This is a genomic window from Ectothiorhodospira shaposhnikovii, assembly GCF_016584105.1.
Taxonomy (GTDB): Bacteria; Pseudomonadota; Gammaproteobacteria; order Ectothiorhodospirales; family Ectothiorhodospiraceae; genus Ectothiorhodospira; species Ectothiorhodospira shaposhnikovii.
This window is the reverse complement of the sequence record NZ_NRSM01000015.1, coordinates 1-91,404: the sequence shown is the minus strand read 5'-3', so window position 1 is coordinate 91,404 and position 91,404 is coordinate 1. Positions and strand designations below refer to the sequence as shown.

Annotated in this window: 83 protein-coding genes, 1 tRNA gene and 1 riboswitch; of the genes, 42 read left to right on the top strand and 42 right to left on the bottom strand. The window is 62.5% G+C overall.

Annotation, left to right across the window (positions count from 1 at the left end; all coding sequences use genetic code 11):
- Positions 1-142: 142 nt before the first annotated feature.
- From CKO35_RS10220 to CKO35_RS10195, 6 genes are all read right to left on the bottom strand, one after another.
- Positions 143-349 carry a YgaP family membrane protein gene (locus tag CKO35_RS10220; protein WP_200175565.1) on the bottom strand — a complete coding sequence of 69 codons (207 nt, stop codon included), beginning with the start codon at positions 347-349 and terminating at the stop codon, positions 143-145.
- A gap of 110 nt (positions 350-459) precedes the next feature.
- Positions 460-1,335 (bottom strand): carbon-nitrogen hydrolase, encoded by an 876-nt coding sequence (locus tag CKO35_RS10215; protein WP_200175563.1) that lies wholly within the window; start codon positions 1,333-1,335, stop codon positions 460-462.
- A 55-nt stretch (positions 1,336-1,390) separates the two neighbouring features.
- Positions 1,391-1,801 carry a hypothetical protein gene (locus CKO35_RS10210; RefSeq protein WP_200175561.1) on the bottom strand — a complete coding sequence of 137 codons (411 nt, stop codon included), beginning with the start codon at positions 1,799-1,801 and terminating at the stop codon, positions 1,391-1,393.
- Between the two features lie 208 nt (positions 1,802-2,009).
- Positions 2,010-2,993, bottom strand: coding sequence for an arsenic resistance protein (locus tag CKO35_RS10205; RefSeq protein ID WP_242467134.1), 984 nt, complete (start codon positions 2,991-2,993; stop codon positions 2,010-2,012).
- 39 nt (positions 2,994-3,032) lie between these two features.
- Positions 3,033-3,818: a DUF364 domain-containing protein gene (locus CKO35_RS10200; RefSeq protein ID WP_200175559.1), complete on the bottom strand. Its 786-nt coding sequence runs from the start codon at positions 3,816-3,818 to the stop codon at positions 3,033-3,035.
- A complete protein-coding gene (locus CKO35_RS10195) occupies positions 3,815-4,654 on the bottom strand; it encodes a sulfite exporter TauE/SafE family protein (protein WP_200175557.1) in 840 nt (279 codons plus the stop codon). The genes CKO35_RS10200 and CKO35_RS10195 overlap by 4 nt, the downstream gene beginning before the upstream one ends.
- A gap of 314 nt (positions 4,655-4,968) precedes the next feature.
- Between CKO35_RS10195 and modA (CKO35_RS10190) the strand changes: the two genes are divergently transcribed.
- The 4 genes from modA (CKO35_RS10190) to CKO35_RS10175 are packed head-to-tail and all read left to right on the top strand — an operon-like array spanning position 4,969 to position 7,797.
- The gene (gene modA / locus CKO35_RS10190; RefSeq protein ID WP_200175555.1) at positions 4,969-5,676 is read left to right on the top strand and encodes a molybdate ABC transporter substrate-binding protein; all 708 of its coding nucleotides are present in this window, start codon (positions 4,969-4,971) and stop codon (positions 5,674-5,676) included.
- On the top strand, positions 5,676-6,344 hold the full coding sequence (locus CKO35_RS10185; protein WP_200175553.1) for a molybdate ABC transporter permease subunit: 669 nt from the start codon (positions 5,676-5,678) through the stop codon (positions 6,342-6,344). Before modA (CKO35_RS10190) ends, CKO35_RS10185 begins: the two co-directional genes overlap by 1 nt.
- The gene (locus tag CKO35_RS10180) at positions 6,341-7,384 is read left to right on the top strand and encodes an ABC transporter ATP-binding protein (RefSeq protein WP_200175551.1); all 1,044 of its coding nucleotides are present in this window, start codon (positions 6,341-6,343) and stop codon (positions 7,382-7,384) included. The genes CKO35_RS10185 and CKO35_RS10180 overlap by 4 nt, the downstream gene beginning before the upstream one ends.
- 20 nt (positions 7,385-7,404) lie before the next feature.
- The gene (locus CKO35_RS10175) at positions 7,405-7,797 is read left to right on the top strand and encodes a hypothetical protein (RefSeq protein ID WP_200175549.1); all 393 of its coding nucleotides are present in this window, start codon (positions 7,405-7,407) and stop codon (positions 7,795-7,797) included.
- Between the two features lie 59 nt (positions 7,798-7,856).
- Here the strand turns inward: CKO35_RS10175 and CKO35_RS10170 are convergent, their stop codons facing one another.
- The 8 genes from CKO35_RS10170 to CKO35_RS10140 all read right to left on the bottom strand — a co-directional run bounded on the left by CKO35_RS10170 (position 7,857) and on the right by CKO35_RS10140 (position 15,485).
- Complete coding sequence (locus CKO35_RS10170; protein WP_200175548.1) at positions 7,857-8,384, bottom strand: molybdopterin-dependent oxidoreductase; 528 nt, start codon at positions 8,382-8,384, stop codon at positions 7,857-7,859.
- A gap of 54 nt (positions 8,385-8,438) precedes the next feature.
- The gene (locus tag CKO35_RS17970) at positions 8,439-8,915 is read right to left on the bottom strand and encodes a TonB-dependent receptor domain-containing protein (protein ID WP_242467133.1); all 477 of its coding nucleotides are present in this window, start codon (positions 8,913-8,915) and stop codon (positions 8,439-8,441) included.
- Entirely contained in the window at positions 8,912-9,406 is a 495-nt protein-coding gene (locus CKO35_RS17965; protein ID WP_242467132.1) for a TonB-dependent receptor plug domain-containing protein, read from the bottom strand. The genes CKO35_RS17970 and CKO35_RS17965 overlap by 4 nt, the downstream gene beginning before the upstream one ends.
- 212 nt (positions 9,407-9,618) lie before the next feature.
- Positions 9,619-11,709, bottom strand: coding sequence for a TonB-dependent receptor plug domain-containing protein (locus tag CKO35_RS10160; RefSeq protein WP_200175546.1), 2,091 nt, complete (start codon positions 11,707-11,709; stop codon positions 9,619-9,621).
- Between the two features lie 348 nt (positions 11,710-12,057).
- A complete protein-coding gene (modC, locus tag CKO35_RS10155) occupies positions 12,058-13,125 on the bottom strand; it encodes a molybdenum ABC transporter ATP-binding protein (protein ID WP_200175544.1) in 1,068 nt (355 codons plus the stop codon).
- Positions 13,122-13,820 (bottom strand): molybdate ABC transporter permease subunit, encoded by a 699-nt coding sequence (gene modB, locus CKO35_RS10150; protein ID WP_200175542.1) that lies wholly within the window; start codon positions 13,818-13,820, stop codon positions 13,122-13,124. The genes modC and modB overlap by 4 nt, the downstream gene beginning before the upstream one ends.
- 81 nt (positions 13,821-13,901) lie before the next feature.
- Positions 13,902-14,663, bottom strand: coding sequence for a molybdate ABC transporter substrate-binding protein (gene modA, locus CKO35_RS10145; protein ID WP_200175534.1), 762 nt, complete (start codon positions 14,661-14,663; stop codon positions 13,902-13,904).
- 24 nt (positions 14,664-14,687) lie between these two features.
- A complete protein-coding gene (locus CKO35_RS10140) occupies positions 14,688-15,485 on the bottom strand; it encodes a TOBE domain-containing protein (protein ID WP_200175532.1) in 798 nt (265 codons plus the stop codon).
- A 354-nt stretch (positions 15,486-15,839) separates the two neighbouring features.
- Between CKO35_RS10140 and CKO35_RS10135 the strand changes: the two genes are divergently transcribed.
- Positions 15,840-17,015, top strand: coding sequence for an MFS transporter (locus CKO35_RS10135; protein ID WP_200175531.1), 1,176 nt, complete (start codon positions 15,840-15,842; stop codon positions 17,013-17,015).
- Between the two features lie 5 nt (positions 17,016-17,020).
- Here CKO35_RS10135 and CKO35_RS10130 read toward each other — a convergent pair whose 3' ends face one another.
- From CKO35_RS10130 to glgB, 8 genes are all read right to left on the bottom strand, one after another.
- Entirely contained in the window at positions 17,021-17,392 is a 372-nt protein-coding gene (locus tag CKO35_RS10130; RefSeq protein ID WP_200175529.1) for a TraR/DksA family transcriptional regulator, read from the bottom strand.
- A 77-nt stretch (positions 17,393-17,469) separates the two neighbouring features.
- Positions 17,470-18,321: a universal stress protein gene (locus tag CKO35_RS10125; protein WP_200175527.1), complete on the bottom strand. Its 852-nt coding sequence runs from the start codon at positions 18,319-18,321 to the stop codon at positions 17,470-17,472.
- Between the two features lie 22 nt (positions 18,322-18,343).
- On the bottom strand, positions 18,344-19,840 hold the full coding sequence (locus tag CKO35_RS10120) for a SulP family inorganic anion transporter (protein WP_207143633.1): 1,497 nt from the start codon (positions 19,838-19,840) through the stop codon (positions 18,344-18,346).
- 253 nt (positions 19,841-20,093) lie between these two features.
- Positions 20,094-20,561: a GIY-YIG nuclease family protein gene (locus tag CKO35_RS10115; protein ID WP_200175525.1), complete on the bottom strand. Its 468-nt coding sequence runs from the start codon at positions 20,559-20,561 to the stop codon at positions 20,094-20,096.
- A 38-nt stretch (positions 20,562-20,599) separates the two neighbouring features.
- Positions 20,600-21,550: a hypothetical protein gene (locus CKO35_RS17960; RefSeq protein ID WP_242467131.1), complete on the bottom strand. Its 951-nt coding sequence runs from the start codon at positions 21,548-21,550 to the stop codon at positions 20,600-20,602.
- A gap of 120 nt (positions 21,551-21,670) precedes the next feature.
- The gene (locus tag CKO35_RS10105) at positions 21,671-22,117 is read right to left on the bottom strand and encodes a hypothetical protein (protein WP_200175523.1); all 447 of its coding nucleotides are present in this window, start codon (positions 22,115-22,117) and stop codon (positions 21,671-21,673) included.
- 286 nt (positions 22,118-22,403) lie between these two features.
- Positions 22,404-22,479, bottom strand: a tRNA-Ala gene (locus CKO35_RS10100).
- Positions 22,480-22,536: 57 nt separating this feature from the next.
- Positions 22,537-24,714 (bottom strand): 1,4-alpha-glucan branching protein GlgB, encoded by a 2,178-nt coding sequence (gene glgB / locus CKO35_RS10095; RefSeq protein WP_200175521.1) that lies wholly within the window; start codon positions 24,712-24,714, stop codon positions 22,537-22,539.
- Positions 24,715-24,907: 193 nt separating this feature from the next.
- Here glgB and glgC point away from each other — a divergent pair, with 193 nt between their 5' ends.
- The 3 genes from glgC (at position 24,908) to malQ (ending at position 29,546) form a co-directional block, all read left to right on the top strand.
- A complete protein-coding gene (glgC, locus tag CKO35_RS10090; protein WP_200175513.1) occupies positions 24,908-26,173 on the top strand; it encodes a glucose-1-phosphate adenylyltransferase in 1,266 nt (421 codons plus the stop codon).
- Positions 26,163-27,905 carry a glycoside hydrolase family 57 protein gene (locus tag CKO35_RS10085; RefSeq protein WP_200175511.1) on the top strand — a complete coding sequence of 581 codons (1,743 nt, stop codon included), beginning with the start codon at positions 26,163-26,165 and terminating at the stop codon, positions 27,903-27,905. Before glgC ends, CKO35_RS10085 begins: the two co-directional genes overlap by 11 nt.
- A gap of 129 nt (positions 27,906-28,034) precedes the next feature.
- Positions 28,035-29,546 carry a 4-alpha-glucanotransferase gene (gene malQ, locus CKO35_RS10080; RefSeq protein WP_200175508.1) on the top strand — a complete coding sequence of 504 codons (1,512 nt, stop codon included), beginning with the start codon at positions 28,035-28,037 and terminating at the stop codon, positions 29,544-29,546.
- Here malQ and CKO35_RS10075 read toward each other — a convergent pair.
- The 11 genes from CKO35_RS10075 to bchF form a co-directional block, all read right to left on the bottom strand.
- Positions 29,531-33,139: an EAL domain-containing protein gene (locus CKO35_RS10075; protein WP_200175500.1), complete on the bottom strand. Its 3,609-nt coding sequence runs from the start codon at positions 33,137-33,139 to the stop codon at positions 29,531-29,533. The two genes, malQ and CKO35_RS10075, sit on opposite strands and share 16 nt — an antisense overlap.
- Positions 33,140-33,161: 22 nt before the next feature.
- On the bottom strand, positions 33,162-33,767 hold the full coding sequence (gene bchJ / locus CKO35_RS10070; protein ID WP_200175492.1) for a bacteriochlorophyll 4-vinyl reductase: 606 nt from the start codon (positions 33,765-33,767) through the stop codon (positions 33,162-33,164).
- Between the two features lie 15 nt (positions 33,768-33,782).
- Positions 33,783-34,652, bottom strand: coding sequence for a putative photosynthetic complex assembly protein PuhE (gene puhE / locus CKO35_RS10065; RefSeq protein ID WP_200175485.1), 870 nt, complete (start codon positions 34,650-34,652; stop codon positions 33,783-33,785).
- 51 nt (positions 34,653-34,703) lie between these two features.
- Positions 34,704-35,198 (bottom strand): photosynthetic complex assembly protein PuhC, encoded by a 495-nt coding sequence (gene puhC, locus CKO35_RS10060; RefSeq protein ID WP_200175483.1) that lies wholly within the window; start codon positions 35,196-35,198, stop codon positions 34,704-34,706.
- Positions 35,195-35,878, bottom strand: coding sequence for a photosynthetic complex putative assembly protein PuhB (puhB, locus tag CKO35_RS10055; RefSeq protein WP_200175481.1), 684 nt, complete (start codon positions 35,876-35,878; stop codon positions 35,195-35,197). The genes puhC and puhB overlap by 4 nt, the downstream gene beginning before the upstream one ends.
- Positions 35,875-36,705, bottom strand: coding sequence for a photosynthetic reaction center subunit H (gene puhA / locus CKO35_RS10050; RefSeq protein WP_200175479.1), 831 nt, complete (start codon positions 36,703-36,705; stop codon positions 35,875-35,877). Before puhA ends, puhB begins: the two co-directional genes overlap by 4 nt.
- 26 nt (positions 36,706-36,731) lie before the next feature.
- The gene (locus CKO35_RS10045; RefSeq protein WP_200175478.1) at positions 36,732-38,168 is read right to left on the bottom strand and encodes an MFS transporter; all 1,437 of its coding nucleotides are present in this window, start codon (positions 38,166-38,168) and stop codon (positions 36,732-36,734) included.
- Positions 38,165-38,884, bottom strand: coding sequence for a magnesium protoporphyrin IX methyltransferase (gene bchM / locus CKO35_RS10040; RefSeq protein WP_200175476.1), 720 nt, complete (start codon positions 38,882-38,884; stop codon positions 38,165-38,167). The genes CKO35_RS10045 and bchM overlap by 4 nt, the downstream gene beginning before the upstream one ends.
- 132 nt (positions 38,885-39,016) lie before the next feature.
- Positions 39,017-40,624: a ferredoxin:protochlorophyllide reductase (ATP-dependent) subunit B gene (gene bchB, locus CKO35_RS10035; protein WP_200175474.1), complete on the bottom strand. Its 1,608-nt coding sequence runs from the start codon at positions 40,622-40,624 to the stop codon at positions 39,017-39,019.
- Positions 40,625-40,628: 4 nt separating this feature from the next.
- Entirely contained in the window at positions 40,629-41,891 is a 1,263-nt protein-coding gene (locus CKO35_RS10030) for a ferredoxin:protochlorophyllide reductase (ATP-dependent) subunit N (RefSeq protein ID WP_200175472.1), read from the bottom strand.
- Complete coding sequence (bchF, locus tag CKO35_RS10025) at positions 41,888-42,391, bottom strand: 2-vinyl bacteriochlorophyllide hydratase (protein WP_200175470.1); 504 nt, start codon at positions 42,389-42,391, stop codon at positions 41,888-41,890. The genes CKO35_RS10030 and bchF overlap by 4 nt, the downstream gene beginning before the upstream one ends.
- A 385-nt stretch (positions 42,392-42,776) precedes the next feature.
- Here bchF and CKO35_RS10020 point away from each other — a divergent pair, with 385 nt between their 5' ends.
- The 8 genes from CKO35_RS10020 (at position 42,777) to CKO35_RS09985 (ending at position 50,859) form a co-directional block, all read left to right on the top strand.
- Positions 42,777-43,664, top strand: a complete 888-nt coding sequence (locus tag CKO35_RS10020) for a cobalamin B12-binding domain-containing protein (RefSeq protein ID WP_200175458.1) — start codon at positions 42,777-42,779, stop codon at positions 43,662-43,664.
- A gap of 44 nt (positions 43,665-43,708) precedes the next feature.
- On the top strand, positions 43,709-45,133 hold the full coding sequence (ppsR, locus tag CKO35_RS10015; RefSeq protein ID WP_200175456.1) for a transcriptional regulator PpsR: 1,425 nt from the start codon (positions 43,709-43,711) through the stop codon (positions 45,131-45,133).
- A gap of 95 nt (positions 45,134-45,228) precedes the next feature.
- A complete protein-coding gene (chlG, locus tag CKO35_RS10010; protein ID WP_200175452.1) occupies positions 45,229-46,113 on the top strand; it encodes a chlorophyll synthase ChlG in 885 nt (294 codons plus the stop codon).
- Positions 46,114-46,235: 122 nt separating this feature from the next.
- Positions 46,236-47,423 (top strand): geranylgeranyl diphosphate reductase, encoded by a 1,188-nt coding sequence (locus CKO35_RS10005; protein ID WP_200175445.1) that lies wholly within the window; start codon positions 46,236-46,238, stop codon positions 47,421-47,423.
- Between the two features lie 10 nt (positions 47,424-47,433).
- Positions 47,434-48,750, top strand: coding sequence for a type 2 isopentenyl-diphosphate Delta-isomerase (fni, locus tag CKO35_RS10000; protein WP_200175438.1), 1,317 nt, complete (start codon positions 47,434-47,436; stop codon positions 48,748-48,750).
- A 168-nt stretch (positions 48,751-48,918) separates the two neighbouring features.
- The gene (locus CKO35_RS09995) at positions 48,919-49,698 is read left to right on the top strand and encodes a DUF2189 domain-containing protein (RefSeq protein WP_200175436.1); all 780 of its coding nucleotides are present in this window, start codon (positions 48,919-48,921) and stop codon (positions 49,696-49,698) included.
- A 171-nt stretch (positions 49,699-49,869) separates the two neighbouring features.
- The gene (locus CKO35_RS09990) at positions 49,870-50,055 is read left to right on the top strand and encodes a hypothetical protein (RefSeq protein WP_200175434.1); all 186 of its coding nucleotides are present in this window, start codon (positions 49,870-49,872) and stop codon (positions 50,053-50,055) included.
- A gap of 6 nt (positions 50,056-50,061) precedes the next feature.
- Positions 50,062-50,859, top strand: a complete 798-nt coding sequence (locus tag CKO35_RS09985; protein WP_200175432.1) for a hypothetical protein — start codon at positions 50,062-50,064, stop codon at positions 50,857-50,859.
- Between the two features lie 25 nt (positions 50,860-50,884).
- On the opposite strand, the gene CKO35_RS09980 is transcribed toward CKO35_RS09985, so the two are convergent.
- From CKO35_RS09980 to CKO35_RS09965, 4 genes are all read right to left on the bottom strand, one after another.
- On the bottom strand, positions 50,885-52,369 hold the full coding sequence (locus tag CKO35_RS09980) for an alpha/beta hydrolase (RefSeq protein ID WP_200175430.1): 1,485 nt from the start codon (positions 52,367-52,369) through the stop codon (positions 50,885-50,887).
- On the bottom strand, positions 52,366-53,061 hold the full coding sequence (locus tag CKO35_RS09975; RefSeq protein WP_200175428.1) for an HAD-IA family hydrolase: 696 nt from the start codon (positions 53,059-53,061) through the stop codon (positions 52,366-52,368). Before CKO35_RS09975 ends, CKO35_RS09980 begins: the two co-directional genes overlap by 4 nt.
- 40 nt (positions 53,062-53,101) lie before the next feature.
- Positions 53,102-53,815 carry a bifunctional 2-polyprenyl-6-hydroxyphenol methylase/3-demethylubiquinol 3-O-methyltransferase UbiG gene (gene ubiG, locus CKO35_RS09970; protein ID WP_200175426.1) on the bottom strand — a complete coding sequence of 238 codons (714 nt, stop codon included), beginning with the start codon at positions 53,813-53,815 and terminating at the stop codon, positions 53,102-53,104.
- Between the two features lie 119 nt (positions 53,816-53,934).
- A complete protein-coding gene (locus CKO35_RS09965; protein ID WP_200175424.1) occupies positions 53,935-55,272 on the bottom strand; it encodes a TRZ/ATZ family hydrolase in 1,338 nt (445 codons plus the stop codon).
- Positions 55,273-55,374: 102 nt separating this feature from the next.
- Between CKO35_RS09965 and mtnA the strand changes: the two genes are divergently transcribed.
- The 17 genes from mtnA to CKO35_RS09880 all read left to right on the top strand — a co-directional run bounded on the left by mtnA (position 55,375) and on the right by CKO35_RS09880 (position 74,820).
- Positions 55,375-56,430, top strand: a complete 1,056-nt coding sequence (gene mtnA, locus CKO35_RS09960) for an S-methyl-5-thioribose-1-phosphate isomerase (RefSeq protein WP_200175422.1) — start codon at positions 55,375-55,377, stop codon at positions 56,428-56,430.
- Positions 56,431-56,619: 189 nt separating this feature from the next.
- Positions 56,620-59,190 (top strand): DNA gyrase subunit A, encoded by a 2,571-nt coding sequence (gene gyrA, locus CKO35_RS09955; protein WP_200175420.1) that lies wholly within the window; start codon positions 56,620-56,622, stop codon positions 59,188-59,190.
- A 148-nt stretch (positions 59,191-59,338) separates the two neighbouring features.
- Positions 59,339-60,421, top strand: coding sequence for a 3-phosphoserine/phosphohydroxythreonine transaminase (serC, locus tag CKO35_RS09950; protein ID WP_200175418.1), 1,083 nt, complete (start codon positions 59,339-59,341; stop codon positions 60,419-60,421).
- A gap of 1 nt (position 60,422) precedes the next feature.
- Complete coding sequence (locus CKO35_RS09945; RefSeq protein WP_200175417.1) at positions 60,423-61,586, top strand: phosphoglycerate dehydrogenase; 1,164 nt, start codon at positions 60,423-60,425, stop codon at positions 61,584-61,586.
- Between the two features lie 30 nt (positions 61,587-61,616).
- The gene (gene pheA / locus CKO35_RS09940) at positions 61,617-62,708 is read left to right on the top strand and encodes a prephenate dehydratase (protein ID WP_200175415.1); all 1,092 of its coding nucleotides are present in this window, start codon (positions 61,617-61,619) and stop codon (positions 62,706-62,708) included.
- Between the two features lie 79 nt (positions 62,709-62,787).
- Positions 62,788-63,909, top strand: a complete 1,122-nt coding sequence (gene hisC, locus CKO35_RS09935; protein ID WP_200175413.1) for a histidinol-phosphate transaminase — start codon at positions 62,788-62,790, stop codon at positions 63,907-63,909.
- Complete coding sequence (locus CKO35_RS09930; RefSeq protein ID WP_200175407.1) at positions 63,906-64,763, top strand: prephenate dehydrogenase/arogenate dehydrogenase family protein; 858 nt, start codon at positions 63,906-63,908, stop codon at positions 64,761-64,763. Before hisC ends, CKO35_RS09930 begins: the two co-directional genes overlap by 4 nt.
- Positions 64,764-64,792: 29 nt before the next feature.
- The gene (gene aroA / locus CKO35_RS09925; protein WP_207143626.1) at positions 64,793-66,121 is read left to right on the top strand and encodes a 3-phosphoshikimate 1-carboxyvinyltransferase; all 1,329 of its coding nucleotides are present in this window, start codon (positions 64,793-64,795) and stop codon (positions 66,119-66,121) included.
- Positions 66,121-66,801 (top strand): (d)CMP kinase, encoded by a 681-nt coding sequence (gene cmk / locus CKO35_RS09920; RefSeq protein WP_200175405.1) that lies wholly within the window; start codon positions 66,121-66,123, stop codon positions 66,799-66,801. Before aroA ends, cmk begins: the two co-directional genes overlap by 1 nt.
- 98 nt (positions 66,802-66,899) lie before the next feature.
- A complete protein-coding gene (gene rpsA, locus CKO35_RS09915; protein WP_200175403.1) occupies positions 66,900-68,585 on the top strand; it encodes a 30S ribosomal protein S1 in 1,686 nt (561 codons plus the stop codon).
- An 89-nt stretch (positions 68,586-68,674) separates the two neighbouring features.
- Positions 68,675-68,974: an integration host factor subunit beta gene (locus tag CKO35_RS09910; RefSeq protein ID WP_200175396.1), complete on the top strand. Its 300-nt coding sequence runs from the start codon at positions 68,675-68,677 to the stop codon at positions 68,972-68,974.
- A 40-nt stretch (positions 68,975-69,014) separates the two neighbouring features.
- Positions 69,015-69,308: a LapA family protein gene (locus tag CKO35_RS09905; RefSeq protein ID WP_200175394.1), complete on the top strand. Its 294-nt coding sequence runs from the start codon at positions 69,015-69,017 to the stop codon at positions 69,306-69,308.
- Positions 69,309-69,313: 5 nt separating this feature from the next.
- A complete protein-coding gene (gene lapB / locus CKO35_RS09900) occupies positions 69,314-70,510 on the top strand; it encodes a lipopolysaccharide assembly protein LapB (RefSeq protein WP_200175387.1) in 1,197 nt (398 codons plus the stop codon).
- Positions 70,511-70,566: 56 nt separating this feature from the next.
- The gene (gene pyrF / locus CKO35_RS09895) at positions 70,567-71,289 is read left to right on the top strand and encodes an orotidine-5'-phosphate decarboxylase (RefSeq protein WP_200175385.1); all 723 of its coding nucleotides are present in this window, start codon (positions 70,567-70,569) and stop codon (positions 71,287-71,289) included.
- A 111-nt stretch (positions 71,290-71,400) separates the two neighbouring features.
- Positions 71,401-71,685, top strand: a complete 285-nt coding sequence (locus CKO35_RS09890; protein ID WP_200175382.1) for a ComEA family DNA-binding protein — start codon at positions 71,401-71,403, stop codon at positions 71,683-71,685.
- A 135-nt stretch (positions 71,686-71,820) separates the two neighbouring features.
- A complete protein-coding gene (gene galU / locus CKO35_RS09885; protein ID WP_200175380.1) occupies positions 71,821-72,708 on the top strand; it encodes a UTP--glucose-1-phosphate uridylyltransferase GalU in 888 nt (295 codons plus the stop codon).
- A 213-nt stretch (positions 72,709-72,921) separates the two neighbouring features.
- Positions 72,922-74,820: a hypothetical protein gene (locus CKO35_RS09880; protein WP_200175378.1), complete on the top strand. Its 1,899-nt coding sequence runs from the start codon at positions 72,922-72,924 to the stop codon at positions 74,818-74,820.
- A gap of 195 nt (positions 74,821-75,015) precedes the next feature.
- Here CKO35_RS09880 and CKO35_RS09875 read toward each other — a convergent pair whose 3' ends face one another.
- Positions 75,016-75,582, bottom strand: a complete 567-nt coding sequence (locus CKO35_RS09875; protein ID WP_200175376.1) for a protein-methionine-sulfoxide reductase heme-binding subunit MsrQ — start codon at positions 75,580-75,582, stop codon at positions 75,016-75,018.
- A gap of 44 nt (positions 75,583-75,626) precedes the next feature.
- Positions 75,627-76,568 (bottom strand): protein-methionine-sulfoxide reductase catalytic subunit MsrP, encoded by a 942-nt coding sequence (gene msrP / locus CKO35_RS09870; protein ID WP_200175368.1) that lies wholly within the window; start codon positions 76,566-76,568, stop codon positions 75,627-75,629.
- A gap of 165 nt (positions 76,569-76,733) precedes the next feature.
- Here msrP and CKO35_RS09865 point away from each other — a divergent pair, with 165 nt between their 5' ends.
- A complete protein-coding gene (locus CKO35_RS09865) occupies positions 76,734-77,717 on the top strand; it encodes a cytochrome-c peroxidase (protein WP_420870753.1) in 984 nt (327 codons plus the stop codon).
- 359 nt (positions 77,718-78,076) lie between these two features.
- Here CKO35_RS09865 and CKO35_RS09860 read toward each other — a convergent pair whose 3' ends face one another.
- Positions 78,077-78,373 (bottom strand): SGNH/GDSL hydrolase family protein, encoded by a 297-nt coding sequence (locus CKO35_RS09860; RefSeq protein ID WP_200175350.1) that lies wholly within the window; start codon positions 78,371-78,373, stop codon positions 78,077-78,079.
- 241 nt (positions 78,374-78,614) lie between these two features.
- A riboswitch (guanidine-I (ykkC/yxkD leader) is annotated at positions 78,615-78,721 on the top strand.
- 51 nt (positions 78,722-78,772) lie between these two features.
- Here CKO35_RS09860 and CKO35_RS09855 point away from each other — a divergent pair.
- The 6 genes from CKO35_RS09855 to uca all read left to right on the top strand — a co-directional run bounded on the left by CKO35_RS09855 (position 78,773) and on the right by uca (position 86,685).
- Positions 78,773-79,864 carry a putative urea ABC transporter substrate-binding protein gene (locus CKO35_RS09855; protein WP_200175349.1) on the top strand — a complete coding sequence of 364 codons (1,092 nt, stop codon included), beginning with the start codon at positions 78,773-78,775 and terminating at the stop codon, positions 79,862-79,864.
- A gap of 68 nt (positions 79,865-79,932) precedes the next feature.
- Positions 79,933-80,757, top strand: a complete 825-nt coding sequence (locus CKO35_RS09850) for an ABC transporter permease (RefSeq protein ID WP_200175348.1) — start codon at positions 79,933-79,935, stop codon at positions 80,755-80,757.
- The gene (locus CKO35_RS18220; RefSeq protein WP_200175347.1) at positions 80,754-81,569 is read left to right on the top strand and encodes an ABC transporter ATP-binding protein; all 816 of its coding nucleotides are present in this window, start codon (positions 80,754-80,756) and stop codon (positions 81,567-81,569) included. The genes CKO35_RS09850 and CKO35_RS18220 overlap by 4 nt, the downstream gene beginning before the upstream one ends.
- Positions 81,570-81,571: 2 nt before the next feature.
- On the top strand, positions 81,572-82,303 hold the full coding sequence (locus CKO35_RS09840; RefSeq protein ID WP_200175346.1) for an urea amidolyase associated protein UAAP1: 732 nt from the start codon (positions 81,572-81,574) through the stop codon (positions 82,301-82,303).
- Between the two features lie 5 nt (positions 82,304-82,308).
- On the top strand, positions 82,309-82,959 hold the full coding sequence (locus tag CKO35_RS09835; protein ID WP_200175344.1) for an urea amidolyase associated protein UAAP2: 651 nt from the start codon (positions 82,309-82,311) through the stop codon (positions 82,957-82,959).
- A gap of 84 nt (positions 82,960-83,043) precedes the next feature.
- Positions 83,044-86,685 (top strand): urea carboxylase, encoded by a 3,642-nt coding sequence (gene uca / locus CKO35_RS09830; RefSeq protein WP_200175343.1) that lies wholly within the window; start codon positions 83,044-83,046, stop codon positions 86,683-86,685.
- Here uca and CKO35_RS09825 read toward each other — a convergent pair.
- Entirely contained in the window at positions 86,618-87,040 is a 423-nt protein-coding gene (locus CKO35_RS09825) for a hypothetical protein (RefSeq protein ID WP_200175341.1), read from the bottom strand. The genes uca and CKO35_RS09825 overlap by 68 nt on opposite strands.
- 352 nt (positions 87,041-87,392) lie before the next feature.
- On the opposite strand from CKO35_RS09825, the gene CKO35_RS18455 reads away from it, so the two are divergent.
- The gene (locus CKO35_RS18455; protein WP_200175339.1) at positions 87,393-87,947 is read left to right on the top strand and encodes an IS91 family transposase; all 555 of its coding nucleotides are present in this window, start codon (positions 87,393-87,395) and stop codon (positions 87,945-87,947) included.
- Positions 87,948-88,303: 356 nt separating this feature from the next.
- On the top strand, positions 88,304-89,128 hold the full coding sequence (locus tag CKO35_RS18670) for a hypothetical protein (protein ID WP_200175337.1): 825 nt from the start codon (positions 88,304-88,306) through the stop codon (positions 89,126-89,128).
- Between the two features lie 72 nt (positions 89,129-89,200).
- Here the strand turns inward: CKO35_RS18670 and ltrA are convergent, their stop codons facing one another.
- Positions 89,201-90,463, bottom strand: a complete 1,263-nt coding sequence (gene ltrA / locus CKO35_RS09810; protein WP_242467130.1) for a group II intron reverse transcriptase/maturase — start codon at positions 90,461-90,463, stop codon at positions 89,201-89,203.
- Positions 90,464-91,404 lie beyond the last annotated feature (941 nt).

The following is a 91,404-nucleotide window of genomic DNA, read 5'->3' as shown; positions in this document are numbered from 1 at the left end:
GGGAAGGGGGTGAAGGTCTTTGACTGATCCATCCTGACTGCGGCCCGGCGGCTTCATTGATGAGCGCAGATTATACCCGGATGGGCAGGGGGTGTCGGCAGCCGGGGAAGCACTGCCCCGCCGATGGCGGGGCAGTGGTGGCTCAGGAGGATTCCTTGTCGTCGGTTCTGATGTTGAACAGGGTGTAGACGGGGCACCAGCTCATGAGGGCGCTGGCCAGGGGAATCAGGCCCAGCCAGCCCCAGGGGGTTTGAGGACCGACAAACACGATGGCGATCAGGCCAAGACCGACCACGAGGCGGATCAGGCGGTCATTGGGGCCCATGTTCTTCAGTTCTTCCAGGTTCATGCGGTGTGCTCCTCAGGTTGGATAACAGCTTAGGATCATAACGGTTACAGGACTATTCTGATTGATCAGGGGCAAGGGTTTTTGGGATTCATTCTCTTTTGATTAAGGCATTAGTCCCTGTAACGCTTGAGAAGATCCCCATAGGCGTCGATCCGCCGGTCCCGCAGATAGGGCCAGATCCTCCGCACTGCCTCGCTGCGAGCCTTGTCGATATCCACCACCAGTACCTGTTCCTGGCTGTCCGAGGCCTGGGCCAGGAATTCTCCCTGGGGACCGCAAACGAAGCTGGATCCCCAGAATTGACTGCCGGCAGTCACGCCGGACGGGTCCGCCTCGAATCCCACCCGATTGCAGGCTGCCACCGGGATCCCGTTGGCCACAGCGTGGGCACGCTGGACAGTGATCCAGGCCTCCCGCTGACGGGCCTGTTCATCTGCCGTGTCGTTGGGATCCCAGCCGATGGCAGTGGGGTAGATCAGCAGTTCCGCTCCGGCCAGGGCCATCAGACGTGCCGCTTCCGGGAACCACTGATCCCAGCACACCAGCACGCCCAGCCGCCCCACTCGGGTGTCCACCGGCTCGAAACCCAGATCCCCGGGCGTGAAGTAGAACTTCTCGTAATAGCCGGGATCATCCGGGATATGCATCTTGCGATAGACCCCGGCCAGGCGCCCGTCGCTGTCCAGCACCACGGCGGTGTTGTGATACAGGCCCGGGGCACGCCGCTCGAACAGGGAACCGACGATCACCACCCCCAGTTCCGCCGCCACCTCGGACAGGGCCTGAGTGCTGGGGCCGGGAATCGGCTCGGCCAGATTGAACAGCTCGGTATCCTCCGTCTGGCAGAAATACAGGCCGGTGTGCAGCTCCTGCAGGATGACGAGTTCGGTCCCCTGGGCGGCGGCCTCGCGGATGCCCCGCAGGCTCTTGTCCAGATTGGAGCGGGTATCGTCCGTGTTGGAATGCTGAATCAGTGCGATGCGCATGATGAGGTTTTGGGTCGGTTCAGTGGTTGGGAATGAAGGAAAGGCGAAGCCCGTTTCAACTGGAGCGCAGGGAGTGCCGGTCCGGTGCGGGTGGCCCCTTGCGGGTCGCCAGATAAAAGTGGAAGCAGGCCAGGCAGAGCATGAGCAGGCTCATCAGCATGGCGCCCCGGTAGGGGCCGAAGAAGATCCATACCCCCAGCAACAGAAAGGCGATGCCTGTGCTGCCCTGGATGATGAGTTTCTTCACCCGTCCGGCATTCCAGGTGGACATGGTGATGAACCACCACCCCATGGGCAGGCCGGGGGCGGAGAACAGCACCACCAGCTGCCGGAAGATTCCCTCCAGATGGCCCAGGGCCAGGTGAATGCCCAGGCTGCCGGCCATCAGCAGCAGCACACCGACGGCGGCGATCCGGTAGCTGGGCTGACGTGAGCGATACCAGGGACGTTTGACCGGGGTGTTCATCGGAGTTGGATACCTCAAGGATGTTCTGAGCAAGCTATTCCCGCCTCAAAACCGTCATTCCCGCCCAAGCGGGAATCCAGTCACGGGCCGATTGATCCATTGCCGCACACACGTTTGATCAATCGGAGCAAAAAGCGTTCAGAGGTCGGACCTGGATACCTTGATCAAGGATCAAATCGTTGCAAAACAGGGTTGCACCATAACTGAATCATGCCGGATTGCCCATATTGTTTCCCTCATTGCGAAACAGGCGTTTGGGAACCCACCACAGGAAGACGGCCATCCCCAGCAGTTCCACCAGACTCTGGAACACGATCACCACCACGGCCACCTCAAGGGAAGCCGGCAGCGCCAGGGCCAGCGGCAATACCACGAAAGAGTTACGGGTCCCGAAGCTGAAAGCCAGGACCCGGCCCTGTTGCGGGGGTAATCGGAACAGCCTGCTCATTGCCCAGGCCAGCCATCCCGCCGCGAGCAGGAACAGGGTGAAAATCAGCAGCAGATGCAGCAGCAGGGGGAGGGCGCCCACCACCAGATGGACCTGGGAGGTCGCCACGATGAACACCACCACCGCCAGCAGCGGCACCGGCAGGTCCCCCAGCCTGTTCACGAGCCTTCTGGGCCTGTCGGACCTTGCGGCCCAGTGCTCGGTGCCCAGTGCCAGCAGCAACGGCACGATGATCAGACCGAAAAACGCCAGCAGCATCTCGTCCCGGGCCAGGGCAAGAGTCAGGTCACCGGGAAACAGGAACCACAGGTAGATGGGCAGCAGGAGGATCTGAAGCAGCAGGCTGACGGGGGAAAAGGCGATGGCCCGCCGGGTGTCACCCCCGCCCAGCTGAGTGAAGGTGATGAACCAGTCCGTGCAGGGGACCAGCAGCACCAGGAGTATCCCCAGACGCACGGCGGGATCGTCGGGCACCAGCAGCATCAATGCCCAGGCCAGCAGGGGGATGAGCACAAAGTTGCCCAGCGTGGCCGCGGCAAGAAACCGCACGTCCCGGAAGGCATCCCGCAGGTGGTTCAGCGGCACCAGGGTGAAGGTGGCGTATAGCAGCAGGCCCAATACGGGCCACAGCAGAGGTTCCAGCACCGCTCCGGCCGCCGGCAGGGCGGTGCCGAGCATGAGGCCTGTAAGAATGGCGACAAGGTAGACGAAGACCTGGTGGCGTTCCAGGGCCTGGCGGTTCAAGTGACACCTCTCTTTAAGTGCTTTCTGAGGGCAAGAGTTTCATCTTTCAGGGATGTGGTTACCGTTTTGTCCCAGAGAGGCCACAGCATAGTCGACACCGGTTTCGAAGATACGGGTGCCGCCCCCTTCGCCCACCGTTTTGCGCAGACTCGTGCTGTCCACCACGCGAACCCCGGCCAGATAATCCACGCCCCAGTCCGCCAGTTCCCCGAGCCAGGGCAACGTGGGGCCCATGAGTACCAGAGTGGCCTCCCGGGCACAGGCGACCAGGCGGGGGAAAGTCTTGTTGATCAGGCTGGTGGCGGTGAGGAACACCCAGTCTGCTTCCGCCAGTACAAATTCGGCGGCCTGGGCGGGCAGATCCTCGGGGCCGGGCTGGCATTCCAGTACCGTGAGGTGCCAGTCCAGCTGAAGGCTGTCCAGGCCAGGATAGCGGCCCACTACCACTACGCGGCGGCCGGCGAGTCGTGGGGCGAAATGCTCGAATACCGCCAGGTTGGCGGAGCCCTGAACATGGATGGGCATTGCCCTGGCCGCCAGCTGGGAGGTCGGGTTGATCACCGCGTTGATGGCGGCCATCCCCACGCAGGCCTCGTGGGGATTCCAGGAACGTATCCACGGGCTCAGTGCCCCCACGGAGCGTCCGGCCAGTGTGCCCGGCCAGGGCAGGGTGCGGGTGCCCCGGGTTGGACTCATGGCCAGCCCAAACCCCCGATCCGTTTCGCACAGGGTCCAGGTCAGGCCGATGAGCACCTCGTGGATGCGGGCGTTGTCGGCGGCGGCATCTTCCAGCAGTTCGTAGATTGACCAAGGGCTCGCGTTCATCGGCCCGCCTTCCGGGGGGTACGCAATTTCACCATGGCCAGCTTCCAGGCAGAGATGAGCAGGATGATCCCCAGCAGGACATGCAGGGCCGTGCTGGGGGTGTACACCATCAGCAGGGCACCGATCAATGCGCCCAGGATCGAGCCCGCCGCCATCCAGCCGATGAAGCCGCCGAACTGCTGGAGTTCGCCGAAGGTCTGCCTCGCGCGATAGCGGGACAGGCCCATGAGGATGGTGGGAATACTGATGGCCAGACTCAGGCTCCCCGCTACTTTGATGTCCAGCCCATACAGCAGCAGGATGGTGGGAATGATGAGTTCTCCACCAGCCACCCCGAGCATGCTGCTGAACAGTCCGATGACGATCCCGGCGAAAAACCCCAGTACCACCGCCACCGGTAGGGGAATGTCCAGCCCCAGTCCGCTGAATATGAACTCATGACCGATGAGTACCGCGCTGAGGAAGACCAGAAACACTACCACCACCTGGGTCAGCAGGCGCTCATTGACCCGGGTGGCGAAATGTACCCCCATCCAGGAGCCGATCAGGGAGCCGGAAAGGATGTTTGCCACCACCCACAGATAGGGCAGCAGTTCGGCGATGCCCGTCATGCCGATGCGAAACAGAAAGGCAAAGATCACCGTGACCAGGCTGACCATCAGATTGATGATGATGGCGTCCAGCATCTTGAACCGGAAGATGGCCGCCAGTACCGGCAGACGAAATTCCGCCCCGCCCAGCCCGATCAATCCCCCGAGGCTGCCGATAGCGGCACCCCACCCAAAGGCCGGGCCGTGGAATGCTCTTGAACGTGATGTGTTGTCCGGTTGCGCCATCAATACTCTCCCATGAAAACCTGAAACGAATGATCGGGTACTTTTCAGTGAGGTTTAAGCAATATTCGAGCCATGGATTGGCACCCGTCATGGACTGTGTCCCGATCATGTTTTTATGTTGCGTTGTATACAAGACGACATAACGGGGGGTGTCATTTCAGACAAAGGCAACCGCTTGTGCCCTCTCCGGGTGACCGCCAAACACCATGACAGCGGGGTTTCATCGCCACTGTATGGTCACTGACAAGATGGCCCGCATCCTGCAATTCACCATCTTGACCGTGCCCATTACCCATATCGTCTGGAGATACCCGATGAGAATCCTGATCCTGTTTGCCCTGCTGTGTTGCAGCCTGACGCTTCAGGCCGCCGAGGTCATGATCGCCGCCGGTGCGGGATACAAAAGGCCATTGATGGAGGTGTATGCGGCTTTTACCGATCGCTCGGGGCACAAGGTGGAGGCCGTTTTCGGCAATATGCAGCAGATCACGGCCCAGACCCGGAGCAGTGGTCGTGTGGATCTGGTGGTGGGTGAGTTGGGATTTCTGCGGCAGACCGGGCTGTTTGAGAATTTCGTACCGCTGGGCACCGGCAGGCTGGTGCTGGCCTATGCCGTTCGGCCGCGCGATGGATACAGGGAGCTTCTGGCCGAGGATGTGCGCAGGATCGCCCTGCCTGATCCCGCTAAGGCCATCTTCGGAATGGCGGCCATGCAGTTTCTCCAACGCAGCGGTTTGCTGGAGGGGGTGCAAGAGAAGCTGATGCCCATGGCCACCGTGCCCCAGGTCTCGGCACATCTGGTGGCCGGCACCGTGGACGCCGGATTCATCAACTTGACCGACGCCCTCGGGCTGGGCGAGCGGATCGCCGGTTTCGAAGAACTTCCCACGCAATATTATGACCCGCCAACGATCGTGCTGGCCCATCCCAAGGACCGGCCCATGGGGGAGGCGGCACAGGCCTTTGCGGCCTTTCTGACCACGGAGCAGGCCCGGGCCATCCTTGCTCGGCACGGGCTGTGATGGGCGAAACCTTCGCCTGTTCTCCCGGCGCCTGGTGGCTGAGCCTGCAGGTGGCCGGGGTTGTGCTGGTCCTGTTCCTGACCCTGGGGATCGGGCTGGCCTATGTGCTCACCTTGCCCATCCCCTTGCGAGGATTGCTGGACAGCATGGTGTCTCTACTGCTGGTCTTCCCCCCGATTGCCGTCGGCTTCGTCCTGCTGATGATATTCAGCCGGCACGGCCCGGTGGGGGGGTGGATGGATGAGATGCTGGGCTGGAATATGGTGTTTTCATTCCCTGCCCTGGTGCTCGCCGCCTTTATTGCCGGCCTGCCCCTGGTGGTCAAACCGATCCAGGCCGCCATCGAAGGCAGTGCCAGGGATCTGGTGGAAGTGTCACAGACGCTGGGCAAGGGGCGCATGGCCACCTTGATCCTGGTGGTAATTCCGGCGGTTCGGGGCAGCATCGTCGCCGGGTTGGTCCTGGGCGTGGGGCGCTCCTTCGGCGAGGTGGGTATCACGCTGATGCTGGGCGGTAACATCATCGGTGCCACCGAGACCCTGTCCCTGGCCATCTACAACCATGTCCTGGATGGCGATTTCACCTGTGCCGGCCACGTCTCGGCCATGCTGGGCGGGGTGTCCCTGCTCCTGTTCCTGTTGTTGCAGCACTTCGGAGTCCGTCGATGAACGGGCTCATGGTCGATGTGCGCTTTCGGCACCGGGGATTCTCTCTGGATGTGGCGCTGGGTGTGCCTCCGGGCGGGGTCACGGCCCTTCTGGGGCCTTCGGGATGCGGCAAGACCACGTTGCTGCGTCTGCTGGCGGGCCTGGAAAGGCCTGGCGACGGTGTCATCCAGCAGGGGGGGCGGATCTGGTTCGACTCCTCAAGGCGGGTCCACCTGCCCACCCGTCGGCGGCGGGTGGGATTCATGTTTCAGCAGTACGCCCTGTTTCCCCATCTGACGGTGGCCGACAACATCGCCTTCGGCCTGCCGTCGAAGCGGGACCGCCTCGCCAGGGTCAATCTCTGGCTGGAGCGTCTGCACCTGCAAGGGCTGGAAAGGCGCTACCCGGGATCACTCTCCGGTGGACAGAAACAGCGGGTGGCCCTGGCGCGGGCGTTGGCCCCGGAACCGGACGTGCTGTTGCTGGACGAACCCTTCTCCGCCGTGGATCAGGGGTTGCGACGGGATTTGCGTCTGCTGTTTCAGGAGGTCATCGCCGCCCAGGGCATCCCGGTGATCGTCGTCACCCATGACCTGGATGATGCCCGTTACATCGCTGATCGTGCAGGCGTGATGATCCAGGGGCGATTGCGTCGTCTGGGTCCCACCGAGCAGGTCTTTGCCCAGCCTGGGGATGTTCAGGTGGCCCAGGTGCTGGGCTGGAGCAATCTGCTGCCGGTGGCCGGTGTGGACCAGGGACATGCCTGGGGGGGCTGGGGGCGGTTGCCGTTGCCTGCGTCCGCCCGAGGCAGGCATCCCGACCGTCTGGCTGTCCACCCTGAAGGCCCCCGTTTGGTGAGCGACGGCGATGGGTTGGCCGGGCAGGTGACTCGGGTGATGGGTCTGGGACGGCGTACGCTGGTGATCTGTCGCCTTGAGGATCGCACCCCGCTGCAGATCGTGCTGACAGATGGGTGTGCGGTGCCCCGGCTGGGGGAGTGCATGCATGTCCGGATCCCCCTTGATTGTGTCACCCCATTGCACAATGGATCGCTGCCATAGGGCGGCAAGGAGAGGAATACATGGCTGTATTGCGTTGTCGTTTCGGGGAGATCTTCCCTGGTGGACGCTCCCGGGACTGTGTGCCCCGCTGCTGGTTTGAGCTGGAAAAACCCTGGCTTGACCGGGCGGTCAAACCCTACGGTTTCAAGGTATTCCAGGAGCACGAAGTCATGGCGCGGCGTGTGCTGGGACATGACCGGGCGGGCACGGCCTGTTTTCATGCCTATGATTACCAGCTGACCGAACCCCGTTCGGATGATGACATGGAGTTCTACGCAGCGGTCACCTACGCGGAGTCACTGGTTGCCTGGCGTCTCCTGGACGGCCGCTGGCTGGTGCGCCATCAGGTGATGCCGTTCGGGGATGAGGGCGAGGGGAGCATACAGATACGTCTGACCCGGCGGATGCCTTGAATCGTCACGGGGTGCCGGCATTACCGGCCCCCGTGGAGCGACTTTCGGCCTTTATCGAATCAATCGGCGATCTGGACGACCTCGATCTCGTTGAGCCATTTCACATGACGCGGCCCGGTGCGGGTATCCGTGGGTGTGATCAGTGCGATCAGGCCTTCGGCCTCACTCAAGGGTTCTCCCCCCTGGCCGTAGTACACCATGACCTCGTCACCGGCGGCGGCGTTGAAGACTTCCCCCCAGGAAAACACCACTTTGTAATCATCTGTGGCCTTGGCAACGAACACCATTTTGCGGAAATCCCTTGGGGATGCCGCTTTGAGTTGGGCCTTTTCCAGGATGTCTCGCAGCAACACCCCTTGCAGATCCTCCTTGGTGCCCCGGTGGATGCCGCGCATGCAGACCATGTCGACCTTTTCGATGTACTGGGTGTTCAGGGTTTGCAGATCGGCAACCGATAGGGTGAGGGGTTGTTCTACGGCGCCGGTGATAGTGATCGATTCCGATAGCCTGTGTGGGGCGTCGGCCGCGAATCCTGCGCCGGTGACGAGGGTGGCGATGATGAAAATGATGGATCTTGGAAATGGCATCGGAAATACCTCATGTTGTGGTGTGGGTGTAAAACGGGTGGGTAATAAAAGCGGCTAGAATTCATAGCGGGCGTTGAAGAACCACATGCGCCCGGGACTGGGGAAGCCGCTGGATACCTCGTAGTCCTCATCGAACAGGTTGTCGACGCGGGCCTCCAGGCGCAGTTGTGGGAAGGGTTCGAAGGCCAGCCCCAGGTCTGCGGTGGTGTGGCCAGACAGCCGGATCGTGTCGGAATCCCACCGGCTGCTCTCGTTCTTCAGTACCAGCAGGATTTCCCAAGGGGCACTGGGGGTGTACGTCCCGTGGAGCAGGAGTTTTCGCTCCGGTACGCCGGTCAGGCGGGTGTCAGGATCGCTGCGATTGTCACGGTCCAGCAGGGTCAGGTTGCCTCCCAAACGCCACCGGGGACCGACATTTGAACTCAGAGCCAACTCCAGACCCTTGATTCTTCCCTCTCCCACGTTCTGCATCTGGTAACGCCCCGGTTCCACTTCGTCGACCCGTTGGATCAGATCCGTGACCTCGCTCATGAAGACCGCCGCTTCGAGCCGGGCCGATTGATGGCGGTGGAACGCTCGTTGCCTTGCCCGGCGCCCAAGGTGATGTCCCCTTCAAAACGCTGCTGAGGTTTCCTGGAAACCAGATTGATGGCCCCACCCAGGGTATTGGGCCCGTAGACCACGGAACTGAACCCCTTGGCCACCTGGATGGCAGCCAGGTCGGCCGTAGTGAAGCGATTGAAATCGATGTAGCCGTCGTAGGGGACGTAGACGGGGATGCCGTCGATGAACAGTGGGATCTGCCGTGCATCAAAGCCGCGGACATGCACGACCTGCTCGTTTCTGGAATTTGTTGAAACGTGGATGCCGGGCAATAAATCCAGGGCCTGACCCACCGTGTTGCGATTGAAGTGGCGGAACTCGTGCAGGGTGAGGACCGATGAGGCCTGATCCTTGGCCATGCCGCCCAGTTCCTGCCCCTGTGGTGCCACATGGATGGTTCCCAGTTCATAGATCGGCATTGCGTTGTCCGCGAGAGCTGGAAGCGTGGTGCCCAACAGGGTGATACCCATGGCATATGCACATCGCATGAAATGAGGCATGACGTTTTTGCTCCTGATGATGCTGGTGATTCATGGCGGTCAATCGCTATGTTTTTTTCTATATAACGGTTGGCGTGCCAGATATGTGGTAGGCCTTTGACCCCTCGGATTGAAGTGTCCTGGTTCGGAGGCTAGTGGCGGTAACGCAAGCCCAGCCGCACGAAGCGTCCCGGGTCTGCCAGTAGCGAACTGTCGTTACCGCTATCGAACAGATTGTCGATGGCGGCAAAGACTTCCAGATCCCGCTGCGGCTCCGGGAAGAAGGAGAGGGTCAGGTCCACCCGGTCGTAGGCTTCCAAGGCCTCGGTATTGTCGGCGTCGGCGTACTGCCGGCCAGCGTGGTGCCAGTTCAGGCTCCACATCCACGGGTCCGAAGGTGTCCAGGTGGCACCGAGCATGACCAGGAATTCGGGTGAACTGGTGAGGGTGTTGCCCGTGGTACGGTTTTCCGTATCCAGCCAGGTGGCGTTCCCCCGGAAGTGGAGAGAGCGGTTTGGACGCATCTCTGCACTGACCTCCACGCCCTGAATGCGCGCCTCGGCCACGTTCTTGAAGGTCCGGTAGCGCTGCCCCGCAGGGGCATCGACCCAGACCGGCTCGATGCGATCATTGATGTCGCTGTGAAACAGGGTGATCCGGTGTCGGAACGTGCCCGCTTCTCCGCTTAATCCCAACTCCCAGGTCTCGTTGGTCTCTGGGCGCAGAGTGTGGGCTTCCTTGTCCAGCGACGGCTCGACGATCAATGCGCCCATCTGCCGCTCGCCGTTGGGCATCAGGTGGTCCACCAGTAAATCCCGCTCCTGGGGCACCTTGAATCCCTGGGCATAGTTGAGGTTGATCCCCAGCCCCGGTGTCAGTCGATAGACCCCGCCGGCCTTGAAGGAGGTCTCCTGATAATCAATGTTGGTGTCATCCAGTCTGGCCCCGTACACCACGTCCAGATGGGGAGTGACGGCCCACTCATGCTGGGCAAACAGGGCGGATTCCTCTCGTCTGCCGGTAAAGGCGCTGGCCGTCCTTTCCCGGTATTCGCCGCCGACGGTGAACCGATGGATCTGGCTGGGAGCCCAGCGGCCGATGAGTTCGTGTGTATCCATCTCGATCTTCTGCCCGAACCCTCCCGACTCGGTCTGGTCGGCGTTGGTAAAGCCGATATCTTGGTAATGAATGACGTAGATGGAACGGTCTTTGTCGTAGTGACTGCGGGCCCATTGGTAGCGGATGTCCAGGTCATCCGCCGCCTGCCACTGGAGGTGGACAGCGGTATTCAGGCGAGTGTTGTCATCGTCCCAGCGGGTGGGCAGACCGAAGACCGCGGGGCCGCCGAAGGCGGTATCCTGACGGCCGCCGATATAGTTCTGGGATCGCTCTTCCAGGGTGTAGTCCAGGTCCACGCCCAATTGGAGGCGAGTCGTCGCCTGGTGCTGCAGGGACACCCCTGCGGTATAGACATCGGCTTGGTCGACCCGGGTGGCGTCCAGGGTGTATTCGTCGGGGATGGCCCTGATTTGCGGATTGTTGTGCTGGGAAGGCGGTGTGCGGCCGCCACCCACACCGACAGTGGTGTGCGTGCGTTCGGTAATGGGGTCGCGGCTGTCGGCCCCCAGGCGAAGCTGGACCTGGGTGCGGTCGCTGCCGCCGGAGAGTCCCAGGAACAAGGTACGGCGTTCCCCGTCTCCGTCCGTGGTCATGCCCCATTGGATATCGGCCTCGGCATTCAGGCCCGGACGTGGCTTGCGGGTGATGATGTTGATCACTCCGCCAAGGGCGTCGGAGCCATAGAGCACGCTGGCAGGACCCTTGACGATCTCGATGCGTTCCACCTGGGTCATGAGGATGCGGTTGAATTCGTACTGACGACTAAATTCACCGGCCAGTCTTCGGCCGTTGATCAGGATGATCACGTCTTCCCGACTGGTGCCGCGAATCGAGATGCTGCCGCCGTCCGGGCTGACGAAAACCCCTGATGCCTCTCGCAGTGCATCGGCCAGGGTGACGGCACCCCGTGCCTCCAGCATGGCACTGTCGATGACCTCGACGGAGCCGGGCGTGCGTTCCAGGGGGCGTTCACTGCCGGTACTGGCGGTGACGGTGATGGGTGTCAGTACCCAAGGCGTCTCTTCGGCGTGGGTGGGACTCAAAGCCGATAACACGGCCAGGCCAAGTACTGTCCGTGGCCGAGGCAAGGCGGTTTTTCGGCCCTGGGTTTGGTGTTTTCTCATGAATGCCCCCGGTTTGCTTGCTGTTATGTACTCGGTGTGTGGTGATCCTTTTCCTCGTTATATTTGTTTTTATATAGCGATGGTCAAAATGCGACCAGGCGTCCCGCCGGATTGCATTTAGCAGGAGTCATGCCATGGACGGCCTGCTGAAGGAAAGGTCACGCAATTAAGGGTAAATGGCCATGAAAAAGGCCTTATATGCAGCGAAAGGCGCAAACGGGAGGGGGTAGGTCAGGGCTGTGGATGCAGGGGGATTGAGGGAGGATACTGTAGCGTTGTATACAATGAAACATAACGATCCGTGGCATAACCGACAGCAGTACAAGAAAGACACTTGGGGGAATTTGCCTAAGTCACCGCTACACCCTTGACCATGGCCCATAGGATCTGCCCCTTTTCCAGTGCCAGTTGTCGGCAGGAGCGCAGGCTGATACGGGCCAGCAGGGTCTGGCCACCGGCATCCAGATTCAGGATCACGTGTCCGGGCTGGGGGTCATCACTGATGTCACTGATCCGGACCTGAAGGGCGTTGAGTACGCTGCTGGCATCGGGCCGGGTCAGGGCCACGGATACATCTCGGGCGAGAATGCGTGCCCTCAGGGGAGTGCCGACGGCCCGCTGCTGACGGGAGATCAGCAGACTGCCGCCAGCAAAGGCCAACTCCGTCAGGTGATCGGGTGCGTGGTGAACGGCCACGGTGCCTTCGATGACCGCCGATGCCTGTTCGCTGTGGGCCAGGGGCAGGTCGGTGCGGGTCAGCAGGGTCTGCAACGGCCCCTGGGCCAGGGCGCGTCCCGCCTCCAGCAACACCATGTGGTCCGCCAGGCGTGCCACTTCCTCGATGGAGTGGCTGACGTAGACCACCGGGATGGACAGCTCATCTCTTAGCCGTTCCAGATAGGGCAGGATCTCCCCCTTGCTGGTCACGTCCAGGGAGGCCATGGGCTCGTCCATCAGTAACAGTTGCGGGCTGGTGAGCAGGGCGCGGCCGATGGCCACCCGCTGGCGCTGGCCACCGGAAAGGGCGTCCGGATAGCGGTCCAGCAAGGTTTCCAGGCCCAGCAGGGTCACCACGTCATCCAGTTTCACACGCCGTTCCCCGGCGGGAATGCGTTTGAACCCGTACAGCAGGTTGTTCCTTGCGTTGAGGTGAGGGAACAGGCTGGCCTCCTGGAACACATAGCCCAGGGGCCGTTGATGCACCGGGAGAAAGAATGTCGCATCCTGCCAGAGATCGCCGTTGAATTGCAGGCGGGCATCTTCAATGTGCTCCAGGCCAGCCAGGCAACGAAGGATGGTGGTCTTGCCGGAACCGGAGCGCCCGAACAGCGCGGTGACGCCTTTTCCGGGGATCTGAAGATCCACATCCAGGGTGAAGTCACCCCGTTCCAGACGGAATCTGGCCTGAATGCTCATGATCCCACCCCCACCACCTTGAATTTCCTGTTCAATCCATAGACTGCCAGCAGCAGTGAGAAGGACAGTATCACCAGGATCAGCGCCAGGGCATGGGCCGACTGATAATCCATGGCTTCCACATGATCGTAAATGGCAATGGAGGCCACCTGGGTCTGGCCGGGGATATTGCCGCCCACCATGATGATGACCCCGAATTCACCCAGGGTGTGGGCGAAGGAAAGCACCGCGGCGGTGAGAAATCCCCGTCGGGCCAATGGCGCTACGATGGTGAAGAATCGATCCAGCGGCGATGCCCGCAAGGTAGCGGCTACCTCCAGCACCCGCGTCCCGGTTGCCTGAAACGCGTTGGTCAGCGGCTGCATGACAAAGGGCAGGGAGTAGATCATGGAGCCGATCACCAGCCCGGTGAAACTGAAGGCCAGGTGGTTGAACCCCATGGATTCCAGCGTGCCGCCCACCCAGCCCCGGGGTCCCAGCAGGAGCAGAAGATAAAACCCGAGCACGGTGGGAGGCAGGACCAGTGGCAGGGTGACCAGGGCCTCCACAACCACCTTGCCCCGCCACCGGGTATGTGCAAGCCACCATGCCGCCGGTGCGCACAGTACCAGTAATATGGTGGTGCTGATGACCGCCAGCTTGAAAGTGACCCATAGGGCCATGGTGTCTTGGGGGGAGAGTGAAATGGGCATCATGGGCCTGAGAATGTCCAATGGGCAGTCAAAACCCGGCCCGATACCCGGAACAATGCCGCCGGGTATCGGGCCGGCGATGGGTCAGGGTATGCTGTAGCCCGCGGCCTCAATGACCCGCACGGCTTCCGGGCTGCGGATCCAGGCCATAAAATCCCGGGCCACTTCCATGTCGACGGCCCGCTTGAGAATCACCGCCTGCTGTTCGATGGGGTCAAACCACTCCGCCGGTGGAATCCAGTGGGACCCAGGAATGGTGCCATCGTCAGCCTTGACCTGGGCCAGGGCCACAAACCCCAGTTCCGCCGCGCCGGAGGCAATCTGCGAGTAGGCCTGTCCGATGGACTGGGCGCGTACCAGACGGCCCGCCCTGTCCAGGCTTTCCCAGATGCCCATGCCGGTGAGAATCTGCCGAGCGGCCACGCCGTAAGGGGCGTTGCGCGGATCGGCAATGCTGAGGAAACGGTAGCTTCCGGAGCGCAGTAGTGTTTCCGGATCATTGAGGTAACCTTCCCGGCTGGACCACAGCACGGGTACGCCCACGGCGTAGGTGAACCGGGAATCTTCCAGGGCCAGTCCATCCGCGACCAGTGTTTCGGCGCGCAGGGTATCCGCGGAGAAGAACAGATCAAAGGGGGCGCCGTTGACCACCTGGGCGTACAAGGCACCGGATGCTCCGGCGCTGAGATTGATCTTATGGCCGGTTTCGGCCTCGTAGGCGGCGGTGAGGGTCTGCAGGGTGCCCAGGAAGTTGGCGGCTACGGCGGCCCGAAGTTCAGCGGCGGAAGCGGTCGTGATGCTGGTGAACAGCAAGAATAGAAACAGGATGACGTGTCTGGGTTTCATGTTTGAGCCTCCAGCAGGGTGGGTTCAGTCATTGACGGCCAGGATGACGTGGGGCGCCTTGATCAGGGCACAGGCCCGAGACCCCTGGGTGAGCCAGCCTTCGTCCAGGGCCTCCCGGGTGACGACGGCGGTGAGGACCCGGCCATGGCCCAGGTCCAGCTTGACCTCCGCGTTCACGGGGCCGGCCTCGATGTGGCTGACAACGCCCTGGAGGCGGTTACGGGCGGAAAAGCGCAGCGCGTCGGCCACTTCGCTCAGAATCACGAAGGAAGACTTGATCAGTGCATGGACTTCCCGGCCCACCTGCAGCCCCAGTTCCAGGCCGGCCTCATGGGTGACCACGGCGTGGATCTCCAGCCCATGGCCGATATCCACGGTGATCTCGTCGCTGACCGCGCCCTGCGTGACGCGGGAGATCTTGCCTTGGTAGTGGTTTCTTGCCGTTGTGCGCATGGATAGTTTCCTCATCAGTGTCCAGACATCGCCTAATTCGCCCGTGGACCGGGCCATTTGCTGCAAAAATTGCTGGTACGCCTGTTCGGCGGCCCGGTACTGCGCAATCACCTGTTCGCCGTGGGCGGTCAGTCGGGTGCCGCCGCCGTGCTTTCCCCCCGCCTGCCGCAGCAACAGGGGTTTGTCCGCCAGATTGTTCATGGCGTCGATGGCGTCCCAGGCCGCCTTGTAGCTCATGCCAATGGCCCGGGCCGCGGCGGAGATGGAGCCGGTGGCGGCGATCTGCTCCAGCAATTGGATGCGGGCGCCGCCAAGGAAGGTCTGGCCGTGCAGCTTGAACCAGAACTGGCCGTCGATTTCAGGTTGCATGAGAGGTTCCTGATCGGGGTTCGTTATGTATTTCTGTATATAGCGCATGACAAGATAAATCCAGGCTCCAGTATGGCAAAGCACTTTGCGGGCCAATCCGGTATTTTTCTTAACTATTTATTTTTGAATGAATTTATTATTTCAGCCCCTGGGCTGTAAGGAGGGATTTGCGACAGTAACAGGGGGATGATCCAGTCCGTGTCGGAAAACCTACATTTTCCGGGTGATCAATTCGGCGGGAGGTGCGCCTGGAATAATGCGGTCTTTGACGTGTATTGATTTATTCTTATTCCTTGGCACTATATGGCGTTTCGCCAATGTCCTGGAGCATGGTATGGAGCCAATAGCAAATCCATGATCCCCACCTTCCTGCGCCGTCATCCCCTGACCGTCATCGTGCTGGCCCAGCTTTGCGGCACATCCTTATGGTTCAGCATCAATGGTGTGTGGTGGTCGATGGCCCCGGACCTGGGTCTGTCGGATGCGGACCTGGGGTATCTGACCCTGACCGTGCAACTCGGATTCATCGTCGGCACCTTGACCATGGCGGCCACCGGCTTGGCGGATCGCTTTCACGCCAGTGTCATCTTCGCCGTGGCTTGTCTGTGCGGCGCGCTGGTCAATGGTGTCTTTCTGCTGGTGGCCGCCCAGCCGCCCTTTGATCTGCTGCTGCGGTTTCTGACCGGTCTTTGCCTGGCCGGGATTTATCCCCTGGGGATGAAACTGATCATCTCCTGGGTGCCCCGGCATGCGGGGGCGGCGCTGTCCTGGCTGGTGGGCATGCTGACCCTGGGCACGGCGTTGCCGCACCTGATGCAGGGGATGACGCTGGGCATGCCCTGGCAATGGCCTTTGCTGGGGGCCTCGGTGCTGGCGCTGCTGGGGGGCGTGCTGGTCCTGCTGTTGGGCGATGGTCCCCATCTGCCCAAGGCCGGTGGGAAAATCCCGCTACGCCAGGGACTTTCAGGACTGAAGATCCCGCGTTTTCGTGCCGTGGCCGGGGGGTATTTCGGTCATTGCTGGGAGCTCTATGCCTTCTGGATGCTGGTGCCGTTGCTGGTGGGGCGGGAGATTGGCCGTCTGGGTGCCGCGGATGCCTGGATACCCTGGCTGGCGTTCGCCGTCATTGCCCTGGGGTTTGCGGGGTGTGTGGGCGGCGGTGTGATCAGTCGTTACCGGGGGAGTGAGTGGGTGGCCCGCCGTGCTTTGGCGATGTCCGGTGCCCTGTGTCTGGCCTATCCGTTCTTGACTTGGGCACCCGCCGGTTTATTGCTGATCCTGCTGGCCCTGTGGGGGGTGGCCGTGATTGCCGATTCGCCCCAGTTCTCCGCCCTGGCGGCAGCCAATGCCCCGCAGGAGCTGGTGGGTTCATCGCTGGCGGTGATGAATGCCATCGGCTTTGCCCTGACGGTGCCCGCCATCTGGCTGACCAGCCTGTTGTGGGAATTGCAAGGTGCCTGGGTCATTCTGTGGCTGCTGCCGGGACCCTTGCTGGGCCTGTGGGCGATGCGGGGTTTGAAGATGGGTTGAAAAATTTACCCCGAATCCCGGTTTTCCGCGCAGGTGATGCACAGGGTGGCCGCCGGGTCCAGATCCAGGCGACGGGGGTTGATGGGCTCGCCGCAGTCCAGGCAATCCCCGTAGCTGCCGTCATCGCAGCGGCGCAGGGCGGCCTCGATGCGCAGCAGGGATTGCCGGGCCCTTTGTCGGGTGTTTTGCGCCATGGCCTGTTGTTGCAGGGCATCCATGCGGGACAGCCTGCCCACACTGGATTGGTCCAGCACCACGGTGGCGGTGGAGGCCCTGCGGGCATCCTCCAGGCCGAGGATGTCATCCCGCGCGGCCAGCAGGCTGGCGCGATAACGTGCGATATCCGGTGGCTCTGGTGGCTCTGGTGGCTCTGTCATGAGTTTCAGTCCTTTATGGCGGGTTGGCGTGATGCATGGGGCCGGCGGCATCCCTGTTGCCGGCCCCACACCCATCCTCAGCGCAGGATCAGCAGGGCGATGGGTGAGTTAATGATCATCTTGGTGGTGGTGCTGCCGATGAAGAACTGACGCAGGCGGGAGTGTCCGTACGCGCCCATGGCCAGCAGGTGGATGTCATGGGCCTGGCGGTAGGCACAGACCTGTTCGCAGACTTCGCCGGACTGGAGCACGGCCTTGACCGTAAACCCCTGGTTTTCCAGCGTGCGGCGGGCGTTGTCGAGCTTGGCCCGGTTGTCGCCGCTGTCTTCGCCCACCATGAGCAGATGGGCCTCCAGGCCCTTGAGCATGGGGCTCTGGGCCACCCGTTCCACCACCGTGTGCGCGGTGCTGCTGCCGTCGTAGGCGATCATGAACCGCTGTGGCTCCGTGAACTCCAACGGACAGACCAGTACCGCCCGCTTCACGGTGCGGATGATGCTTTCCAGGTGGGAGCCGATATGGCGGGCCACCTTGTCACCGTCCTGGCCCTGCTTGCCCACCACCAGCAGGCGGGCCTCTTCCTGAAGCTCATCGAGCGCCTCGGTGACCCGGTCATTGCGCAGCAGGCTGCCGGGGTCGGCGATGCCGGCCTGTTTCACCCGTTCCAGGGCGTCCGCCAGGATGGCCCGGCCCTGCTCACGGATCAGCTTGCCGCGCTTTTCCTCCGTTTCCACCATCTGCTGCAGCAGGGCTTCCCGCCCACCTAGGACCAGGTTGCCGCTCAGGTCCTTCTGCGACTCCGCATGGGGGTTGTGGACCACATGCAGCAGGGTCAGGGGACTGCCCAGGCGCCGTGCGGCCCAGGCGGCATGGTCGCACACCGACAGGGAGGAGCGGGAACCATCGATACAGGCAATTACCTTGTTCATCAAAACGGCTTCCTTCTTCATCTCAATGCCCCATCAGCCGGTCGGCGGCATCGGGCTTGTCATGGACGGCATGGCGGTCAACGATGGTGGCAGTGGCCTCGTTCATGCCGATGATTTCCACCTCGGTACCTTCACGGCGGAAGTTGATCACCACCCGGTCCAGCGCCGACACGGAGCTGATGTCCCAGAAATGGGCGCGGGACAGATCGATGGTCACCTTATCCAGATCCTCGCGGAAATTGAAGGCGGCCATGAATTTTTCCGTGGAGGCGAAGAACACCTGACCATAAACCCGGTAGGTGCGATGCAGGGTTTTGTCATCCGGATTGGTATCGGAGTCGGCGCCCACGAACATGAACTGGCTCACCTTGTTGGCGAAGAACAGGGAAGCCAGCAGCACCCCGGTGAGCACGCCGATGGCCAGGTTGTGGGTGAACACCGTCACGCCTACGGTGGCGATCATGACGATGTTGGTGCTCAGCGGATGGGCCTTCATGTTCTTGATGGAGTTCCAGCTGAAGGTCCCGATGGCCACCATGATCATCACCGCCACCAGGGCCGCCATGGGGACAATGCTCAGGACGGGGCTCAGGAAGACCACCATGATCAAGAGGAAGATACCGGCCGAGAAGGTGGACAAACGCCCGCGGCCGCCGGATTTGATGTTGATCACCGACTGGCCGATCATAGCGCAGCCCGCCATGCCGCCGAAACTGCCGGCGACGATGTTGGAGATGCCCTGGCCCTTGCATTCCCGATCCCGGTCGGTCTTGGTGTCGGTCAGGTCATCGACGATGTTCTGGGTCATCATGGATTCCAGCAGGCCCACCACGGTGAGCGCCAGGGCGTAGGGCAGGATGATCCACAGGGTTTCCAGGTTCAAAGGAATGTCCGGCAGCAGGAAGACCGGCAGGGTATCGGGCAATTCACCCATATCGCCCACGGTGCGGATGTCCAGTTGCAGCAGCCAGGCCAGCAGGGTCAGCACCACGATGGTGACCAGGGGGGAGGGGATGGATTTGGTCACGTAGGGGAACAGATAGATGATGCCCAGGCCCAGGGCGGTCATGGCATAGACGTGCCAGGTCACGCCGGTCAACTCCGGCAACTGGGCCAGGAAGATCAGGATGGCCAGGGCGTTGACGAAGCCGGTCATGACCGAGTTGGAGATGAACCGCATCACCCGTCCCAGCTTCAGATAGCCGGCCAGGATCTGCAGAAAGCCGGTAAGGATGGTGGCCGCCAGCAGATATTCCAGCCCGTGCTCCTTGACCAGGGTGATCATGAGCAGGGCCATGGCGGCAGTGGCGGCGGAGATCATGCCGGGCCGTCCCCCGGTGAAGGCGATCACCACGGCGATACAGAAAGAGGCATACAGACCCACCTTGGGGTCAACACCGGCGATGATGGAGAAGGCGATGGCCTCGGGGATCAGGGCCAGGGCCACCACCAGGCCGGCCAGCAGGTCTCCCCGGATATTGGAAAACCATTCCCGTTTGATTCTTTGCCACTGTATCAAGGGTGAGTCCTTCTATTTGGTCCGGGCCGCGTGGCCTTGGATATCACGATGCAGCGCGCCCCCCGGCGTTCGGTGGCCTGAGCCTTGACCCGCCGGGGTCGCACTGCATCATCCGATGTTTGCTGCATTCGGGGATTTGGGGCGGAAGCGCCCGGGAAACCTCTGATCAATCAGAGCGATGCCGGTCAAGAAGATGTCCGACACGAACCGGCTATCAAGTGCCGGGTGAAATGCTAAATTCAGGGGCATTATTCTATGGGTAACGGGCGCCTCCGTCAACGCCAGTGTGCTGGGCGATGGCCGTTTGCAGGGCGATCGTCCCGCTGTGCCGTCTGCCGATGGCGCCTTCAGGAATTTGCAGGGGAGGCTGGCTACCCAGATAGCGCAGATGGCTGCCGCAGCGCGCGCGGCAATCGGTGGCGCCAAAACCGGCAATCAGCACCTCGCCGCCCGTGGCTGCGTTGAGGTCGCATTCGGCTTCATGATGCAGGCTGACGTGGATCACCCGCGCCTCCCGTCGACTCAGCAACCAGTCGATATGCCAGCGCAGCGTCTTGTCCCGGCTCAGGTGTCGCTCCACCCGGGCCACCAGATTGCGTCGGGCACTTCCGGTATAGACATACCAGCCAGCGGGCAACCGGTGTGGTGCCAGTCGCCCTGCCTGGATGCGGCAGGGGCGACTGAGACGGATATAGAGCCGGTAGGTCGTCGGCAGGGCCAACAGAGAGCGATCCCGGGCAGGGCGACCTGCCCGATGCTTCAGGGGAACATGGACTTGAAAGTGGCCCTGATCTCTTCCCGGATAATCTCCCGAATCCGCTCTTCGGGGATCGGCGGTTCCTGCTTGGGCAGGGCGTCCAGCTCGGCCTGGATCATGGCATGGATGGCGGCTTCGATGGCACCGGGGGTGGATGCGGATGCCGCATCAGGTGCGGCGGCCGGTGCTTCATCGATCCGTGACATTTCTTCCGGTTCGGACATGGGGGCCTCGATTGCCTGTTCTGGCGTGGTGTTATCAGGAGTGAGTGTATCTTCTTCCGGTTCCGGTTCCGGTTCCGGTTCCGGTTCCGGCTCCTCCGGCTCCGGTTCCTCCGGCTCTGCTTCCATCATGGGAGTTTCCATGGTCGCTTCCGTTTCCGGCATGGCCTCATCCACTTCCAGGGTGGGCTGGGGCTCGGTTTCCACGATCATTTCTTCTTCCGCCAGCGCCTCCTCAATCACCGGCGTGGGTGGTGTCACATCTTCTTCAGGTTCCGGCGACTCTTCACCGGCCTGCTGCAGCAACATGTCCAGGACTGGATCGTGGTCTTGATCGGTATCCGGGGTTGTCGGCTTTTCTTCGGCCTCCCGGGCCCACATGGGATCATCAACCAGTTCCAGTTTTTCTATGGACGGCTCCGGTGCGGCCAGCATATCTTCGATATCCGGTTCCGGTTCCGGTTCCGGTTCCGGTTCCGGTTCCGGCTGGCGTGTGGGGGCTGCCGCTTCATTAACGATGAATCGGTCAAAGTCACCGTTTTCGATCCAGTCTGCCCATTCATCATAGAGGGCATTTTTGTCCGTGACGCCCTGGACATCCCCGGAAATGAAGGCTGAGACATCCGAGACCTTGTACTTCTTCCGGACGTACTCCGCCAGAATGACACCGATATCCTTGTTTTCGCGGGTCAGCGCCACCAGACGCATCAGGCTCTCGGATTTTGCATTCATGTCGGTTCCCTTCACGGCTGTGCCGGCCGGCTGAGTGTATGGGTCGCCATGGCCCACGCCAGGCTCCTGATGAACACCTTATCGGCAAGTAGGCAGGGAAATTGAGGCTCATCTGCCGGTTCAATTCAAACCGAAAATCCAGCCCTCGACCTGGGCAATGAGGGATTCGGCGTGTGTGAGCGGAGGAGAAAGACAGGAGGCAAGACTGCCGTCCAGGTCGAAACGGCGTAGCTGCAGGGCGACCACGTAGGCGTCATGCTGGTCGGGTGTGCGGCCGTCCCGTGGATGTGCCTTGCTCCACAGGGAAGGGTAGACCTCGAAAAGGACGGCGCGACCCGGGGGGATGTTCCAGCCATCGAAGGGCCAGACATGCAGCCGCTGCCCCAGTGCCAGCCGCAGCAGGCGTAGCCAGGGAAGTCCGGCATGGGTTGATTTGGCCACCGAGCCGGGGACGTCGAAATGAAACACGGACTTCGCCCCCGCCCGTTCCTCGGTAAGGCGACGCCAGCGGGTGTTGCCGGAACGGTCCTGAGCATATCCGCACGAACCGTCGCGGACAAAATCCACATAGGTGTGTTGATCGTCGGTGGGCCAGTGTTGGTGAAAATCATCCAGGAAGGCGGCCCAGTCCGATGGTGTAGGGTGGCTGATATTTCATTGGCAAGCACCTCACTCCGGTGCCGCGAAGCCCCGACTCAATGCCTGCTGCCAGATGTGGCCATAAATCATGCGCTGATGCTCCCGTGAGGTGAGCAGGCAGGACAAGCACTTTCAGGATTGTGGGAGGCAGCGTGGGAACGAAAAAAGGCCCGACCGTAACTTTTGCTGAAACGGACGGGCCTTTTCGTTTGACTGGTGGAGCGGATGGGAATCGAACCCACGACCTCAGCAGTGCGATTGCTGCGCTCTCCCAACTGAGCTACCGCCCCATGGGGTGAAAGTATACTCCAGGGTTCCGGCTTGTCACCAGTGCCGGGGGCGGTGCCTCAGCCGGTCGCCGGCTGGAGCAGGATGCCCGCCAGCGGCGGCAGGGTGAGCACCACGGAGTAGGGTTTCCCCATCCAGGGAATGTCTTCGGCTTCCACTTCCAGGTTGCCCAGGTTGCCGCCGCCGTAGTAGTGGGAGTCGGAGTTGAAGATCTCCCGATAGCGGCCGGGGGCCGGTACGCCGATGCGATAGCCTTCCCGGGGTACGGGGGTGAAGTTAAGGGCGCTGATGATGAACTGGTTGCCATCTTCGGTCTTGCGCAGGTAACTGAGGACCGACTGGGCAGCGTCGTGACAGTCGATCCAGTCGAAGCCCTGCCATTCGAAGTCGAGGTGGTGTAGCGCGGGCTGTTCCCGGTAGAGACGGTTGAGGTCGGCGACCAGGCGTTGGACGCCTTCATGGAAGGGGTACTGGAGCAGGTGCCATTCCATTTCCCGGGATGCGTCCCATTCGTTGCCCTGACCGATCTCGCAGCCCATGAACAGCAGTTTCTTGCCCGGGTAGCTCCACATGAGGGTGTAGAGCAGGCGCAGGTTGGCAAACCGCTGCCACTCATCGCCGGGCATGCGGTAGAGCAGGGAGCGCTTGCCGTGGACCACTTCGTCGTGGGAGAAGGGCAGCACGAAATTTTCGGTGAAGGCATAGAGCAGACCGAAGGTGAGCCGGTCGTGATGGTAGTGGCGGTGGATGGGATCCTTACTGAAATAATCCAGGGTGTCGTTCATCCAGCCCATGTTCCACTTCATGGCAAAGCCCAGGCCTCCCAGCCAGGTGGGACGGGTGACCTGGGGCCAGGAGGTGGATTCCTCGGCGATGATCAGGGCCCCGGGATGGCGGCCCTGGACGGTACTGTTCAACTCCCGCAGGAACTCGATGGCATCCAGGTTTTCGTTGCCGCCGAACTTGTTGGGTACCCAGTCACCGGGTTCCCGGGAATAGTCCAGGTAGAGCATGGAGGCCACGGCGTCCACCCGCAGACCGTCGATATGGAATTCCTCCACCCAGTACATGGCGCTGGAGACGAGGAAGTTCCTCACCTCGTTGCGGCCGTAATTGAAGATCAGGGTGCCCCAGTCACGATGTTCGCCCAGGCGAGGGTCTTCATGCTCATACAGGGCGCTGCCGTCAAAGCGGGCCAGCCCGTGGGCGTCCTTGGGAAAATGTCCCGGCGCCCAGTCCAGCAATACGCCGATGCCGTGTTCGTGACAGAGATTGACGAAATAGCGGAAGTCATCCGGTTCGCCGAAGCGGCTGGTGGGGGCGTAATAGCCGGTGGTCTGGTAGCCCCAGGAGCCGTCATAGGGGTGTTCGGTGATCGGCAGCAGTTCCACATGGGTGAAGCCCATGCGGGTGACATAGGCCACCAGTTCCCGGGCCAGTTCCCGGTAATTGAGAAACTGGCCGTCTGCGTCCCGCCGCCAGGAACCCAGGTGTACCTCATAGACGGACATGGGGCGGTGCAGCCAGGCCTCGTTGCAGCGATCCGCCAGCCAGGCCTGGTCGGACCACTGGAAGCGGCTGGGATGGTTGACCACCGCCGCGGTGCGGGGGCGCAGTTCAAAGCGCTGACCGTAAGGGTCGGCCTTGAGCAGGATGGCGTCGGTGTCGCGGTTGCGGATTTCGTACTTGTAGAGGGCGCCGGGCGCCATGCCGGGGATGAACAGCTCCCACACCCCGCTGCCACCGCGTACCCGCATGGGATGGCAGCGGCCGTCCCAGCGGTTGAAATCGCCGACCACGGACACCCGTTCCGCGGCGGGTGCCCAGACCGCGAACCGGACGCCCTGAATGCCGTCTACTTCATGAGGATGGGCGCCCAGGAAGCGGTAGGCGTGCCAGTGGCGCCCCTCGTTGAACAGGTGGATGTCGAAATCCGGCACCTGGGGGGCGAAACAGTAGGGATCGTAGGCAATCTGCTCGTGGCCATGACCATCGCTCCATCGTATGCGATAGTGTAAGGGCAGGGCGTCGCGGGGGCCGCGCCACTCGAACAGCCCCTGTTTGCCGACGGGCTTCATGGGGGCGTTGAGTTCCACGATGTCGGCCTCGCGGGCGAAGGGCAGCAAGGCGCGCACCACGCACTGGCCCGCTTCCATGTGGCGTCCCAGAAAGGCAAAGGGGTCGTGATGCCGTGAGTCAAGGATACGCTTGAGGTGTTCGTTGTACGATGTAGGCATGGGACGTTCCGTGGCTGGCGCGGCAGTGTGGCGGCACTTTCCGTGGCTGCAGAAATGATGTAATAGATTCGAAACAGGGACAGCGCACTATGATAAGCGGGCCATGCGGGGGGCTAAAGTACCCGGTTCAGTTAAACCCTATCATGAGCAGTGTGACCGAGTCCCCCATTCACCCGGGTCCGGGAAAGTCAGCATGAAATCACAATCTCAACGTTTCGTCAGTCGTATTACCCGAGACACCCTGGCATTGATCCTTGCCGGGGGGCGGGGGTCCCGCCTCAAGCAGCTTACCCTGTGGCGCGCCAAGCCGGCGGTGCCCTTCGGCGGCAAGTTCCGGATCATCGACTTCCCGCTGTCCAACTGCATCAATTCGGGTATTCGCCAGGTGGGGGTCCTCACCCAGTACAAGTCCCATTCCCTGATCCAGCACATCCAGCGTGGCTGGGGGTTCCTGCGGGGGGAGTTCGGCGAGTTCGTGGAACTGCTGCCGGCCCAGCAGCGCATCGAGACTTCCTGGTATGAAGGGACGGCGGACGCAGTCTATCAGAACCTGGACATCATCCGTGACCATGACCCGGGATACGTTCTTATCCTGGCCGGCGACCATATCTACAAGATGGACTATGGCGACATGATCGCCTACCACGTGGAGTCCGGCGCCGACATGACCGTCGGATGCCTGGAGGTGGATCTGGAGACCGCCAGGGGGTTTGGTGTCATGGCGGTGGACGGAGACGGCCGGGTGCGTCAGTTCACGGAAAAGCCGGCGCAGCCCCAGAGCATTCCCGACAAGCCGGACAAGGCCCTCGCCTCCATGGGGATCTATGTCTTCAATACCCGCTTCCTGTTCGAACAGCTGATCAAGGATGCGGATACCCCCGGTTCCAGCCACGACTTCGGCAAGGACATCATCCCCAGCGTGATCAAGCCCTATCGGGTCATGGCCTATCCCTTCCGGGATGTGCAGACCGGCTCCCAGGCCTACTGGCGCGATGTGGGGACCATCGACTCCTACTGGCAGGCCAATCTGGAGCTGATCGGCGTGACGCCGGAATTGAATCTTTACGACATGGACTGGCCCATCTGGACCTACCAGGAACAGCTGCCGCCGGCCAAGTTCGTGTTCGATGACGATGACCGTCGCGGCATGGCGGTGGATTCCATGGTATCGGGGGGGTGCATCATTTCGGGTTCCCAGGTACGGCATTCCCTGCTGTTTTCCAACGTGATCGTCAATTCTTACAGCAGTGTGAGTGATTCGGTGGTGCTGCCCGACGTGGAGATTGGACGTCATTGCCGGATTCACAAGGCGGTCATCGACAAGGGTTGCCGGATTCCCGAAGGCATGGTGATAGGCGAAAACCCGAGCGAGGATGCCAGACGCTTCTATGTTTCCGAAGGGGGGGTGACCGTCGTGACGCCCGAAATGCTCGGTAATATCACACGCTATGCCCGTTGATCCCGTGCGGAAGGATTCAGTGGCTGTCAGGCTGGTGTTGTGCTGGCACATGCACCAGCCCGAGTATCGCGAGGCGGGTACGGGACGTTATGCCCTGCCATGGACCTATCTGCATGCCATCAAGGATTACGTGGATATGGCGGCTCACCTGGAGGCGACCCCCGGAGCTCGGGCCGTGGTCAACTTCGCGCCGGTCCTGCTGGAGCAGATCAGGGATTACGCCGGCCGCGTGAGCGCCTTTCTGCATCAGGGTGATCCCATTCCCGACCCGGTGCTTGCCCTGCTGGGTGCGCAATCGGCTCCGGCCGGGTCCACAGAGCGCATGCAACTGGCCGAGGCCTGCACGAGGGCGAACCGAAAACGCCTGATCGACCCCCATCAGGATTACCGGATGCTTGCCGACATGCTCCCCTGGTTGCGACAGCATCCGGAGGCTGCCACCTATCTGTCGGATCAGTTTTTCTTCGATCTTGTGACCTGGTATCACCTGGTGTGGCTGGGTGAGACGGTCCGTCGCTCCGATCCCCGGATTGCACCCTTGATGAAGCAGGGCAGGAACTTCACGCCGGGGCAGCGCAGGATGCTTCTGGAAATCATCGGGGATCTGCTGGAAAACCTGATTGCCCGTTATCGGCGCCTGGCCCAATCCGGACAGGTGGAGTTGTCGTTTTCCCCTTATGCCCACCCCATCATGCCCTTGATGCTGGATCTGACATCCGCCCGGGAAGCGGTGCCGGAGGTGTTGCTCCCCCAAGCTCAGGCCTACCCAGGCGGGGATGAGCGGGTGAGGTGGCATGTGGCACGGGGGATGGAGGTATTCGAGGAGCACTTCGGATTGCGCCCTGTCGGCTGCTGGCCTTCCGAGGGCAGTGTCAGTGAGGCCACCCTGCGTCTGCTGGCCCAGGAAGGCGTTCAGTGGACGGCTACCGGCGAGGGGGTGTTGGTCAATTCCCTGCACAAGTCTTCCGATCAGCCCCTGGCGGCGGATCGGCGTTGGCTTTATCGTCCCTATCGTTATGATGCCGAGCGGTTGACGGTCTTCTTTCGGGATGAGGGGCTATCGGATTCCATCGGTTTTCGTTACGCCGACTGGCATGGGGACGATGCCGTGGCCGATTTCATTCATCAACTGGAGCAGATCGCCGGTCAGTTGGCCGGCTCGCGCAGGCCGCAGGATCCGCCGCCAGTGGTTTCCGTTATCCTGGATGGAGAGAATGCCTGGGAATACTATCCCAATAATGGCTTCTATTTTCTTTCCGCGCTGTATCGCAAGCTGGTGAATCACCCTGCCATCGAACTGACGACTTTCTCCGACTGTCTTGACGAACATCCCGCCCTGCCATTGCCGCGGATCGTGGCCGGCAGCTGGGTCTATGGTAATTTTGAAACCTGGATCGGCTCCGTGGACAAGAACCGGGGCTGGGACATGCTTGTTGAAGCCAAGGTCCGGGTGGATCGGGTGATGTCCGAGAGCAGGCTGACCCATGCGGAAAAGGCTGCTGTCCTGGAGCAGCTGGCCGTTTGCGAGGGTTCCGACTGGTGCTGGTGGTTTGGTGATTACAATCCTTCAGCGTCGGTGAGCCTCTTTGAGCGTCTGTATCGTCAGCATCTGACCCGCCTGTATCAGCTCCTGGGAGAAACACCCCCCGGCTACCTGGCCATGACGGTGAGTCGGGGAAGCGAAGCATCGGTGGCAACCGGGGCCATGCGGCCCGGCCAGAAGCCTGAATGATTGCCCGAGTCCCTGCCTTGTCTGATACCCTCGTCCGGGCCGACTGTCAGGTCAGGCTATCATTCAAGGTTCAAGATTCCCGATTTTCCGGTGTGAGCCCGATCATGTCACCGGTTTGAGTCACGCATAATGGACGGAGGCACTGTGTCCGAACGCGTTCCAAAAGCCCAGTCAGTTCTGGACAGGCGCCGTGCCGGAATTCTACTGCATCCGACCTCGCTGCCGGGGCATGGCTTGCAGGGTGCCCTTGGGATAGAAGCGCATCGGTTCATCGAATTTCTTGAAGCCAGCGGGGTGAGTGTATGGCAGGTTCTGCCCCTGAATCAGCCCCATGATGGCGGGTCACCCTATCAGTGCATGTCCGTGCATGCGGGGCATACCGGCCTGATCTGCCTGGATGAATTGCGTCATCGAGGCTGGCTTGAGTGCGAAACGGTCGACCAGCCGGATCCACCACCGAATAATCCCTTTGACAGCCCGGTGCTGCGGCAGGCGAGGGCAGGATTTGAGGCGCGGGCATCCAGTGAGGAGCGTGCCGAGTTTTCTGCGTTCAAATCCCACCATGCCCATTGGCTGGAGGATTATGTGCTGTATCTGGGGCTCAAGGCCGAGCAGGGAATGTCACCGTGGTGGGACTGGCCGGTTCCTTTGCGGGACCGCCATGCCAGTGCCCTGGAAAAAGCAGGCCAACGACTGGAACACGGCCTGGAACAGTATCGGTTTGAGCAGTTTCTGTTCTACGTGCAACTGCATGCCGTGAAACGGCATGCCAATCATCGGGGCATTCTGCTCTTTGGCGACATGCCTATCTTCGTGGCCAGTGACAGCGCCGATGTGTGGACCCATCGGCAGCTGTTTGACCTGGGCCCCCAGGGGATGCCTAACAGCGTGGCGGGCGTGCCCCCGGATTACTTCTCCGCCACGGGGCAGCGCTGGGGCAACCCCCATTATCATTGGCAAAACATGGAGGCCGATGGTTTCCGCTGGTGGATCGAGCGCATCAATGCAGCTCTTGAGATGGTGGATCTGATACGCATTGATCATTTCCGGGGGTTTGAAGCCTATTGGTCGATTCCGGCCCATGAGGAAACCGCGATCAACGGCCATTGGGTGCCTGCCCCCGGCAAGGCACTGTTCGATACCCTGCGGGACCGCTTTGGCACGCTGCCGCTGGTGGCGGAGGATCTTGGCGTCATTACGCCGGAAGTAGATGCCTTGAGGGATGAAAGTGGTCTGCCGGGGATGAAGATCCTGCAGTTTGCCTTTGAAGGGGGGGCCGACAACCCCTATCTGCCCCATCACCACGGGGAAAACTCCGTGGTGTATACCGGCACCCATGATAACGACACCACGTTGGGCTGGTTCTCGTCCTGTAACGAGGCACTTCAGTCGAGGGTGCTGGAATATCTGGGGTATCCGGATGAGTCCATGCCGTGGCCCCTGGTTCGCAGTGCGCTGGCTTCCGTATCCCGTCTGGCCGTTCTGCCGATGCAGGATGTGCTGGAACTGGATGGACGGCATCGCATGAACGTTCCCGGGACCCAGGAAGGCAACTGGCGCTGGCGTTTCACCTGGGATCAGGTGCCCGACACGCTGGTCGGGCGTCTACACCACATGATGATGCTCTATGGTCGCACCTGATGCGAGGCAACGGGCAGCAGGGTACTGTCCCTGAGCCGGGCGCCGATCACTTCCGCCGGTTGCGGATGACTGAACAGGAAGCCCTGTCCGCAGGTGCAGCGGTGGCCGATCAGGAAATCCTTCTGCACCGTGGTTTCCACGCCTTCGGCCACGACCTGCAGGCCCAGGTTGATCCCCAGCCCGATCATGGCATCGACGATGGCCGTGGCCTGTCTGCGTCGTGAAGGATCACGTTCCAGGCTGGCGATGAAAGATTGATCGATCTTGAGGCCATGGACCGGCAGATTGCCCAGGTAGCTCATGGAGGCATACCCCGTACCGAAATCGTCCAGTGACAGGGTAAATCCTGCCGCATTCAGTTCGGACAGGATGGTAATGGCATCATCGATGGAACGCATCGCGGTGCTTTCGGTGATCTCGAACTCAAGCATTGCCGGTTCAATGCCGTAGCGGGCCACGGTCGCCAGGATGTCGGAAACCAGGCTTCTTTTATAGAGTTCCTGGGTGGTCAGATTGATGGAGACGGGCACGGTGGGTATGCCGGCTTCGCGCCAGCGCTGAATCTGTTCGCAGGTCTTGCTCAATACCTGTGGGCCAAGGCTGAGAATGAGGCCGCTACTTTCCGCGACCGGTATGAAACGGCCGGGGGGCAGAAGCCCCAGTTCCGGGTGATTCCAGCGCACCAATGCCTCAAGACTCAGGATCTGCCCGGTGGTCATGTCGACGCGGGGCTGATAGTGGAGCAGCAGTTCGTCTTGTTCCAGGCCCCGGCGAAGTGCCTGTTCCATCTGGAATTGTTGTTTGAGCTGCTTGTCCATGCTGGGGGTGAAGAAACAGTAGAAACGCCCTCCGCCGTCAGTCTTGCTGCGGTGCAGGGCGGCGTCGCTACGGCGAAGCAGCTCGTCCACATTGTCCGCATCACCCGGGAAGAGGGCGATGCCGGTGCTGGCGGTGATGACCAGCGACTGATCCTGAATGGTCAGGGGTTGTTCCATCACCTGATTGATGCGCTCGGCAAGATGGAGCGCATCCTGGGTTTGCTTCATGGTCGCCTTGAGTAACAGAAAATGGTCTCCTCCCATCCTCGCCAGGCTGTCTTGCGCTTCGAGCAGGCCCTGAAGACGGCTGGAAAGCATTCTCAGAAGTTCATCACCCGCCGCATGTCCCAACGTGTCGTTGACGCGTTTGAGATCATCCACGTCAATGGAAAAGATCGCCAGATGGTGCCCATTCTGGCGTGCCTTGGCCATGGCCTGCTGGATGCGATCACGTATGACAGCCCGCTTGGGCAGTTCGGTCAGGGGGTCGTAATGGGACAGGTAACTGAGTTGTTCCGACAGGGCCTTGCGGGCACTGAGATCCTCGGACATCTTGACGAAATGGGTGATCTCTCCCTGGGCATTTTTCAGCGGCGCGAACGTTGCCTGCTCCCAGAAATGTTCCCCCGATTTCTTGCGTACGGACAGCTCGCCGTTCCAGATTTTCCCCGCCATCATCTCTCGCAGGATGTCATCCAGCGTGGATTTCATGGATGAGTCGTCGCCGTGGATCAGGGAAAGGGATTGTCCCTGGGCTTCCTCGCGGCTGAAGCCGGTGAGTTGGCTGAAGCGGGTGTTGGCGTACTCGATTCGTGCCTGCCGGTCAGAAATGAGTACGATGCTGGGACTTTGCTCCACCACCAGCGCCAGCCGCTGAATCAGGCTCTGCTGGCGATTTTGATCGGTAATGTCCACCAGGCCGCCGAAAAGCCGGGTCTGGTGTGGGGCGTCCTTCAGTTGGATGCATTCCGTGGTTGCCCTGACCCAACGCGGAGGACCCATCTTGCAGCGAAGGCGCAATTCGCAGCAGGAGGCCTGGCCGGGCCCGAGATTGAGGATTTCCTTCCTGAAGATATCCTGATCCTCTTCCTGGACGAGAAACCCCCAACAGCCGCGGCTACGGATGTCGGCGACACTGTAGCCAGTGACCGTCTGGATGGAATCGGTAATCCAGTCAATCTGCAGGTGACCCTGATCGTCCTTCCGGCACGAGTAACCGATGTCATTGGTGACGGCGCAGATGTGACGGTAGCGCGTCTCGCTTTCCTGGAGTTCGTGCTGGGTGCGATAGCGCATGATCATGCTTACCAGACTTTCCGAGACCACCCGCATCTGGTCGGGTTGTTCCTGCCAGTGGTGATCCGGCAGCTGCGCAAAACTCTCCAGCAGCAGCATGCCCAGGATTTCACCATCGCTGATCATGGGTATCAGGCGAACCGAGCGGGCGTTGTCAGGGCTCAGCAGCTGATGCTCCCGGGCAAATTCGGGGGGCTGTCCAGGGCCCTTTTCCAGCAGCAATACCTCACGGTTCCGCATCCGGTGGGTGGTCCAGGGGAGTTGCGTGACGTGCCATTGACGGGGTGGGTCGGTTTCAGCGGATTCCTCTTCCAGGCCGGACCAGTGATGAGTGAGCTCCAGGGCATTTCGATCCGGGGTATATTCCAGGATGCGGCAGCGGTCTGCCTGGAAAAATCGTCCGATCTGTTGTAGTGCCTGCGTCATGGCAGGGCCCATGTGTTCGATCCGGGTATTGACGAACAGGGATGAGATATTGGCCAGCATGGCCTGGAAGCTCAGTTGATGCTCCAGGGACGTCTGCACCTTTTGCCGGTCGGTAATGTCCCGGTTGATCCCCCGATGCCCCATGAACTGGCCATGGGCGTCCATCACCGGATTGCAGATATGCTCGACCCAGCGGACCTCGCCCCCCTTGGTCAGGATCCGGAACAGTACCGGGGTGTTCAGGGTCCTTTCCGTAGCCGACTTGTGTGCCTGGTAGCATGGCAGGTCATCGGGATGAATGATCCGTTCCAGCAGATCGGGATCATCCATGAATTCCTCGGCACTGTAACCGGTGATGCGCGCGCAGGCCGGTGAGATATAGCGAAACTCCCCATCCTGCCCGATCCAGAAATCCCAGTCGGGGGAGAAGGTTGCCAGGATGCGGTAGTTGTCCTCGCTCTCTTGCAGGCGGGCATAGGATTCCAGCAGGGCGTCGCGCTGCTGGATGAGCAGGGTCCGGTCCACGATGCTGCAGATGAAACCCGGTTTGGCGCCATCCGGTTCCGGCAGTCGAATGAGAGCGATATCGGCAATCAGGGGGTGTCCGTCGGCTCGCCGGAGACGCACGGCCTGGCAGTCTGCACGCCCATCGTGGCGCGCCCTCTCCAGGGCGTTTTCCAGAAAGCTTCTATGCTTTGCTTCCGATATCTGGGTAAACAGCTTGCGGTTAAGGGCCAGGCTTCGGTGGGCGGCGCTATTGGCGTCCTGCAGGAATCCGGCCCAGTCGATGCGAAGCACCGGCAGTGGCAGCTCCTGATACAGGCGGCTGAACCGGCTCAGGGCCAGTTCGGTGACTTCCTGGCTCTCAAGCAGCGCCTCCTGCTGTATGCGCAGTTCGGCGTGATAGATATGCAGCTCTTCCAGGAGCGTTTCGACGTCCAGTTCCCCCCGTTGCAGGGAGAACAGGGTGCTGTCAAAACTGTGATCCCGCAGGATCTGCTTGGCTCGCTCGCGCAGGGTGGTGGCGTCGAGCAGTGGCATCTTGGAGGCCATGAATTATCCAGAGACCGCAGTATCAAACGTTCCAGCATACGTCAAACAGACAGCTGGGTGCACCCAAGGCACCGCAGGCCGTTTCCCGAACGACGGTGTTTTTGTGGACCAGTGAGCGGAAAAGATGTTCAAAAGTCGCCGCATAGTAATCACACACCGGCTCATGGGCCTGGATTTCCTTGCAGATGGGGCCTCCGGTAATACTCAGTTCAAGGGTCCGGCCATGGTTCACCTGGAAGCGGCCGCTGCCGGTGAAGGTCCATGCGTTGCGGGATATGGCGGCCAGCAGGATGCGGCTGGCCGGCCCTGCCGGCAGCAGTCTGAGCACTGTCTGGACCGGTTTGGGGATGCGGTTGGCCAGCAGGTACTCGGCGGTCAGGTGGCCTGCCTCGCGGGATACCGACCGCGCCTCTTCGGGGGCAAGGGTTTCCCGTACCACCCGATGCAGGGCGGTGACCCCTTTCTCGTCCACCATCTGGGTGGGCGGCTCGGACAGATAATGGGCCAGCCCGGCGGCTTCGAAAATCCGCGTGGTGACGGCCTCTCCCTGCTGGCGGGTCAATGCCTGCGCCATGCGGGTGATGGAATTGGGACCAATGGTGCCAGGGGTGTGTGCGTGCGCGGTCATGGGCGAGGTACGGAATCAGGAGCGAAAACGACTGGGACCGGCGGCAAGACCAGTGCCTGGAGATTCCTTGTCTGGGTCATTGGCCACCGGAATGTTGGGTCGGATGGGGCGAAAACATGGCTCGGGCTGCCGGGAGCGTAACGCCCAGTTCCAGAGTGCCTGGGAGGGCAGGGGCAGTACCAGAAACCAGTGTTCCAGGATCGCCAGGATCATCAGAATGGCCAGGAACGTTGCCATCACGGCCTGGTGGGCGGAAACCTCCGGATTCATGGCCGTTTGCACCAGAAGGACGGCAACCACCGTGGATGCGGTGACAGATATCGGGAACAGCAGATTCATGGGGCGCTTGCGGAAATAGCTTTCCAGGTAGCGCAGATGATCCGGCAGCCACTCCTCGTTGAGATTACGCACACCGAGGAAGACGTTCAGCTTGGTGCTGGTGCGCATGACCCAGAGGATGAGGAAGGTATACAGGCCCATCTGATTAGCCCCTCCCCAGGTCACCCACAGGATGGCGGCTACGCTGATCAGCAGTGCCAGTTCGTGGTAGATGATGGCCTGGGTGGCATAGAGGAACCGCCGCCAGCCACGGGCATTATCCGGACAACGGGTGCGCCGTGACCCTGTGATCAGCCCCATGAGAAAGCTCATTTCCACCCAGCCCCAGATGAGGATGGCACAGGTAAAGGCGATATAGGCACCGGCAACGGAGACATCCTGGCTGGTGGCGGCCAGGCCGTACAGGGCTGCAGCACCGAGCACACTGGCGCCGAGCATGCTCCAGCGATAGGTGTGCCGGGGGAGTCCGTCCAGATAGATGATGGCCCCGGTGCTGAACCACCAGAGGAAGACCACGTAGAGAATTGGCAGGCCGAACTGTGTCACGGATTCAGTTTACCCGGTTTCGCGGCCTTGCGCGCAATGGATTGCCAGGACTCAGGAGTCCTTCGCGATATCCAGAAGTCTTGCGAACGCACCGGCATTGGTGGGGCCGAACGCATTAAGCTCATAGCGCAAGCCGGTAGCCGGGTCTTCAAGGGTCAGGCTGCCGTTGGACCAGCGCGTCAGACGCAGGAGCGAAGGGGAGCGTTTTTCTTCTTCTGTACGTCGATCCAGCATGATAATGCGCAGGACGGGGCGCATGAAGCCGCCTTCGGCCGGTCCCAGCACCTGGAGGATCCGGTCGTTGGATCCGTCAAGAATCGCCAGATAACCACCAGGGCGGTCTTCGGTACGCAGATCCAGGGTCTGCATGACGGTGGCCTGAGCGTCTCCGGATTCCGCCGGGTCCGCCTGGGCAGGCACGAACCTGGCAGAGGTGGCACTGGCGCCGAGGTAATATACCCCGGCGCTCAGGGCCACGGCCAATGCCGCCAGCCCGGAGAGCATCAGTGTGGTGTTGGCACGATGTCTCGCCGGTTGTTCATTCATGATGCGGTCTGACTTGAGGTCTGGTTGGAATCGGTTCTGCGTACCGAGCCGGACAGCATGCCGGTCAGTTCAGGCCTGGCATTCGGGTCGGCCGGCACATATTCGCCATGGATTGCCTTGCCCAGCAGTTCTGCAACGCGCTTGGCATCAGGAATGCAACGCATCATGGGTTGAGGGGTCAGGAGTCGCCACGGACGTACATGGGGCCACATGATGAGGTATGACACCCTTTCCGGAGGTTCAAGCACCAAGGGTATGTCGCCCGTGCCATCAGAGTAGGCCTTGAGAGACGCGGATCTGATCACCTGGTAGGGCAGGTTCACCGACAACTGGATGGCGACCCCGAAGCGGATGACGATGCGACGATTCGTGATGGTGTAGACCGTGGCGCGTGCCATCAGCCAGGCCAGCAGGTAGAGCAGGGCTACCGCGGTCACGGACAGGGTAAAGACCAGGGCGGTGTCAGCCAGGGCTCCGGGAATGGAGGCGCCTTGCATCAGGCTGTAGCTGCCCCGGGCGGCAAGAAAAATACCCAGATAGACCATGACCTTTCTGACATGAAAGGCCCGCCGGGCGAGGGCGCCCCACAGGGGGGCGCCTTGCCACAGTATGTGCTCCCCCTCGGGGGGGAGCTCGGGCAGACCACGGATCGGTTCAGGAGCGTGGTCGTCGTGACTCACAGGAAGGCTTCCCTGCGTTCCTTGGCGGCGTAGAAGTGACCACCACCGAAGTAGGCCATGATGCGGTCTTCTTCCAGGCGGGTGACGGACTCGGCGTTGCGGGTCAAGGGGGCATCGGCGAAGTGATGGGACATCACGGACACCACGCGTACCTCGAAGGGACGACCGTCGATCATGCGCTCACCCAGGCTGGCACCTGCCTTGGCCTTGGCGGCACGGGCCACCTTGGAGAGGAACATCGGCACCAGTACGGTACGGTTGGCGATCTCGGAATTGACTTCCACTTCCAGGTAACGGGGCATGGCTTCGGAGCGGTCAACCCAGATGTCACGCACGGTACCGGCCACCTTGCCGTCAGCGGCGTAAACGGGCATGCCGCGGGGGTCGGGGTCACGGGAAGGCACGCCGAAGCCGTGGCTGGTGGCGCGCATGGGGACGATGCGGGGTGCGCCGTCCATGGTGACATCGGGCTCATCGGCACGCTGTGCCCAGGAGGCGGGACCCACGCCGTCAATCATGGGATTGCCGGTGGGTTCCAGCGGCGAGCCGGGGAACGGGTTGCAGGGCTTGGCATGTACTTCACGGGTGTCGGGGTTGCCGTTGGCAATGATGATGGCGCCGCCGTCTGCAGTCAGGAACTGCTTGGGACCAGGCGCGGGCGGGAAGCCCTGAACCGTGATGTAGGGGGAACGATCAGACTCCAGTGGATACCCCTCCCGCTTGTTTTCGCGGTGGAGGTAATAAACTAGGCCTGCAAAGAAGAACCAGAAGACGTACAGCGTGACTTGCGCGACATCCATATATTCAGTAATGGCACCGGTTGGCATTGCATTTCCTCCAGGTTTCGAGTGGCCTAGCCGGGGAAGTCGGCCATGCCGAACCTCGATGAAGATTGCTCTCGGGAAACGCCCTTGCTGCGCACGAGCGGTCCGATCGCGATGAGTGTGGCAAACAACAACACTATTTCAATATGGTAGACCACCGCATAGCCAATTTCCGGACCGGTCAGGGACGGACCCAGCAGTTCCCTGCTGGTCATGGCGTTGACGATGTCGCGGATCACACCCCCCAGGATGATTCCCAGGCCCAGGGCGGTTGCCTGAACGGCGCCCCAGGCACCCAGTGCGATACCGCTTTGCCCACCATTCTCCCGGCTCATGGCCGCAATCAATGTGCCCACGGCGAAAAAGCCTGTACCGAAACCGATGCAAGTGGCACCGATACGGAACAGCAACGCCGAATCCATGGGTGCTGCAAGGATCACCGCCGTGAACGCACCAATGCCGATCAGCGCGCCCAGGGCCGAGAGCCGATAAGGGTTCCCGCCGCGGCTGAGCCACCAGGCCGCAAAGGCCAGGGAGGCCAGGGTGCCGCCCGCAAGTAAAGCCGTCAGTGTCGTCGTGGCACTGACGGACAACCCCAGAATTTCTCCGCCGTAAGGCTCCAATAATATGTCCTGCATCTGGAAACCGGCCGTTCCCAGCCCCACCACCACGAGAAAACGCATCGCATGGCTCTGGCTCATGTAATTGCGCCAAGCCTCCTTGAAAGGCTGCCGCGGTGCGTTCTTCGAGGTGCGTGCAGGGTTACGCGCCTCTTGTTTCCATAATGCCAGACAATTTACAAGGAAAGTCACGACAGCCGCGCCTTGTATGACCTGGATCAGTTTCATTTCGCTGAAATCAATCAGCAGGGCACCCAGGGTGAGGGCGCTGATCAGCATGCCCACCAGCAGCATGGTATAGAGCAGCGCGACCACCCGGGGACGCTTGTCTTCCGGGGCCAGGTCGGTGGCCAGGGCCAGTCCCGCGGTCTGGGTGGTATGCAGGCCGGCGCCGGTCAGGAAGAAGGCCAGTGCGGCCGCCGCGGGCCCCGCCCATTCCGGTCCCATCTCGCCGCCGGTGGACATGAGCAGCAGGGCAAAGGGCATGAATGCCAGACCGCCGAACTGCATCAGCGTGCCGATCCAGATGTAGGGCACGCGGCGCCAGCCCAGGGCGGAACGATGGGTGTCGGAACGGTGACCGATGAGGACGCGGAAGGGAGCAAACAGGACCGGCAGGGCGACCATCAGGGCCACCAGGGCCGCCGACAGGCCCAGTTCCACGATCATGACGCGGTTGAGGGTGCCTGTCAGCAGGACGATGGACATGCCCACCGAGAGCTGGAACAGGGACAGGCGCAACAGTCGTCCCAGGGGTAGATCCCGGGTGGCTGCATCGGCAAAGGGCAGAAAGCGCGGCCCTAGCTGGGACAGCGCCCTGGCGATCTGTCGGCTGACGGCCTTCACGTCACATCATTCCTGCCTGTGCTCAATTCCAGTGCCTGGGAGGTGTAAAACCCCTTGGTGATGCGATGGGTCCGCATGGGTTTCCAGCCGTCCAGGGCGGGTTCGGCGGCGACCAGTTTCAGCAGTGTCTTTTCGGCCACCGGTTCGATGGCGGGGGAGCGGTCGCTCTTGGGGAAGACCTTGCCCACCGCATGCATGACGGCCAGGGCCGGGGTGCGGGGGGCGAAGGTGAACAGCAGGCTCGCATGGGTGCGGGCGGCCAGCACCGAAAGGGCCTGGACGATGTCCTGTGACTGGTAGTGGATCAGGGAGTCCATGGCCACCACGTAGTCGAATTCTCCCAGCTTGGGGTCCAGGTAGTCGCCCACATGGAACTTGATCTCGCCGGTGCCCAGGTCTTCGGATTCGGCACGCTCGCGGGCCATGTCCACCAGATTTTGGGACAGGTCGATGGCGATCACGTGGGCCCCGCGACGGGCGGCCTCCACCGAAAGCATGCCCGTGCCGCAGCCGGCATCCAGGACCCACTTGCCCGTGAGATCCTGAGGCAGCCAGTCCAGCAGGGTGTTGCGCATTTGCTCACGACCGGCACGCACCGTGGCACGAATGCGGCCCAGTGGCGTGTCGGAGGTCAGCTTTTTCCAGGCATCGACGGCGGTCCGGTCGAAGTAGGTTTCCAGCTGGCCGCGTCGCTTCTGATAGGAGGAAGAGGGCATCGGGCAAATCCGTGTCAGTCAAAATGGGGCTGCATGGCCCCTGATTATAGTCGGCCGCGGGGAAGTCCTCATCCCCGCAGGCCATTCATCCTGATCAGGACAGGGCATGCATGAAATTCGTACCGGCATGGCTCACCGGCCGAAGTGCGCCTTGGCGTCATACAGGGTGTCGATCTCGATACGGCTGATTCCCCGTTCCTTGGCAAAGCGCTCGGTGTTGCGTCGTGCCTTGCCGCGTACGAAGAAGGGAATCTTGCGCAGCTCCTTTTCCGCCTCCGGCGACCAGACCGGCTCGCCATCGTCGGGTGTTGCCTCGGGTGTCGTTTCCGGCGTGGTCTCGGCGGCGGGCGCGGCCGACAGGGTCGGTTCCACGGCGCGGGTTTCCGCCGGCGCGCTGGCGCCCAGGTGCGAGGGGCCGGCCTCGGCGTGGAACTCGAAGTCTTCCCGGAACATGCCCAGCAGATGTTCTTCCAGGCCCATCATCAGGGGGTGAACCCAGGTGTCGAACAGGACGTTGGCACCGCCAAAACCCATCTGTGGGGCATAGCGGGCAGGGAAGTCCTGTACATGGACCGGCGCGGAGATGACGGCGCAACCCACGCCCAGGCGTTTGGCAATGTGCCGTTCCATCTGGGTACCCAGGACCAGTTCCGGATGCAGTTCCGCCACCTGGGCTTCCACTTCCAGATAATCATCGGTGATCAGGGGCTCGATATCATACTGCCTGGCCGCCTCTCGCACCTCCCGGGCAAATTCCCGGCTATAGGTGCCCAGCCCCACCACGGTGAAGCCGAATTCCTCGGTGGCGATCCGGGCCGCCGCAACCGCGTGGGTGGCGTCGCCGAAAATGAACACCCGCTTGCCGGTGAGATAGTTGGAGTCCACCGACCGTGAATACCAGGGTAGACGGGAATCGCCGTCCCGTAGCGCTGGTTCCGGGTCGACACCGGCCAGGGCGGCCACCTCGGCGATGAATTCGCGGGTGGCGCCGACCCCGATGGGCACGACCTTGGTGAAGGGTTGCCTGAACATCCGTTCCAGCCATTTGGCGGCGGTGGCGGCAATCTCGGGATAGAGGACCACATTGAAGTCGGCTTCGCCCAGGCGGGTGATGTCCATCGGTGTGGCACCCATGGGTGCGGTCACATGGACATCAATCCCGAGGCTGTTCAGCAACCGGGTGATTTCCTGAACGTCATCCCGGTGCCGGAACCCCAGGGCCGTGGGGCCCAGGATATTGCAGCGGGGCCGTTGCCCTTCGGGGCGAGAGGGGCGCTCGGTGCCCGGGGCGGGTGCGCGGGGGCCGGCCAGACCACGGACGATCTGGTAGAAGGCTTCCGAGGCGCCCCAGTTTTCCTTGCGCTGGTAGGACGACAGTTCAAGCGGGATGGCGGGGACGGGCAGGCCCAGACCCTTGGCCAGTCCGCCCGGATCATCCTGGATCAGTTCCGCGGTACAGGATGAGCTGACCAGCATTGCCTGGGGCTTGAAGCGGTCACAGGCCTCACGGGCCGCGTCCATGAACAGCTCGGCCGTGTCCTGGCCCAGATCACGCCCCTTGAACGTGGTGTAGGTCACCGGCGGACGCTTGTCGCGACGCTCGATCATGGTGAACAGCAGATCCGCATAGGTGTCACCCTGCGGTGCATGAATCACGTAATGGAGGCCTTCCATCCCGGTGGCCACGCGCATGGCGCCCACATGGGGTGGGCCCTCATAGGTCCAGACCGTCAGTTGCACGACATCAGACTCTCAGTTTGGCCTTCCGCAGCAGCGGACGGGCGAAAAGTTCAGCAAGATCAGCCGCCTGGTCATATCCCTGGATGGGGGTGAAGACCAGCTCGATGGACCATTTGGTAGTGATCCCTTCGGCTTCCAGTGGATTGGCCAGTCCCAGGCCGCAGACGGCCACATCGGGCTGTGCGGCCCGGCAACGTTCCAGTTGCCTGTCCAGGTGCTGACCCTCGCTCAGGGTGATGCCCTCCGGTAGCAGCTCCAGTTCTTCAGCCATGTGTCGGCGGTGAAGATGGGGCGTGCCGATCTCCAGCAGTTCCATACCCGCCTCGCGGTGCAGGAAGCGGGCGAGGGGGATCTCCAGCTGGGAATCGGGGAACATGAAAAGGCGTTTCCCTTCCAGTTGTTCGCGCATGCGGGCCATGCCGCGACGTGCGCGCTCGATACCCGGTGCCGTCACCTTGTGGAACAGGTCGCCATCGACGCCGAAGCTGTCCGCCACCGCCTTGAGCCAGCGGGTGGTGCCTTCCTCTCCAAGGGGGAAGGGGGCCGGGATACGGGTGGCGCCACGTTGTTCCAGGCAGCGTGCGGTTTCCGCCAGGAATGGCTGGGCCAGAATGTAGCGGGTGCCGGATCCGACGGCCGGCATCTCACGGGAGTTGCGTGCCGGCAGAAACTGCACGCGGTTGATGCCCATGTCCTTGAAGATGCGCATGAACTGATCTTCCACCACATCCGCGAGGGTGCCCACCACCAGCAGGTCGGGAGGGCTGTCGGCCGGTGTGGAGGGCAGTTCGGGGACCAGGGCTGCCAGGCAGGTATCCTCGCCCTGGGTGAAGGAGGTTTCCAGGCCGCTGCCGGAATAGCTCAGGACGCGTACTTGCGGCATGTGCTGCTGGGACAGGCGGGTGGCTGCCTTCTCAAGGTCCAGCTTGATGACTTCGGATGGGCAGGAGCCCACCAGGAAAAGCATGCGGATGTCGGGGCGACGTTCCAGCAGACGGGCCACCACCCGATCCAGTTCTTCGTTGGCGTCGGCCAGGCCGGCCAGATCCCGCTCCTCGATGATGGCGGTGCCGAACCGGGGCTCGGCGAAGATCATGACGCCGGCCGCGGACTGCATCAGATGGGCGCAGGTCCGGGAGCCGACGATGAGGAAAAAGGCATCCTGAATCTTGCGGTGCAGCCAGATGATGCCGGTGAGGCCGCAGAACATGGAGTTCTGCCCCCGCTCGCGGATGACGGGGATGTCCATCAGCTTCTCGCCGTTCATTTGTCCGATCCTTCCGCCGAAGCGGCGCCCTGTAGACGGGCGGCGCGCAGCTTGATCAGGAACTGGGCGGCGTTGATCACATAGATGGCATAGGCCACCAGGGCCAGGTACATCTGCTGTTCGGTGTTCAGGAAGTTCCAGAACAGGGACGCCATGTAGGCCGTGTGCAGGGCGATTACCAGCATGCTCACCACATCCTCCCAGAAGAAGGCCTTGGCGAACAGGTAATGACCGAACACCACCTTTTCCCAGATGGCGCCGGTGACCATGATGGTATAAAGAATGAGTGTCTTGAGGACGATGGAGGCATGGGCCAGCCAGAGCCCTTCGCCGGTCATCAGATAGCGCACGACCAGCCAGGCGCTGATGATGAAGACGACGAACTGTAGTGGTGCCAGGATGCCCTGAACCAGTGTCCACGGCGTCTCGTCGCGACGCCGCCGTTCCTCGGGAGTATAGAGTGGGCGGGGCTTGCGCTCACCGGCTCCAGCATGCTGCATTGCGCCTTTCTCCAGACAACTCAACGTGGTGGCGTGAGTTTGTACAAGGGCCCCCGGTTTGTCAATTAAAGTGGACGTAAGCATTGGTTGACAATTGCGGGATGGACAACCATGATTTTCGTAGGCAAAAAACGTCCCCATCCTGCTAGACTGCCAAGATCGATTTGTCAGGAGAATGGCATCAGTTTTCCTGGCGCCTTACGGATGTCACCGCCAAGGTGGCTTTTCGGTGTCCTGGGGGGAGTTTATGGTGACTGCGAGACGTCCGGCCAGTCGTGATGACCGGGTTCCGACCCGCGGTGCTGGTGGAGATGGAGAGGCGCGCATACGGGGCGGATACGGGCCGGGCGCGGATGGGGCAGGACGATCTTGCCGTGAAGGCGAGATGGTGGGGACACCCCCGGACCATGACTCCGAGCGACTGAGAACCGAACTGTCCAGGGTGATCGAGGGAGAGATCATCCCCCGTCTGATGCTTGTCCACCGCACCCGCGCAAAAGGTGATGGCCGTCGTCGGCCCGGGGGTGCCGGAGTGGAGCGTTCCGTGCCCCGGGGTGGGGGTGCCGAGCCCATGGGTGCGCAGCCGGTGCCCATCACCTCGCAGTCGGTGGAGGCGTTTGCCCGACTGGTCATGGAGCATGATGCCGCTGCTGCGTCCTCCTATGTGGATATGCTGAGGGCGGGCGGTGCCTCTCTGGAAGACATATTCATGCGGTTGCTGGCCCCTACGGCAAAACGCCTGGGCGAGCTGTGGGACATTGATCAGGCGGATTTTACCGAAGTTACCGTGGGGCTCTGCCGGCTTCAGCATGTATTGAGGGAGTTGGGTGGCCTCTTTGCAGGGGAGCATGGCCAGGGGACGCCTGGTCAGAAACGGGTGCTGATGGCCCCCGTTCCAGGAGAGCACCATACATTTGGCCTGTTGATGGTGTCAGAATTCTTTCGTCGGGCAGGTTGGGAAGTCACCTGTGATCCTGCGATCACCGCAACCGAGCTCAATCATCTGGTGCATAGGGAATGGTTTGACGTGGTGGCACTGTCCGTCAGTTGCGACCTCCTGCTCGAAAAGCTGTCCAGCACGATCAGGGGGATACGTCGTGTCTCCCGAAATCCTTCCATCGGCGTACTCGTTGGAGGGCGTCTGTTTGTGGAGAATCCACGATTGGCTTCGGTGGCAGGTGCCGACATGGCGGCGGTGGACGGCAAAGACGCGGTGCGACGTGCCGAAGAGATGCTGGTCCGGCGAGTGGTTTGCATGAGTTCGCAAATCTGACGTGATCTGGACGCAAGTGATTGATACCGATAAGTGTGGAGCGCGTGAAGCAGTTCAAGTCCCCAAAGCAGTCGCTCGGGGAGCTGAAGCCCGACCAGGTGGCTGCGTTGATTGCCGCGGTGGCGGATGTTTCCCTTGTCCTGGATGATGCCGGCGTCATCCAGGATCTGGCTTTTGGCAGCGACGAACTTTCCACCGAAGGATACGGGCAATGGCTGGGCAAGCCCTGGGTCGATACCGTCACCCTGGATAGCCGCGGCAAGATCGAGGCACTGCTTCGGGATGCGGGAGCCTCCTGTAATCCACGATGGCGCCAGGTCAATCATCCCTCCGGCCGTGGCGTGAATGTGCCCGTCATGTATTCCGCTGTCAGGGTCGGGGATGATGGGCGTGTAGTTGCCATGGGCAGGGACCTGCGCAGTATTGCGACGCTGCAGCGCCGACTGGTGGAATCCCAGCAGATGATGGAGCGTGAATACTCGCGCCTGCGTCATGCCGAGACCCGTTATCGTCTGCTGTTTCAGGTGGCTTCCGAAGCCGTCCTCATCATGGATGCCGCCACTCACAAGGTGGTTGAGGCCAATCCGGCCGCCTGTGAACTGCTGGGGGAAACCACCGGCAGAATGGTCGGCAAGGTATTCCCCGAAGGTTTTGACCTGGAAAATACCCAGTCCATACAGGACATGCTTGCCACGGTGCGTGCCACCGGTCATGCAGACGATGTCACGGTCCGTTCCCTGGAGGGCAAGCGGGAATTCATCGTTGCTGCTTCCCTGTTTCGCCAGGACAACGCTTCCCATTTTTTGATCCGGTTACGTTGCCCGGTGCTGGATGTCCTGTCGTCGGTGGGGCCGCGGACCCACTCCCGGGTGCTTGACCTGGTGGAGCGGGCCCCTGATGGATTTGTGGTCACCGATTTGAGTGGGCGCATATTGACCGCGAACCTTGCCTTTCTCGAATTGACCCAGATGCCCACTGAAGATCAGGTGCGGGGACAGTCCCTCGGGCGTTGGCTGGGCCGCCCCGGCGTAGACCTGAGCGTCCTGATCAGCAATCTGCGTGAACACGGCTCCGTGCGTCTGCTGAGTACCGCGCTTCGGGGGGAATACGGTTCTTCCGCGGAAGTGGAGATTTCCGCGGTGGCGGTGCTGGATGTGGATAATCCCTGTCTGGGTTTCACCATCCGCAGTGTGGGGGCGCGCATGCCCAGGCAGTCCGTGATCGTGCGCGATGGCCCGCGCTCGGTCGAACAGCTCACCGAGTTGGTCGGGCGCGTGCCGCTCAAGGATCTGGTGCGGGAAAGTACCGACATGATCGAACGTCTGTGCATTGAGGCCGCCCTGGAGTTGACCAATGACAACCGCGCTTCGGCCGCAGAGATGCTGGGGCTGAGCCGGCAGAGTTTCTATGTGAAACTCAGGCGTTATGGCCTGGGAGATCTGGCCCCGGAAGGTGAAGACAAGCTATAGCCTTATCCCTGTGTCCATGATTCATTACTTATCGCATCTCCGGGCGGTGTAAATGAAGCTTGACGATACGCTGGGCCGCGTATAATTTACCCGCCATGTCGATACCAGCACCCCGCGCAGTCCTCGAACTGCTCAAGCCCGTCACCTGGTTCCCGCCTATGTGGGCCTTTGCCTGTGGCGTCGTTTCATCCGGTGTCGCTCTGCAGGAGCGATGGTGGCTCATCATCGTTGGCGTGGTCCTGGCAGGTCCTTTGATCTGCGGCACCAGCCAGGCGGTCAATGACTGGTTCGACCGCCATGTGGACAAGATCAACGAGCCCAATCGCCCCATTCCTTCGGGGCGGATTCCCGGACGCTGGGGGCTGTACATCGCCATCATCTGGACCATCCTGTCCCTGCTGGTGGCCACGGTGCTCGGTATCTGGGGCTTTCTGGCGGCCCTTTTCGGCATGATTCTGGCCTGGGCCTACAGCGCCCCGCCCACCCGTCTCAAGCGCAATGGCTGGTACGGAAATTCCGCCGTGGCCATCTGCTATGAAGGGGTGCCCTGGTTCACCGGCGCCGTGGTGATGACGGCGGTCTTCCCCGACTGGCGCATCGTGGCGGTGGCTCTGCTGTACAGCATCGGTGCCCACGGCATCATGACCCTCAACGACTTCAAGTCCGTGGAAGGGGATACCCGCATGGGCCTGGGTTCCCTGCCGGTGCAACTGGGTGTGGAGCGTGCCGCCCGTCTGGCTTGCTGGGTCATGGCCCTGCCCCAGGTGGTGGTAATTGCGCTGTTGTTCTCCTGGGGTGCCCTGTGGCATGCCTTGGCCATCGCCGTGCTGCTGGCCGTTCAGGGTGGACTGATGCTGCGCCTGCTCAAGCAGCCCAAGGCCCTGGCCCCCTGGTATAACGCCACCGGTGTCACGCTCTACGTGAGCGGCATGATGATCACGGCTTTCGCCCTGGGCAGCATGAATCTGATGGCGTCGTGATCAGCGCATTGCCAGGGTAGCTTTCGGGGGGGAGTCGAGCGATACGTTCGCCTGACTCCCCTTTTTTATGACTTTTTTCCGTGGTGCGGTAGTGAGCCCGGAGCCGGACAAAGGTGAATCAAATGGCTGAAATGGAAACCTATGATGTGGTCGTGATCGGTGGTGGTCCAGCGGGGGCGACGGCCGCCACCGATCTGGCCAGGGCTGGTCGCAAGGTCCTGCTGCTGGACCGGGAAGGGCGCATCAAGCCCTGCGGCGGTGCCATTCCCCCCATCCTCATGACCGAGTTCGACGTGCCGGAAGAGGTGCTGGTGGCCAGGATTCGCTGCGCCCGCATGTTCTCTCCCTCGGACCGCAAGGTGGACATGCCCATCGACGGTGGTTACGTGGGCATGGTGGACCGCAAGACCTTTGATCCCTGGTTGCGTGAGCGGGCAGGGCAGGCGGGTGCCGAGCGTCGCGTGGGCACCTATGAGAAGATCGACCGTGACGCCGACGGCACCGCCGTGGTGCGTTACAAGAATGCCGATGATGAAGTGGTGGGCGTGCGCGCCCGGGCCGTGATCGGTGCCGATGGTGCCCGCTCTTCCGTGGCCCGCCAGGAAGTACCCGGTGCCGACAAGATTCCCCATGTGGCCGCCTACCACGAGATCATCAGTCGCCCCACCCGTCCGGACGCGGAATACGATCCCGAGCGTTGCGACGTCTATTATCGCGGTTCCCTGTCCCCCGACTTCTATGCCTGGGTCTTCCCCCACGGCGACACCGTCAGCGTGGGGGTCGGTTCCGCCCATCGCGGTTTCTCCCTGCGGGGTGCCGTGGAGGAACTGAGAAAGGCCGCCGGCATGGAAGATTGCGAGACCCTGCGTTGCGAGGGTGCGCCCATCCCCCTGTACCCCATGAAATGCTGGGACAACGGCCGTGACGTGCTGCTGGCCGGGGATGCCGCCGGTGTGGTGGCTCCCGCCTCCGGCGAGGGTATCTACTACGCCATGCTGGGCGGGCGTCTGGCGGCGGAAGCCGTACACAGCTTCCTCACCTCCGGCAAGCCGGCGGACCTGAAGCTGGCCCGCAAGCGCTTCATGAAGCTGCACGGCCAGGTATTCTGGGTGCTGGGCATCATGCAGCGCTTCTGGTACATCAACGACAAGCGCCGCGAACGCTTCGTCGCCATCTGCCGCGACAAGGACGTACAGGATCTGACCTGGCAGTCCTACATGTACAAGAAGCTGGTGCGGACCCGCCCCCTGGCCCAGATCCGTATCTTCTTCAAGGACATGGGCCATCTGCTGGGTCTGTCCAAGGTCTGAGGGCCGAGCCATGGCCCAGTGGTTTGCCTCCGGTCTGGTCGTTGATCTGATCATCCTGGCCATGGTCCTGGAGGCGGCCCTGCTGGGCCTTTGGCACCGTCTTGCCGGCCGGGGTCTGGCCTTTGCCAGGTTCTGGCCCTTCCTGCTGGCCGGCGTGTCCCTCATGCTGGCCCTGCGGGCGGCGCTGACGGGCGCGGAGTGGTACTGGATCTCCTTCTGGCTGCTGGCGGGATTCGCGGCCCATCTGGTGGATCTATGGCAACGCATGCGGCGAACCATGGACGCCATGACCCTTGATGCCGTTTCCCTGCGTGACCCCCGCTCCAAGGGGCGGCATATCAAGGCTTGCCTGAGCGAGCGGGCGCTTTACCGCAAGACGACGGGTTTGGAGCGCTTTGATTTTGTCAGTCAGGCCCTGCCTGAAATCGCCCTGTCGCAGATCGATCTGTCCGTCACTTTGGCGGGGCGTGCCCTGTGCGCGCCGCTGATGATCGCCCCCATGACCGGTGGGGACCGGCGTGCCCTGGTGATCAATCACCGTCTGGCCCGGGCGGCCGAACGCTGGGGGCTGGCCATGGGTGTGGGGAGCCAGCGGGTGGGTATCGAGGATGGCAGTCGGGCACGCTATTTCGAGCTGCGCAGTCAGGCCCCCACCGCCATGTTGTTTGCCAACCTGGGCGCGGCTCAGCTGGTGAAGGGCTGGGGCAGGGACGAGGCCCTGCGGGCGGTGGACATGATCCGCGCCGATGCCCTGTTCATCCATCTCAACCCCATCCAGGAAGCCGTTCAAGGCGGAGACCTGGATTTTCGCGGTGTCGCAGACCGGTTGAGCCGGCTTTGCGAAGCACTCAAGGAGGCCGGTGTGCCGGTGTTCGCCCGGGAGGTGGGTTTTGGCATCAGCGAGCAGGCCGCCCGGCAATTGCTGGCCTGCGGCGTATCCGGCATCGACTGTGCCGGGGCCGGCGGGACATCCTGGGCGCGGGTGGAATCACTCTGCGCGGATTCCTCGCGGGAGCGTCTGATGGGGGAGCGCTTCGGTGAATGGGGGATTCCCACCAGTGACAGCATCCTCAACGTGCGGCGGGTTTCCCAGACCCTGCCCCTGATTGCCTGCGGCGGCCTGACCAACGGTATCGAGCTGGCCAAGGCCCTGGCCCTGGGGGCGGATATGGGTGCCATGGCCAGAGCCATGCTGGTGAAGGCCTGTCAGGGGGAGGGCGCCCTGGACCGTTTCATTGCCGACACCCTGGAAGAGCTGCGGATCTGCATGTTCGGCACGGGGGCCGCCACTGTGGCGGCCCTACGGGGTTCGCTGGTGTCCTGCTGATAGTTTCTTGACGCGTACCGGCGGGCACAATCTCTCCGCGGCAACTCACCGGCTGACCAATGTTTGACAATGCGCAATCCGTCACAGGCAGTGTTGCCTGTTCGGGTCTATACCTTTCCGTCATGGGGGAGTCCTTGCCGACGTCTTACGCCGAAGTGAGGTGATACCATGGACAAATTGCTCAATTCCGCTTCCGTCACCGCAAGTGCGGAACCCATCCTGCAACGTGTTTCCCGTGATCGCCCTTTTCACTGGCTATCCATGGGGGCCCGGGATTTCATGAAGGCCCCCGTGCCCGGACTGATCTACGGGCTGATGGTGGTGTTGCTGGGGTATGCCATTCTCTGGGGGGTGCGAGCCGAGCCCTTTCTGGTGCTGACCTTCCTGGCGGGGTTCCTGCTGTTGGGTCCTCTTGCCGCCATGGGCATCTATGAAAGCAGCCGTCTGCTGGAGCAGGGGCGGTCGGTTTCCTTCATGCAGACCTGGCGGGCCTGGCGCGATAATCCGGTTGTCATCGGTCTGTACATTGCATTTCTTTCGGTGATCATGATCGCCTGGATTCGTTTTACTTCCCTGATGCTGGCACTGTTTTTTGACCGTCTGCCCGCGGGGTTGCAGACCAGTTGGTCATCCTTGTTCAGCACTGTGGAAGGCCTGGGATTTCTGGGCATCTTCATGACCAGCGGCGCCCTTGCAGCCGTGCTGGTGTTCATGACCGGCGCGGTTACCCTGCCCATGATCACGGATCGGCGCGGCGAAATCATCGACGGTGTGGTGACCAGTGTGCGGGTGGTCCTTCAAAACCCTGCCGCCATGGCGATATGGGCCGGACTGCTGGCGGCCCTGACGGCCTTCGGGTTTGCAACCCTGATGCTGGGATTGATGGTGATCCTGCCGATTCTGGGGCATGCCACCTGGCACGCCTACAGGGAGTTGGTGCACTGGTGAAGTGATGCGCCCTGGGGGCTGTTTTCCTCCGCCGAGCAAGACGGGGCGGGCGGCGTTTCTGGTTGAGATGATATCCCTGCGAGAGAGGCCTGATCTGGTGGTTTGCGGTGTTCTGTGTTATCTAGCTGCTATGTTGCATGTAACAGGTAACACCCCTGAGGAGGTCAACCCATGACCACATTGCTGCAAAAGATGGGCTTGGAACTGACCGACAGTGAGCGGGAAGAACTCAGGAAATTCGACAAGCCCTCCATGAAGGTGGTGGGGCGCGGCACGCTCACCATGTCGGTGGAGGATGCGCGTGATTCCGACAAGATTCGGGCCCTTTCCCTGAAAATGAAGGAAATGATCGAGTAAACAAGGATGTGGTTGCTGCTGGTACTGTCCATTCTGGTCAGCGGCTTCGTCGTTTTTCTGCATCATCCCTACTATTTTTTTCGGCTGCACCGTTTTGATGGTCAGTTGCTGTATCTGAAGAGTGCATACCTGGGTGCCTTGTGCACCCTTTTTGCGTTTCTCGGCATCCTCCTGTTCGACTTCCTGATGTCATCCGCTACCGGCTGCATGGTTTGCTCGGAAGGCGTCGAGCGCTTTCTGGGCATGTTGAGTCGGACTCTGGCCAAGCTGGGTTTTCGACAGGATGACGGTCTGTTCCTGATGATTGTCGCCATGGGATCGCTGGTCGTGGCTTTTGCCTGGGTTGCTCTGGCCCGGGCACTTGTCTGGTACCGGTATCGGCGTGTGGCCGGAACACGTTCTCCCCAGGAGCTGTACAAGCTGGTGTTGATGTCCGGCATCCTGAGGGATAGCCCGATGGACGAGCTATTCCTGCGGTCTTACCGGGATGGTGATGTGCTGATGCTCCATATGGAGGATCGAAAGGTTTATGTGGGGCGGGTGATGCACATGGGAGAGCCTACCGAGTCGGAGGGGCTTGACCAGGAGATCAGGGTCTTCCCCTTGTCTAGCGGTTACCGTGACAAGGATACCCTGAAGGTGACGCTGACCACTTACTATGATCCGGCAAAGGAAATCGCCATCACCCTGCGTCAGGACAAGGTGATCGCGGGAACGGTTTTTGATGAAGAAGTCTTTCAGGACTTCATGCGGAAGGAGCGGGAAAGGGAACGCAAGACCATGGTGCCCCGAAAGTGGTTCTAGACGCCCGGATTGCAGCCGGAGCGGTTTAAATCAGCGGAAACATCATGGTCAGGGTCCAGCCCAGGAAGGCGGCCATGGCCAGCCCTCCGGCCCAGGGGCGCTGTGCCGGCAGGCTCACCAGCAGGGGCAGGGCCAGCATCACCGGCAGCAGGGGCAGGATGATGAGCAGGAACATCATGCCGTCCACCACGGCGGCGGCAATGCCGACGGTGACCATGGTCACCAGGGTGATGCCCAGGCCAAGGCCGAAGCCCTGGATGCCCCCCCGCCCCAGCAGGGCGGTGGACAGGGCCACGGCCCAGGGCAGGATCAGCAGGGTCAGCACCGGCAGATAGGGCAGGCGGTGCAGCGGGGGCCACCAGGCCAGCCAGACCTTGGCGCCGAGCACGCCGAAGGCCAGCATCAGCACGCCGAACATGACCATTCCCCAGCCCAGGTCCGCCCATTCCGGGCGGGGTGGCCGGGTGCCGAGGGCCAGCCAGAACAGACCCGCCAGGGCCAGCCAGAGGGCGAATTGGGGACTCACCAGGATGCCCCCCAGGCCATCCAGATAGATCACCTCGCCGATACCGATCAGGGCCGCGGTGGCCCCGACACCGCTCAGGGCGGCACGCAGCAGGGGGCGACGGGTATGATTCAGCCAGTCCGGATGCATGCCCCGCAGGGAAGAGGGGTCCCCTCCGGGTGTGAACAGAGGGACCAGGGTGCGCCACAGGATCAGGACCGCCAGCAGGTGCAGCAGCCACCAGGCAAGGGTGGGGTTGGGGGAAACGGCCGGGGCCGAAAGATCCCAGATCCGGTCAAACCACGCCAGGGAGGCGGTGTGGGCCTCGTGGCGGAACAGGATGCCGATATGCTCGGCATGGGGAATGACGGTAAGGGTACGGGCAGTGCCCTGCAGGGGATTTCCTCCCTCGCCGCCGGCCTGTTCCAGAAGGGTCTTCGCCGCTGCCAGGAAGGGGCCTTCCCAGGCGCCGGCCATGAGCATCAGGTTGCGGGGGCTGCCCGGGCCGACCTCGCTCTGGCCGGGGGAGATGGCCACCACGGCGCTGACATCGTCCAGGCGGAGCTTGCCGGCGTCGATGGCGGCCCCGGCTCCGAGGGAGTGCCCCAGTAGCCCCAGGCGCCGGTGATCCACTTCAGGGCGGCTCAGCAGCAGATCCAGGGCGGTCTGGACGTCGCGCTGGAACTGTTCAGGATCGTTCCACCAGTCCAGGGGTGTCTGGTTGCGGCCGTGACCACTCAGGTCCGGCAAGGCCACCACTACGCCAGCGCGGGCCAGGGTCAGGGCCCAGTGGCGCATCAGGCGTTCAGAACCGGCAAAGCCGTGGGCCATCACCACGCCCGGCGCCGGCTCGCTCACGGCGGGCAGCAGCAGAGTGACGGGGACGCCGTCCCGGGTGAGGGACAGGCTCTGCACGCCCCGTTCGGCGGCCAGTACCATCCACCAGGCCAGGGCCATGAGCAGCACCGCGATCAGGGCGATGCCCAGGCGCAGATGCCTGTTCATCGGGAGGCGACCCCCAGCCCGGGCTCGGCGGGGAGCCAGGGGAGGATCTGCTCCGGGTGATCGATGGCGGCATCCGCGCCCCAGGTGGCGGGTGCCTGGGCGTCGTCGATATAGCCGTAGAGGGCCACCAGGGTGTGGGTTCCGGCGGCGCGTCCGGCCTGAATGTCCCGCTCGGCATCTCCCACGTACAGACATTCGGCCGGTTGGCAGGCGGCCTGTTCACAGGCCAGCAGCATGGGCATGGGATGGGGCTTGCGCTGGGGAGTGGTGTCACCGCTGATGACGGTGACGGCGCGCCGGTGCAGGTCCATGGCGCGCACCAGCGGATCGGTGAGCCAGGCCGGCTTGTTGGTGACGATGCCCCAGTTCAGTCCCTGCTCCTCGATGGCCTGGAGCAGCGTCTCCATGCCGGGAAACAGGCGGGTTTCCAGGCACAGGTAGTGTTCGGCGTAAAGGTCGAGGAAACGTTGCCTGAGGGTTTCAAAGTGATCCCCCTCGGCGTCGGGAAAGGCCAGTCTGACCAGCGCCGCGCCGCCGTGGGATACCTGGTTGCGCACGTTCTCGAAGGGCAGTGCCGGCACGCCCTGTTCCCGTTGCAGGGCGATCAGGGCGGCATACATGTCGGGGGCGGTGTCCGCCAGGGTGCCGTCCAGGTCGAACAGCACGGTACGCAATGGGGCGCGACTGGGCATGGACTGATCTCCCCGGGTGAGTCTGGGCCGATGTTTCGGCCTATGCCTCGCGGACGGCGTGGGCCAGGTAGTTGACATCCACGCCGGGTCCAAGACGGTAGGTGCCGGAGAGCAGCTGGTAGTGCATGCCCATCAGTTCCTTCAGGGTCAGGCTGGCCTCACGCATCCATTGCTCCATCTCCGATGGACGGACGAAGCGGGCGTATTCATGGGTGCCCTTGGGCAGCATGCGCATCAGGTATTCCGCGCCCAGGATGGCCATGGCGAAGGCCTGGGGCGTGCGGTTGAGGGTGGCGAAGAAGACATGGCCGCCGGGCTTCACCAGGCGGGCGCAGGCGTGGATCACGGAGCCCGGGTCGGGAACATGCTCCAGCATTTCCATGCAGGTGACCACGTCAAAGGCACCGGGCATGGTTTCCGCCAGCGCCTCGGCGGAGGTCTGCCGGTAATCCACTTCCAGGCCGGATTCCAGCAGGTGCATGCGGGCCACGCCCAGACCGGCCTCGCTCATGTCGATACCGGTGACCTGGGCGCCGCGCCGGGCCATGGCTTCGGAGAGCAGGCCACCGCCGCAGCCCACATCCAGGACCTTGAGGCCCTTGAGTCCGCCGCAGCCTTCATCGACGTAGTCCAGACGCAGGGGGTTGATTTCATGCAGGGGACGGCATTCGCCGTTGGGGTCCCACCAGCGGTGGGCCATGTCACCAAACTTGGCAATCTCGGCGGCGTCGACGTTGTGATGGCTCTCGGACATGGGATTCGGTCTGATGGAATGATGGGGCATTGTACTCACCGGGGCGACATTTTATCCACCTGGAGCCGGAATCCTCCAGGTGTCATCCCCGTGGGGGCGGGCCGGCCGCGAACAGTGGCTCATCCGGAACCGGTCTGATGATCCGCCCGCGCGATCTTCTCCTGCCAGATCCCGATGCGCCGGTGCAGATCGGCCTCGTCAATGGTGGTGAGCTGCCGGTCCCGCAGCAGCGGGCGGCCGTCCACCCACACATCACTGACCTGGTGGCGACCGCAGGCATAGATCAGATGGGATACCGGGTCATAGACCGGACGGCATTCCAGGTCATCCATGAATACCGCGGTGATGTCCGCACGCTTGCCGGGAACCAGGGAGCCGATCTCATCGCCCAGGCCCAGGGCGCGGGCGCCGTTGAGGGTGGCCATGCGCAGGGCGGTGTGGGCGGGCAGGGCCGCCGCGTTGCCGCTGACTCCCTTGGCCAGCAGGGCGGCGGTGCGCATCTCGCCGAACATGTCCAGATCGTTGTTGCTGGCGGTGCCGTCGGTACCCAGGGCCACGTTGACGCCCGCCTCCAGCAGGGCCTGCACCGGGCAGAAGCCGGAGGCCAGTTTGAGGTTGGATTCGGGGCAGTGGACCACGTGGGTGCCGGCCTGGGCCAGGTGGGCGATCTCCGCCGGTTGCAGCTGGGTCATGTGAATGGCCATGAGATTGGCGCCGCTCAGGCCAAGTCCGGCCAGCCGCTCCAGGGGGCGGACACCGAAGCGGGCGGTGGCCTCGTTGACCTCGTGGGCGGTTTCATGGACGTGCATGTGAATGGGCAGGTCCAGTTCGTCGGCCAGGGTGACCAGCCGCTTCAGGGGCTCGTCGGACACCGTGTAGGGGGCATGGGGGGCAAAGCAGAAGGAGAGCAGGGCGTTGCCCTTGTGGCGATCGTAGATCTCCAGTCCCTTGGCGATGTATTCGTCGCCGTTGGCGGCCCAGCTGCTGGGAAAATCGATGACGATGAGGCCGATGGCCGCCCGCAGGCCCACCCGGGAGGCCACCAGGGCGGTGGTTTCCGGGAAGAAATACATGTCATTGAAGCAGGTGGTGCCGCCGCGCAGCATTTCGGCGGCGGCCAGCAGGCTGCCGTCGTGGACGAAATCCTCACCGACGAAGCGGCCTTCGGCGGGCCAGATGTGGTTCTGCAGCCAGTCCATCAGGGGCAAGTCGTCGGCCAGCCCCCGCAGCAGGGTCATCGGGGAGTGGGTATGGGCATTGATCAGGCCCGGGATGAGGGCGTGCCGGTCCAGGCGGCGGTGGGTGTCGGCCTGGTAGCGCCGTTCCGCCTCGGGGGTGGGCTGCAGATCCAGTATGCGGCCCTCGTGGATGACCAGGGTGTGGTGGTCCAGAACCTGGTTGTCCGGCTCCACCGGGATGATCCAGCGGGCGGAGATCATTTTTTCGACGTTTTTCATGGTGGAAAAGATAACTGCACCCCGTGACGGCGGGCAAGCGGTACATCGGTCTTGATCCAGCGCACTGGCGGCGGAATCATGGCGGACATACAATCCCGCCCCATGAATACACACGCCCATGACTCCATTCGTGCCGTGCAGTGGACCGGCACTCACCTGCGCCTGCTGGATCAGCGGCGCCTTCCCCACGAATCCATCTATCTGGACATGGATACGGCCCCGGAGGCGGCCGTGGCCATTCGCGACATGGTGGTGCGCGGCGCCCCGGCCATCGGGGTGACGGCCGCCTATGCGGTGGTCCTGTCCGCCCGTCAGGCCTGGTCCAGTGATCCATCCCACTGGCGGGATGCCATGCAGGCGGATCTGGACACCCTGGCGGCCTCCCGTCCCACCGCCGTGAACCTGTTCTGGGCCCTGGCCCACATGCGCCGACTCATGGATCGCCTGCCCGACGGCGTCGACCCCACCGCCGAACTGCTGCTTGAGGCCGAGCGCATCCATCACGACGACATCGAAGGCAACCGCCGCATGGGCGAACTGGGCGCCGCCCTGATCGAGCCCGGCAAGGCCGTGCTGACCCACTGCAATACCGGCTCGCTGGCCACCGGCGGCTACGGCACCGCCCTGGGAGTCATCCGCAGTGCCTACGCCAAGGGCCTGATTCCCCATGTCTTTGCCGATGAAACCCGACCCTGGCTGCAGGGGGCGCGCCTGACCGCCTGGGAGCTGGTGCAGGACGGCATTCCGGTCAGCCTGCTGTGCGAGGGCGCGGCCGCCAGCCTGATGAGGGAAGATCGGGTGAGCTGGGTGATCGTGGGCGCGGACCGCATTGCCGCCAATGGCGATGCCGCCAACAAGATCGGTACCTATGGTCTGGCCGTGCTGGCCCGGCATCATGGGGTGCGCTTCATGGTGGTGGCCCCCACCACCACCATCGACATGGAAGCGGCCGACGGCAGCGCCATTCCGATCGAGCAGCGCGGGGCCGAGGAAGTGTTGGAGCTGGCCGGAAAGCGGGTGGCCGCCGATGGGGCAGGGGCCTGGAACCCGGCCTTTGACGTCACCCCCGCCGGACTGATCGACGCCATCGTCACTGAGCGAGGCGTGGTGGAACGGCCGGATCGGGAGAAGATGCTGGCCCTGATGTCGGGGCGCTGACCCGGCCTTGCGGTTGCCGGGCGTTGTCCGGCAACCGCAAGGCCGGCGCCGGCCCGCCGGATGTCCCGGGGCCATTGCCGTAACTGCGTGACAGACGGGTCGGCAACACCCAGGCTATCCCGACGTTGTGGTATGATCACCCGCTTGTTCTGATCCCTTTATCCGCCCATCATCACGCCCTGAGACTGAATGGCCGAATTCGCCAAAGAAATCCTCCCCGTCAATCTCGAAGACGAGATGCGCCAGTCCTATCTGGACTATGCGATGAGTGTCATCATCGGGCGCGCCCTGCCCGACGTGCGGGACGGACTCAAGCCGGTACACCGTCGCGTCCTCTTCGCCATGCGCGAGCTGGGCAATGACTGGAACAAGCCCTACAAGAAATCCGCCCGCGTGGTCGGTGACGTGATCGGTAAATATCACCCCCATGGTGATTCCGCCGTCTACGACACCATCGTGCGCATGGCCCAGCCCTTCTCCATGCGCTACATGCTGGTGGATGGGCAGGGTAACTTCGGCTCCGTGGACGGCGACGCCCCGGCGGCGATGCGATACACCGAAGTCCGCATGGCCCGGATCGCCCACGAAATGCTGGCGGACATCGACAAGGAAACCGTCGACTTCGTCGACAACTACGACGGTTCCGAGTCCGAACCCTCGGTCTTCCCCGCCCAGTTGCCCCATCTGCTGATCAACGGCTCGGCCGGCATCGCGGTGGGCATGGCCACCAACATCCCACCCCATAACCTCACCGAGGTGGTGAATGCCTGCATTGCCCTGATCGATGACCCGGAACTGGGTATCGACGGGTTGATGGAGCATCTGCCGGGTCCGGATTTCCCCACCGCCGGCACCATCAACGGCGATCGCGGCATCCACGAGGCCTACCGCACCGGCCGCGGCCGCATCTATGTGCGTGCCCGCACCGAGATCGAGACCGACGAGCGGACCGGGCGCCAGTCCATCATCGTCACCGAACTGCCCTACCAGGTGAACAAGGCCCGGCTGCTGGAGCGCATTGCCGAGTTGGTCAAGGAGAAGAAGCTCGAAGGCATCAGCGAGCTGCGGGACGAGTCCGACAAGGACGGCATGCGCATGGTGGTGGAACTCAAGCGCGGCGAAGTCCCCGAGGTGATCATCAACAACCTCTATCAGCACACCCAGATGCAGAACGTGTTCGGCATCAACATGGTGGCGCTGGTGGATGGCCAGCCCCGCCTGCTGGACCTCAAGCAGATCCTGGAGGCCTTCCTGCGCCATCGCCGGGAAGTGGTGACCCGACGGACCATCTATGAGCTGCGCAAGGCCCGCGAGCGGGCCCATGTGCTGGAAGGCCTGGCGGTGGCACTGGCCAATATCGACGAGGTCATCGCCCTGATCAAGGCCTCCGGCAGCCCCGCCGAAGCCAAGGAAGGGCTGCTGGCCCGGGCCTGGAATCCGGGCGTGGTGACCGGCATGCTGGAGCGTGCCGGGGCCCTGGCTTCCCGCCCCGAGGATCTGGCGCCGGAATTCGGCATGAGGGAAGACGGCTATCATCTGTCCGAGGCCCAGGCCCAGGCCATCCTGGATCTGCGCCTGCATCGTCTGACCGGGCTGGAGCAGGACAAGATCGTCGCCGAATACCGGGAACTGCTGGAGCGCATCCATTACCTGCTGGAGATCCTTGGCAGCCCGGACCGGTTGATGGCGGTGATTCGCGAGGAACTGGAGGCGATCCGGGAACAGTACGGCGATGAACGCCGGACCGAGATCCTGAGCACCCAGCTTGACCTGACCCTGGAGGATCTGATCACCGAGGAAGACGTGGTGGTCACCCTCTCCCATGCCGGTTATGCCAAGTATCAGCCCCTGAGCGCCTACCGTGCCCAGCGCCGTGGCGGCCGGGGCAAGACCGCCACCACCTTCCGCGACGAGGACTTCGTGGATCGTCTGGTGGTGGCCAATACCCACGACACCATCCTGTGCTTCTCCAGTCGCGGCAAGGCCTACTGGCTCAAGGTCTATGAACTGCCCCTGGGCAGCCGTATCGCCCGCGGTCGTCCCATGGTCAACCTGCTTCCCCTGGAAGAGGGGGAGCGGATCAATGCCATCCTGCCGGTGCGTGAGTTCAGCGAGGACGTCTATGTCTTCATGGCCACCAGCGAAGGCGTGGTGAAGAAGACGCCGCTGGTGGATTTCTCCCGGCCCCGTTCCAACGGCATCATCGCCGTGGGTCTGCGGGATGGGGACTGGCTGGTGGATGTGAAGCTCACCGACGGTCGGCAGGACGTCATGCTGCTCACTTCCGCCGGCAAGGCCATCCGTTTCAATGAGGATTCCGTCCGTGCCATGGGGCGTACCGCCAGTGGCGTGCGCGGTGTGAAACTGAACGAGGGCCAGCAGGTGATTTCCCTGATCATCGTCGATCAGGGCACCATCCTGGTGGCCACCGAGAATGGTTACGGCAAGCGCACACCACCCGAAGACTTCCCGCTCCATGGCCGCGGCGGCCAGGGTGTCATCGCCATTCAGACCGGCGGCCGCAACGGCAACGTGGTGGGCGCGACCCTGGTGGGTGATGAAGACGAGGTCATGCTCATCACCAATGGCGGCACGCTGGTGCGGACCCCGGTGGCCGATATCTCCGTGCTGGGCCGCAATACCCAGGGCGTGAGGCTGATCCGCCTGTCCGACGATGAAAAGCTGGTGGAACTGGCGCGGGTGGAAGGTCTCAATGGGGAGGGCGAGGATGATGCCGCCCCCGAGGATGCTGATGCCTGAGTCCGTCAGCGACTCAAGAAACACGCTGCGGCCCCGCAAACTGCCTGCCGTGGAGGGGTGACCCCACAAAGGCCGGTCCCACGGGGGCCGTTGCTGCCTGGATGGCGACCAACCGTATTCGTAGTGTGATCCAACCCTGGAGCAAACCATGACACGAGTCTACAATTTCAGCGCCGGCCCCGCCGTGCTGCCCGAGCCGGTGCTGGAACGCGCCCGCGAAGAAATGCTCGACTGGAACGGGACCGGCATGTCGGTGATGGAAATGAGTCACCGTGGCAAGGCCTTTGTTTCCATCGCCGCCCAGGCGGAACAGGATCTGCGGGATCTGTTGCAGATCCCCGCCAACTACAAGGTACTGTTCCTGCAGGGTGGCGCCACCGGCCAGTTCGCCGCCATCCCCATGAACCTGCTGCGGGACAAGCGCCGGGTGGACTACGTCAATACCGGTGCCTGGTCCAAGAAGGCCATCTCCGAAGCCAGGAAATATGCGGATGTGAACGTGGTGGCCACCGCCGCCGACAGTAACTTCACCACCATCCCGGCCTTCGATACCTGGCAGCGCGGCAGCGATGCCGCCTACCTGCACTACACCCCCAACGAGACCATCGGCGGGGTGGAATTCCACTGGATCCCCGAATCCGGTGACGTGCCCCTGGTGGCGGACATGTCCTCCAACATCCTGTCCGGTCCCCTGGATGTCTCCCGTTTCGGCCTTATCTACGCCGGCGCCCAGAAGAACATCGGTCCCGCCGGCCTCACCCTGGTGATCGTGCGTGACGATCTGCTGGGCGGCGCCATGGCATCCACCCCCAGCATCTTCGACTATCAGGTGCAGGCGGAAGCCGAGTCCATGTCCAACACCCCGCCCACCTATGCCTGGTACCTGGCCGGCCTGGTGTTCCAGTGGCTCAAGGAAATCGGCGGTCTGAAGGTGATGGACGAGATCAATCGCCGCAAGGCCGAGAAGCTCTACAAGGCCATCGACAACTCCGCCTTCTACACCAACCCGGTGGACGTGGCCGCCCGTTCCCGCATGAACGTGCCCTTCACCCTGGCGGACCCCGAGCTGGACGGCCTGTTCCTCAAGGAAGCCGAGCAGGCGGGACTGACCACCCTCAAGGGCCACCGCTCCGTGGGTGGCATGCGCGCCAGCATCTACAACGCCATGCCCGAGGCCGGCGTCGATGCCCTGGTGGAATTCATGGTGGACTTCGAACAGCGCAAGGCCTGACATGTACAAGATCCTCACCCTGAACAACATCTCTCCCAAGGGCCTGGACCGGTTCGGACACGAGCATTACGAAGTGGCCTCCGAGATCAGTCAGCCCGATGCCGTCATGGTGCGTTCCTTCAACATGCACCAGATGGAAATTCCCGCCAGCCTCAAGGCTGTGGGCCGTGCCGGCGCCGGGGTGAACAACATCCCCCTGGATGCCATGACCGAGCGTGGCGTGGCGGTCTTCAATGCCCCCGGCGCCAATGCCAACGCGGTGAAGGAACTGGTGCTGGCCGGCATGCTGCTGGCGGCCCGCAACATCTGCCAGGCCTGGGACTACACCCGCAATCTGACCGGGGATGATGCAACCCTGCATAAGCAGGTGGAAGCCGGCAAGAAGCAGTTCAGCGGTTTTGAGCTGCCCGGTCGTACCCTGGGCGTGGTGGGCCTGGGGGCCATCGGCGTGCAGGTGGCCAACGCCGCCCGCGCCCTGGGCATGAACGTCATCGGCTTTGACCCGCACATCACCGTGCGTGCCGCCTGGCAACTGGATGCGGGCGTGCTGCAGGCCCTGAGCGTGGACGATCTGATCGCCCGTTGTGACATGGTCACCTTCCATGTGCCCCTGAACGATCACACCCGTCACCTGCTCAACCGGGAACGGCTTCAAAGCATGCGGGACGGTGCCGTGGTCCTGAACTTCGCCCGTGAAGGCATTGTGGACGAAGCCGCCGTGCTTGAGGCCCTGGAAGCGGGCAGGCTGCGCAACTACGTGTGCGACTTCCCCAGCAACCACCTCATGGGCCAGGTCGGGGTGATCGCCCTGCCGCACCTGGGGGCCTCCACCCAGGAGGCGGAAGAAAACTGCGCCGTCATGGTGGCGGATCAGCTGCGTGAGTACCTGGAGCACGGTAACGTGCGCAATTCCGTGAATCTGCCGGAGGTGGTCTTGCCCCGGGCGGGCAAGACCCGTCTGGCGGTCATCAACCGCAATCTGCCGGACATGGTGGGTCAGATCTCCCATGTGCTGGGGCAGAACAGCATCAATATCATTCACATGGTGAATGAATCCCGCGCCGGAGTTGCCTACAATCTCATCGACGTGGAAGGCGAGATCGGTGAAGAGGCGGCCCGCGCCATCGCGGGCATTGACGGCGTGTTGCGGGTCCGCGTCCTGTAACAGGTCCCACGAGTAGAAGCAGGTCGAGACATGAGTGGTCAGGACGGGGAGACGCTGGATGGCATTCGCCAGCACATTGATGCGCTGGACGATGAGATCATGCGTCTGATCAGTGAGCGGGCCGACTGCGCCCAGGAAGTGGCCCGCATCAAGCGGGCCGCCGATCCCCGGGCGGAGTTCTACCGCCCGGAGCGGGAGGCCCAGGTGTTGCGCCGGATTCAGGAAGCCAATCCGGGGCCCCTGAACAGCGAGGAGATGGCCCGACTGTTTCGGGAGATCATGTCCGCCTGTCTGGCCCTGGAGCAGCAACTGTCCATTGCCTTCCTGGGGCCCGAGGGGACCTTCACCCAGGCGGCCGCCCTCAAGCATTTCGGGCATTCGGTCAATACCGTGCCCATGAGCGCCATCGACGAGGTATTCCGTGAAGTGGAATCCGGCAGTGCCCACTACGGGGTGGTGCCGGTGGAGAACTCCACCGAAGGGGTGGTGACCCATACCCTGGACCGCTTCATGCAGTCCCCCCTGAGCATCTGTGGCGAGGTGGAGCTGAGAATTCATCACCATCTGCTGTCCACGGCCGATGCGCTGTCCCGGGTGGAGCGGATCTATTCCCACCAGCAGTCCCTGGCCCAGTGCCGGGAGTGGCTGGATGCCCGTCTGCCCCATGCCGAGCGCCTGTCGGTGAGCAGCAATGCCGATGCGGCCCGGCGCGCGTCCCGGGAGCCGGGATCGGCGGCCATTGCCAGCGAGGCGGCGGCGGAGCTTTACGGCCTCAGCGTGCTGGCGGCCAATATCGAGGATTCGCCGGACAACACCACCCGCTTTCTGGTGATCGGTCCCCGTTCCAGCGGGCCCTCCGGCAACGACAAGACCTCGTTGCTGGTGTCCGCCCGCAACCGTCCCGGTTCCCTCCATGGCCTGCTCTCGCCCTTTGCCGATAATGACGTGAGCCTGACCCGGATCGAGTCCCGGCCTTCCCATTGCGTGAACTGGGAGTATGTCTTTTTCATGGACATCGAAGGGCATGCCCAGGATGCCCATGTGGCCAAGGCCCTGGTGGAACTGAAACAGGAAGCGGAACTGGTCAAGGTGCTGGGCTCCTACCCCAAGGCCGTCCTGTAGGCCCCGGCACCGGGGATGCGCACATCCGTGTGGCCGGGTAATTTTTCGACGGCTTCCAAGAATCAACTCCGGAGACAACATGAGCTGTGACTACCGTGCCCTGGCCAATGCCGGGGTTCAGAGCCTGATGCCTTACCAGCCCGGCAAGCCGGTGGAGGAACTGGAGCGGGAGCTGGGCATCCGCGAGAGCATCAAGCTGGCCTCCAACGAAAATCCCCTGGGCCCCAGTCCCCGTGCCATCCAGTCCCTGGGTGGGCTGCTCGATGGCTTGGCCCTGTATCCCGATGGAGGCGGTTTTGCCCTGCGCCGGCGTCTGGGGGAGGTGCTGGGGGTGGAGCCGGCCTGTGTCACCCTGGGTAACGGCTCCAACGACGTGCTGGAGCTCATTGCCCGGGCCTATCTCTCTCCCGGCCGCAACGCGGTCTTCTCCGCCCATGCCTTCGCCGTCTATCCTCTGGTGGTGCAGGCAATGGATGCCGAGGCGCGAACCGCGCCGGCCAATCCCGCGGACCATGCCATGCCCTATGGTCACGACCTGGCCGCCATGGCGGACCGGGTGGATGCCCATACCCGGGTGATCTTCGTGGCCAACCCCAACAACCCCACCGGCACCTGGCTGGATGGCGCCTCCCTCAAGGCCTTCATTTCCGCCCAGCCCCGGGAGACCCTGGTGGTGGTGGACGAGGCCTATTTCGAATACGTGGAAGAAGCCGAATACCCGGATACCACCCGCTGGCTGGCGGAATTCCCCAACCTGGTAGTGACCCGGACCTTCTCAAAGATCCATGGTCTGGCTGGCCTGCGCGTCGGCTATGCGGTGTCCAGTCCGGAGGTGGCGGACATCCTCAATCGGGTGCGCCAGCCCTTCAATACCAACACCCTGGCCCAGGCCGGCGCCCTGGCGGCCCTGGAAGATGACGCCCATGTGCGTGAATCCGTCAGGGTGAACCGGGAAGGTCTGGCCTTTCTCACCGCCGCCTGCCGCGAGCGAGGCCTGGGGTTCATCCCTTCCGTGGGCAACTTCCTGTGCATCGACATGGGCCGGGAGGCCGGGCCGGTGTATCAGGCCCTGCTGCATCAGGGGGTGATCGTGCGTCCCGTGGCCGGCTACGGCCTGCCCAATTACCTGCGGGTGACGGTGGGACGTGCCCATGAGAACCGGCGTTTCATCGACGCCCTGGATCAGGTGTTGAGCCGGTGATTCGTCGTCTGACCATTTTCGGTGTCGGCCTCATCGGCGGATCCCTGGCCCTGGCTCTGCGTCAGGCCGGTACCTGCCAGGAAGTGGTGGGCTGCTCCCGTTCCGAGGGCCATCTGCGCCAGGCGGTGGAGCTGGGCGTGATCGACCGCTACAGCCTGGATCCGGCCGAGGCGGTGGCCGGTGCCGACATGGTGGTGCTGGCGGTGCCCTTGGGGGCCATGGGCGGTGTCTGTGAGTCCATTCGTGATCATCTGGATCCCGAGGCCGCCATTACCGATGTGGGCAGCGCCAAGGGCAGCGTGGTGGATGCGGTGCGGGAGGGGTTTGGTGAAATGCCCCATGGATTCGTGCCCGGCCATCCCATTGCCGGGACTGAGCGCAGTGGTGTCGCGGCAGCCTTTCCCACGCTGTTTCAGGGTCGGCGGGTGATCCTCACCCCGCTGGAAACCACGGATATCGGCGCACTGGCCAAAGTGCGCACCATGTGGGAAGAGACCGGGGCAGTGGTGGAGAGCATGTCCGTGGCCCACCACGACGAAGTCCTGGCCGCCACCAGCCATCTGCCCCATCTGCTGGCCTTCGGTCTGGTGGACAGCCTGGCCCGCATGGGCGAGCGGGACGAGATCTTCCGCTATGCCGCTGGGGGCTTTCGGGATTTCACCCGCATCGCCTCCAGTGATCCGGTGATGTGGCGGGATATCTGCCTGTCCAACCGGGAGGCGATCCTGTCGGTGATTGCCCGTTACCAGGATGACCTGAACATGATTACCCGGGCGATCTCCCAGGGTGACGGCGATCGGCTGTTGGAGATCTTTCAGCGTGCCAAGGCGGCACGGGACCGGTTCTGTGAGTGAGCGTTTTTTTCGTGGATGCAGGTGATCAGATGACACACGGCAGTACGCTGGAATTCCTGGTGGAACCGGGCGGTCGGCTTGAAGGCCGCTGCCGGGTTCCCGGTGACAAATCCATCTCCCACCGTTCCATCATGCTGGGTGCGCTGGCGGAAGGCACCACCGAGGTGAGCGGGTTTCTGGAAGGGGAGGACTGCCTGGCCACCCTCAAGGCCTTTCGCGCCATGGGGGTCCGGATCGACGGACCCGAGGCCGGGCGAGTGACCATCCACGGTGTGGGTTTGCAGGGACTGAAGGCCCCCGGCGCCCCCCTGGATCTGGGTAATTCCGGGACGTCCATGCGGCTGATGGCCGGCCTGCTGGCCGGACAGCCGTTTGATACCGTGCTGACCGGCGATGCCTCCCTGAGCCGTCGGCCCATGCGCCGCGTTACCGAACCGCTGGCACGCATGGGCGCCCGCATCGACACCGGCCCCGAGGGTCGTCCCCCCCTGGCCATCCAGGGTGGACAGGGGCTGGAAGGCATTGACTATGAGATGCCCGTGGCCAGCGCCCAGGTCAAGTCCAGTCTGCTGCTGGCCGGCCTCTATGCCCGGGGCAGGACCTGCGTGACCGAACCGGCACCGACCCGGGACCACACCGAGCGCATGCTCACGGGATTCGGCTACGCCGTGGCGGGGGATCAGGGGCGGGTCTGCCTGCAGGGCGGGGGGCGCCTGTGCGCCACTGCCATCGACGTGCCGGCGGATATCTCTTCCGCGGCCTTCTTCCTGGTGGGGGCCTCCATCGCGCCCGGTTCCGAACTGACCCTGGAGCATGTGGGCGTGAACCCGACCCGGACCGGGATCATCGATATTCTGCGGCTGATGGGTGCCGATATCCGCCTGGAAAATCCCCGTGAAGTGGGCGGGGAGCCGGTGGCGGATCTGGTGGTGCGCGCCGCGCCGCTCAAGGGCATCCGCATCCCCGAGGCCCTGGTGCCCCTGGCCATCGACGAATTTCCCGCCATCTTCGTGGCGGCCGCCTGTGCCGAGGGTGAGACGGTGCTCACCGGTGCCGAGGAGCTGCGGGTCAAGGAAAGCGACCGGATCCAGGTGATGGCCGATGGCCTGGCCGCCTGCGGTATCCAGGCGCGACCCACGCCGGACGGTATCGTGATCCAGGGAGGGTGTCTCCAGGGCGGCGTGGTGCAAAGCCACGGCGATCATCGCATTGCCATGTCCTTTGCCATGGCGGCGCTACGGGCCCAGGGTTCCATCCGCATCCAGGACTGCGCCAATGTGAATACCTCCTTCCCGGGATTTGCAGCGCTTGCTGGCGGGGCCGGGCTGAACATTCAGTCCATGGAGGCATGCGTCTGATGTCCATACCCGTGATCACCCTTGACGGTCCCGGCGGTTCCGGCAAGGGGACGGTGAGTCGTCTGCTGGCCGAGCGTCTGGGCTGGTCCTTCCTCGACAGTGGCGCCCTGTACCGTCTCGTGGCCCTGGGCGCCCTGCGCCGCGGACTTGCGCTGGATGACGTGGAACAGGTATCCGGGTTGGCCCGTCATCTGGACGTGTGCTTTGAGCTGGATGAGGCCGGTGCCCCCTGTGTGCGTCTGGACGGCGAGCGGGTGGGCGGTGAGTTGCGCACTGAATCCTGTGGCGATGCCGCTTCAAAGGTGGCCGCCATTCCCGAAGTCCGGCAGGCCCTGCTGGACCGGCAACGGGATTTTCGCAGTGCCCCAGGGCTGGTGGCCGACGGTCGGGACATGGGCACGGTGGTCTTTCCCGATGCGCCATTGAAGGTTTTCCTGACCGCGGACAGGGAAGAAAGGGCCCGGCGTCGATACCTGCAGTTGAAGGAACAGGGGCATAATGCTAACCTGCCAGCCCTCATAGAAGAGCTGGCCGAACGTGACCGGCGCGATGCGGAGCGGGCAGTGGCCCCGCTCAGACCCGCTGAGGATGCCATCGAGGTGAATTCCACCCACATGAGCATTGACGCGGTTCTGAACGAAATCCTCGCATTGGCGGCGAAACGCGGTCTGATTGGATGATATGGTCCGGGGCAGGCAGGCCCGGGATCCTTTTTGAATAACCGGTCTGCAACGGGATTGTGCAGGCCCCAATACTATTTTGCAGGTTCAACCAACCCATGACTGAAAGTTTCGCGCAACTGCTCGAAGAGAGCTTCTCCACCATCGAGATGCGGCCCGGTTCCATCTTGAACGGTACCGTCATCAACATCACCAATGACATGGTGGTGGTGAACGCTGGCCTCAAGTCCGAGGGAGTGATTCCCAAAGAGCAGTTCTTAAACGAAAAGGGTGAGCTGGAAATCCAGATCGGCGATCTGGTGGAAGTGGCCCTGGAGTCCCCCGAAGACGGCTTCGGTGAGACCCGCATGTCCCGCGAGAAGGCCAAGCGCGCCAAGGCCTGGGAACGCCTCGAAGAGGCCATGGAGAAGGACGAGACCATCGCCGGCATGATCAGCGGCAAGGTCAAGGGTGGCTTCACCGTGGAACTGGGCGACATCCGCGCCTTCCTGCCGGGCTCCCTGGTGGACGTTCGCCCCGTGCGCGACACCGCCTACCTGGAAGGCAAGGAACTGGAATTCAAGCTCATCAAGCTGGACCGTCGCCGCAACAACGTGGTGGTGTCCCGCCGCGCCGTGGTGGAGAAGGAATACAGCGCCGAGCGCGAAGCCCTGCTCAAGAACCTGCAGGAAGGCATGGTCCTCAACGGTATCGTCAAGAACCTCACCGACTACGGTGCGTTCCTGGATCTGGGCGGCATCGACGGCCTGCTGCACATCACCGACATGGCCTGGAAGCGGGTCAAGCACCCCTCCGAAGTGGTCAACATCGGTGACGAGATCCGGGTCAAGGTCCTCAAGTTCGACCGCGAGCGCAACCGCGTCTCCCTGGGTCTGAAGCAGCTGGGCGAAGATCCGTGGGAAAACATCACCCGCCGTTATCCGGTGGGCACCCGTCTGTTCGGCAAGATCACCAATATCACCGACTACGGCTGCTTCGTGGAAGTGGAGGACGGCGTGGAAGGTCTGGTGCACGTCTCCGAGATGGACTGGACCAACAAGAACGTGAATCCCGCCAAGGTCGTGGTGGTGGGCGAGGAAGTGGAAGTGATGATCCTCGACATCGACGAGGAGCGTCGCCGCATCTCCCTGGGCATGAAGCAGTGCCAGCCCAACCCCTGGGACGAATTCGCCGCCATGCACAACAAGGGCGAGAAGGTCTCCGGCGTGATCAAGTCCATCACCGACTTCGGCATCTTCGTGGGCCTGGAAGGCGGTATCGACGGTCTGGTTCACCTCTCCGACCTGTCCTGGAACATGCCCGGTGAAGAAGCCGTGCGCAACTTCCGCAAGGGTGAGGAAATCGAGGCCGTGGTGCTGTCCGTGGACCCCGAGCGCGAGCGCATCTCCCTGGGCCTGAAGCAGCTGGACAAGGATCCCTTCTCCAACTTCGTGGCTGAAAACGCCAAGGGCAGCATCGTCAAGGGTGTGGTCCGGGAAGTGGACGCCAAGGCCGCCATGGTGGATCTGGGCGACGGAGTCGAGGGTGTACTGCGTGCCTCCGAACTGTCCCGTGATCGCGTCGAGGACGCCCGTTCCGTGCTGAACGTCGGTGACGCAGTGGAAGCCAAGTTCGTGGGCGTGGATCGCAAGAACCGCACCGTGACCCTGTCCATCAAGGCCAAGGAAAGCGACGAAGAAGCCGAAGTGATGCAGGACTACAGCGGTTCTTCCGCAGCCACCACTTCCCTGGGTGCGCTGCTGAAGGAACAGCTGGCCGGTAGCGGCGATTCCGAGAAGAAGTAAGGACTCGCTCCAACATCCCCGGATGCAATCCATCCGGGGATGTTGGCGTGCCGGAAGTCATGGTCGTGTAACATGCAAAGGGCGGGACGATGACGAAATCGGAACTCATCGATATACTAGCTCGCAAGCAGAGCCATCTCGCGTACAAAGATGTCGAGCTGTCGGTCAAGACCATGCTCGAACAGATGAGCCAGGCACTGGCCACCGGAGACCGGATCGAGATTCGCGGTTTCGGCAGTTTCTCGCTGCATTTCCGGCCGCCGCGGGTAGGGCGCAACCCCAAGACGGGTGAGACAGTGTCTCTGCCGGGGAAATATGTGCCTCACTTCAAGCCTGGCAAGGAAATGCGGGAGCGGGTCAATGAGCCGGAAAAGGCCGGGATCCGCTGACGTGGCAACACACTAATGTCCACAATCGGGAAAGCAGCCCATGAGTCGAGTCATTCTTCCGTTGGTTCTCATCCTGGCCGTTGTTCTGGGGGCCAGCTTCACGATCCTGAATGCCGGGGAGGTGGATGTGCATCTGTACCTGGATAGCTTCCAGGTGCCGTTGTCCATCGTAGTCTTCGTCAGCATGCTGCTGGGTGCCATTTTTGGGGGCATGGCCTGCAGTGGTCTGGTGATGCGTCGTGGCCGCGATGCGCGCCTGCTGCGCAAGCGCTGCAAGCGTGCCGAGGATGAAATCGCCAGACTGCGCGCACTGCCCAGCAACAGCAAGGTGTAATCACCATGATGGAACTCCTGTGGCTGCTGCTGCCAGTGGCGGCGGCCTCGGGATGGCTGGCGGCCCGTCGCCCGGTTCGGCAAGACAGCGAACCGGAACGGGCCGTCACCTTTTCCAGCCAGTACATCAAGGGCCTCAACTATCTCCTGACCGAACAGTCCGATCGCGCCCTGGAAGTGTTCATCGACATGGTGGACGTGGACCCGGACACGGTGGAGACCCACCTGATCCTGGGGAGCCTGTTCCGGCGCCGGGGGGAAGTGGATCGGGCCATCCGGCTGCATCAGAACCTGGTGGAGCGGGAGAATCTGGATCCGGCGCAACGCGCCAATGCCCTCATGGAGCTGGGGCGCGACTACATGAAGGCCGGTCTGCTGGATCAGGCCGAATCCCTGTTCAAGCAACTCATCCACCTGGGTTTTCTCCAGGGCGAGGCCTATCATCGCCTGCGTTCCCTGTATGAGCGGGAGCGGGATTGGGGTAACGCCATCTGGGCCAGCGAGCAGCTGTGTGAATTCGTCAGCGAACCCCAGAATCGACGCATTGCCCAGTACCATTGCGAACTGGGCGAGATTGCAAAGGCCGGCGGCGATGCCGTTGAAGCAGGCCGGCATGCCCGCAAGGCGCTGAGTTTCGATCAGGATTGTGCCCGTGCCAGCATCCTGATGGGAGATCTCGCCCTGGACGACGCCAACCCGGCGCTTGCGACGGAGCACTTCAGCCGTGTGATACGTCAGGATGGTGGCTTCATGTCCCTGGTCCTGCCCCGCATCCGTGGCGCTTTTCAGCGCATGGGGGATGCCGACGGCCTGGAAACGCTGCTGTCGGAATTTCGTAACCAGTATCCTTCGGAGGCCACCTCACTGGCGCTTGCCCAGGTCCTGGAGGAAAGGGGGCGTCTGGATTCCCTGGATACCCTGCTGAGCCAGGAAATGGCCCAGGACCATGTTTCACTCAAGTTGCTGCCGTTCTATCTGCGCCTCAAGTCGAAGCGCGGCGGGACCGCCGCGGATATCATGCCGGTGGCGGTACGCATGCTGGACAGATACCTGGAAGGCCATGCCTCCCACACCTGCACTCAATGCGGATTCCGTTCCCACACCCACTTCTGGCACTGTCCTGGTTGCCAGAGCTGGGGGAGCATCCGGCCCGTCGACAGCCTGATCGAGCAGCGCCCCGAAACCTGTCTGACGCCCCCCTGATCAGGGGCGATTGCTCCATACTTACCATCCCGTTCCCGCGAGAGGTTTGCCCTATCATGTCTTCGATTGATTCCGGTCCTCGGGTCATTGTGGCCCTGGACTACCCCGATACCGATTCCACGTTGTCCCTGGTGTCCCGGTTGAATCCCGATCAGTGCCGGCTGAAGGTGGGTTTCGAGTTGTTCGTGAGCGAAGGTCCGGCCCTGATAGAGCATCTCCATGCCCGGGGCTTCCAGGTATTCCTGGACCTCAAGTTCCATGATATTCCCAACACCGTTGCAGGCGCCTGCCGCGCAGCGGCCAGGCTGGGCGTCTGGATGGTCAATGTCCATGCAAGTGGTGGACGCCCCATGATGGAAATGGCAAGGGAGGCGCTGGAGTCAGTGGGGGGGGATGCCCGTCCGCTGTTGATCGCGGTGACGGTACTGACCTCCATGGATGACACTGATCTGGCAGCCAGCGGCGTGTCCCGGAGTGTGACGGACCAGGCGAGTTATCTGGCCCGGCTGACCCATGAAGCAGGCCTGGATGGCGTGGTCTGCTCCCCCCATGAAGCCGGCGCCTTCCGGGAGGCCTTTGGTGAATCCTTCCTGCGGGTGACCCCCGGTATTCGACCGGCGGATGCGGCACTGGGCGATCAGAAGCGGGTAATGACGCCTGGCGATGCCGTCCGCCTGGGCTCCAGCCATCTGGTGATCGGCCGGCCCGTGACCCGGGCAGCGGATCCTGCCGCGGTGCTGATGGCCGTGAATCAGGAAATTTCAGGGCTTGCCCCTTGAAACGGAACGGGGGTTGGGCGATAGTCTGACCCACGGGCAGCAAGGATTGCATGAGGACACTGCCCGTTAGACACCATGGAATGCCAAGGATATTTTCAAGGAGGCGACGGTATGAAAGTGCTCAAGTCACTGATCTTGTGTTTTTCTCTTCTTTTTTCCGCTACCGGCGCATGGGCCGCTGACTCGGTGAATGTCAACGAGGCGGACGCCCAGACGCTGTCCCGTGTACTTGCGGGGGTGGGGCAGGCGAAGGCCGAGGCCATAGTGGCCTACCGGGACCAGCATGGCCCCTTTAATTCCGTCCATGAGCTGACCCGTGTCAGCGGGATAGGTCCGCGCACCGTTGAACAGAATCTGGACCGGATCCGGCTGGAAAACCCCGCTCGTCAGGAATAGCGTTCGCGCATCTGCGCGGGCAGGACGGACAGGGGGCGGGATGACCGCCCCCTGTCTGTTTTGCGTCATGTCATCAGCCTATACTGACCGTGCAGGGGACTGAATCCATTCACTTCGACCAACGAAGACGTGCTTATGCATAAAAAGATCCGGAAGGCAGTATTTCCCGTGGCCGGGATGGGCACCCGATTTCTGCCTGCCACCAAGGCAAATCCCAAGGAAATGCTGCCGGTGGTGGACAAGCCACTGATTCAGTATGCCGCCGAAGAGGCCGTTGAGGCGGGCATTGATGTCCTGGTATTCGTCACCGGTCGCAACAAGCGCTCTATCCCCGACCATTTCGACAAGGCCTATGAACTGGAGTCGGAACTGGAGGAACGGGGCAAGGAAAAGATGCTGGAAGTCGTTCGCAATATCCTCCCCGCAGGGGTGACCTGCGTCTATATCCGCCAGGCCGAGGCCCTGGGGCTTGGGCATGCGGTGGGGTGTGCCAGACCGGTGGTAGGCGATGAGCCGTTTGCCGTCATCCTGGCTGATGACCTCATCGACGGGGCTGGACGGGGGGCACTTAAGCAGATGGTGGAAATATATGAAAACCATGGCTGCAGTGTCCTGGGGGTGGAGGAAGTCCCGCCCAGCGAAACGCACAAATATGGCGTGGTCACGCCGGAGGCCGTGGCTGAACGCCTCTGGAACGTGAAGGCCATCGTGGAAAAACCGGCGCCTGAGGTGGCACCGTCCAACATGGCCGTGGTGGGACGCTACATTCTCACTCCCCGCATCTTCGACTTGCTGGAAAACACCCAGAAAGGCGCCGGTGGCGAGATCCAGCTCACCGATGCCATTTCGGCGCTGCTGGGAGAGCAGCAGGTGCTGGCCCATCGGTTCAATGGTATCCGCTACGACTGCGGCAGCAAGTTGGGCTACCTGCAGGCGACGGTGGAATACGCACTCAAGCACCCCGAGCTCAAGGATGATTTTCGCGACTACCTGCTGGGAACTGTCTGCACTCGGGGACTCTGAATACAGGTATCGGACCACAGGCCGGTGAATGTGCTTCCGGCAACATGGGTCAAGTCCATTGCCGTCACTCCCGTGAAGGCGGGAGTCCGGGATTTCCAGTCGGTGACTGGAGGCGCGCCATTTCGGGAATGACTTGTTCAGAAGACCTTTTTGTCAATTTTCCAGCCATGGGGGCGGTAAGGTCTGCCCCCTTCACCAAGCATCGGTCCGGAAGTGAACTGGTTCAGATTTTTGCAACGATCCGCCCGGTCCAGGGAAAACACCGTTTCCCTGGACCGGCGGGACTACGAGCGCTATGAACGCTGGTCCAGAGCCGTCAAGCGGACACGCGTCTCCCGCAACCTGCTGAATATTGCCTGGACGGCGGGTCCCGTGACCGTGCTGGGGCTTTCCGGTGGTTATTACATCGGCTATGGCCGCCCCCCGTCCATTGAAATGCTGACCTATTTCGTCAGTTTCACCGTGCTTTCAGGCCTGATCGGCATGGTGGCCAAGATCGTCTATGACAGTACCCACGGGTCTGCCAAGGAGCAGGCCCAGGCGGATGTCATGGAGGCCGTCGACAAGCTGGGTGACCTGATCCTGGCGGTGCGGGATCTGGCCATGGAGGGACTGGAGCCTGAAGTCCGTCGCCGCGAGGCCGCGGTACAGCTACTGCAACGGGTGGATCTTTCTCCCGAGGGCGTGGCCTTTGCCTGTGAAGAGCTGACCGGCAGTCAGGCGCTGGGCAAATGTCTGGCCCATATCGATACGTTTCGTCGCGCCGGGCTGTATTCCCGTATCCGCGACATTCACCAGTCCTTCGGCGAGGAATTTGATCGTATCGTCGCCGACCTCAGGCAGATTGCCCCCGTCGCCGCCAGCATCCTCAGGGAGCGTTACATGGGGGGCGCCCCGAAGCTCCAGCGGGGGGTTCCCCGGGATGAATTTTTTCTGGAAAGGGTCATGGCCGCCATCGAGCAGGACAACCCCCTGCTCATGACCACCGCCGACGTGGAAGCCATGCTGGTACTGGCGTTCGAGTTGATCAACGGGCGCGAGATTCCCATGCTCATGTTCAGCTATACGGGCAAGTGGAGGCTGGCGGGGGCACTGGACCAGATGGAGGCGGCGCGGAGCCGCTATCGCATTGCCCAGGCCGCGGCCAGCAACCGGATTCGTGCCCTGGCCTCCTGGCTGGTGGAAGTGGATCTTCTGGCCTATCAGGAGGTGCCGGAGGGGTTGTCTTCCCATCTGCTGGTGGATCGCGTGGTACAGGCACTGGATGAACTGGCCACCCTGGTGAACGAACTCAGCAGGGGGCAGATGGAGGATGGCACGGCATCCCGTGGTGATCTGCGTCGTCTGGCCGAGAACCTGGCCACGGCACTGCGTCTGTACCGCACCGCCCACGAAGCCTTTCAGGAGGTGGGACGTGTTCATGCGGAAATGCTCAGGGCGTCGGAGTCCTGGGAGGCGCTGACCTCCCGTGATCTTGATGCCTCCGAGCAACTCAGGGTTGGGCCTGGCCGGCAGGGTCTGCGTATCGTGGAGAAGGTGATCAGCCTGGATGAAGATGCCCGCGAGGCGGTGTGCCAGCATCTGGTGAACTATCTCCACGGTGAACATCTGGAAAAGCGGGGCCGGCGATTCTTTACCCGTCGGGATGGACGTCGAAGGGCCCTGACCCTGGACGGTGCCCGGCAACTGGCCGTGGAGGTGGCCCTGGCCCTGGAGCCGCACATGGGTCTGTCCCGCCCCGAGATTCAGCGCGGCGTGGGGGCGACCCATGCCAGCTATCTGGGCAGTCTGGAGCCGGGCATGAGTGCCCAGGAAAAGCGTATTCTGGGCGAGGCCATGGCGGTGGACGTGGAGCAGGACATGAGTCGTGCGGCGGAGCGCCTGGCCCTGGCCCTGGTCAAGCACTACCGGGTCAGGCTCACGGACGCTGCCCGGGACTTCCTGATCGAAACCTATGGTGCCCGTCCGCAGGTGCTGAGCATGATTTCCCAGAGTCACGTGGAGGAGATGCCTCGCATCAGTCTGCTGAGTCTGCGGCCGCCGGTGGTTCCCACTCCCCGCCGTGACTGGTACCGCAGCCTGGTACGGGCACGTCGGGTCTTGCCGGACTGAACCTTGTTCACCCACGTCATTCCCGCGAAAGCGGGAATCCATGGAGGGGCAGGGTGGTAATTCTGGACTCCCGCTTTCGCGGGAGTGACGGTAGAAAAGGACGGTCATGACGGTATTGGGGGCAGGGCGACGCCAGGAGGCTTCATCTGGCAAAGTGCCGACAAGTTGTCGTCAGTCGTCAGTCGTCAGAAGATTTCAGTGGCCGGAGGATGAAAAGTTCCAGCCTTCCGCCAGCCTGAATACCACCAGGGCGCCGAATATCAAACCCAGCACGATGAGCTCGGTTTCGATCACCCGGGATACCATCCAGTAATGGAGAATACCGCCCGCCGCCGAGACATAGGCCAGTCGGTGCAGCCGCTGCCAGCGCTCTCGCCCCAGCCAGTCCCTGGCCCTGTTCACCGAGGTCAGCACCAGCGGCACCAGCATCACCCAGGCCAGCAGACCTGTCTGAAGGTGCCTGAGCTCCTGAACTTCGGCGACCATGAAAGACCAGGACCCGCCCTGGATCATCATCATCCAGACCAGGACGTGCAGCAGCAGGTAGGTGAAGGCCCATAACCCCATGGCCCGGCGCACCGCCGGGAAGCCCGGCCAACCGGTCAGCCGAAAGGCCGGTCCCAGTGCCAGGGTGGCCAGCAGCAGATACAGTCCCCAGCGCCCCAGTTCGTGCAGTAGCCGTTCTTCCGGTATCACTCCGAGTGTCCCCGCCAGCCAGGAGCCACCCAGCCACACAAGGGGCAGGGCGGCCCCGATGAACATGGCCAGCCTGAATCCAGGGATGATCTGTCGTGACGTGAATCGCATCAGAAGTGGCGGTGCAGATCCATGCCGGCATAGAGGTCTGCCACCAGTTCCCCATAGCCGTTGAACAACTCCGTGCGACGACGGCCACTTTCACCGATGCGTCGCTCCGTGGCCTGCCGCCAGCGCGGATGACGGACTTCCGGGTTCACGTTGGCATAAAAGCCGTACTCCGCCGGTTGCCGGGCTGTCCAGGAACTGACCGGCTGTTCCTCCTGCAGGTGAATGCGGACAATGGATTTGATGCTCTTGAAGCCGTACTTCCAGGGTACCACCAGTCTCAACGGGGCACCGTTCTGATTGGGCATGACATCCCCATACATCCCCACGGCCAGGAGGGTCAGCGGATGCATGGCTTCATCAATGCGCAACCCTTCCTGGTAGGGCCAGTCCAGTATGCGACTGCGTTGCCCAGGCATCTGATCGGGATCATGAAGGGTTTCAAACAGCACATACTTTGCGCGGGAGGTAGGCTCAAACCGCTTGAGCAGGTCTCCCAGGGGGAAACCGACCCAGGGTATCACCATGGACCATCCCTCCACGCAGCGAAGACGATAAATCCGTTCTTCAAGACCGTGGGGGGCGAGGATGTCCTCCAGGGTATAGCGGCCGGGCCTGCCGACCTCGCCGCCGATGGCAACCGACCAGGGATGGGTACGGAGCCGGTGGGCGTGTCGTTTCGGGTCTTCCTTGCCGGTGCCGAATTCGAAGAAATTATTGTAGCCGGCGGCCATGGCAGGGTCGGTCAGTGGCTCATCCGTTGAAAAAGGCCCCTGCGGCGCCCTGATCATGTCAGCCTGCCAGGCCGGGGCCGCGGAGAGTAACGGTGCCGCCGTGGTGAGCAGCAGGCCGCCGGCCTGCTTCAGGAAACGTCGACGCTGTGCATGAACCTCCTTCGGGGTAATTTCGGAAGGGGGAGGGATCGGGTAGGTTAGACGGGCCATGTTCAATCTCGTGTTGCTGTTAAGACGGTTTTTTGATGAGGCTCATGGTTTTGACGCAAACGGGGCGGAATCGGTTGCAGGACCAGGAAAAGGGGTCTAAATCTAGAATCATTCTAATTAGATTAGACCACGGCGAGTCAACAGGAGAAAGCCATGAACCGCATCATGCAGGCCATCCGCAGGTCGGTACCCATTGCAGTGCTGATCTGTGTGGCGGGGACAGGTTCCGTTCAGGCGGATGAATTTGAAAGCTACAAGCGCTATTTCGAGCCCTTGCCGGCCCTGCCTCCGTTACCTTCCCACAATTCGCTCACTCCTGAGAAAGTGGAGTTGGGCAAGATGTTGTTTTTTGAGCCTCGCATCTCCGCCAGCGGGGTCATCAGTTGCGCCACCTGTCACAACCCGGCGTTGGGGTGGTCTGACCGCATCCCCAGGGCGGTGGGGCATGATGGCCAGGTAGGGGAGCGCAACACGCCCACGGTGCTCAATTCCGGCTTCCTGGAAGCCCAGTTCTGGGACGGGCGTGAGCCTGATCTGGAAGGGCAGGCCCTGGGACCCATCCAGGCCGAAATCGAGATGGCCATGGACCTGGGGGATGCCCTGCAGCAACTGGCCAGTTTCGATGTGTATCAGGAGCGTTTCCGCGAAGCCTTTCCCGGAGAGGCCAAGCCGTTGACCGCCGAGAACGTGGCCAAGGCCCTGGCCAGTTTCCAGCGCACCCTGAATACGCCGAATTCACCTTTTGACCGCTACCTGCGGGGGGATGACAACGCCATGACCGCGCAGCAGAAACGCGGTATGGCTGCGTTCGTGGGCAATGGCTGCATTGCCTGTCACCGTGGAGCCAATCTGTCGGACAGCCGCTTCCATCGCTTCGAGCTTCCAGGCTCCACCGATGAGGGGCGTTTCGTCGTGACCGGCGATGAACGGGACCGTTTCGCCTTCCGCACCCCGACGCTGCGTAACGTGGCAGTGACCTATCCCTATTTCAATAACGGCAGCGTGGACAATCTGCACGATGCGGTTCAGCTGATGGGAGAACAGATGCTGGGGCGTAAACTGCAAGAGGATGTGGTGGATGATCTGGTGGCCTTCCTCCATGCCCTGACCGGCGAGATGCCCAGCATCACCTTCCCCGCCTTGCCGTAAGGCATGTTTTCAGCATCCCGCAGGGGCATGGAAAAGCGGTACTGAAACAGGAAGCCGGATGATGGCTGGGGCATGGCACACGCCGTCCCCCAGCCATCCATGCTTCACGACATCCCCGACCCGGGTTTGAGCATTCCCTAAAATCTCCGTGCGAACGTGATGGACGTTCGGGTTTCCCTGGCATTGGGTGGCCAACTGGGGCTGTCATCGCCACGACCGGTGAAGCCCCTGGGCGGCGTGTATGCCCATGGGCATTGCCACGGCACAGCACAGGAAGAGGCGTAGCCTGGTCATCAAGCGGGTTCCAGGCCCCATGTGACGGCTGTCATGGATGGCTTGATCAACATCGGGGCAAGACCTCAGAGCGCGCCGGACTGGATCAGTACCTGCATGATGTGTTCGGCCAGCAATCGGTAACCATCGGCATTGGGATGTATGGGATCGGCTTTCAGTTTATCCCGGGACAGTATGTGGGCCAATGCCTTGTTTTCCAGAGGGATGCCCAATTCCGACGCCAGCGTGTCGTAGGACTGGGCATTGCGCAGTCGCAGCGGGGCCGGAGCGGGAACGGTGACCAGCACCACCTGGATATCACGTTCCCGCGCCAGCGGAAACCCACGGAGACCCCGCCCCGGAAGATCCCCAAAAAACGTCATTCCCGCGAAAGCGGGAATCCACGGGGCCATGCACTGACCTGAAGCAAAAACCCGCCGGCACGCACCATCCTGAAGCAGCAAGAGCACCACCCATCCCCCTGAAAACAAATAAGCCCTTGGATTTAAAGGGTAACGGCTTCTGGCATCCTGCTTGCTTTCATAACTTCCAAGAACAGGAGATATCACGCAATCAAAACCGTTGAATACACCCTGTAACTGAACATACCGACAACCTGGAATACCAATGGGTGACTAGGGTTCCGGCCCGCCGCATGGCGGGTGACTGGTCCGAGAGTTGCCGACCTCCTCTTCCTGGGGGTTACACGGCGGGACAAAAGCCCGGGAGATCCATCGTGATGCTCCTGTGCCCTGTTTCACCGTCAGCCTGAGGAAGAGACCATGTCCAGACCCACCCGACGACTTCACCGCCGCCTGCCCGCCGCGCTCGCGGTGGCCACCCTGTGCCTGAGCCTGATTCTGCCGGGATACACCCTGGCCGGAGAGCGTGACCGCTTCAGCATCGCCTGGAGCATCTACGTGGGCTGGATGCCCTGGGGCTACGGGGCGGCCGAAGGCATCATCGACAAATGGGCCGACAAGTACGGCATCACCATCGACGTGGTGCAGATCAACGACTACATCGAGTCCATCAACCTCTACACCGCCGGCCGGTTCGACGGGGTGACCCTCACCAACATGGACGCCCTCACCATCCCCGCCGCCGGCGGGGTGGACACCACCGCCCTGATCATCGGCGACTTTTCCAGCGGCAATGATGGTGTGGTGCTCAAGGGCAGTGACGACCTGAAATCCATCCGGGGGCAACGGGTCCATCTGGTGGAACTGTCCGTTTCCCATTACCTGCTGGCCCGGGCCCTGGACAGCGTGGGCATGAGCGAGCGGGACATCCGGGTGGTGAACACCTCGGATGCGGACATCGTCGCCGCCTTCCAGAGTCGCGGCGTGCAGGCGGCGGTCACCTGGAACCCCCAGCTGGAGGAAATCCGCCGCCAGCCCGGTGCCCATGTGGTCTTCGACTCATCCCGCATCCCCGGTGAGATCATCGACATGCTCGGGGTGAACACGGCCGTGCTGGAGGCCAATCCCCGCTTCGGCAAGGCCCTGGTGGGGGCCTGGTACGAGATCATGGCGCGCATGTTCGGCGAGGATGAGGCCGCCCGCCAGGCCCGCGCTGCCATGGGCGATGCGGCGGGCACCGACCTGGCCGGCTACGAGGCCCAGCTGGCCTCCACCACCTTCTTCCACGATCCGTCCGAGGCGGTGGCGTTCATCACCGGCCCCCAGCCCATGGAAACCATGGAAAAGGTACGCCAGTTTGCCTTCCAGCACGGTCTGCTGGGGGAGCGTGCCGCCAGCGCCGACTTCGTCGGCATCGCCTTCCCGGACGGTTCGGTCCTGGGCAGTCCCGATAACGTCAGATTGCGCTTTGATGCCTCCTTCATGCGCATGGCGGCGGACGGCGAACTGTGATGATGTCCCGTGGCGGGCCCGTTCGGGGCACCGCCACGGGCACCGGACCCGACGGGGAGCGTACCCGCATGAAACGTCTGATCAATCGCCAGCCGGGACGGGTGGGGTCGGTGCTGCTGACCGCCCTGCCGTTCGTGGGCGTGTTGCTGGCCTACGGCATCGCCTCGGCCCTGCGGCTGGCGGAGAATCCCAATGATCCGCTGCTGCCCTCCCTGCTCACCCTGGGAGAATCCTTCCTGCGCCTGGCCACGGAGGAAAACCGGCGCACCGGCGACATCCTGCTGTGGAGCGACACCGCCGCCAGCCTGATTCGCCTGGGCCTGGGGGTGGGCATCAGTGCCCTCATGGGACTGATCATCGGCATCGTCACCGGCCTGATTCCGGTGGTGCACCGTACCCTGTCACCCTTTCTGGTGGTGCTGTCCATGATCCCGCCCCTGGCCCTGTTGCCGATCCTGTTCATCGTTTTCGGGGTAGGGGAGCTGTCCAAGGTGATGCTGATCATCTTCGGCGTGGCCCCCTTCCTGATCCGCGATCTACAGCAGCGGGTGGAACAGTTGCCCCGGGAACAGCTCATCAAGGCCCAGACCCTGGGGGCCTCCACCTGGCAGATCATCCTGCGGGTGGTACTGCCCCAGGTCATGCCCCGGTTGCTGGACGCCACCCGCCTGGCCCTGGGGTCCGCCTGGCTGTTCCTCATTGCCGCCGAGGCCATCGCCGCCACCGAAGGACTGGGATATCGCATCTTCCTGGTGCGTCGTTACCTGGACATGGAAACCATCCTGCCCTACGTGGTCTGGATCACCCTGCTGGCCTTTGCCTTCGACCTGCTGTTGCGGGTGCTCACCCGCAGGCTGTTTCCCTGGTATCGGGGGGGGAGGGCACCGGCATGACCGCAGCCATTCATTTCGACAAGGTGTGGAAGTCCTACGGCCACGACGTGGTGCTGGAGCGCATCGACCTGCAGGTGAAGGCCGGCGAATTCGTCACCGTGGTGGGGGCCTCAGGCTGCGGCAAGACCACCTTCCTGCGGCTGCTCCTGGGGGAGGAAGCCCCCAGCCGGGGACATATCCTCATGGATGGCCGACCGCTGCCGGCGGAACCGGGGCCTGACCGTGGCGTCGTGTTCCAGCGCTATTCCGTGTTTCCCCACATGACGGTGCTGGGTAACGTCATGGCGGGTCTGGAGTTCGCCGCCGCCCCCTTCACCGGTCGTCTTCTGGGACGGGCCCGGCGCCACGCCAGGGACGAAGCCCGGGACATGCTCTGCGCGGTGGGCCTGGAGGGTGCCCTGGACAAATATCCCGCCGAACTTTCCGGGGGCATGCAGCAGCGTCTGGCCATTGCCCAGGCCCTGGTGAAGCGTCCCCGGGTGCTGCTGCTGGACGAGCCCTTCGGTGCCCTGGACCCGGGCATCCGCAAGGACATGCACGCCCTGATCCTGGACCTGTGGCGCCGCACCGGCCTGACGGTGTTCATGATCACCCACGATCTCAAGGAAGGGTTTTACCTGGGCACCCGGCTACTGGTGTTCGACAAGCTGCGCCACGACCCCCATGCCCCCGGGGCCTACGGCGCCAGAATCACCTACGACATCCCCCTGGGCCAGACCGACCGGCAGGTCTACGAGGACATCCGTACCGCCATCGGGGTGCCGGAGTCGGCGCCCCTCTCACCACAAACCCCGCCCCACACGGAGGCCTGACCATGACACAGACACTCCCGCCACCGGTGCATCAGGAAACTGTCCCCGGCGGACGTTACTGGTCCCTGGTCATCCGCCGCGGATTCATCCTGCGGCTGGAGGACAAGACCGGCCACGCCAATGTTTCCATGCTGCTCTACAACCCCGCCAACCCCCTGGAGCGCTACAACGCCCCGGACACCTTCAAGGGCCAGCACACCTCCCGGCTCACCCGGGGGCACATGCTCTACTCGGACATGGGCCATGTGATGCTGTCCATCGTGGAGGACAGCCTGGGCTGGCACGACACCCTCGGCGGCATCACCGACGACGACATCATCCGCCACCGGTACGGCGAGCACCGCTACCAGGAACACCGCAATGCCTTCCATCGCAGCGGCCGGGAACTGTTCCTCATCGAACTGGCCAAGTGGGGCCTGGGACCCCGCGACCTGGTCCCCAACCTGAACTTTTTCAGCAAGGTCTACGCCGATGAGAACGGTCGGCTGCACTTTGACCGGCATCACCGCCGACCCGGGAGCCACGTGGCCCTGCGGGCGGAGATGGATACCCTGGTGGTGCTCAACACCGCCCCCCATCCCATGGACCCGGCCGGGGAATACCGGCCCGGCGCCGTGGAACTGTCCATCCATCGCGGCCCGCCGGTGAATCCCGACGAGGATGAATGCGTCAACGCCCGCCCCGAAAATCGCCGCGCCTATGCCAACACGGCCATCATGTACTGCCAGGAGTGATCATCATGAACGGACAGACCCTGATCGAAAGCCCCCTGGACCCCGGACAGGCCCGCCTGCGTCGGGTGGTGCCCGCCGGCGAGGCGTGGCTGCACGAACTCGGGCAGGGCCAGACCCTGCGCATCGTGGATCTGGAAGGCAACCAGGCCGCGGATACCCTGTTCTACAGCCTGGAACATCCCACCGGAGAGCACTACAGCGCCGTCCACACCATCCGTGCCCAGGGCAACGTCTATCTCACCGCCGGTTCCCGGCTGCTGTCCAACCTGGGCCGGACGATGCTCACCCTCACCGCCGATACCTGCGGACGCCACGACACCCTGGGCGGGGCCTGTGCGGCGGAATCCAATCAGGTGCGTTATGCCCTGGAAAAGAAACCCATGCACAACTGCCGGGACAGCTTCCTCACCGCCCTGGCGGGCAACCACTACGGGCTGACCAAGCGGGACCTGGTGCCCAACATCAATTTCTTCATGAACGTGCCCCTGACCCCGGAGGGCGGCCTGCGGTTTGAGGACGGCATCTCGGAAGCCGGCAAATATGTGGAGATGCGGGCGGAGATGGACGTGATCGTGCTGGTATCCAACTGCCCCCAGCTCAACAATCCCTGCAACGCCTACAACCCCACCCCCGTGGAAATGATCATCTGGGACTGACAACCCCTCCCCCGGGGACGACCCCGGGCGGCACGTTTTCCGGCGGGACGGCCCGCCACCCTGTCATCGGAGCACACCTACGCCATGTTCACCACGGTTCTGATCGCCAACCGCGGCGCCATCGCCTGTCGCATCATCCGCACCCTCAAACGCATGGGCATACGGTCCGTGGCCGTCTACAGCGAGGCGGATCGCCACTCCCTGCACGTGCGCCAGGCCGACATGGCAATGAACATCGGCGAGGCCGCCGCCACCGCCTCCTACCTGGACCAGGGCCGCATCCTGGCGGCCGCCCGGGAAAGCGGGGCCCAGGCCATCCACCCGGGCTATGGCTTCCTGTCGGAAAACGCCGCCTTTGCCGAGGCCTGCGAGGCCGCCGGCATGGCCTTCATCGGCCCCACGCCCCGGCAGATCCGGGATTTTGGCCTCAAGCACACCGCCCGGTCCCTGGCCCGGGACAGCGGGGTGCCCATGCTGCCGGGTTCGGGCCTGTTGCGGGACGCTGACCACGCCGCCGCCGAGGCCGCCGCCATCGGCTACCCGGTGATGCTCAAGAGCACCGCCGGTGGTGGCGGCATCGGCATGCAGCTCTGCCACGACCCACGGACCTTGCGGGATGCCTTCGAATCAGTGCAGCGTCTGTCCCGTAATCACTTCTCCGACAGCGGCCTTTTTCTGGAGAAATACGTCCGCCACGCCCGTCACATCGAGGTGCAGCTGTTCGGGGATGGCCGGGGGCAGGTGATCGCCCTGGGAGAGCGGGACTGCTCCCTGCAGCGGCGCAACCAGAAGGTGGTGGAGGAAACCCCGGCCCCCAACCTGGACCCGGGCGTGCGGCAACGCCTGCTGGAAACCGCCGAGACCCTGGGGCGGGCGGTCAGCTACCGTTCGGCGGGCACGGTGGAATACATCCTGGATGCGGACAGCGGGGATTTCCATTTCCTGGAAGTGAACACCCGGTTGCAGGTGGAACATGGTGTCACCGAGCAGGTCACCGGCGTGGATCTGGTGGAGTGGATGGTACGGGGCGCGGCCGGCGACCTGCCGGATCTGGAACAGTTGCGGCCCGCATCCCCCCGGGGCCATGCCATCCAGGTACGGCTTTATGCAGAGGACCCGGGCAAGGCCTTCCAGCCCGCCAGCGGCCTGCTCACCGAGGCGCAGTTTCCGGCGTCCGCCCGGGTGGACACCTGGGTGGAGCGAGGCAGCTGCATCTCGCCCCATTACGACCCCATGATCGCCAAGATCATCGTCCACGGCGAAGACCGGGCCAGTGCCCTGGAGCACCTGCGGGACGCCCTGGCGGATACCCGTCTCCACGGCCTGGAAACCAACCTGGAATACCTGCGCCAGGTGGCCGCCGATCCGGTATTCCAGGCGGGCCGCCAGACCACCGCCCATCTGGGGCGGCTGACCTATCAGGCGGCCACCGTGGAGGTCCTGCACCCCGGCACCCAGACCACGGTGCAGGACTATCCGGGGCGGGTGGGTTACTGGCACATCGGCATGCCGCCCTCCGGTCCCATGGACAGCCTGGCCTTCCGGCTGGGCAACCGGTTACTGGGCAACACGGAACGGGCGGCGGGACTTGAACTCACCGTGAGCGGACCCACCCTGAGCTTCAATACCGACGCGGTGATCGCCCTTACCGGGGCTTTCATGACCGCCACCCTGGAGGGGCAACCGGTACCCTACTGGCAACCGGTGAACGTGCGTCGCGGTCAGGTGCTGAAGGTGGGCACCCTCAGCGGAGCCGGGGCGCGGACCTATCTGCTGTTCCGGGGTGGTCTGGATGTGCCCCTGCACATGGGCAGTCGTGCCACCTTCACCCTGGGGCAACTGGGCGGGCATGGTGGCCGGAGCCTGCGGCGGGGAGACATCCTCCATCTGGGCGAGGCGGCTGACCAGCCCCCCCGACCCCTGCCCGTGGCGGCCATCCCCGAATATGGCCGTCATTGGGAACTCCACTGTATCTACGGCCCCCACGGGGCTCCGGACTTCTTCACCACCGAGGACATGGCGGACTTTTTCGATGCCCGCTGGGAAGTGCACTACAACTCCAGCCGCACCGGCGTGCGCCTGATCGGCCCGAAACCCCGCTGGGCCCGGACGGATGGCGGTGAAGCGGGTCTGCATCCCTCCAATCTCCATGACAACGCCTACGCCATCGGCGCGGTGGACTTCACCGGCGACATGCCGGTGATCCTGGGCCCGGACGGCCCCAGTCTGGGGGGCTTCGTGTGTCCCGCCACCGTGATCACCGCCGACCTGTGGAAACTGGGCCAACTCAGGCCCGGCGACACCCTGCAGTTCATCCCCGTGGACATGGACGCGGCCAACCGTATGGCGGTCAACCACGAGGTGGCCATCCACAAACCGGCACGCCCCGCGCGGATCACGCTCGATCCGGTGATCATCACCTCCCCGGTGCTGCGGGAACGGCCGGCACCGGCCCACCCCCTGGGGGTCACCTACCGCCCCGCCGGCGACCGCTACCTGCTGGTGGAATACGGCCCGATGATGCTGGATCTGAACCTTCGCTTCCGCGTGCAGGCCCTGCTGGAATGGCTGGGGGAACAGCGCATCACCGGCATCCTGGAAATGACCCCCGGGGTACGCAGCCTGCAGATTCACTACGACCCCGGCGCTCTGCCCCTGTCCGCCCTGATGCAGATCCTGGAAGCGGCGGAAGCGGAACTGAGGGACCTGTCCGCCGCCGAACTGCCTTCCCGCATCATCCATCTACCCCTGGCTTGGGACGACAGCCAGACCCGACTGGCCATCCGCAAGTACATGCAATCGGTTCGCCGGGATGCCCCCTGGTGCCCCAGCAACATCGAGTTCATCCGCCGCATCAACGGTCTGGAAAGCGAGGCCGAGGTCAAGCGCATTGTCTACGATGCCTCCTACCTGGTCATGGGCCTGGGGGACGTTTACCTGTCCGCCCCCCTGGCCACCCCGGTGGACCCCCGTCACCGCCTGGTCACCACCAAATACAACCCGGCCCGCACCTGGACGCCGGAAAATGCGGTGGGCATCGGCGGTTCCTACCTGTGCATCTACGGCATGGAAGGGCCGGGCGGGTATCAGTTCGTAGGCCGAACCCTGCCCATCTGGAACCGCTACAAGGTCACCCCCGAATTCCAGCAGCCCTGGCTGCTGCGCTTTTTTGATCAGATCCGTTTCTATGAAGTCTCCGAAGACGAACTGCTGCACATGCGGGATGTGTTCCCCGAGGGCGGGCTGCGTCTGCTGATCGAGGAAACCACCTTCTCCCTGGCCCGCTACAACCACTTTCTGGAAACCCACCGCGAGGAGATCCAGGCCTTCAAGGACCGTCAACAGGCCGCCTTCGAGGCAGAACGGCGACGCTGGATCGAGAGCGGTCAGGCCCACTACACCGTGGAGGCCGACCCCCCGGTGGACGTGGCCGAGGGGCCTGTACTGGCGGATGGCGAGGTGGCGGTGGAGGCCCATGTCCACGGCAGTCTCTGGGCCCTGGAGGTGGGGGAGGGGGACCGGGTGGAAGCGGGCCAGCCCCTGCTGGTGCTGGAATCCATGAAGATGGAAATCACCGTAGCTAGCGAGATCCGGGGCACCGTCAGCCGCATCCTCTGCCGGGAAGGGGCCCAGGTGGCACCGGGGCAGGTGTTGCTGATCATGGCTCCCGAGGGTCGGGATGCCCCAGCAGCCGACCGAGGGCCAATCGCGTCTGATGGTGGATGAAGGCCCGGGACAGGCGTCGTGGCCCGAACAGGCGTTGCTGCTGTACACGTCCCCCCAGATACAGCAGATCCTTGGGGGCGGGATCGAAGGGGCGCCGACTGATACGGGCGATGCGCCCCAGATTGATGCCCCGCCCATCGTCCAGCAGGATGAAATGCGGATTCAGACCCCGGGCCGGATCCGGCCGGGGGAAATCCATCACATCCAGCAGGATCCGGGGTGCCCCATGGACGCGAACCCCCAGCTGCATGGGGCTTGGGACCAGCTCCACCAGATAGATGGCGTCACCGATGGCGGCACGCAGACGTTCGATCTGCGCGTGGTATTCGCTGGGAGGCCATAGCTGCTCGCTCATGAGCAATGAGACTAGGCCCGGGTGGAGGGAACTGCAACCCGGCCGGCAGAGGGGAAATCTTGCGTTGTGGCGCGCATCATCAAGGCGTGTGACAACCCCAAGCACAGGATGTTGCTGGAGGTGTGCTATGGCTGTGGATTGCGGGTCAGCGAGGTTGTGGCGCTGCAGCCGCCCGCGTGTGTGGCTGTTTCCACATACGTTCCAACCGCAGCATCACATTGGCGTGAGTTCAGCACAGCGCCTGTTTGGCCGCTGTCGCCGCCGCGCCGGGGTGAGCAAGTCGGTGGGGATCCACGGCCTGCGACATGCGTACGCCACGCCCCCCCCGCTGTCAAGACGGTTTCGCGGCCTGATGGTGTCTGCCCTGAGACAGGCGGCCGCCAGCGGTGCGTTGTCGCGGGTGAGCCACCCGGGAGAAGTCGACCGTGTGCTGGATGCACTGATGCGGGAATCGTGGAACGTCTACACCAAGGCCTGCCTGAACCGGGGTGCAACGGTGGTGGACTACCTGGGCCGCTACACACACCGCATTGCCATCACCCACCAGAGGATTGTGAAGGTAGATGAGGACGGTGTTCACTTCACCTACAAGGACTATCGGACGGAACAGCGCAAGGTGATGGTATTGTCGGGGGAAGAATTTGTGCGCCGTTTTTTGCAACACATCCTTCCCAAGGGTTTGATGCGGGTGCGCCATTACGGCTTTTTGGCCAATCGGTGCCGCCGTCAAAAGCTTGATCAGGTCAGGAGGGCATTATCGATGGCGCGTCCACCGGCAGCCACCGCCGCGCCGCGCAAGGAAGCGTCCGGGTATCCTTGTCCCCGATGCCGGAAAGGTCGTTTGCATGTCATTGCCGAAATATCGCGTCCTGTCCCATGTCCCACGCTCGAGGTACGACGATGTTAAGTGATTGAAAAATAGCGGGTGACGGAGCAGGCTGACAACGGCCTCCGGAAAGGCCGGGGCTGAGTGCGGGCAAAACATTGAAACCGGGCCAACAATCAGGCTATGTTCATTGAAAACACACTTGCCAAGGATCCCCCAGCATGGCTCCACAGTGGCCGAAGGAACCCGCACAGGTAATCCACACCTGCCAAAGCGCCGCTCATGGCCTGCCTGGCCCACCGCCAAAAATACAATCCCCATTATAAAGATGTGCGGTACATGGCTTCGTCCAACAGACGTTTATCCGCCATGCTGCGCACAGCGGATAAACGCTTATATGTTAGGCTCCAAATCACAGTACGGAAAGTGGGAATAAAATGAGCATCAATGAAACCGTATTAGAAATGCACTTTCACCACCCAATGCTTAGCCTGTTTAGGGATACATTTGGCTTGGGTAACGGATCGTTCAATTTCTACAAATATTCACCTCAAAAAGAATGTTTTGTTGGCTTTGATCAGGCTTTTGTAAGGACCGAGTTAAGTGAGGACGAGCTTTTCAGGAAACTGAAAAAAAGTGCTCTAGATGATGGTTATGACTTATCGAATTTCTTCTTTGGTTACTTTCTGCAATATAAGGTAGTAAAAGTTCTCCAAAATCGGATGCGTCATACACCCTCGCAAGTAACCTCAAGGCCTCACTATAGAGTCTCACTTGATACTCAAAAAAATGTCAAAACAGGTTTCTCTCAACATGAGCTTTTATATAACCTCAATAGAAATGATGGGGCATTAGTTTATTATGCTTGTCCAATGCTATTTGGCAGGGAAGAGCTTTATAAAAAAGAACCAGATTTGGGCTTACTAAGATTGGCGGACGTAAATGATTGTCCTTCAATTTATGGTGATAATGAACAACATTATATCTATTTTGACGATACTACAGCGGAGCCAATTTGGTGCAGCGAGCCTACAGAAGGCAAGGCATACACCCCCAAAGAAGTTGCAAGCATTATAAAGAAGCGGATCGCCACATCCGACTTAATGGAGAGTCAATTGACTCTCTTGGATTCGCTCGGAGGTGAGTCGGAAAATGTTATTACTAAAAAGAAAGAGAAAATACTTAACTTGGTCTCAGATTCTATGACCATAATTCAGTTTAGTTCGGAAAATGAGCCTAATCGGGTAAGGGCGGGTGTTTAGCCCGCCCTCCCCACACCACCTGGCATGCGGGTCCGCACCAGGCGGTTCACAAGAAGGGAGCACACGACGATTTCAGGTATAACCATGCGCTTTCATCCATTGATCGCGGATGCTGATCAAGCCCTGGCGTTTCAGCCAGTCATTGGTCATCCCGGTCTGGGTGCCGAGGGATCGGGACAGGTGCCAGTAGCTTTTGGAGCTCATGCCTGTCCAGATGGCGGCGCGTTTTGGCGTTCCCAGGGCCAGCAGGTGGCGGATACGGTTTCGCACCCCGCGCCACTGTTTCCAGTAGCACATGCGGATACGTCTTCGCAGCCAGTGGTCCAGCTCGGGAATAGGCCGATAGTAGTCCGAGATGCCGAAGTAGCCCATCCAACCACGGACATATTCCGTCAGCGTCTTGAGCCGGCAGTCCATGGACACGCCCCAGCTCCGGCCGGTGAGCTTTCGCAACCGGTGACGGAAGTCCTGATAGGCGCGCTCGGACCATCGCAGCTTGGTTCCCCGGAAGGTGAATCCCAGGAATTGGCAGTCGTTGGTCCTGACCACGCGGCTCTTGTGCGGATTGACCACCAGCTTGAGGGTGCCGGTCAGGAAGCGAGACACGCTCGCCATGACCCGTTCCCCGGCGCGGTGGCTCCGCACAAGGATCAGCAGGTCGTCCGCATACCGGACGAACCGATGCCCTCGCGCTTCCAGTTCCTTGTCCAGGTCATCCAAAAGGATATTGGCCAGCAAGGGCGACAGGGGACCACCCTGGGGTGTCCCGATCACCGTTGCCTCAAGAGTATCCCCGACCCGCACACCCGCCCGCAGATACTCGCCGATCAACGCCAACAGTCGTTTATCGCGTACCTTGCGGCCCACTCGGGCCATCAGGATGTCGTGCTGGACCGTGTCGAAGAACTTCGCCAAGTCCAGATCGACGGCGATGCGGTAGCCATCAGCGATATGGGTTTGTATCCGTCTCAGTACTCCATGGGCGGAGCGTCCGGGTCGGAAGCCGAAACTCGAATCCGAGAATCCTGGATCGAAGATCGGCCCCAGAGCTTGCGCCATGGCCTGTTGAATGACCCGATCCGTCACCGTCGGGATGCCAAGCAGTCGCTCGCCCCCATCGGGTTTGGGAAGGGTCACTCGTCGCACCGGTTGTGGCCGGTACGTGCCATCACGCAAGGCTTGGCGGATGACCGGCAGGTTCGAACGTGCGAACTCAGGGAAGTCCTCGATGTGCATCCCATCGACACCGGGGGCGCCCCTGTTGGCTTTCACCCGCTTCCATGCCCGTCGCATGTTCTCGCTTGCCAGCACCCGCTCCATCAGGTCGTCGTGCAAGGCTGGCTGCGTGGTATCACGCCGCGACGCGTCTCCCCCGGACGGGTTCGACGACGCGTGCGAGCAATCCACGGCTCCGCCTTGTCTTCTCATGTTCGGCCCTTCACCGCGAAGCCCGTCCACGGGCGTGCGATTACTATGGCCTCGGCTGACCTCTGCTCCGTCACGTCGAACGTTGCCGTTGGACGCGCTGCCCGGGTCGCGGTAGGGTCCGGTGGGATGCCCAGCCCTTTCGGGCTGGCCCTCAGTCCGGTTCCCATGGCGACCACAGCCACGGTAGGGTTCGATGGCGTATCCAGTCCTTTCGGACTGGGCCTCAGTTCGACTCCCATGGCGGCACGGGCCGCATGCGGAACAGATCTCCCCGGATAAGGACATGAACTTTCAGTGCACAACCGCCGCATTTACCCTATCCCCTGCACCTGATGGGCTTTGTCACCTTGTGCTGACTCGCCCGGGGACTGAGCCTTATATGCGATTTCTGTCCGTCGGCTCGCACTTTTGCGCTCGGGCTTCCTCCAGACAGACCCTCACGGGGCTGCCCTTGCCGTCGGCTAGTAGTTACGTTGGTCCACAGTGTGGACATCACAGGTACTCCTACAGGGGACTTTCACCCCATCAGTTCATGCCCATGCCGGGCGTACACAATCAAAGGCAGTCGGACGCGTAAACGCGCCGCTGCTTTGGGCGTTGAACTAAGCCGCATTCGCGGCAGCTTTCTCCGTCCTTACCTGCGTAAATTGCACTGATCATCAAGACTCTCTTCAGGGCCATGTTTGCCCTGACATTTGAGAGGAGATCAGTGATGACACCCTTACGCCGCCAGATGCTGGATGCGATGTGCCAGCGTGGTTTTTCACCGCGGACCCAGCAGAGCTATATCTACGCGGCCAGATCCCTGGCTGCCTATTTTGGCCGTTCTCCGGCACGGCTTTCGATGC

What these genes read in the sequence shown, in the direction of transcription:
- uca (WP_200175343.1), top strand. Translation starts at nt 83,044, where the DNA reads ATGTTCACCACGGTTCTGATCGCCAACCGCGGCGCCATCGCCTGTCGC.
- CKO35_RS10195 (WP_200175557.1), bottom strand. Translation starts at nt 4,654, where the DNA reads ATGGCGCAACCGGACAACACATCACGTTCAAGAGCATTCCACGGCCCG.
- CKO35_RS09840 (WP_200175346.1), top strand. Translation starts at nt 81,572, where the DNA reads ATGACACAGACACTCCCGCCACCGGTGCATCAGGAAACTGTCCCCGGC.
- pheA (WP_200175415.1), top strand. Translation starts at nt 61,617, where the DNA reads ATGAGTGGTCAGGACGGGGAGACGCTGGATGGCATTCGCCAGCACATT.
- CKO35_RS10030 (WP_200175472.1), bottom strand. Translation starts at nt 41,891, where the DNA reads ATGAACGGCGAGAAGCTGATGGACATCCCCGTCATCCGCGAGCGGGGG.
- CKO35_RS10210 (WP_200175561.1), bottom strand. Translation starts at nt 1,801, where the DNA reads ATGAACACCCCGGTCAAACGTCCCTGGTATCGCTCACGTCAGCCCAGC.
- CKO35_RS09985 (WP_200175432.1), top strand. Translation starts at nt 50,062, where the DNA reads ATGTGGTTGCTGCTGGTACTGTCCATTCTGGTCAGCGGCTTCGTCGTT.
- msrP (WP_200175368.1), bottom strand. Translation starts at nt 76,568, where the DNA reads ATGGCCCGTCTAACCTACCCGATCCCTCCCCCTTCCGAAATTACCCCG.
- mtnA (WP_200175422.1), top strand. Translation starts at nt 55,375, where the DNA reads ATGAATACACACGCCCATGACTCCATTCGTGCCGTGCAGTGGACCGGC.
- CKO35_RS09875 (WP_200175376.1), bottom strand. Translation starts at nt 75,582, where the DNA reads ATGTTCATCGGGGCCGCCCTGCCCCTTGTGTGGCTGGGTGGCTCCTGG.
- CKO35_RS17960 (WP_242467131.1), bottom strand. Translation starts at nt 21,550, where the DNA reads ATGAATGCAAAATCCGAGAGCCTGATGCGTCTGGTGGCGCTGACCCGC.
- CKO35_RS09945 (WP_200175417.1), top strand. Translation starts at nt 60,423, where the DNA reads ATGTACAAGATCCTCACCCTGAACAACATCTCTCCCAAGGGCCTGGAC.
- CKO35_RS10020 (WP_200175458.1), top strand. Translation starts at nt 42,777, where the DNA reads ATGGTGGGGACACCCCCGGACCATGACTCCGAGCGACTGAGAACCGAA.
- CKO35_RS09965 (WP_200175424.1), bottom strand. Translation starts at nt 55,272, where the DNA reads ATGAAAAACGTCGAAAAAATGATCTCCGCCCGCTGGATCATCCCGGTG.
- modA (WP_200175555.1), top strand. Translation starts at nt 4,969, where the DNA reads ATGAGAATCCTGATCCTGTTTGCCCTGCTGTGTTGCAGCCTGACGCTT.
- CKO35_RS09835 (WP_200175344.1), top strand. Translation starts at nt 82,309, where the DNA reads ATGAACGGACAGACCCTGATCGAAAGCCCCCTGGACCCCGGACAGGCC.
- CKO35_RS09890 (WP_200175382.1), top strand. Translation starts at nt 71,401, where the DNA reads ATGAAAGTGCTCAAGTCACTGATCTTGTGTTTTTCTCTTCTTTTTTCC.
- CKO35_RS10220 (WP_200175565.1), bottom strand. Translation starts at nt 349, where the DNA reads ATGAACCTGGAAGAACTGAAGAACATGGGCCCCAATGACCGCCTGATC.
- CKO35_RS09855 (WP_200175349.1), top strand. Translation starts at nt 78,773, where the DNA reads ATGTCCAGACCCACCCGACGACTTCACCGCCGCCTGCCCGCCGCGCTC.
- CKO35_RS09865 (WP_420870753.1), top strand. Translation starts at nt 76,734, where the DNA reads ATGCAGGCCATCCGCAGGTCGGTACCCATTGCAGTGCTGATCTGTGTG.
- CKO35_RS10135 (WP_200175531.1), top strand. Translation starts at nt 15,840, where the DNA reads ATGATCCCCACCTTCCTGCGCCGTCATCCCCTGACCGTCATCGTGCTG.
- cmk (WP_200175405.1), top strand. Translation starts at nt 66,121, where the DNA reads ATGTCCATACCCGTGATCACCCTTGACGGTCCCGGCGGTTCCGGCAAG.
- rpsA (WP_200175403.1), top strand. Translation starts at nt 66,900, where the DNA reads ATGACTGAAAGTTTCGCGCAACTGCTCGAAGAGAGCTTCTCCACCATC.
- CKO35_RS09990 (WP_200175434.1), top strand. Translation starts at nt 49,870, where the DNA reads ATGACCACATTGCTGCAAAAGATGGGCTTGGAACTGACCGACAGTGAG.
- pyrF (WP_200175385.1), top strand. Translation starts at nt 70,567, where the DNA reads ATGTCTTCGATTGATTCCGGTCCTCGGGTCATTGTGGCCCTGGACTAC.
- CKO35_RS10130 (WP_200175529.1), bottom strand. Translation starts at nt 17,392, where the DNA reads ATGACAGAGCCACCAGAGCCACCAGAGCCACCGGATATCGCACGTTAT.
- gyrA (WP_200175420.1), top strand. Translation starts at nt 56,620, where the DNA reads ATGGCCGAATTCGCCAAAGAAATCCTCCCCGTCAATCTCGAAGACGAG.
- CKO35_RS17970 (WP_242467133.1), bottom strand. Translation starts at nt 8,915, where the DNA reads ATGAGCGAGGTCACGGATCTGATCCAACGGGTCGACGAAGTGGAACCG.
- modC (WP_200175544.1), bottom strand. Translation starts at nt 13,125, where the DNA reads ATGAGCATTCAGGCCAGATTCCGTCTGGAACGGGGTGACTTCACCCTG.
- CKO35_RS18455 (WP_200175339.1), top strand. Translation starts at nt 87,393, where the DNA reads ATGGTGTCTGCCCTGAGACAGGCGGCCGCCAGCGGTGCGTTGTCGCGG.
- CKO35_RS10180 (WP_200175551.1), top strand. Translation starts at nt 6,341, where the DNA reads ATGAACGGGCTCATGGTCGATGTGCGCTTTCGGCACCGGGGATTCTCT.
- CKO35_RS09825 (WP_200175341.1), bottom strand. Translation starts at nt 87,040, where the DNA reads ATGAGCGAGCAGCTATGGCCTCCCAGCGAATACCACGCGCAGATCGAA.
- chlG (WP_200175452.1), top strand. Translation starts at nt 45,229, where the DNA reads ATGTCGATACCAGCACCCCGCGCAGTCCTCGAACTGCTCAAGCCCGTC.
- CKO35_RS10005 (WP_200175445.1), top strand. Translation starts at nt 46,236, where the DNA reads ATGGCTGAAATGGAAACCTATGATGTGGTCGTGATCGGTGGTGGTCCA.
- hisC (WP_200175413.1), top strand. Translation starts at nt 62,788, where the DNA reads ATGAGCTGTGACTACCGTGCCCTGGCCAATGCCGGGGTTCAGAGCCTG.
- CKO35_RS17965 (WP_242467132.1), bottom strand. Translation starts at nt 9,406, where the DNA reads ATGCCGATCTATGAACTGGGAACCATCCATGTGGCACCACAGGGGCAG.
- puhA (WP_200175479.1), bottom strand. Translation starts at nt 36,705, where the DNA reads ATGCCAACCGGTGCCATTACTGAATATATGGATGTCGCGCAAGTCACG.
- CKO35_RS09850 (WP_200175348.1), top strand. Translation starts at nt 79,933, where the DNA reads ATGAAACGTCTGATCAATCGCCAGCCGGGACGGGTGGGGTCGGTGCTG.
- ubiG (WP_200175426.1), bottom strand. Translation starts at nt 53,815, where the DNA reads ATGTCCGAGAGCCATCACAACGTCGACGCCGCCGAGATTGCCAAGTTT.
- CKO35_RS10175 (WP_200175549.1), top strand. Translation starts at nt 7,405, where the DNA reads ATGGCTGTATTGCGTTGTCGTTTCGGGGAGATCTTCCCTGGTGGACGC.
- CKO35_RS10140 (WP_200175532.1), bottom strand. Translation starts at nt 15,485, where the DNA reads ATGCAACCTGAAATCGACGGCCAGTTCTGGTTCAAGCTGCACGGCCAG.
- CKO35_RS10215 (WP_200175563.1), bottom strand. Translation starts at nt 1,335, where the DNA reads ATGCGCATCGCACTGATTCAGCATTCCAACACGGACGATACCCGCTCC.
- CKO35_RS09860 (WP_200175350.1), bottom strand. Translation starts at nt 78,373, where the DNA reads ATGACGTTTTTTGGGGATCTTCCGGGGCGGGGTCTCCGTGGGTTTCCG.
- bchF (WP_200175470.1), bottom strand. Translation starts at nt 42,391, where the DNA reads ATGCAGCATGCTGGAGCCGGTGAGCGCAAGCCCCGCCCACTCTATACT.
- galU (WP_200175380.1), top strand. Translation starts at nt 71,821, where the DNA reads ATGCATAAAAAGATCCGGAAGGCAGTATTTCCCGTGGCCGGGATGGGC.
- CKO35_RS09975 (WP_200175428.1), bottom strand. Translation starts at nt 53,061, where the DNA reads ATGCCCAGTCGCGCCCCATTGCGTACCGTGCTGTTCGACCTGGACGGC.
- bchM (WP_200175476.1), bottom strand. Translation starts at nt 38,884, where the DNA reads ATGCCCTCTTCCTCCTATCAGAAGCGACGCGGCCAGCTGGAAACCTAC.
- glgC (WP_200175513.1), top strand. Translation starts at nt 24,908, where the DNA reads ATGAAATCACAATCTCAACGTTTCGTCAGTCGTATTACCCGAGACACC.
- puhC (WP_200175483.1), bottom strand. Translation starts at nt 35,198, where the DNA reads ATGAATGAACAACCGGCGAGACATCGTGCCAACACCACACTGATGCTC.
- CKO35_RS10170 (WP_200175548.1), bottom strand. Translation starts at nt 8,384, where the DNA reads ATGCCATTTCCAAGATCCATCATTTTCATCATCGCCACCCTCGTCACC.
- CKO35_RS09910 (WP_200175396.1), top strand. Translation starts at nt 68,675, where the DNA reads ATGACGAAATCGGAACTCATCGATATACTAGCTCGCAAGCAGAGCCAT.
- malQ (WP_200175508.1), top strand. Translation starts at nt 28,035, where the DNA reads ATGGACGGAGGCACTGTGTCCGAACGCGTTCCAAAAGCCCAGTCAGTT.
- CKO35_RS09980 (WP_200175430.1), bottom strand. Translation starts at nt 52,369, where the DNA reads ATGAACAGGCATCTGCGCCTGGGCATCGCCCTGATCGCGGTGCTGCTC.
- CKO35_RS09905 (WP_200175394.1), top strand. Translation starts at nt 69,015, where the DNA reads ATGAGTCGAGTCATTCTTCCGTTGGTTCTCATCCTGGCCGTTGTTCTG.
- CKO35_RS10160 (WP_200175546.1), bottom strand. Translation starts at nt 11,709, where the DNA reads ATGAGAAAACACCAAACCCAGGGCCGAAAAACCGCCTTGCCTCGGCCA.
- bchJ (WP_200175492.1), bottom strand. Translation starts at nt 33,767, where the DNA reads ATGACCGCGCACGCACACACCCCTGGCACCATTGGTCCCAATTCCATC.
- CKO35_RS18670 (WP_200175337.1), top strand. Translation starts at nt 88,304, where the DNA reads ATGAGCATCAATGAAACCGTATTAGAAATGCACTTTCACCACCCAATG.
- CKO35_RS10075 (WP_200175500.1), bottom strand. Translation starts at nt 33,139, where the DNA reads ATGGCCTCCAAGATGCCACTGCTCGACGCCACCACCCTGCGCGAGCGA.
- modB (WP_200175542.1), bottom strand. Translation starts at nt 13,820, where the DNA reads ATGATGCCCATTTCACTCTCCCCCCAAGACACCATGGCCCTATGGGTC.
- glgB (WP_200175521.1), bottom strand. Translation starts at nt 24,714, where the DNA reads ATGCCTACATCGTACAACGAACACCTCAAGCGTATCCTTGACTCACGG.
- CKO35_RS10200 (WP_200175559.1), bottom strand. Translation starts at nt 3,818, where the DNA reads ATGAACGCGAGCCCTTGGTCAATCTACGAACTGCTGGAAGATGCCGCC.
- aroA (WP_207143626.1), top strand. Translation starts at nt 64,793, where the DNA reads ATGACACACGGCAGTACGCTGGAATTCCTGGTGGAACCGGGCGGTCGG.
- CKO35_RS18220 (WP_200175347.1), top strand. Translation starts at nt 80,754, where the DNA reads ATGACCGCAGCCATTCATTTCGACAAGGTGTGGAAGTCCTACGGCCAC.
- modA (WP_200175534.1), bottom strand. Translation starts at nt 14,663, where the DNA reads ATGAAACCCAGACACGTCATCCTGTTTCTATTCTTGCTGTTCACCAGC.
- lapB (WP_200175387.1), top strand. Translation starts at nt 69,314, where the DNA reads ATGATGGAACTCCTGTGGCTGCTGCTGCCAGTGGCGGCGGCCTCGGGA.
- CKO35_RS10085 (WP_200175511.1), top strand. Translation starts at nt 26,163, where the DNA reads ATGCCCGTTGATCCCGTGCGGAAGGATTCAGTGGCTGTCAGGCTGGTG.
- CKO35_RS10185 (WP_200175553.1), top strand. Translation starts at nt 5,676, where the DNA reads ATGGGCGAAACCTTCGCCTGTTCTCCCGGCGCCTGGTGGCTGAGCCTG.
- serC (WP_200175418.1), top strand. Translation starts at nt 59,339, where the DNA reads ATGACACGAGTCTACAATTTCAGCGCCGGCCCCGCCGTGCTGCCCGAG.
- fni (WP_200175438.1), top strand. Translation starts at nt 47,434, where the DNA reads ATGGCCCAGTGGTTTGCCTCCGGTCTGGTCGTTGATCTGATCATCCTG.
- CKO35_RS09995 (WP_200175436.1), top strand. Translation starts at nt 48,919, where the DNA reads ATGGACAAATTGCTCAATTCCGCTTCCGTCACCGCAAGTGCGGAACCC.
- CKO35_RS10125 (WP_200175527.1), bottom strand. Translation starts at nt 18,321, where the DNA reads ATGAACAAGGTAATTGCCTGTATCGATGGTTCCCGCTCCTCCCTGTCG.